The organism is Vibrio sp. 2CM40D (genome assembly GCF_023161825.1).
Lineage (GTDB): Bacteria > Pseudomonadota > Gammaproteobacteria > Enterobacterales > Vibrionaceae > Vibrio > Vibrio alginolyticus.
In genome coordinates, this window is record NZ_JALNTL010000011.1 from 1 (window position 1) to 114896 (window position 114896).

General features: G+C 44.1%; 122 protein-coding genes and 2 pseudogenes (1 of these 124 running past the window's edge). 84 read left to right on the forward strand and 40 right to left on the reverse strand.

The window, feature by feature from the left end:
- Positions 1-338 precede the first annotated feature (338 nt).
- From MTF70_RS20280 to MTF70_RS20345, 12 genes are all read right to left on the reverse strand, one after another.
- The gene (locus tag MTF70_RS20280) at positions 339-608 is read right to left on the reverse strand and encodes a Txe/YoeB family addiction module toxin (RefSeq protein WP_193837864.1); all 270 of its coding nucleotides are present in this window, start codon (positions 606-608) and stop codon (positions 339-341) included.
- Positions 601-855: a type II toxin-antitoxin system prevent-host-death family antitoxin gene (locus MTF70_RS20285; protein WP_053397282.1), complete on the reverse strand. Its 255-nt coding sequence runs from the start codon at positions 853-855 to the stop codon at positions 601-603. The genes MTF70_RS20280 and MTF70_RS20285 overlap by 8 nt, the downstream gene beginning before the upstream one ends.
- A gap of 189 nt (positions 856-1044) precedes the next feature.
- Complete coding sequence (locus MTF70_RS20290) at positions 1045-1347, reverse strand: type II toxin-antitoxin system RelE/ParE family toxin (RefSeq protein ID WP_213867204.1); 303 nt, start codon at positions 1345-1347, stop codon at positions 1045-1047.
- Complete coding sequence (locus MTF70_RS20295; RefSeq protein ID WP_193837862.1) at positions 1335-1592, reverse strand: type II toxin-antitoxin system Phd/YefM family antitoxin; 258 nt, start codon at positions 1590-1592, stop codon at positions 1335-1337. Before MTF70_RS20295 ends, MTF70_RS20290 begins: the two co-directional genes overlap by 13 nt.
- 151 nt (positions 1593-1743) lie before the next feature.
- Complete coding sequence (locus tag MTF70_RS20300) at positions 1744-2223, reverse strand: hypothetical protein (protein WP_232476403.1); 480 nt, start codon at positions 2221-2223, stop codon at positions 1744-1746.
- Between the two features lie 141 nt (positions 2224-2364).
- Positions 2365-2841 carry a sensor protein gene (locus MTF70_RS20310; RefSeq protein WP_248394237.1) on the reverse strand — a complete coding sequence of 159 codons (477 nt, stop codon included), beginning with the start codon at positions 2839-2841 and terminating at the stop codon, positions 2365-2367.
- Positions 2842-3017: 176 nt separating this feature from the next.
- Positions 3018-3554 (reverse strand): nucleotidyltransferase family protein, encoded by a 537-nt coding sequence (locus MTF70_RS20315; RefSeq protein ID WP_248394239.1) that lies wholly within the window; start codon positions 3552-3554, stop codon positions 3018-3020.
- 110 nt (positions 3555-3664) lie between these two features.
- Complete coding sequence (locus MTF70_RS20320; protein WP_248394241.1) at positions 3665-4069, reverse strand: hypothetical protein; 405 nt, start codon at positions 4067-4069, stop codon at positions 3665-3667.
- 138 nt (positions 4070-4207) lie between these two features.
- Positions 4208-4513 carry a DUF3892 domain-containing protein gene (locus MTF70_RS20330; RefSeq protein WP_248394243.1) on the reverse strand — a complete coding sequence of 102 codons (306 nt, stop codon included), beginning with the start codon at positions 4511-4513 and terminating at the stop codon, positions 4208-4210.
- An 811-nt stretch (positions 4514-5324) separates the two neighbouring features.
- The gene (locus MTF70_RS20335; RefSeq protein ID WP_054579164.1) at positions 5325-5741 is read right to left on the reverse strand and encodes a hypothetical protein; all 417 of its coding nucleotides are present in this window, start codon (positions 5739-5741) and stop codon (positions 5325-5327) included.
- Positions 5742-5767: 26 nt separating this feature from the next.
- Positions 5768-6181 carry a transcriptional regulator gene (locus MTF70_RS20340; protein WP_248394245.1) on the reverse strand — a complete coding sequence of 138 codons (414 nt, stop codon included), beginning with the start codon at positions 6179-6181 and terminating at the stop codon, positions 5768-5770.
- Positions 6182-6183: 2 nt separating this feature from the next.
- A complete protein-coding gene (locus MTF70_RS20345) occupies positions 6184-6501 on the reverse strand; it encodes a type II toxin-antitoxin system HigB family toxin (protein ID WP_248394247.1) in 318 nt (105 codons plus the stop codon).
- A gap of 180 nt (positions 6502-6681) precedes the next feature.
- Here MTF70_RS20345 and MTF70_RS20350 point away from each other — a divergent pair, with 180 nt between their 5' ends.
- Together MTF70_RS20350 and MTF70_RS20355 are read left to right on the forward strand one after the other, a co-directional pair.
- The gene (locus MTF70_RS20350) at positions 6682-6927 is read left to right on the forward strand and encodes a type II toxin-antitoxin system CcdA family antitoxin (RefSeq protein ID WP_054579197.1); all 246 of its coding nucleotides are present in this window, start codon (positions 6682-6684) and stop codon (positions 6925-6927) included.
- Positions 6927-7244 (forward strand): CcdB family protein, encoded by a 318-nt coding sequence (locus MTF70_RS20355; RefSeq protein ID WP_248394249.1) that lies wholly within the window; start codon positions 6927-6929, stop codon positions 7242-7244. The genes MTF70_RS20350 and MTF70_RS20355 overlap by 1 nt, the downstream gene beginning before the upstream one ends.
- 382 nt (positions 7245-7626) lie before the next feature.
- On the opposite strand, the gene MTF70_RS20360 is transcribed toward MTF70_RS20355, so the two are convergent.
- Positions 7627-8223, reverse strand: a complete 597-nt coding sequence (locus tag MTF70_RS20360; protein ID WP_248394251.1) for a hypothetical protein — start codon at positions 8221-8223, stop codon at positions 7627-7629.
- 220 nt (positions 8224-8443) lie between these two features.
- Between MTF70_RS20360 and MTF70_RS20365 the strand changes: the two genes are divergently transcribed.
- From MTF70_RS20365 to MTF70_RS20435, 15 genes are all read left to right on the forward strand, one after another.
- A complete protein-coding gene (locus tag MTF70_RS20365) occupies positions 8444-8977 on the forward strand; it encodes a hypothetical protein (RefSeq protein WP_248394253.1) in 534 nt (177 codons plus the stop codon).
- A 2-nt stretch (positions 8978-8979) separates the two neighbouring features.
- Positions 8980-9741 (forward strand): hypothetical protein, encoded by a 762-nt coding sequence (locus MTF70_RS20370; RefSeq protein WP_248394255.1) that lies wholly within the window; start codon positions 8980-8982, stop codon positions 9739-9741.
- Positions 9734-10711: a hypothetical protein gene (locus tag MTF70_RS20375; protein WP_248394257.1), complete on the forward strand. Its 978-nt coding sequence runs from the start codon at positions 9734-9736 to the stop codon at positions 10709-10711. Before MTF70_RS20370 ends, MTF70_RS20375 begins: the two co-directional genes overlap by 8 nt.
- A complete protein-coding gene (locus tag MTF70_RS20380; protein WP_248394259.1) occupies positions 10708-11478 on the forward strand; it encodes a hypothetical protein in 771 nt (256 codons plus the stop codon). The genes MTF70_RS20375 and MTF70_RS20380 overlap by 4 nt, the downstream gene beginning before the upstream one ends.
- A gap of 6 nt (positions 11479-11484) precedes the next feature.
- Positions 11485-11769 (forward strand): PAAR domain-containing protein, encoded by a 285-nt coding sequence (locus tag MTF70_RS20385; RefSeq protein ID WP_248394261.1) that lies wholly within the window; start codon positions 11485-11487, stop codon positions 11767-11769.
- A gap of 9 nt (positions 11770-11778) precedes the next feature.
- Positions 11779-12534 (forward strand): hypothetical protein, encoded by a 756-nt coding sequence (locus tag MTF70_RS20390; protein WP_248394263.1) that lies wholly within the window; start codon positions 11779-11781, stop codon positions 12532-12534.
- Positions 12535-12747: 213 nt separating this feature from the next.
- Entirely contained in the window at positions 12748-12927 is a 180-nt protein-coding gene (locus MTF70_RS20395) for a hypothetical protein (RefSeq protein WP_248394265.1), read from the forward strand.
- A gap of 233 nt (positions 12928-13160) precedes the next feature.
- Entirely contained in the window at positions 13161-13712 is a 552-nt protein-coding gene (locus tag MTF70_RS20400; RefSeq protein WP_248394267.1) for an N-acetylmuramoyl-L-alanine amidase, read from the forward strand.
- Entirely contained in the window at positions 13712-14062 is a 351-nt protein-coding gene (locus MTF70_RS20405) for a hypothetical protein (protein ID WP_017635640.1), read from the forward strand. Before MTF70_RS20400 ends, MTF70_RS20405 begins: the two co-directional genes overlap by 1 nt.
- Before the next feature lie 281 nt (positions 14063-14343).
- Positions 14344-15993: a hypothetical protein gene (locus MTF70_RS20410; protein WP_054579145.1), complete on the forward strand. Its 1650-nt coding sequence runs from the start codon at positions 14344-14346 to the stop codon at positions 15991-15993.
- A 46-nt stretch (positions 15994-16039) separates the two neighbouring features.
- Positions 16040-16471, forward strand: coding sequence for a DNA-directed RNA polymerase subunit alpha C-terminal domain-containing protein (locus tag MTF70_RS20415; protein WP_248394269.1), 432 nt, complete (start codon positions 16040-16042; stop codon positions 16469-16471).
- The gene (locus MTF70_RS20420) at positions 16464-18038 is read left to right on the forward strand and encodes a hypothetical protein (protein WP_248394271.1); all 1575 of its coding nucleotides are present in this window, start codon (positions 16464-16466) and stop codon (positions 18036-18038) included. The genes MTF70_RS20415 and MTF70_RS20420 overlap by 8 nt, the downstream gene beginning before the upstream one ends.
- Positions 18039-18060: 22 nt before the next feature.
- Positions 18061-18729 carry a hypothetical protein gene (locus MTF70_RS20425; protein WP_248394273.1) on the forward strand — a complete coding sequence of 223 codons (669 nt, stop codon included), beginning with the start codon at positions 18061-18063 and terminating at the stop codon, positions 18727-18729.
- A 9-nt stretch (positions 18730-18738) separates the two neighbouring features.
- Complete coding sequence (locus MTF70_RS20430) at positions 18739-19347, forward strand: hypothetical protein (protein WP_248394282.1); 609 nt, start codon at positions 18739-18741, stop codon at positions 19345-19347.
- A 13-nt stretch (positions 19348-19360) separates the two neighbouring features.
- Positions 19361-19858, forward strand: coding sequence for a hypothetical protein (locus tag MTF70_RS20435; protein ID WP_054577214.1), 498 nt, complete (start codon positions 19361-19363; stop codon positions 19856-19858).
- A gap of 65 nt (positions 19859-19923) precedes the next feature.
- Here MTF70_RS20435 and MTF70_RS20440 read toward each other — a convergent pair whose 3' ends face one another.
- The gene (locus tag MTF70_RS20440; protein WP_248394284.1) at positions 19924-21255 is read right to left on the reverse strand and encodes a Fic family protein; all 1332 of its coding nucleotides are present in this window, start codon (positions 21253-21255) and stop codon (positions 19924-19926) included.
- Between the two features lie 1153 nt (positions 21256-22408).
- Complete coding sequence (locus MTF70_RS20445) at positions 22409-22705, reverse strand: HigA family addiction module antitoxin (protein ID WP_248394286.1); 297 nt, start codon at positions 22703-22705, stop codon at positions 22409-22411.
- A gap of 378 nt (positions 22706-23083) precedes the next feature.
- Here MTF70_RS20445 and MTF70_RS20450 point away from each other — a divergent pair, with 378 nt between their 5' ends.
- Entirely contained in the window at positions 23084-23488 is a 405-nt protein-coding gene (locus MTF70_RS20450; RefSeq protein ID WP_248394288.1) for a hypothetical protein, read from the forward strand.
- Here MTF70_RS20450 and MTF70_RS20455 read toward each other — a convergent pair.
- Positions 23478-23858, reverse strand: coding sequence for a hypothetical protein (locus MTF70_RS20455; RefSeq protein WP_248394290.1), 381 nt, complete (start codon positions 23856-23858; stop codon positions 23478-23480). The genes MTF70_RS20450 and MTF70_RS20455 overlap by 11 nt on opposite strands.
- Positions 23859-24908: 1050 nt before the next feature.
- Here MTF70_RS20455 and MTF70_RS20460 point away from each other — a divergent pair.
- From MTF70_RS20460 to MTF70_RS20550, 20 genes are all read left to right on the forward strand, one after another.
- Entirely contained in the window at positions 24909-25823 is a 915-nt protein-coding gene (locus tag MTF70_RS20460; RefSeq protein WP_248394292.1) for a hypothetical protein, read from the forward strand.
- 887 nt (positions 25824-26710) lie between these two features.
- On the forward strand, positions 26711-27271 hold the full coding sequence (locus tag MTF70_RS20465; protein WP_248394294.1) for a hypothetical protein: 561 nt from the start codon (positions 26711-26713) through the stop codon (positions 27269-27271).
- Between the two features lie 11 nt (positions 27272-27282).
- Positions 27283-27798, forward strand: a complete 516-nt coding sequence (locus tag MTF70_RS20470) for a hypothetical protein (protein ID WP_248394296.1) — start codon at positions 27283-27285, stop codon at positions 27796-27798.
- Complete coding sequence (locus tag MTF70_RS20475) at positions 27798-28610, forward strand: hypothetical protein (RefSeq protein WP_248394304.1); 813 nt, start codon at positions 27798-27800, stop codon at positions 28608-28610. Before MTF70_RS20470 ends, MTF70_RS20475 begins: the two co-directional genes overlap by 1 nt.
- Before the next feature lie 128 nt (positions 28611-28738).
- Positions 28739-31453: a hypothetical protein gene (locus MTF70_RS20480; protein ID WP_248394306.1), complete on the forward strand. Its 2715-nt coding sequence runs from the start codon at positions 28739-28741 to the stop codon at positions 31451-31453.
- A gap of 3 nt (positions 31454-31456) precedes the next feature.
- Positions 31457-31804, forward strand: a complete 348-nt coding sequence (locus tag MTF70_RS20485) for a hypothetical protein (RefSeq protein ID WP_033905435.1) — start codon at positions 31457-31459, stop codon at positions 31802-31804.
- A complete protein-coding gene (locus tag MTF70_RS20490; RefSeq protein ID WP_248394308.1) occupies positions 31801-33198 on the forward strand; it encodes a hypothetical protein in 1398 nt (465 codons plus the stop codon). Before MTF70_RS20485 ends, MTF70_RS20490 begins: the two co-directional genes overlap by 4 nt.
- A 156-nt stretch (positions 33199-33354) precedes the next feature.
- Positions 33355-34194, forward strand: a complete 840-nt coding sequence (locus MTF70_RS20495) for a phage tail protein (RefSeq protein WP_248394310.1) — start codon at positions 33355-33357, stop codon at positions 34192-34194.
- A gap of 56 nt (positions 34195-34250) precedes the next feature.
- Positions 34251-34712: a hypothetical protein gene (locus tag MTF70_RS20500; protein ID WP_074190815.1), complete on the forward strand. Its 462-nt coding sequence runs from the start codon at positions 34251-34253 to the stop codon at positions 34710-34712.
- Positions 34712-35971, forward strand: a complete 1260-nt coding sequence (locus tag MTF70_RS20505; protein ID WP_248394312.1) for a hypothetical protein — start codon at positions 34712-34714, stop codon at positions 35969-35971. Before MTF70_RS20500 ends, MTF70_RS20505 begins: the two co-directional genes overlap by 1 nt.
- Before the next feature lie 72 nt (positions 35972-36043).
- Entirely contained in the window at positions 36044-37162 is a 1119-nt protein-coding gene (locus MTF70_RS20510; protein WP_248394314.1) for a hypothetical protein, read from the forward strand.
- Positions 37163-37256: 94 nt separating this feature from the next.
- Positions 37257-39884: a hypothetical protein gene (locus tag MTF70_RS20515; protein WP_248394316.1), complete on the forward strand. Its 2628-nt coding sequence runs from the start codon at positions 37257-37259 to the stop codon at positions 39882-39884.
- A 366-nt stretch (positions 39885-40250) separates the two neighbouring features.
- Positions 40251-40574 carry a hypothetical protein gene (locus tag MTF70_RS20520; protein WP_017634052.1) on the forward strand — a complete coding sequence of 108 codons (324 nt, stop codon included), beginning with the start codon at positions 40251-40253 and terminating at the stop codon, positions 40572-40574.
- A complete protein-coding gene (locus MTF70_RS20525; protein WP_248394318.1) occupies positions 40571-40984 on the forward strand; it encodes a hypothetical protein in 414 nt (137 codons plus the stop codon). Before MTF70_RS20520 ends, MTF70_RS20525 begins: the two co-directional genes overlap by 4 nt.
- On the forward strand, positions 40977-41603 hold the full coding sequence (locus MTF70_RS20530) for a hypothetical protein (protein WP_248394320.1): 627 nt from the start codon (positions 40977-40979) through the stop codon (positions 41601-41603). The genes MTF70_RS20525 and MTF70_RS20530 overlap by 8 nt, the downstream gene beginning before the upstream one ends.
- Positions 41600-46393 carry a hypothetical protein gene (locus MTF70_RS20535; RefSeq protein WP_248394322.1) on the forward strand — a complete coding sequence of 1598 codons (4794 nt, stop codon included), beginning with the start codon at positions 41600-41602 and terminating at the stop codon, positions 46391-46393. The genes MTF70_RS20530 and MTF70_RS20535 overlap by 4 nt, the downstream gene beginning before the upstream one ends.
- A 68-nt stretch (positions 46394-46461) precedes the next feature.
- A complete protein-coding gene (locus tag MTF70_RS20540; RefSeq protein ID WP_248394324.1) occupies positions 46462-47145 on the forward strand; it encodes a hypothetical protein in 684 nt (227 codons plus the stop codon).
- Positions 47146-47270: 125 nt separating this feature from the next.
- Positions 47271-47393, forward strand: coding sequence for a hypothetical protein (locus MTF70_RS24380; RefSeq protein WP_017634057.1), 123 nt, complete (start codon positions 47271-47273; stop codon positions 47391-47393).
- 64 nt (positions 47394-47457) lie between these two features.
- Entirely contained in the window at positions 47458-48867 is a 1410-nt protein-coding gene (locus MTF70_RS20545; protein WP_248394326.1) for a hypothetical protein, read from the forward strand.
- 94 nt (positions 48868-48961) lie between these two features.
- On the forward strand, positions 48962-49195 hold the full coding sequence (locus MTF70_RS20550) for a hypothetical protein (RefSeq protein WP_248394328.1): 234 nt from the start codon (positions 48962-48964) through the stop codon (positions 49193-49195).
- Between the two features lie 120 nt (positions 49196-49315).
- Here the strand turns inward: MTF70_RS20550 and MTF70_RS20555 are convergent, their stop codons facing one another.
- The 5 genes from MTF70_RS20555 to MTF70_RS20575 all read right to left on the reverse strand — a co-directional run bounded on the left by MTF70_RS20555 (position 49316) and on the right by MTF70_RS20575 (position 58978).
- Positions 49316-50233, reverse strand: a complete 918-nt coding sequence (locus MTF70_RS20555; protein ID WP_248394330.1) for a ParB/RepB/Spo0J family partition protein — start codon at positions 50231-50233, stop codon at positions 49316-49318.
- A complete protein-coding gene (locus tag MTF70_RS20560) occupies positions 50230-51003 on the reverse strand; it encodes a ParA family protein (protein ID WP_017634061.1) in 774 nt (257 codons plus the stop codon). Before MTF70_RS20560 ends, MTF70_RS20555 begins: the two co-directional genes overlap by 4 nt.
- Positions 51004-51006: 3 nt before the next feature.
- Positions 51007-51246 (reverse strand): hypothetical protein, encoded by a 240-nt coding sequence (locus tag MTF70_RS20565; protein WP_017634062.1) that lies wholly within the window; start codon positions 51244-51246, stop codon positions 51007-51009.
- 531 nt (positions 51247-51777) lie between these two features.
- A complete protein-coding gene (locus tag MTF70_RS20570) occupies positions 51778-52203 on the reverse strand; it encodes a hypothetical protein (RefSeq protein WP_054579116.1) in 426 nt (141 codons plus the stop codon).
- A gap of 55 nt (positions 52204-52258) precedes the next feature.
- Positions 52259-58978, reverse strand: a complete 6720-nt coding sequence (locus MTF70_RS20575; protein WP_248394332.1) for an SNF2-related protein — start codon at positions 58976-58978, stop codon at positions 52259-52261.
- Positions 58979-59359: 381 nt separating this feature from the next.
- On the opposite strand from MTF70_RS20575, the gene MTF70_RS20580 reads away from it, so the two are divergent.
- The gene (locus MTF70_RS20580; RefSeq protein WP_248394334.1) at positions 59360-61033 is read left to right on the forward strand and encodes a portal protein; all 1674 of its coding nucleotides are present in this window, start codon (positions 59360-59362) and stop codon (positions 61031-61033) included.
- A 13-nt stretch (positions 61034-61046) separates the two neighbouring features.
- Positions 61047-62000 (forward strand): head processing protein, encoded by a 954-nt coding sequence (locus MTF70_RS20585; protein ID WP_248394336.1) that lies wholly within the window; start codon positions 61047-61049, stop codon positions 61998-62000.
- Between the two features lie 91 nt (positions 62001-62091).
- Here the strand turns inward: MTF70_RS20585 and MTF70_RS20590 are convergent, their stop codons facing one another.
- Positions 62092-62445 carry a hypothetical protein gene (locus tag MTF70_RS20590; RefSeq protein ID WP_136976906.1) on the reverse strand — a complete coding sequence of 118 codons (354 nt, stop codon included), beginning with the start codon at positions 62443-62445 and terminating at the stop codon, positions 62092-62094.
- A 997-nt stretch (positions 62446-63442) separates the two neighbouring features.
- On the opposite strand from MTF70_RS20590, the gene MTF70_RS20595 reads away from it, so the two are divergent.
- The 4 genes from MTF70_RS20595 to MTF70_RS20610 all read left to right on the forward strand — a co-directional run bounded on the left by MTF70_RS20595 (position 63443) and on the right by MTF70_RS20610 (position 69704).
- On the forward strand, positions 63443-63916 hold the full coding sequence (locus MTF70_RS20595; protein ID WP_248394345.1) for a hypothetical protein: 474 nt from the start codon (positions 63443-63445) through the stop codon (positions 63914-63916).
- An 89-nt stretch (positions 63917-64005) separates the two neighbouring features.
- On the forward strand, positions 64006-65082 hold the full coding sequence (locus tag MTF70_RS20600) for a replication initiation protein (protein WP_213962033.1): 1077 nt from the start codon (positions 64006-64008) through the stop codon (positions 65080-65082).
- Between the two features lie 858 nt (positions 65083-65940).
- Positions 65941-66711: an efflux RND transporter periplasmic adaptor subunit gene (locus MTF70_RS20605; protein WP_248394347.1), complete on the forward strand. Its 771-nt coding sequence runs from the start codon at positions 65941-65943 to the stop codon at positions 66709-66711.
- A complete protein-coding gene (locus tag MTF70_RS20610) occupies positions 66708-69704 on the forward strand; it encodes an efflux RND transporter permease subunit (RefSeq protein WP_248394349.1) in 2997 nt (998 codons plus the stop codon). The genes MTF70_RS20605 and MTF70_RS20610 overlap by 4 nt, the downstream gene beginning before the upstream one ends.
- 156 nt (positions 69705-69860) lie before the next feature.
- Here MTF70_RS20610 and MTF70_RS20615 read toward each other — a convergent pair whose 3' ends face one another.
- The gene (locus MTF70_RS20615) at positions 69861-70862 is read right to left on the reverse strand and encodes a DUF2955 domain-containing protein (RefSeq protein ID WP_248394351.1); all 1002 of its coding nucleotides are present in this window, start codon (positions 70860-70862) and stop codon (positions 69861-69863) included.
- An 11-nt stretch (positions 70863-70873) separates the two neighbouring features.
- Positions 70874-71923 (reverse strand): HlyD family secretion protein, encoded by a 1050-nt coding sequence (locus tag MTF70_RS20620; protein WP_213962037.1) that lies wholly within the window; start codon positions 71921-71923, stop codon positions 70874-70876.
- Positions 71924-72042: 119 nt separating this feature from the next.
- Between MTF70_RS20620 and MTF70_RS20625 the strand changes: the two genes are divergently transcribed.
- A complete protein-coding gene (locus MTF70_RS20625; protein WP_248394353.1) occupies positions 72043-72933 on the forward strand; it encodes a LysR family transcriptional regulator in 891 nt (296 codons plus the stop codon).
- Between the two features lie 42 nt (positions 72934-72975).
- Here the strand turns inward: MTF70_RS20625 and MTF70_RS20630 are convergent, their stop codons facing one another.
- Positions 72976-73647, reverse strand: a complete 672-nt coding sequence (locus MTF70_RS20630) for a response regulator transcription factor (protein WP_248394355.1) — start codon at positions 73645-73647, stop codon at positions 72976-72978.
- Between the two features lie 131 nt (positions 73648-73778).
- On the opposite strand from MTF70_RS20630, the gene MTF70_RS20635 reads away from it, so the two are divergent.
- Genes MTF70_RS20635 through MTF70_RS20645 form a run of 3 tightly spaced genes read left to right on the forward strand, consistent with a single transcriptional unit; the run spans position 73779 to position 76619 of the window.
- Positions 73779-74819, forward strand: a complete 1041-nt coding sequence (locus tag MTF70_RS20635) for a glycosyltransferase family 2 protein (protein ID WP_213962040.1) — start codon at positions 73779-73781, stop codon at positions 74817-74819.
- Positions 74820-74821: 2 nt separating this feature from the next.
- Positions 74822-76228: a glycosyltransferase family 39 protein gene (locus MTF70_RS20640; RefSeq protein ID WP_248394357.1), complete on the forward strand. Its 1407-nt coding sequence runs from the start codon at positions 74822-74824 to the stop codon at positions 76226-76228.
- A gap of 4 nt (positions 76229-76232) precedes the next feature.
- The gene (locus MTF70_RS20645; protein ID WP_213962042.1) at positions 76233-76619 is read left to right on the forward strand and encodes a GtrA family protein; all 387 of its coding nucleotides are present in this window, start codon (positions 76233-76235) and stop codon (positions 76617-76619) included.
- Positions 76620-76796: 177 nt separating this feature from the next.
- Here the strand turns inward: MTF70_RS20645 and MTF70_RS20650 are convergent, their stop codons facing one another.
- The 3 genes from MTF70_RS20650 to MTF70_RS20660 form a co-directional block, all read right to left on the reverse strand.
- Entirely contained in the window at positions 76797-77954 is a 1158-nt protein-coding gene (locus MTF70_RS20650) for a DUF3500 domain-containing protein (RefSeq protein ID WP_213962043.1), read from the reverse strand.
- A gap of 84 nt (positions 77955-78038) precedes the next feature.
- Positions 78039-78857: an ABC transporter substrate-binding protein gene (locus MTF70_RS20655; RefSeq protein ID WP_248394359.1), complete on the reverse strand. Its 819-nt coding sequence runs from the start codon at positions 78855-78857 to the stop codon at positions 78039-78041.
- Positions 78858-78903: 46 nt separating this feature from the next.
- Positions 78904-80994, reverse strand: coding sequence for a TonB-dependent receptor (locus MTF70_RS20660; protein WP_248394361.1), 2091 nt, complete (start codon positions 80992-80994; stop codon positions 78904-78906).
- Between the two features lie 165 nt (positions 80995-81159).
- On the opposite strand from MTF70_RS20660, the gene MTF70_RS20665 reads away from it, so the two are divergent.
- Positions 81160-81378 carry a DUF2798 domain-containing protein gene (locus MTF70_RS20665; RefSeq protein WP_213962046.1) on the forward strand — a complete coding sequence of 73 codons (219 nt, stop codon included), beginning with the start codon at positions 81160-81162 and terminating at the stop codon, positions 81376-81378.
- 572 nt (positions 81379-81950) lie between these two features.
- Here MTF70_RS20665 and MTF70_RS20670 read toward each other — a convergent pair.
- Complete coding sequence (locus MTF70_RS20670) at positions 81951-82118, reverse strand: hypothetical protein (protein ID WP_248394363.1); 168 nt, start codon at positions 82116-82118, stop codon at positions 81951-81953.
- A 105-nt stretch (positions 82119-82223) separates the two neighbouring features.
- Between MTF70_RS20670 and MTF70_RS20675 the strand changes: the two genes are divergently transcribed.
- From MTF70_RS20675 to MTF70_RS20760, 18 genes are all read left to right on the forward strand, one after another.
- Positions 82224-82655 carry a hypothetical protein gene (locus MTF70_RS20675; RefSeq protein ID WP_248394365.1) on the forward strand — a complete coding sequence of 144 codons (432 nt, stop codon included), beginning with the start codon at positions 82224-82226 and terminating at the stop codon, positions 82653-82655.
- The gene (locus tag MTF70_RS20680) at positions 82630-82932 is read left to right on the forward strand and encodes a helix-turn-helix transcriptional regulator (protein WP_169628931.1); all 303 of its coding nucleotides are present in this window, start codon (positions 82630-82632) and stop codon (positions 82930-82932) included. Before MTF70_RS20675 ends, MTF70_RS20680 begins: the two co-directional genes overlap by 26 nt.
- A 3-nt stretch (positions 82933-82935) precedes the next feature.
- Positions 82936-83457, forward strand: a complete 522-nt coding sequence (locus tag MTF70_RS20685) for a single-stranded DNA-binding protein (protein WP_248394367.1) — start codon at positions 82936-82938, stop codon at positions 83455-83457.
- Positions 83458-83460: 3 nt separating this feature from the next.
- Positions 83461-83760, forward strand: a complete 300-nt coding sequence (locus tag MTF70_RS20690) for a hypothetical protein (RefSeq protein ID WP_248394369.1) — start codon at positions 83461-83463, stop codon at positions 83758-83760.
- A gap of 220 nt (positions 83761-83980) precedes the next feature.
- Complete coding sequence (locus MTF70_RS20695) at positions 83981-84181, forward strand: hypothetical protein (protein WP_248394371.1); 201 nt, start codon at positions 83981-83983, stop codon at positions 84179-84181.
- A gap of 48 nt (positions 84182-84229) precedes the next feature.
- Entirely contained in the window at positions 84230-84958 is a 729-nt protein-coding gene (locus MTF70_RS20700; protein WP_248394373.1) for a VRR-NUC domain-containing protein, read from the forward strand.
- A gap of 26 nt (positions 84959-84984) precedes the next feature.
- Positions 84985-85683 (forward strand): hypothetical protein, encoded by a 699-nt coding sequence (locus tag MTF70_RS20705; RefSeq protein WP_017634077.1) that lies wholly within the window; start codon positions 84985-84987, stop codon positions 85681-85683.
- 118 nt (positions 85684-85801) lie between these two features.
- Positions 85802-86071 carry a hypothetical protein gene (locus tag MTF70_RS20710; RefSeq protein ID WP_248394375.1) on the forward strand — a complete coding sequence of 90 codons (270 nt, stop codon included), beginning with the start codon at positions 85802-85804 and terminating at the stop codon, positions 86069-86071.
- Positions 86050-86373: an HU family DNA-binding protein gene (locus tag MTF70_RS20715; protein WP_248394377.1), complete on the forward strand. Its 324-nt coding sequence runs from the start codon at positions 86050-86052 to the stop codon at positions 86371-86373. The genes MTF70_RS20710 and MTF70_RS20715 overlap by 22 nt, the downstream gene beginning before the upstream one ends.
- On the forward strand, positions 86373-86669 hold the full coding sequence (locus MTF70_RS20720; RefSeq protein ID WP_158159308.1) for an HU family DNA-binding protein: 297 nt from the start codon (positions 86373-86375) through the stop codon (positions 86667-86669). The genes MTF70_RS20715 and MTF70_RS20720 overlap by 1 nt, the downstream gene beginning before the upstream one ends.
- Positions 86662-86904, forward strand: coding sequence for a hypothetical protein (locus MTF70_RS20725; protein ID WP_158174344.1), 243 nt, complete (start codon positions 86662-86664; stop codon positions 86902-86904). Before MTF70_RS20720 ends, MTF70_RS20725 begins: the two co-directional genes overlap by 8 nt.
- The gene (locus MTF70_RS20730) at positions 86882-87238 is read left to right on the forward strand and encodes a phage N-6-adenine-methyltransferase (protein WP_248394379.1); all 357 of its coding nucleotides are present in this window, start codon (positions 86882-86884) and stop codon (positions 87236-87238) included. The genes MTF70_RS20725 and MTF70_RS20730 overlap by 23 nt, the downstream gene beginning before the upstream one ends.
- A gap of 21 nt (positions 87239-87259) precedes the next feature.
- Positions 87260-87520 (forward strand): hypothetical protein, encoded by a 261-nt coding sequence (locus MTF70_RS20735; protein WP_248394381.1) that lies wholly within the window; start codon positions 87260-87262, stop codon positions 87518-87520.
- Positions 87521-87534: 14 nt separating this feature from the next.
- Complete coding sequence (locus MTF70_RS20740; RefSeq protein ID WP_248394383.1) at positions 87535-87783, forward strand: hypothetical protein; 249 nt, start codon at positions 87535-87537, stop codon at positions 87781-87783.
- Between the two features lie 62 nt (positions 87784-87845).
- Positions 87846-88052 (forward strand): hypothetical protein, encoded by a 207-nt coding sequence (locus MTF70_RS20745; RefSeq protein WP_248394385.1) that lies wholly within the window; start codon positions 87846-87848, stop codon positions 88050-88052.
- Positions 88045-88305, forward strand: coding sequence for a hypothetical protein (locus tag MTF70_RS20750; protein ID WP_248394387.1), 261 nt, complete (start codon positions 88045-88047; stop codon positions 88303-88305). The genes MTF70_RS20745 and MTF70_RS20750 overlap by 8 nt, the downstream gene beginning before the upstream one ends.
- Before the next feature lie 241 nt (positions 88306-88546).
- Positions 88547-88693: a hypothetical protein gene (locus MTF70_RS20755; RefSeq protein ID WP_248394389.1), complete on the forward strand. Its 147-nt coding sequence runs from the start codon at positions 88547-88549 to the stop codon at positions 88691-88693.
- A 57-nt stretch (positions 88694-88750) separates the two neighbouring features.
- Positions 88751-88915, forward strand: coding sequence for a hypothetical protein (locus tag MTF70_RS20760; protein ID WP_248394390.1), 165 nt, complete (start codon positions 88751-88753; stop codon positions 88913-88915).
- A gap of 965 nt (positions 88916-89880) precedes the next feature.
- Here the strand turns inward: MTF70_RS20760 and MTF70_RS20765 are convergent.
- Entirely contained in the window at positions 89881-90276 is a 396-nt protein-coding gene (locus MTF70_RS20765) for a hypothetical protein (protein ID WP_248394392.1), read from the reverse strand.
- Positions 90277-90583: 307 nt separating this feature from the next.
- Between MTF70_RS20765 and MTF70_RS20770 the strand changes: the two genes are divergently transcribed.
- The gene (locus MTF70_RS20770; protein WP_248394394.1) at positions 90584-91978 is read left to right on the forward strand and encodes a hypothetical protein; all 1395 of its coding nucleotides are present in this window, start codon (positions 90584-90586) and stop codon (positions 91976-91978) included.
- On the forward strand, positions 91971-93467 hold the full coding sequence (locus MTF70_RS20775) for a hypothetical protein (protein WP_017634087.1): 1497 nt from the start codon (positions 91971-91973) through the stop codon (positions 93465-93467). Before MTF70_RS20770 ends, MTF70_RS20775 begins: the two co-directional genes overlap by 8 nt.
- 108 nt (positions 93468-93575) lie before the next feature.
- On the opposite strand, the gene MTF70_RS20780 is transcribed toward MTF70_RS20775, so the two are convergent.
- Entirely contained in the window at positions 93576-94463 is an 888-nt protein-coding gene (locus MTF70_RS20780) for a hypothetical protein (protein WP_248394396.1), read from the reverse strand.
- A gap of 1044 nt (positions 94464-95507) precedes the next feature.
- On the opposite strand from MTF70_RS20780, the gene MTF70_RS20785 reads away from it, so the two are divergent.
- The 3 genes from MTF70_RS20785 to MTF70_RS20795 all read left to right on the forward strand — a co-directional run bounded on the left by MTF70_RS20785 (position 95508) and on the right by MTF70_RS20795 (position 97427).
- Positions 95508-95966 carry a hypothetical protein gene (locus tag MTF70_RS20785; RefSeq protein ID WP_054577250.1) on the forward strand — a complete coding sequence of 153 codons (459 nt, stop codon included), beginning with the start codon at positions 95508-95510 and terminating at the stop codon, positions 95964-95966.
- Positions 95966-96595, forward strand: a complete 630-nt coding sequence (locus MTF70_RS20790; RefSeq protein WP_017634090.1) for a tyrosine-type recombinase/integrase — start codon at positions 95966-95968, stop codon at positions 96593-96595. The genes MTF70_RS20785 and MTF70_RS20790 overlap by 1 nt, the downstream gene beginning before the upstream one ends.
- A gap of 310 nt (positions 96596-96905) precedes the next feature.
- Entirely contained in the window at positions 96906-97427 is a 522-nt protein-coding gene (locus tag MTF70_RS20795) for a hypothetical protein (RefSeq protein WP_017634092.1), read from the forward strand.
- Positions 97428-97661: 234 nt separating this feature from the next.
- On the opposite strand, the gene MTF70_RS20800 is transcribed toward MTF70_RS20795, so the two are convergent.
- Positions 97662-99044: an HlyD family type I secretion periplasmic adaptor subunit gene (locus tag MTF70_RS20800; protein ID WP_171343334.1), complete on the reverse strand. Its 1383-nt coding sequence runs from the start codon at positions 99042-99044 to the stop codon at positions 97662-97664.
- A gap of 463 nt (positions 99045-99507) precedes the next feature.
- Between MTF70_RS20800 and MTF70_RS20805 the strand changes: the two genes are divergently transcribed.
- Both MTF70_RS20805 and MTF70_RS20810 read left to right on the forward strand, forming a co-directional pair.
- Positions 99508-99717 (forward strand): cold-shock protein, encoded by a 210-nt coding sequence (locus tag MTF70_RS20805; RefSeq protein WP_017634094.1) that lies wholly within the window; start codon positions 99508-99510, stop codon positions 99715-99717.
- A 206-nt stretch (positions 99718-99923) separates the two neighbouring features.
- Complete coding sequence (locus tag MTF70_RS20810) at positions 99924-100073, forward strand: hypothetical protein (RefSeq protein ID WP_165615990.1); 150 nt, start codon at positions 99924-99926, stop codon at positions 100071-100073.
- Positions 100074-100677: 604 nt separating this feature from the next.
- On the opposite strand, the gene MTF70_RS20815 is transcribed toward MTF70_RS20810, so the two are convergent.
- From MTF70_RS20815 to MTF70_RS20825, 3 genes are all read right to left on the reverse strand, one after another.
- A complete protein-coding gene (locus tag MTF70_RS20815; protein WP_171343335.1) occupies positions 100678-100995 on the reverse strand; it encodes a hypothetical protein in 318 nt (105 codons plus the stop codon).
- Positions 100996-101086: 91 nt separating this feature from the next.
- Positions 101087-101656 (reverse strand): hypothetical protein, encoded by a 570-nt coding sequence (locus MTF70_RS20820; protein ID WP_171343336.1) that lies wholly within the window; start codon positions 101654-101656, stop codon positions 101087-101089.
- A 407-nt stretch (positions 101657-102063) separates the two neighbouring features.
- Positions 102064-102279 (reverse strand): Txe/YoeB family addiction module toxin, encoded by a 216-nt coding sequence (locus MTF70_RS20825; protein ID WP_080996187.1) that lies wholly within the window; start codon positions 102277-102279, stop codon positions 102064-102066.
- Positions 102280-103027: 748 nt separating this feature from the next.
- Between MTF70_RS20825 and MTF70_RS20830 the strand changes: the two genes are divergently transcribed.
- The 6 genes and pseudogenes from MTF70_RS20830 to MTF70_RS20860 all read left to right on the forward strand — a co-directional run bounded on the left by MTF70_RS20830 (position 103028) and on the right by MTF70_RS20860 (position 106510).
- Entirely contained in the window at positions 103028-103363 is a 336-nt protein-coding gene (locus MTF70_RS20830; protein ID WP_047104544.1) for a hypothetical protein, read from the forward strand.
- A gap of 8 nt (positions 103364-103371) precedes the next feature.
- Positions 103372-103480: pseudogene (locus MTF70_RS24455) on the forward strand (DUF3265 domain-containing protein); the annotation flags it as partial.
- A gap of 449 nt (positions 103481-103929) precedes the next feature.
- The gene (locus MTF70_RS20840) at positions 103930-104694 is read left to right on the forward strand and encodes a hypothetical protein (protein WP_171343302.1); all 765 of its coding nucleotides are present in this window, start codon (positions 103930-103932) and stop codon (positions 104692-104694) included.
- Positions 104695-104722: 28 nt separating this feature from the next.
- Entirely contained in the window at positions 104723-105364 is a 642-nt protein-coding gene (locus MTF70_RS20845) for a hypothetical protein (protein ID WP_248394417.1), read from the forward strand.
- A gap of 143 nt (positions 105365-105507) precedes the next feature.
- The gene (locus MTF70_RS20850) at positions 105508-106017 is read left to right on the forward strand and encodes a GNAT family N-acetyltransferase (RefSeq protein WP_031779151.1); all 510 of its coding nucleotides are present in this window, start codon (positions 105508-105510) and stop codon (positions 106015-106017) included.
- Positions 106018-106162: 145 nt separating this feature from the next.
- A complete protein-coding gene (locus MTF70_RS20860; protein WP_145531947.1) occupies positions 106163-106510 on the forward strand; it encodes a hypothetical protein in 348 nt (115 codons plus the stop codon).
- A gap of 22 nt (positions 106511-106532) precedes the next feature.
- Here the strand turns inward: MTF70_RS20860 and MTF70_RS20865 are convergent, their stop codons facing one another.
- From MTF70_RS20865 to MTF70_RS20880, 4 genes are all read right to left on the reverse strand, one after another.
- Positions 106533-107390: an IS110 family transposase gene (locus MTF70_RS20865; RefSeq protein ID WP_348983408.1), complete on the reverse strand. Its 858-nt coding sequence runs from the start codon at positions 107388-107390 to the stop codon at positions 106533-106535.
- A gap of 292 nt (positions 107391-107682) precedes the next feature.
- A complete protein-coding gene (locus tag MTF70_RS20870; protein WP_248394398.1) occupies positions 107683-108435 on the reverse strand; it encodes a hypothetical protein in 753 nt (250 codons plus the stop codon).
- A 107-nt stretch (positions 108436-108542) separates the two neighbouring features.
- A complete protein-coding gene (locus MTF70_RS20875) occupies positions 108543-109217 on the reverse strand; it encodes a hypothetical protein (protein ID WP_171343402.1) in 675 nt (224 codons plus the stop codon).
- A gap of 323 nt (positions 109218-109540) precedes the next feature.
- On the reverse strand, positions 109541-109888 hold the full coding sequence (locus MTF70_RS20880; RefSeq protein ID WP_171343403.1) for a helix-turn-helix domain-containing protein: 348 nt from the start codon (positions 109886-109888) through the stop codon (positions 109541-109543).
- Between the two features lie 192 nt (positions 109889-110080).
- On the opposite strand from MTF70_RS20880, the gene MTF70_RS20885 reads away from it, so the two are divergent.
- Complete coding sequence (locus tag MTF70_RS20885; protein ID WP_248394400.1) at positions 110081-110488, forward strand: nuclear transport factor 2 family protein; 408 nt, start codon at positions 110081-110083, stop codon at positions 110486-110488.
- Positions 110489-110533: 45 nt separating this feature from the next.
- Entirely contained in the window at positions 110534-111514 is a 981-nt protein-coding gene (locus MTF70_RS20890; RefSeq protein ID WP_171343405.1) for a zinc-binding alcohol dehydrogenase family protein, read from the forward strand.
- Between the two features lie 962 nt (positions 111515-112476).
- On the opposite strand, the gene MTF70_RS20895 is transcribed toward MTF70_RS20890, so the two are convergent.
- On the reverse strand, positions 112477-112851 hold the full coding sequence (locus MTF70_RS20895; protein WP_171343406.1) for a nuclear transport factor 2 family protein: 375 nt from the start codon (positions 112849-112851) through the stop codon (positions 112477-112479).
- A gap of 110 nt (positions 112852-112961) precedes the next feature.
- Here MTF70_RS20895 and MTF70_RS20900 point away from each other — a divergent pair, with 110 nt between their 5' ends.
- On the forward strand, positions 112962-113825 hold the full coding sequence (locus MTF70_RS20900; protein ID WP_171343407.1) for a LysR family transcriptional regulator: 864 nt from the start codon (positions 112962-112964) through the stop codon (positions 113823-113825).
- A 264-nt stretch (positions 113826-114089) separates the two neighbouring features.
- Positions 114090-114896 (forward strand): annotated as a pseudogene (locus MTF70_RS20905) (IS110 family transposase) (it continues 212 nt past the right edge of the window).

Sequence of the window (114896 nt, forward strand, 5' to 3'; positions counted from 1 at the left end):
GTCTAACTCCCAATGAGTCAGAGCGATTATATTGGGAAAACTCTAAAACCGTGGCCAATTTTAGTTGACCACTACAGATCGATTTGCTTAGGATTTGTCCAATTAAACATTAAATCAGTCCTTGAGAGTTTATTGTTGCCGACACCAAGATTAACAGACATGCTCATCTAAAGTTTGAGACTTTCGCCAAAACACATAACGCCTTGTTAAGGTGTGAAGCACGCAATGCCAATGCTGCCGCATACCACTATAATCACTAAAACCGACGCACATTAAAAATGCAAAGCGTGCCGAATCACTCTTAAATGTTTGTTAGATGCCAGACAGCTAAACCTGATTTAGTAGTGGTAACGACACGAAATTATCGTTATCGCTTGATCATCGACTGCGTAAACAAGCCTATTAGTGTCATCAATACGGCGAGACCAAAAACCAGATAAGTTCTCTTTTAACGGCTCTGGTTTGCCGATGCCCTCTAATGGAGAGCGTTTAACATCATTGATGAGTTTATTGATGCGCTTGAGTGTTTTCTTGTCTTGAGTTTGCCAATACAGGTAGTCATCCCAAGCGTCATCAGTCCACGACAGTAAACGTTGACTACTACTCATCAATTAACTCTCGTGCTGTTGTTTTACCGGCACGGTACTGTGCAATCGAACGATTTAGGTGTTCAGCGTTTTGAGGAGAGCGTAGTAAGTGAACTGTCTCCATAAGGCTATTGTAGTAGTCTAAAGACATAACCACTGCATCTTCAGAATCACGGCGTGTAATAACTGTTGTATCAGCATCATTAACTACACCGTCTAAAACAGCTTTGAGACTATTTCTAGCTTCAGTAAAAGATACGATTCTCATAAGAACCTCCACATGTACGTTTAATGGAACAAGTATAGTCTTCACCACTCTACTTGTACAGTAAATTGAACATGAGATATTGATAAGGAAACTAACGCCGCATTAAGGTGTGAGCGACGCTTGGCTATACTTGAGCGAAGCGAAACTGCAATCACTCTTAAATGCTTGTTAGCCGCTCATTCCCAAAGGCTATTGCTTACCCAACAAGAACTTACGCAAATCTCTCTCTGCACGCATAACAAACAGAATAAACACTTTTTCACCGTCTTGTTTATAGAAAACACGACATGGATTAACGACAACTTCACGATAACTTAAATGTTCTAGCTCGGGTGGAATACGACCTGACTCTGGGAAAGTTTGTAGGCGTTCGACTTTGGGGAAGATCGTCTGTACTAACTGCTTTGCAGCTACGATATTTTCAAGCGCGATGTATTCAGCGATATCATTGAGGTCAGATAACGCTGGTTCAGTCCAGATTACTTCAGCCATTTTGACATTATGTCCTTGGCTTCATCATGACTTACAGCTTTACCATCAGCTAGTGCACGCTCACCTCGTGCAATACCCTCAAGAATAGCTAAACGATTTTGCATAAATTCGTAGTCATCAACATCAACTAGATACGCAGATGGCTTACCATGCTCAGTAATTAACACTGGTTCTTTGGTGTCGTGGAGATCGGCGAGGATCTTAGTTGCTTGACGTTTGAGCGATGTAACTAGTTCTACTTTCATGAGAGCTGCTCCAAAGGAATACTAAAGTGATACTATTCTATCACTTTGAGCATAGCAAGCTCCATGACGGCTAACGCCCTGTTAAGGGGTGATCAACGCATAGTGAAAATGCCACGCGTTGCGAATCCCTCTTGAGCAGTTTGTTAGGTTTTTACTCAAATAGTTCGTTAAACTTATCTGTATCCCACATAGAAACAATTGGTGAGTCTGATACTACCGCTTTACTAAAGCCATACTTTTCATTTTGACTAACGAAAGCTATGGGAGCATTTTTATAAAGTAAGGCTACTGAGTTACCATCTGCCGACCATAAGAAGCTAAAATCTTGCTCTGCTGTTTTTGCTATAACTGCAACTTCAGAAGCTAGACCTTCATGTAATTGCGGCGGTTCTCCTGCCCTCATTTTCTGTTTCCAAGCGTCCTCGGATACAGGAGCATACTGAATGTATGCGACAGCGTCTCGTTCTGGCTTTTGAGTCTCTGGCTTAGTTAAGTAAAGCACTCCAGATTGGTCAAACTCATCGAGAATTGCATAACGATCAGACACTTTATTATATGAGCTTAAAAACAAACCCTCAGACATTACTACTCCTGACATCAAAGTACACAAGATAAATATTACTTGCTTCATATTACTCCGAAAACCTAACGCCCTGTTAAGGTGTGAGCAACGCAATGCCGATGCCTCCGCATACCACCTTAAACAACAAACACAACGCATAGTAAAAATGCCACGCGTTGCGAATCACTCTTGAACAGTTTGTTAACTGTACTACTCAGCAGCAAATGGCTTAGTCGAAATTTTCATATAATTTATTGAATCGATAAACCGCTGTGCCTTTTCTAAACTTCTCGTATAAAAACGCTTAACAACCTGTTGTTCATCGTTCTTTAGCTGAATGATAAACCAATCTCTTTTGCTATACAGTTCAAGCGCCAATATCGAGTTGAAATAATACCTTGAATTGATTTCTGATAGCCTTACGTTTGAAGATGACAGGAGCAAATTTGAAGAGTCATTATAATTGCTAACTGCCACTACTTTTGAATTTTGACCTTCTGATAACCCGATATAAGAACTGGTCACAACAAGACCTTCAGGTCTAAATTTGGGGGGCTGTTCCATTATGACCTGTTCAATCACATTCGCCGCAACTTCTGTGCTTACCATATCAGAAGGAGAGTAAGGTACTTGCTTAGCAACACACCCTGTTAGCAAAAGAACCAAAAATATAAACCACTTTTTCATTTTAGAAACGACCTGTTTTTGTGCAACTTGCTCGTAATTTTTATATCGAAGTACAGTTAACGCCGCGTTAAGTAGTGAGCAACGCCACCACGAAACCTAACCATACCACCGTAAACACAAAACCCAACGATGGAATGAAAAATGCCATGCGTTGGGAATCTGTCTTAAACGCCTTGTTAGGGCACAATTCTCAAAGATGACCACCTTACTAGCCACCCTTTTGAATTTACACGATTTTTAAACGTTTCTCGTGACCTTTTCGGATTATGTGTGATGCAGTAACCAAATAGTGAGTCGTAGCCATAAGCGGCTATGCATTCGTATTTTTCAGGAGCAATTTGGCGGATAGCAATAGCCGTTTCTTTCTCAGGCCAGTAGCTCATTGCATCCAATGAACTAGTGTATGGCAAGTCACCATTTCGTGTATGCATCACTGCTTGATTTCGAACTTGCCAATTAATCTGTGGCATTTGTTGCTTTAGCTGAGATTCGTAGGATAAGTAAGCATTAGGGTTTTGCTCATCAGGGTCGAAATAGATTACATCAGCATCATTCAAGGGTGTTGCTACCTCAAAGCCATGTAACGAGTCCCAAACGAGGTTTCGAACAAAGCCTGCCGCGATATAGCATTGAGGTAAGCTAAGTTGAAAAACACAGTTTAAGGCTTCAACTCTAGTCGGATCTTGTTTGATTAATTCTACGATTCTGTTCATTTTCGCCTTGTGCCCTAACGCCGCATTAAGGTGTGAGCGGCGCTTGGCTATACTTGAGCGAAGCGAAACTGGCAAGCGTTGCGAATCACTCTTGAATGCTTTGTTAGGCATTACATTTTCAACCAACTGACAACGGCATTTAAAAACAAACCACCTGCTGCGAAGATTAATCCGATACGAGTGTACATATTGGAACGTTTTAATTCGTTGCGCTCCTGCTCCCTCTTTTGCAATTCATCGGCTGCCGTAAACATCATGTCTTGTTGATAGGGAAAGAAAAAGCAATATGGTCTTCTAAGTTTCACAACTCGGCTGTAGAAGTCTTCTTTTCCCACGCTGTCACGCCAAACACCCTTATGGCACTCAACGGTGTAATGTTGCTTAAGTGTATTTTCTTTTTGCTTTTTAATGTCATTTCGATCTTGTTCACCAATAGCAAAACAGAGACGACGACCTGTATTATCTTCAATGTACTCTTTAGAGAAGAAGTGACAATTGATACAACTCTTTTTCATATATCCTCGTAATGCCTAACGCCCTGTTAAGGTGTGAGCAACGCAATACCGAAGCATCTGCAAACCACCTTACACAATAAACGCAACGCATAGTAAAAATGCCATGCGTTGCGAATCACTCTTAAACAGTTTGTTAGGCTAAAACTCCGGCAAGTTTTCTAAGTTGTCTTCCTCTTTGCTATTATCAGTAGTTTTGAGGTAACTAATTCCATTAACCTTGATCACAAAAACCTTTTGACCCTTGCTGTACTTGCCTTGGTTATTTTTGTAGATAGTTACAAATGTAGTTCCTTTTTCGATAGCATCAACTATATCCTGCCTAGTATACGAAGCCCCTTCACCAACATTTTCGCCTTTGTCCTCATGCGCATATAGATGTGTTATGTGAGTGTGCTCAGGGTTATATCTTACTGCTGAAATTAAGTAGTCGGCCCATTTAGCCATATTTAGTCCTCGTTTGTGTATGGATCTAAACTGTAACTAACTTATCTGACAAAAAGTATGAACAAGCACACATAAAGATGAACGCATTCTTTAGCCTAACGCGCAGTTAAGGTGTGAGAGACGCACATGCACCCTAACCTAAAATAAACTCTGATAAATCCGTGCCTATTTGGGCACTAAAACCCCAATGCGTTTCGAATCGCCTTGAACGTCTTGTTATTCCGCAACTAAAGTCGGCTATGTTTACGCCTAATCTTTTGATATAACGAGAAATTTTCGGCATGCAGGCAAAAATCGAAGCCGAAGTATTTGGCAGCTCACTACCTTAAATCGCTTTAGCGTCACTCTTTAATTGCTGCGCCATATTAAGGTGCGCTTAAAGCGCTTTAAGGCTAGCATGGAAATGACCAATATTCGCCCTTTTCGCCGCTTTTCCACCCTATTACCCCGCCACTTTCACTCTTAGGCTACAATCACGTACATTTAGCCTGAGAGATCCGTTGCGGAAATAACGCTTTCTATACGGGTTTTAGCTGTCTTTCATACTCCTATCATGCAATCTTTCCAATTACAGTTCAATTGTTAATCAATAGGTTAATGAGAGGCGCTGGGTATTAGATTGCAAAATAACGGATAGCTATATAGGTAAGGAAAACTCTTATCTAAATGAAGTTAATTAGCTCTAGTGCTAACCAACAATAGAGCATAAATGTTTTGGAAAAGGCAGCGTATCGACATGAACGCTGCCTTTTTGGTGTGATATTCTAATCGTTATGAGTCCTTATTACTTAGTAACGAAACTTTATTCTACTCACACCATTGGTAACTCAAGAAACTCTGCAAGCTCTTGGGCCATCTTGCTATCAATCAAGTCGTTCCAGTAAGTCAGCTCGTTATATTCCATAGAAAAGCGATGCAGTTCGCCAAAATGACTCCTTACCTCAAAGTTAACCATAGCTTCCTCTGGAATGGTGATCGTGCCATTGCCGTACAGGTTAAATAGCCAAGCTTGCGTCATAGAGTTTGGCTTAGCCAGTAGGGCAGTTTGACCACCAACAAAGAACAACGTGATGCGCTCGATACCAGATTCTTTTGCCTGTTCGTCGGCTTCCTTGGCGGCTGCTCTCGCCTTAACCAGTTCAAAATCTTCAAAGGTTTTCTCTAGCTTTTCCGGGCTCATTCTCTTCATGGTAGTTAGGATGCGGTCTAAGTCGATGCCTTTATTCATGATGTGTCCTTGCTGGTGGTGTTCTGCTAAATAAACATATGCTTTGGTACGCCGAAACGTTCCGATAGCGCTTTAATGTGTCCAACGGTTAGTTGGCGTTTACCGCTTAGGATTAGCGATACTAGCGACTTGCCACCAATCTCAGGTAAATCACTTAGAGTTAGGCGGTATTGGTCGATGAGAACGCGAAGAGTAGCGATACCAGTATCTAAGCTATCAATGTGCGCGTTAAACTCTTGGAAGTGTTCTGATTCTTCCTCGTAGCGTTCAAGTACAGGGAACAGCAAGTCAATCAATACTTGGTTTTCCTCGTAGTCTTCCACTAGCGTATCCATGAGTTCCATAAGCTCTAGATATTGCTCATGGTCACGGATGCCTTGTAACCAAGGCATCGCTGTGTGAATCTCATTTGATAGGGTTTTTAGAGCTTGAATGTTCATGCTTACCCCCTTTTCCCCTTTGTTCTGTGTTGGTCTGTGATCTTGTCGTATTCTGCGTGGGTAACGATGTGTTTAACGAAGCATTTCCCACCTGTAAATTCGATAAAGGCGATTAACCTTAATGAACCTCCGCCAATGTCGATGACATACCACTTGTCTACGTATTTAAAGTTATCCAATGACGGAAAAAGTTGTGTGAGTTGTTCTGGTGTTTTTGCTTTTGTTGCTTTTAGCGTTTTGAAAGTTGAGTCTAATGCCTCGGCACATTGCGGATATAGTCGCTTTGCCGTTTCAAAAGGCTCTCGTTTAATTACGTGCATTTCCTAACTCTTGTTTACATCATATAAACACTATAGGGCACTCACACCAAGTTTACAATATGTAAACGAAAAGGTCTGATTAATTGGGCCTTTATGGAGTGAGCAGTCCGAAATGCTTGTTATATGCTTGTGTGTGCGCCTATAATTTATGCGCACACACAATACGCACAGGTTACTATTATGAGAAATGCATATAGTACGCAAGCACCAAAGAAAGCTACAAACTTAAGCTTAAACAGTGAGTTACTTGCGGAGGCTAAACGGTTAAACATAAACCTTTCGGCAACAATGGAAAAGGCACTTGAAAAAGAAGTACGTCAACGCCTTAAGACTGAATGGTTAAAGCAAAATGCTGAGGGCATTAATGCTTGTAACGAACTAACTGAAAATCATGGACTATTTTCTGATTCTTACCGAGTATTCTAATGTCACAATTCTCGCTATACAAAAACAACGATAAAAACACAACAACCGCATACCCATACTTTGTTGACGTTCAAAGTGAATTGCTTGATACATTGAACACCCGATTAGTTATTCCGCTAACGCCTACTGAGTTGTTAGAGAAAAAAGCGCCCAGTCATCTATGTCCGGTAATCCATATTGATGAAGGTGATTTCGTAATTCTGACTCATCAAATGGCAAGTGTACCAACCAAAATTCTAAGCGAGCCTGTAAATGATCTAAGCACTTTTAGAGACGAGATCATTTCTGCTATCGACTTTCTGATTACTGGCATATAACGCCCTGTTAAGGTATGAGCAACGCAATTGGCTTGTTTATAGCGTTTCTAAAAGAAAGAGTCGCCTCTCCGGCGACTCTTTTCAATCATATAATGATTACTTATTCGTCATTATTGTGTTGTAACACTCAACACTAGAGGGTAGAGCCAATATATGACTGTGGTTGTGATAAGAAAATACTTAGGTTCTGCTTTAACCCACTTAGAAAGAACATAGATAATAAACGCAGACAAAACATCAAAAAAATGAGGCTCTCGGAAGTCAAATATGATGTTCACTACAATCAAACCGATTATTATGCAGCCATATAATAATCGTTCTTTCTTCCCATTTAACAGAGTAAAGCAAAGCACCAAGTATGATGCGACTGCCAACGTCCAGATTAAATATGACAACTGCTACACGCTCCACCAGCAGAGACACCTAAAGCACCACCTGCAACTACTCCAAACTGACCAGCTCCCATCAATGGACCCAATGCTCCACCAAGCGCTCCTGAGAATGCTCCAATAACAATTGGTCTAAGGCCAGCGCTAGGGTTCGAAGCTACAACTCCCATTCCGCCCAAGATAGCTCCACCAATAGCACTAGGAATCCAAACGGCTAAAGGTGCAATCCTTTGATTCACGTTTGCTTTTTTACCACCATAATCACGAGCTACAACGATGCCTCGTTCTTCTTTACTAACTACAGCGCCTTTAGAGTTTGCGACTACAAGCCTGCCTGTAGTAATTACATACTCATTTGGATAAACAATATGAGTAGAGTCTTTTAAGCTAACCACCTCAACGGGGTTTGACGATAGATTAACAAACGTGACCTGAGCATCTTCTGTTTCAATGCAGTATGGACGTTCATCAGGTATTTGATGGTGCTCTTTTACCTTTACAACATTACAAAGAGGCGGATATGAAGCCATTGCGAGAGTTGGTGTAATAGTGGAAAACAGGAATAAAAATATCAAAGTATAAATACGCATAATACAGCCCTTACAACTTAACTGACTTTAATGTAAATGATAATTATTTTTAATCGCGCGCAATTTACTTAAGAGCTCATGAGATGTATGTGACAAGCATCACAGTTATATGCATCTATTTGTTTATTTAGGGTTAATAGCGTCGAGGTGTATAATTTGCGCTCAAATCAGCCCTAGTCCACCCCCATCCTTAAAACGCCACTCCAATTTTGGAGTGTGCATGACATTACAGACTAGCCGAAAGCAAGTGCCAGCCAGTGCAAAACGCCTTAGCAGACTTGCGCCTAACTGGTCATACGCGAACAACATTCTTAACTTTGGTTGCGGTAAATTTCCCGACCTAACAGAAGAATACCTTACTAACTACCACAAGCAGATCATGACGGTCACTCACTATGACCCGAACTCGAAAGGCGTAGTAAACAATATTGCCGAAATTGACAGCTCAAAACGCCGTTTTTGCGTCATGTTATGCGCGGACGTACTTAACGTGTGCAAAGATCTCGATGCAGCAATCGCAGACATGGCCAAGATTGATTTTGATTGCGCGGTCATTCAAATCTATGAGGGCAACCGATCCGGTAAAGGCCGTAAAACGCGAGACGGCTACCAACGCAATGAGCCTGTATCGGCTTACCTACCTATCCTAACGAACAACTTCCACAAATTCGATGTGACCTTACACCGAAGCGATAAGTGCATCACTATCGTTAAAGGCCATAAGTATTACGAGCTGGACGATTTGGAGGACTAATCATGCAACTGGATGAGACGTTCTTTGAAATTCCATGCGATGTAGTGACATTCGATGGCAAGGTAGAACACACAGAGCTAACCGACATTGACCGTGCGGTAGCTGCCTTTTTCCAGAACGTGCTTGATTCCTTAGTTGTGACTGACACTAAACGGCGAGAGAACAGTGAGTTTTCTCGCTTTGTTGGCCGTGATAAGTCGAGAAAGATTTACTACGGCAACTTTAACGATCCAGTGTCATTCCTATCTAAGTTAACGGCAAAGTTGGGCGACAAGGTGAAAGCAAACCGTAATGAGCTTTTACCTGTTTGCTACATCACGCGCGATCCGGTGATTGGGTTTGTTGATGGCGCGGAGTACGTCGATATTGCTGACTATGGCGAACTGGCCAATGAACAAGGCGAGCCTTATGCCGTGATTAATAAGTCCTTTGTCGCGCTTACCTACCGCATTAATGCCCTAGCTTGGAACCAGTCTACCCTTAGCCGCCTAGCGCTAGGTTTAATGGTTTGGCTACGTCATACCAAGGGCAAGCGTAAGCATGTATTCAGAGCGAAAACCATGCTCGCGGGCACTGAAATGGAAATCAGCATCGAGATACGTGGCCGTAAAGATGCGATGACCGAACCCGCCGAAGTCGACCATGAAAATACTCGCCTGTTTGCTTCCTCAATCTCTTTTGAAGTGATTGCAGAAGTTTATGAGGCCGAGTCGATCACTGTCCGTCAGGGCGCGATTGGTATGGGAGGCCGAGTCATTGAGTAATAAAGAATACTTTCTCGCCCAAAAAGTTGTCACCAACGAAAATGACATCCCTATCGAGCAGATTCATTCGTTTACCTACATTGAGTGTGCTTCGATGGACGGCAACAAGCTGGTTATGGAAATCATGGATCAGGCTGCCGTTTATCGGGATGACTACGGGATTAAGCGCGGTTCAGAGATCGAGGTCACGATGGCCGATGTGAACGAGCGAGGCGATCAGGTTTGGATTGAAAAATTCATTGTGGCCAAGTCCACCAGCGCTGACGGTATGCTTACCGTTCAAGCATTCCAAAAGGATGCGCACCTACTTAAAGAGCCAGTCACAACGCCTCGATTCTTTGTTGAAATGCAGCCTAAAGACATTCTGGCCGAGCTATTACCCGATCTAAAAATCGAATGTGACAGCTTTGAGCGTGGCGCTACGTACCATTTAAACGCTGGTGGCACTAAGTCTCGCCTAATTCGAACAATGGCCAGAGATTACGGTTCAGCAGCGTTTATCTGCCGTGGTGTTATGCACTTTAAGTCGCTCAAGAACATGGATATGAGCGAGCAATTCAAGCTGGAACAGTCGAATCCAGAGGAAGCAGAGCACAGCATTGCGAACTACTCCATTATCGGAGAGGAAGCCCTGTTTGAGCGCGTTCTTAACCGTAACTATGCCTCGTGGGATACCGTCGAGGGATTCCAAGGTGGCCAACGTTCGGGCGCTATGGTCATGGTCAGCGTTCCACAAGCCAAGGCGCTGAATAATCAACACATGGCCATCATCCCTATTTTGGATGTGGAACTTACCGGAAATACTGCCTTTACGCCTCTTTCGGTGTGCTCAGTGCTATTCCATAAACGGCTACCCGCTACCGAGCTGGATGAGTCCATGCCAGAGAAACAAATCATGAACCGTGTCGCCCATTGCCAACGTGGGAACCGGTATCAGTGTCGTATCGAGTTGGGAGTCAGAAACCTATGAGCGATTCGTCAGAGAACAGAACACGCACCAACGTCACTAACCGCTTGTTTGGTAGCTATCAGGCCGAAGTGGTAAATACCGTCCATCCGAAAGGCTTGTACATGGTATCCGTTCGCTTGCTTGGTTATTGGGATGCAATCCCCGATAAGGATTTACCTTTTGCCGAGTTTCTACTGCCATTGGGCGCAAAACCGAGTGGTGGCCATGCAGTGCCAGTGGAAAAAGGGGATCTGGTTTGGGTGGATTTTCCTCGTAATGGAGATACCCGTTATCCCCGTATTACCGGATCGCTTTACTACGCGCCTAACTATGAGTCGTACCTACCAAGCGAGGTGAACGGCGAAGCCTATCAGCCTAAACGAGCCGATGGAGAACCCGAGCCACCAGCCTATGACCGCAAAGATGCGCTCTTTGTGCGATTTGGTTTGCGCGAGCTCATCACGCATCAAGGCGGCTACTCAATAACGCATACCCAAAGCGGCACGGCCATTGAAATCACACCAGATGGCCAATGTGTTATCCACGTCGAGGGCAATGCGTTTCGCAGCTCAACAGGGAACACATTGGAGCAAATCGGAGGCGCACTAACTATCAAAGTGAAAGGCGATGCGAACATCGAAGCGGGTGGTAATGCAACCGTAAAAGCCTCCGGTAAAGCCACCCTAGAGGGCGATGAAGTGACCATTAAAGCGAGTGGTAACGTCAATATCGATGCTGGTGGTCAGTTCGCTGTTAAGGCTGCCGCAGCTCCATTTACATTAGGGTAATGCACTATGCCAGCCGTAGGAATTGTAGGGAGTGTGGATAGTGGTCATGGTGGCTTTAGTCCAGGTGTTTTTGTTTCTGGCCAGCCACTACTGACCATGAATGGAATCAATGTATTAGGTACGGGTGATATATCCGTCATGCACGTAAAACCAGATAACTCGCCGCACGTAGGCGTTATTACTGGTAGTTCAAAACTTACTGTTAATGGCGTTCCGGTCGCCGTGGTAGGCGATGCCCTTGGGTGTGGCGCTACGCTGGTAAACGGTAACGACTTGATGACGATTGATTGAGGCAATTTGATGTTAGACACACAAGAGCAAGTCGAACAGTTTCGCCAGTTTTTAGACGTAGGCGGCCTTAAGGAAGCGGAGAACCTTACCCGAGGAAAATCCCTTAAGGTGAAGTGTGAAAGCTTGTCAGGGAAGCTATCAGGCTGCGTGAGCGAGGATATTGAAGACTACCAAGGCGCATCGCAGTTAGTGGTAACGCTTAAGGGTTTGAATGACTCAGTGAGCGCAACGGTGGCCACGTTAACGCAATGGAATGAGCACCTAGTGTTGATCACCGATCCAACCGACCTCGAACAAGTGTCTATTGGTGTGAACATCAAACACAAGGTTGATGGTACAGAGGACAACGTACCCGCTCCGAGTATCTTGCCAATTACCAGCAAGGAAGAACTGAAAGCGCTTGAGGCAGTGATCAACGGTCTTTCCGGCCATGTGGATGCAGCCGTATCTCTTATGGCGCAAATCAATACTGCATTAACGCCACCAACAAGCGGCAGTGAGTCAGATAACGGTGCAACCTTACCGCCACCAGACTTGCCGCCGGAACTAGAAAGCCAAGCGAATGCGCTAAACGAGAACATGGCTCCCCTTGCTGGTGGCGTGACCAGCTCAAGCACGGTGATTGACGCAATGATCATTGCGTCGAAAGAGGAACGCACCTTAGCGTTAGGCTACTTCACTAAGGCGATTTCATTTACCATTTGTAGCAACCAGACGAAAAAAACGAGCATCAAAGACGCGACAGCAGAGGTATTTAGACTGTAGAATGTTTCTGTTGCTAATCCCTTTCCTATTCGCACTAGAAAAAAGACAAAATGAGTTATTCAGTTTATTTAAACGCCATATGAAATATGCGGATTAATGTCGCTTACCATCGTACTAGCAATTAACCTATTTAGAGCTCGAAACGAGCTTAAATCCACCAAGGCGCGACTATCCTTTGTGATACGCAAAAGCCTCAGTGTTGAGGGAGAATACATGTACGATGGGTGCAGAATGAACGTGATATTTGATGCGGTGCTATACAGCGAAAATCAGTTTTACTCGATGCGTAAAGATCAGGTGATGGCCAGCTTCCACGTAGAACCCTATCGAGTTAATCCTGTTCTTGATTACTTCAAATCAAACAAGATAGAGCCCGTTCAAAACCGACCATAATCCAAGCAAAGCCAGCGTTCGCGCTGGTTTTTTTCTAAATTGCAGGCAAAAAAAAGCCGCGAGGTAAGTGTTCGCGGCGCAAGAAGCTATTACAAAGGTTAAAAATGAAGTTTCAACGTTAGTTGACACCAGTCGATTGGGATGCCGATCTGGTAAAGCAAATATATTTCCCATTCCGAACGCAGTCAATACCTAAGTACACATTAGTTAAGCTAAGTTTGGGAATTTATAAAATGAAAAAAGTCTGTATTGTTGTTGGCCATAGTTTTAAAGATGGCGGCGCTTACAACAAAACATTCGGAATGAATGAGTATGGCTATAATCATCCCCTAGCCAGCTTATTGGCCGCCGAGCTACATAAGCGAGACATTCTTCCAGTGATCATGTATCGAGACACCTACTCACGGATGATCGGTGATGTTAACGAATCGGGCGCTGACTATGCCATTGAGTTACATTGTAACAGCGTGGCCAATAAGTCAGTTCAAGGTTCAGAGACATTGCATTGGCATAAGTCGGACAAGAGTCAAGCACTTGCTCAGCGCCTACAAAAAGCGGTGGCTGGACTTATCGGACAGCGTGATCGTGGCCTTAAGCCTATCTCGAACACTGGTACTGATACTCGCGGTTGGCGTTTCTTGATGAAAACCAAAATGCCAGCCGTGATTTTGGAGCCGTTCTTTTTGTCTAACGACGAGTCGTTACAAAAGGGATTGGAACTGCGCGAAAAGCTAGCCGTAGCACTGGCAGAAGCGTTCGCAGAACACATTAAAGAGAGCAACTAATGATGGGACTAGCAAAAGTGTTTACAAGTAGTCTATTTAAGAGCGCCACCAGCGAGAAAGTAGGTGGCATTATCCACGAACTGACCGAGTTTGGTGATCGTGTGTTTACCAGTGACGAAGAACGCAAAGAGTTTGCCTACAAACTGGCAGAGCTTGAAGCGGCCAGCTCTAACACATTGGTGCGTACAGGACGCGCCGCTATGATGTGGAGCATCGCGCTGGTGGTCGTTTATCAACTCATTGTTCGTGACTTTTTGGCCGTTTTCTATGGGGTTGAGCTTCCAAGCTTAGAGACTGACACACAAGAGCTACTAAGCAACGTGTTCGGCTTTTTGGCAGGAACCCTATAACAACTGAAAATTTTTTAAATTTTTTTTAGATGCCCTTTCCTATCCCCTTTTCTCTCAACAAAAACACACGATCAACGACATAGAAACCCCCTGTCGTTACCATTCCCACAAAAGCACACAAAAATAAATAAATTCATTACATAACAATAAGTTAAACGAACTTTCACCCCTGTTTTTTTCGCAATAAATCTTAATTACTATCCGAAATTGAGCGAATTTTTACCGCTTTTCTGCGGCACAACTATTCCGAACACACAAATCAATAACTAAGGTTTATTTACATGGCAGATAAACGTTCTAACTTCAACAAACGCATTGAGGCGATTCATTTAGGCGCTCAAGCAATGCACAATCTGTGTGTCGAATCCCAATTCGATTCACAAACAGGCATATTTCTAACTGACGACAATTCTCGTGGCGCGGCCATTTTGTCAGCCATTGCGAATGAGCCTATGTTCGAGTCAGTGTCTCAAGAAACAGCGGTTAGCATCGTATCAGGCATGCAGTCTGCGGTGCGTGAATACGAAAATACTTACGGCCACCTACCTAGCGATGAGCTAATGGCATCAGCTCACGCAACTATGCGTAACATGATGATGCTAGAGGGTGCTAAGCGTGATGGCTCAACAGGCGCAATGATGCTTGAGTCGATCGGTCAATCTCTATCAACATCTGAGGGTGTTGAAATCCGTGCAAAGATGGTTGGCCTAGTGCTTCCAGTTCTTCTTGAGACAGCAACACTTGACGCTGTAACGATGATCCCTGCGGGTGCTAACGAAGTTGAGATCTTCAAAGTGTACCGCCGCACTGGTTCAAACTTCGGTGACTTCGCAGCGGGTACTGAAATCGACCAAGCAACGGTTGGCCAATACTCGTCTATGCGTCAGCGCTACAAGTTTGTCTCTGAACAGCAACCAGACGGCACTAAGACAACTCACGTCTTTGACTCTAAGACTGACCTACAACACACCAAGTTTGAAATCCCATTCACGAAGACATCTGTTTCCCTATTTATTAACCATAAACGTGTGGCTCGCGACCTAGACAGCAACGGTAGTCAAATAATGACAGGTACTCACAATGGTATGGTTATTAACTGTCAGATAGACCATGCAAAAGGCAAAGTTACCGTCACTCCAACATCAGCCCTACCAGCAGGAACGGTTCTGCACATCGAGTTCGAAGTAGACATTGAAAGACGCCCTGACCTTATCCCAACGATCGACCATGATATGGACTCTCGTATACTGCGCCCACGTCAAAACGCAATCGCAGCAGACGCGACTATTCAAGCGATGTTCACAATGCAACGCGAGTTTGGCCAAGATCTGAAATCTCTACAGATGAGCCACATGCGCAACACATTGGCATCGGAAAAAGCGACTCGCCACCTAGTAGATATGGACTTTGCTTGTACGCGCGAAGAAACATTCAATATCTACGTAGCGGCTGGTGAAGATTGGCGTCTACATCGTGAACGTCTAAACGAAGTTCTTCTAAACGTTTCTACGAAGATCCTACAAGCGACTCGCACAACTGGCATGACAGGTATCTTTGCTGGTACTGGCGCGTCAACAATCCTTAAGTCTCTTGGTGCTCCATATTTCGTAGCTCCGGCTAATTACCAACAGAAAAACGCTATCCACTACGCAGGTAAGTTGTTCGGCATGTGGAAAGTATTCGAGTGTCCGGTAGTGATCGGTACGAACGACATGCTTTGTTACGGTCGTGGTTCTTCTCACTCAGAAGCGGGCTACGTAGCAGGTGATGCAATCGCAGCAACCATGTACACGCATCCAATCGGTAAAGGTCTAGTAGCGTCTAACACCCTATACGAACTGGCCTACGGCGAAATCCATCCATTCGACGGAGAAGACTACTTCTACCGCGTGAAACTTATCGACGAAGCTCCTGTAGCAGAAGCGGCATAAGGCAAGTAAGCGGCAGTCTTACGGGCTGCCGCTCTTGGGGGATTCGATGAAAGAAACGATCGTTTTAATCACCAACTACACACCAAAGGAAATCACGGTACAGGGTCGCCTCATGCCACCACTGGCTAAAGATTTCCCTCTCTCAGTTTTCAACGTGAGCCGCTTCAAACACGAAGTGGAAGCGGCCTACCCAAACGGCCTTGTTTCGGTTCGCCTTAAGCCAACGGTTTTACCAGAAGCTCAAAGACAACCAGACACAGCCACCAGCAACAAAGGCACAGCGCTATCAGCACTTGAGCTAAGCGCGAGCGTTGAAAAAGCATTGACTAACCACGGTGTAGCAACGGTTGAGCAACTAACCGAAATGACGAAAGACAACGTGATTGCGGTGAAAGGTATTGCTCAAGCGGGTTTGCAAGAAATTGTAGACCAGCTTGCAGCACAGGATCTAACGCTGAAAGAGACAGAGAATGAGTAAGATTGAATTTTCAATGGATAACGTCTCACAAGTTGCGGTTTCGCCAATTAACGCTGACTCGACAACTAAGCAAGGCACTGGCTCTAATCAGCTCGTGTTTGGCGGTGTGATTGTGTCTCAAAAAGGTAAGCCGTTCGAAGTTATTCCGGTAACGACGGCTAACTTCCTAGACAAACTAGGTAAGCCTTACCACTCAAGCCTTGGCAAATTAGCTGACGGCATGCGCGTTCTTGATGAAGCATTGCGCGGCGGTAATGGCCTTGTGGTTCGTGTCGTACCAAAAACGGCAACTTACCCAGCTATCAAGCTAACTAAACCAGCAGACGATGTAGTTATCACTAACGAAGCGATCAACTACTCGGCTGACCTATCGCTAGAAGATGGCGAATTTTTAGCGATCGCTATCAAAGACGGTGCTCAATCCGATAACCGCTCTATCACGCTTGCGAAAGCAGACGAAGCGACTTATGGCACTGGCATGTTCACTCTTACACTAAAGGAAGAACAGGCGGCTGGTGGCTCTGTAGTGCTAGAAGAATGGGTTGTATCCCTAGAGCCTACAGCAGTAGATCAAATGGGTGGCGCTGCGTTTATCGAGACTGTTCTTGAAGAACGTTCGCAGTACCTAACTTGTCGCATCGATGCAGAAGTAGCGAAACGCGAAGTTACTGCAATTGCGAAAACCAAATTCACTGGCGCGACCAACGGCAATATTAGCGACATTACGGCTGACGATTACCAGAAAGCAGTGAAAGCACTACGCACTACCGTTTACAGCTTTAACTACGTTTGTGGTTTGGGCTGCTACGACACTGCGGTAATCACTGACCTTGCGAAAATCTGTAAAGACAAACGCATTTCTGGCTACTTCGATGTTGATCCTCGCCTAACGCACGAAGCGGCATTGGAGTTCAAAAAAGGTCTGAACTTCAACAACCATCGCGCTTCATTCGTGTATATCCCTTACCAAGCTAAGTGTCGTTTCTACGGCAACATGGCGGTATGGGGCGGCTCGGGTATCGGCTTTGCAGCTAAAGCGCTTGGCGTTGCTAAGACCTCTCCGGTCGGCGGTTGGCACTACACACCAGCAGGTGTTGAACGTGCTGTTATTCAACGTACTGGCCTAAAACCAATCCAAGGTGCTGGCGAGCCTAACTACCAAGAAATGTACAAGGCACGTCTAAACAAACTAGGCACAGACGAAAACGGCAACCTGTTCATTGATGACTCTCTAACGTCATCTGCGACTGAAAACTACCTACGTTTTGAGCAAGTCGTGTCTATTGCTGACGCTATCTCACGCGACTTCTACGCACTAGGTAATCGCCTAAAACACCAACCTGACGGTGCAACGCTTGAGGGTCTAACTGACGGTATGGCCAGCATCCTAGAGGGCTATGAAGCCGTTGGTGCGCTAGTGACACCTCGTAATCCAGATCAAGACGGCGAAAGCGCTTGGACACTGGAAATCAAGCAAGTCGAAATCGACTACTGGAAAGTCACTTGGTCGTTCTGTCCAACTGGCTCTGCGCGTCGAATCCTTGGTGAACCTGTACTAATCCGTTAATCAAAAAAAGAGCAAGAATAGAATGAAATCAATGTTTTCTGAGGGTTCTGTTCTTGCTCGCCCATTTGTGATGCCACAAGTGGCCGAGCAGGAACAAACTGAAACTGCATTTTTTGAGTCTGTAACAGAAGATCAACTTCTTGAGTCAATCAACCGCGCATCAACCATCATGGCTCGCCAAGACGCAGCAGCGGCTTGTGTTCAGTGGGTTAACGGTGGTGACAGCTCAATCGACAACCTAGACGCAATGCTATTTGGCATGGCTGGTGGCGATGACGATACCGAGCTAACAGATGGCCAAGCAGCGCTATACGAATCGCTACAGGAAGCGGCTAGTGAGTTTATTGCTCAAGTTGGCCAGCCAAAAGAGGGCGACATGCAAGAAGCACTGGAAGATCCAGAAGCAGCAGATCGCATCTTTGAATCCCTAGAGCATGGCCTAGGCAACGTGGACTCAGACGAAGCGATTGCAGAGTTCGCCGTTCGTGAATCCATGATGCTTGAAGCCCTTAAGAAAGTGATCCGTGATGGCAAGGTAACTTACATCAAAACGAATCGCCGTAAGCGCCGTATGAGTGCAGCACAAAAAGCAGCACTTAAGAAAGCGCGCGCGAAAGCTCACAGCTCATCGGCTAAAGCAGCTCGCAAAAAGTCTAACCGCATGAGCGATTCTCTCGGTATGGGCAAGTAAGGGTAAGCAATGGCTGTAATTGTCGGCGTACCTAATGATGATGGCGTGTCTATCCACAATAAATGCGCCATTACACAAGTCATAGGCGGTCAAGAGGTTACGGTCATTGGTTACATGACTGATGAGTGTCAGCTTGCCTTTAGAGCGATATGGGAAGCGCCGTTTGAGGGCGATTCCGTGGGTAACATCAATGCCCTAGATAAAACGTCCTCAGTCGCGCAAACCGTGTCGGATAAGACGAGTAAAACACTATGGAACAGTCAGCAAGTTTGGCAAGGAAACGAACCGCCAGAAATCACAGCAACGCTGAAATTTGTCGCGTTCACCAATGCCAAATCAGAGGTTAATGATCCCATTAAATACCTGGCTCAGATGATAAGTCCCGAGCTGCAAAATACTATTCCAGTCAGTTCCGATGGCCTTGGTGGCCGTGTTCCAAGTGATGCGCGATTCAAGATTGGCAAAGCGCTCAATCTACCCATGCGTATTAGCGAGGTGAGTTATGACATTAACGCACCTAAGACGCGAGACGGCAATTTCGCTTACAACACGGTAACTATTACCGCCGCTCCTAAGCAAATGATTAATCAGTCACAGATTCCAAACCACTTCCAATAGAATAGGGGTAATTATGGCCGGAGCATTTAACGCAAAAGGCGATATGAATTTCTTAAAACAGAAATTCACTAAGAACGTCCAAGCTGGCGAAAAGATGATGGGTACAGAGTTCGAGATGAAAATCGAAGAATACCCTAATCTTAGCGTTTTGGTGCGTTCTACTCAGTTTCCAGCAATGGGTCGTGCAGACGTAGAAGATTTTGGCCAAATGGGCTTGGGCTACATCCAAAATGGTTCGCTTGAGAACAAAGGCGAAATCGCGGTGACGTGCGTAGAAACGATCACAGGTACAGTGCTAGAAATGCTACGTGAGATCGTTCGTGAAAAGAAAATGGTCACTGTCGTTATCGAGTCTACGCCTGAATCAACTAAGGGTAAGGGTGCAACCTCGCATCGATTCCGTTTGGAGCACGTAAAAGTACGTTCAGACGTGATCGACCTATCGACAGAAGATTCAGCAGCACTTGTTAAGCCAGCTATCACACTGCAATACAACTGGGTAGATTTCTAATCGCCAACCAGTCCTATTCTATTCCCTACAAAAAGGCCGCCAGTTTGGCGGCTTTTTTGATGCTCTTAAGCTTTGGTTAGCCTATCTTTCAAGTCGGCTGGTGCAATGTAGGTATTCTCGTTGCCATCCTTTGATTTGAACAGCAATTTCAGCTCCACCAGCTTCTCAAGATACTTGCGCGCAGAGGTATGAGACACGTCAAAATCAGACTGGATTTCCTTAACAGAAAAGACACGTCCGGCTGTTTCTAATCCCTTGGCCAGAATCACAATGTGCGGCAGTTTCAACACGCTCTTAAGCTTGGACTCGTCTAGCAGCTCGCGCACCTCTCTCGTATCTTCAATCTTAGATTTGATGTACTCGTTAAAGCGCTCAATCGCATTGATGATGACCGTTAGCTGGTAGTCCACAAAGTGCGTTAAGTCATTGTCGTCCGTTTCGGTGTAAACGTAGCTTCTAACGTACTTGGTTGGCGCGCTCTTAAGTGGTGCAGAGATCGAGACGTACTTAAAGTTCTCATAACCATGCTTAAGGATGAACCAATAGAAAAGCGCCCTAGCCGTTCTCCCGTTGCCGTCCATGAATGGGTGAATGTAGCCAATCATAAAGTGCAGAATACAAGCCTTAACGATTGGGTTAATAAAATTGGTGCTGGTGGTATGGTCGGTGTTGGCGAAGTCACATAGTTGCTCGATTAGCTTCAAAACATGCTCATGTTCTGGCGCTTCGTGAATAATATCGCCAGTGGCCACGTCTCTAACCATGACCGCATCCGTTCTGTATTGGCCAGCAACGTGCTCATTCTCTAACACGCCATTGGTGGCTATTTCATTAAATCCGCTAATCAATTCCAGTGTGAGCTCTACATCCTTGAAATCGTCAGCCATCATGATCAAATGCCAGTTATTGATAATCATCCGTTCGGAGTCATCTTGCGGCTCACGTTCTGTCTCAAGCATTTCCTTGGCCACCTTGCGCGTTGTGGCCGCTCCCTCCAATTGAGCGCTGCTAATGGCTTCTTCCATAATCACGCTTTTCACTAGGTGTGCCTTTTTGTCTTGAGCAGATAGCGGCAAATCTTCTAGTTTAAGCTGTTTATCGATGCGGAATAGCTTAGCGTCGAGACTGGCGGCACTAAGTTGGAACGGATTGCCGTTTTCATCAACAAGCGAAATGTCGTTAAGGCCACGTCTAATTTTTAGGGCATGCCAAGCGTAACCCTTTTGGTCGCCTTTAAACTCTTTTGAACGGTACTGAAAGTCGTTCCAATGCAAGTAATTACCGCTGCTATCAAATCCGTATTTAATTGGATCTAGTTTGCGAATTAGAGAGGCAACTTTACTGAAATCGGTTGGTAATTCTGGTGGGATGCTAACTCCCGCTATCTTTCTGCTCATGCTGTTAAACTTTTTCAAAATGTTTAATACAGCTAGTATTGCATACAAGATGCGGGAGTCAATTTCTTATTTTAATTGACGCGAACCGGATGGGTGAGCGTTCCGGTCACGGCCAACTGACAGGGCGAATTTTTAACTTTTCTTCTCTAAAAATCGGTGATCTGGAACACAAATTAGTTATGATACTTCCAAAAAATTAGTAATTTCAAAATAAATAGAAATTCAAACAAAATGACCAACCATAACGACTAATTTTTTCTATAAAAGACAGTCTCGAAAAATGATCTAAGACAATGTTTGCATATAGGGCAACGCTGATAATTGCCACGCCTTAAAGTTTTGACTTAACGATAAAAGGAGTAAAACATGTTTGGCTTCTTTAAACGAAAAGCTTTAAAAAAAGAGCCTTTAACCTATACAAGCAATTAGTCTTTGACTGCCTAAATGAAGGCAACCGTTTCGGACTAAGCGCAGAAGATTTATGCAAAACAACTGGGCTAAATCTTTTCTCAACTCTTAATTTGATTCATCGACTAATAGCGACAGGATTAGTTCAAGAGTATGAGCTTCTTGATGTGGTTTGTTACCGAGCGGTCAATGTGCCAATTTACCTAGATGACACCTCTCCGCCAAGCATAGTTGACAAATATGTAAAACGTGCAATTGGACGAGTAGACTTTAAAGGTCTTGCGTAATTGTTACTTTAAAAAAACCACCCAAAGGGGCGGTTTTTCGTTTTGCACTGTTATTGCGTTTTCAACTATCTTAAGTGATAAAGAGACAGGTATGCTTGCGGTACTAAACACAAAAACTTTGAAAAACATGACGATTGCTCTCTATCACGAACTTGTTCGTGGTCGTATATATGAGGGTAAGCATTTTGGGTTTAACTTGGGTGATGTATCGAAAAAACAGGGCTTAATATGCACGTTGCCAACGCTCTAATTCATCGGCTTATCGATAACGGACTGATTGAAAAATATGGTTTCATGGACGATGTTAGCTATCGAGCGGCCAACATTCCTATCCATCTGGATAAAAACTCTACTCCAATGACTATTTTTCAGTATGTTAATAGTGCAATTGGGCGAATGAGTTTCAGAGGTATCGCTTAATCCAAACATTAAAAAACCGCCGTACCTGGCGGTTTTTTTCAATGCACCAACACTTCAACACTCAATCTGGCCGTATCAAGGCTGCGATTACTTTCCCAGCTATCAAAAGCGTGTTGGATGTTGAGCCAAAAATCGGGCGTAGTCCCGAGCGCAATGGCTAGCTTGGCCGCAATGAGCGGGGTGATAGTAATGTCTCCAATTATTAAGCCGTCTACAGCGCTTTTATCGATACCAAGTGCGCCAGCAAGCTTACTTTCACTGATAGATAACGGGTCGAGAAACTCTGTTTTTAAGATGGTGCCAACGCCTACAGGTTCGTGCTTTGTTCTTCTCATTTTGGTTCCTCCCTTAACTGCCATCCCAACCTATCAATATTGTATGAGAGTGACCAACAACAGTCGGTAGACATTAAAGTTCAAAGCCTTTCGAATGGTTAGCTTTTAGCTTTTAGCTTTTAGCTTTTAGCTTTTCAGTAAGATACTCTCTAATTTCACGTCGTAACACTCATCAGTGCCCAAAAACGTGCTGGTGCTGATCTTGGCAACACGCCTTGTCCCCGAAACAAGTTATGCACCAAAGTATGAGCATTGATTTTCTGTTAATTTTTATATGCAAGAAGTAATGCTGGTTAAAAGTTAAGAAGAGGCGCCGATTAACCTAATCAAGCATTTATATTTACACGAAGAAGAATTAACTACTAAGTAAGGTGGATAATGTCACGAAAAAAATTTATGGAATCCTACGGCGCAACTAATCGCAACGCTCGGTATGGTTGGCCCTTTGTGAATCACGAAAAAAAGGAAGTATACTTTGGTGCGTGGGATGTCAATACAAACGGAAACAGAGCGTTGATTCTTTCAATGGCCTGGGAGTTCAATAACGAAGGGCGTAGGGTTAATGCATTTGGCGAAGCTCTTGAGTATATAAAACTAGTAGAAAATGAAGGTTATTCATTAAGAACATTCCCAATAATATGGGATGAAGGTAACGACGGTTACGCAGATACAGGCAGCGTCCACATCAGCACAAATGACATAGTACTCCCTGCTGAAGCCGAGAAATGGCCTCATAAAATGACCGGATTTAGTTATCACTACATATCCAAGCTTATTCCGTAAGGGAAATTTTTATCGAATACTCCCAAAAATACTCCTCATCCTCATCATCTTCAAATATAACAGAAGCTTCTCCTCCTTCTGGCCTCATAGTAAACTCGGGCATCGCCTCATGATAAATACTCATATTTCCATAAAGACATTCCATTTTCCCTTCCAGCAATAGAGCCCCTTTTTCTTTTTGGGTGATTCGAGCACTATATACACAGGTATCTGTCTTAGCTGTACCCCAAGAGCCTTCGGATACTTGAAAAGCTGGAAAGCTTTCAACTCGTTGGTTATCTTCTACTTTCGCTTGTATCGTATATTGAGTATTAGCTAATACAAAAGAGCTAAATAATGCTGATATTGCGATGATTCCATACTTAGTCATAAAAGAACTTATGTCCGCTATTGTTATATTTAAATATAATAATTACAAGGTAATATAAAGTAAATGATGTATTTCTCCAATTTTTAACCTCAGTTAAGAGTAGACGTCAAGCAGCAATCAAGTTTAGTTTAACTCCGTTGGCTTTGTGTGGTCGCCCATAATTATAGAACCACAACCATTTTGTTGCATAGCTCTGAACTACTTCCAGTGGGCCAAACAGATGCTTACGCCCCACTAAACTATATTTCATCACAATGGGCGAATATATAATCTATTCGTATCCCTTTCTATTTTTCGACGCTGTAAGCTCACCGGAAATTAACTCGGGGCCATTATCGCAACGAACGGCAACAAGTGCATCACACCACTTTAAAAGTTGTTCCAATACTCTACTCAAACATCATGCAGGAAGCGAAAAACCTGTTTCAATCACGATACCTTCAAGAGGTAATAAACGATGATATTGAGTAGTCTTAGCTCTGTCCGTCCGACAGTTGACCATGCGTAAAGTCAAACGTTCAGACCTACTTCGCGCGAAGATTGCTTTGGTTTGGAGGAAAAGCTCAACCGGGAGATGAATAAAGTTGCAGGTTAGGTGAATGTCACATTCGACAGCCCTCCCATCAGGGAAATTACTGATGAGAACGTTGGACTTATAGTACTATGATCCCCGATGTCCCTATCACTCTACGAGTCGAAAAGGCGGTTACTGATTTCAAGATACTTTTCTCAAAGTTGGGTAAGAAGTTAGATCAAATGCCCTAATACAAAAATCTCCAGAGGTGTAACAATACCGATCACTGTTAACACACCTTTGCCCCATTGTCATTCAGAGTAAATGCTCTTTCATATTTTGCTGATGTAAATTTACCCTACAAAAAGTTATCCGATAGAATACAAACCAACATAACTTGCCCCTTCACTATGCTTGTTTGACTTGGCAATTTGCCTATTTAACCAGTTAATTCCTCGAGGTATCTTGTTGGGGGATGATAAAGCACTGAAAATATTGTTATTATCCTTTTTCATTTACTAGTAAAACTAAACCCCATGAGATATGAATCCGCTCCTGTAGCTCCAGTAGAAAGACAAAAAACCACAAGAGAACGTACAGTACGTCAACGCCTAGAACGTCAGGAAGAGCTGAGATATACCGCGAGCGATGAGAAACGATGGGCTGAAAATAGAGAGCGCGTTCTTGCTGAACGCAAAGCTGCCCAACAAGCTTATGGCTTAACAGAAAAAGAATGGGACGATGATTTACAAAAGCAAGCTAAAGAATATCAATGGGATACCTCTCAACAAGAGAACGTCAGTATTGCCGTACTAACCGTTGAAGAAGCCAACGAGTATTTGGATTTGCTCATTAAAGACACGCACGGACAGCTCACTATAGGTAAGGACTACACTGGCGTTAGCAAGGGACTTAAAGACGCTTATGACGTGGCCAAAGATCTCGGTGGATTTGGGGCAACCGCCAAAGCCGTCAATATCAATGGTGTAATGAACATTGTGGTTGAGAACTACAAGCCTCGATATTTAGATTTAGGTGTCCGTTGGCAGGAAGCAACGCCTAAAATGCTTAAAATTGGCCACGCCCTAAACACCGTTCGAGGCAATGTCAGTTTCTTGAGCAGCAATATCTATGTAGAACTTGTGTTCAGTGGTGCGGTTAATGCAGTTGATTACATATTGCACGATGAAAAAACGCTAGGTGAGGTAGTAGGACAGTTTACATCGGATGTATCAAAAGGTGTGGTTGCTGGTGTGATTGCTCAAGGCATAACGATAGGGCTTAGAGTTGGAGTTACCGCAGCGTTTGCAGCGCCACCAACAGCGTTATTGTTGGGTTTCTTTGTGCTTACTGCTTTCGGTATTGGTAAAGTTGTTTCGACTATTGATGACCAATACAAGTTCACCGAACCAATGAAAAAAGAAATTGAGAGGTTGATTGATGAAAATTAATCGTTTTCGCTCTGGACTATTTTTGGCGGCATGCATAGCATCATCACTGCTCATAGTCCCTTTCTCTACCAATGGCCTTTACGACTCAGAAAGTCTCCCAAATGTGGTCAAGATATACAGCCCACTAAATGACGCGTCATTACTGGCTCTTAGCTACGCAATGATCACTGCATCGTTATTGTCATTGATAGTATTCATTACTGGCCGATGCTTAAGATGGTTACCTAAAGCGGTTGTGCTAGTTCTAAGCTGCTTATTCTTGGCTTCCTTTGCATATGGTTGGCATACGAATGTATCAACAAAGCAAGAGCTTAATGAGAAAGGCTATATTGAATGTGTATCTGAACGGGAGCTTGCATTGAAGTTCTCAAGCAAAACTTATGTTCTTCCACCCGAGACTTGCGATTAAAGGTTTAGTGAAGATGGCCACTAGCGAACTGGTTACCAATGAAAGTCAATAGCCGTTTACTTTTTGAGGAAGCTTGGTAATCACTGCCAATACTTCGTCACATAGCGCAGGGGCATCTTCATAGGGGCAATATCATTAACGTCCACTGGGTGGTGCACGTCACGAATGTCCGAGCCAATTTTCAGCATTCTTACCATTCTTGGAGCTAACACACCTTGGTTGGTTAATGGAATACTAATCCTACCGTTTGTAGTGGCCAAAGGAGTTTGGCCACGCATTTGAAGCCCATCCATACATAAACTAATCAGTATTTCGCTAATTTAGCAAAATCACTAACTCAAAAATGTCCAAAAATGAGTTTCGGTCTTTGTTGTCCATCGACAATAACAAAGTTTAAATCGCGTGCCCTATTTGTTTGAGTTAATATTCACCAAGCCTATCCCCTATCTCAAAATGCGCCGCCGCTACCGGAGTGGCCATGACACCAACTGAACTACTCGAAGACGTGAAAACGAGATTCCCTGTCTTGCTGCACGACGACGAAAAGGCGCTGTTAAGCCTACTGCGTAAAGCGCTGGCCAAGTACCAGGAGACTGCCGGATTTACCACGAAAATCCGCATCCACCAAAGCGACTTAGCCAATAATAATCAGTTTGAATTGCCGTCCGACTTTGCTGCAAGGCTGGTGGTCAAAGATGACCGTGGCCGTTATGTGCGTAGCGAGGTTTGGGGCAGCGTTCTTGAACTGAAATTAACGGGCGCAGAAACATTCCCACTGACATTGATGTACATGCAAAACGTACTCAATGAGCCGTTTGATTCATTCCAGCTTCCAACGCCGTGTATTAGCTTGCTTGGCGACTATCTGGAATTGCTGATCACTATCCCGAACACAGAGCGTCAACGCCGTATTGCCATCGCTGGCAAGCTGGATGTGACCGATATTGCTGCCGAACCAGACCTAGCCGCACGTAAAGCCGAGATTGAAAGCTCAATGCGCGCGAACCGTGCCATTGTTCCACCAATATCGTTGCTCTAAGCGAGGCGGTCATGAATCCATACATGCAGCTCGCCAAACGCGCGACCAATAACTTTATGAATAAACCGTGGCTGCAAGGCTGGCAATGGGCGGTAGAAATCGACTCGCCGGACGCGCCAACGGACTTTGATATTTACGTAAAGGATATTGATTTTGGTGCTGGCTCTATCGATGCGGATTCATTCCAAGTCGGTTCGGGCTCTATTGCGCTGCCTACATACAGCAGCGTAGGTGAAATTACCCTAACGGTTCGTGATGACCAAAACCTGACTATTTCTAAATGGTTTGGTGGCCGAATAAAGAAAGTCAGAAACCAAGACGGCACACTCAACATCCCCAAAGAGTACGTGTTCAAAATCAACATATTCACGCTCAATGAGGACGGCAAAAAGTCACTCTATAAGAGCTATCAAGTCTTTCCTACCAAGATTGGCAACGTGATGTTTTCACGCGAAAACGGCAACCAGATCCAGTCATTCCCGCTCATTCTCCAAAAATTTATGTCTGTAGGTAACAAGGTACTGTAATGCACATTCCATCATTTCCACTACCAAGTAACATTTCAGAAGTGATTGAGTTTCGAGTCCCAACCGTGGAAGACGCTCTATTGTTCTGCGACCTCAACGAGTACCAAGAGGAAGCCAACACAACTCGCTATCTGAACCACATGCAAGACACCAGCAAGCGCCCTATGAGTGATAGCGGCTTATGGACTGGTGAAGATCGCCGAGCGGCATTGTGGTGGATTTTTATGTCCACTAGCGAGCTAGGCACCATTCCATTTAGCTATGAGTGCGAGCACTGCAAAGAAACTCACTATCTCGATCTCAATATGGGCGAGCTAATGGAATCGGCCAAAGCGCTCAATGGATTGCCAAAACAAGAGATCACCTTAAGCGTGAAAGGCAAGTCATACCTAGCGAACGTGAAACCACTAACCGGTTACGAAGCGGAGCAACTTGAGAACATTCGCAATGAGCGCGACCAGTACGAACCGGACAGCGCTGAATGGAAGCAGCAAGCGAATCACATGGCGCTCACTGAGCTGGCCTATTGCCTAACGTTCGAAGTTCAACCCAAAGACCAAGACGATGCCCTAGTGTGGAAAATCGACCTATTGAAATCGATGTACCTCAACACGGAATTTCGCGTGGCCTTTGCCAAGGTTGAAAAGTGCCTACGCAATGCGCGTCACGGATTGCTTACTAAGTACGACGAGGGGCGTTACTACCTAGTCGCCACCATTCCGCAGTGCCAGAAAGTTATCGAGCAAGGAGGTGAAGCAACTCGAACGTTGCTCTTACCCTTTCGGAATAACGACTTCATTACAACGTTTTGATTACGTTGGTTGGAACGTACTGATTGAGAACTTAACGATCTACGGTGGCCAGCCTATCGATGCGGTATTCAAAACACCTCAAACAATGGCCATAAGCCTAGATAAAGCGCTCCAAGACAAGGTGAAAAATGGACAGAAACCAACAAGAGGTTGATCTTTCACTGGTTGTTGATGCAGTGAAGCGAGCCAGTGACAAAGAGCTGACCGTGCTATCTGAGATTAGTCGCAAACTCGATGGCAAGACTCTACCAACGAGCCAACAAAAGGCCGTCCTTGCAGTGGATACTAAGGGCATCGAACAGGCGGTGACTAAGGGCGTTTCCAATGCCTCTCTTAACGTATCCACTATACCGAGCACTAATCCACAAAAAGAATTAAAACAACAATCAAGTGACGCACCTAAACCAAGTGGAACCAAGACCAAGCGAACAGGTGAAATTGAGCTGTCCTTTGCGCCTAGCCAGCCAACAGAGACACAAGCCAAGCCGGATGCTAAAGCGGTCGAGCAAAGCAGCTCTGTAAGTGGCGTAACGTCGATTGCTGACACGCTGAAAAGCGAGGACGTGCACGAGCCAGTAAAACAAGCGCCCGTTGTCGTGAATGTAGAAGCGCCAGAATCGAATTCTGAGCGTTTTGACACCTCAATCCTTGATGATGTAACAGAGAAGCTAGAAAAGGTCGTCTCTGACGCACTGGCAGAGTTTGAGGGCTATTGGGAAGACGCTAACGGCAAGCTTCGACGCTCCGATGGTCGCTATGCGAGTAAGCAAGAGCAATCGGCTTACAAGAACGCACAGCAAACCGCATTAGAGCGCCAAATTGAAAAGCAAACCGACACGGAAAAGGAAAGCCAGAACGTTTTTGCCAAGTTGGCCACCAGCCTTAAGCAACTGGCCATCAATAACGTGAAAGAGTTCCTACAGGAAGAAAACGACGCGACCGATGCGGCTGGCGCTGCGGCTGGCGGTTCGTTCTTCTACTCCGCTAAAGAGCTTTATCACTTAGGGCAAGACGCTAAAGAAGCATTGGATGATGTGACCGAAAAAGCCACCTCAACCAAGAACAAGCTAAAAGAATCGAAACTAGGCCGACTCTTTACCCGAGGCAAGCAAGCGCCAGAGGTAGACAGTCATGCCGTCACAGCCATAGAGACAGTTAGCCATGAACAATTATCAGCGACAAAAGATTCATTCGAGACAAGCCATTCAACGCAAATTACGCCTAGTGATCGACCTAACCGTGATGGTGCTAGGGGTAACGTGCCTGTCAATCTTGTCGGGAGTGATTCTAGCCGGATAAGCACTGCTAGTGAGATCAAAAGCACCAAAGAACAGAGCTACCGAGCAAACATGCTTGAAGTGCTCCATGAATCGAGTGCTGAACGTGAACGCCAATTCGATGATGTACTAGATAAGCTCGATGATCTGATTTCGGCAACCAAAGCAGCGGCGAACGATGGTCAAGGCGATCTATTAGACCTAGCTGGCGATATGTTTGAACGCCGCCGTGCTGGTGGACGTGCTGGCCGTAAAGCGGGTGGCAAACGTGGCCGAATCAAATCGGTAATGTCAGGCATTGGCAGCAAGGCCTCAAACGTGGCCAACAAGGGCGTATCGATGGCGGGTGCCGCCTTTAAAGGTATGTCTAAAATCGGCTCTGTTGCTGGCAAGGCGATCCCTTTCCTTGCTCCGGCATTAATGGCCTACGATGCGTTTAGCGGATTCACTGACAAAGACAAACAGAAAGAGACGTTCAACCTCAAAGATGGCCAAGAGGCGACAACTGGCCAGAAAAGCTCAATGGCATTGGCAAACGCGCTCGATTTGGGTGGCCTAGTCAGTGGCGGTGCTGGTTTGCTTGGTTCGGCGCTTGGGGCGTTCGGTTTTGATGGTGTTAAGGAAGCATTGACCTTTGATTCTGGTGATATGGCCAAGGGCATTTACAAGCTGTTTGGCGGCGAGATCGGGGGAGAAACAACGGCTAAGAGTTCTAAAGTCGAAAGCGAGACTAATCACTCTAAGAGTGAAAGAGCTCAATCAGAGAAAGAAGAACACCTTAAAAGCGCCGAAGCCTACCACACTGCTAAAGCGTCCAATGACAGCCAAACCATGCGCGAACTTGATGCGAAAAACTCAATTCAAGTGACCTCTCAAGAGATATCGCAAAAGGCCAGCGAGCAAGGGATTAGCTACAAAGAAGCTTACTTAGCTGTAGAAAGAGAAAAACGTATTAGCCAGGACAAACGTGTGCAAGTGGCTAATGAAACGGGCATGGATATGTCCGGTATGGTCGAGCATCCCGAGCTTGGCCAAGTTTACTCGCCAGATAAGAAAGCTGAACAAGTGGCCGCCGTCGATGCGGAGATCAAACGCCGTAAAGAGGCCGAGGCCATAGCCGCACTAACCAAGGCTGCAAACAACACGCAAACCAACAGCGTGACCACAGCCAGCCATGAATCATCCATCAATACCGAGCTAAGTAACCAGAAAACGGATGCTCAATCCGTGGTGAAAGTGGACACCGAGAACACCTCGAATAAGACGGTTGCGACTCAATCATCCATTCAACACAATGAGCGAGTTAGCGAGCTGCAAGCACAGGCAGCAATGAAAGACCTCAAAGAGAGCGGCAAGCCTCAAACCGTGGAACTTAGCAAACATTCACTGGATGCCATTGGGCGCGCGGTTAGCGGCAGTGATAACAACAAACCGACCACTATCTTTGCAGCGCCTAGCGGCAGATCAAGCAAAGACAAGCCAGCGTCAGCCACTAAGGCTAGCGGCTCTATTCCTCTCAACTTTGATGACCGTTCGTTACAGCGTCAAAGCGCTGATATGGAGTAATAGATGAGCCAAGAAATTGATTACTTACTACGGGTCGATATTGACGGTGTAAAGGTGGCCGATGAGAAACACGCGATCGTTGCGCGCGTCTCTGAATGGCTCGATACACCTCAAGGCCAAGTTTGGGGCGCTCCAAAATGGGGCAACAGATTAGGGGCATACAAGCATGAACCAATAAACGAAACCACAGCAGCAGCTATCGAAAACTCAATCCTATTAACCCTCCCAATTGACGTGAAAGACGCGGTGGTTCAAGGCATTGCCGTAGAGCCAAGCGTGAACGGTATCGATGCCTACAAATTGACGATCGTTGTGAACGGTCAAACGTTGGAGAGAGGTATTACGTTTTGAGCAAGTTAGAAGAAGTCAAAAAGACCTTTAACGAGGCGATTGCTGGTTCAAGCTGGTGGTCGCGTCATATTGGTTCGCAGTTCGTTGACTACCTTTGCTTATTTGTGGCCAAGATTGTTGAACGCATGGCAGCAATCAGTAGCCGTGCATTGCAAGAATCCTACCTAACGCTAGCCACTAAACGCACCTCCATTTTGGCGGGTTCTGAAACTGAGGGCTATGTAGGGCGAAAAGCAGCGCCATCGAAAGGCCGTGCGCTAGTGACCAATACCGGAACAAAGCGCGTTACCTTGCCGAAATACAGCCAATGCGTGGCTGACAATCAATTGCGCTATACGCTAATGGAAGCCATTGATCTTATGCCGCAAGAAAGCGCCGCAGTAGAGGTGCAACAGTTCGAAGTGTCCAAGATGACCTACACGGTCGATGAAGAAAAAAACTGGTTGGCCGTGGCGTTCCCTCAAGAGCTGACTAAGCGTATTCATAACATCATCGTGCGTGTGAACGGAGAAGAATGGACGCACGTCTTTAAGTTTCGTAATACTGACGGCAAATCCAAAGCCTACATGGAGTATTACAAGCCAACCGACCAGCTAGGCGTTCGTTTTGGTAACAACAATAACGGTCGTGCGCCAGCGACAGGTGATGTAATTGAGTTTGAGCTATGGCTGACTAATGGTGTGACTACCCTGCTCGATGCGCAGCCTTTAGAGCTTATCGATATGGGGATTCAAAGCGCCTATAAAGACCAACTCTCAATCAAAACGTCCACCAGCATCATCGGCGGTGCAGAACCAGAAGACATTGAATCAATCCGAAACAACGCCCTTTACTCGCCAATCTATGACGAGCAGATAGCGTGGGACTCGGATTACATGACCTTTGTTAAGCGCAATATTTCTGGTGTTACTTGGTTGTCGATTTGGGGTGAAGCGGAGCAGGAAAAACTCACAGGAACGCCGGACGTTCGCAACATCAATACGATATTTATTTGTGCTTACTCTGCCGATAAAACCGACGAGATTTTGAATCAGGAAATCCAAGTTCTATTCGCTGGCCGAGAGGGCTATAACGAGCGCTATAAGCTGGTGGAGCGTAAGGACGTGCCATTTACCGTGACGGTCAAAGGTAAGCTTTACCCAAGTTCAAATCCAGAATGGGCGACAAAGGTACTGGCCGATGCGTTAGATGAGAAATTTGGCAAACAGACAAGTCGCAATGAGCGCATTACCAAAAACCAAATTTGGGATGCCATCCAAGAGCTCAACGTGACTTTGGGTATTAAAGAGTTTGAGGTTGAAGTCGTTGGGATTCTTGACCGCATCCCGATTGATACTTACCACTATTTAGATGTGAATGCGTCAACCATTCAACTGAACTTCGATTACTCATAGAAGTTTTCGCACGGAGCAAGAAAGACACGGATGTTTTCGCATGCGAGAACTTTAAAACACAACATACTATATAGTTTTCGCATGCGAGAACTTTAAGAAACATCATCCCGTATAGTTTTCGCATGCGAAAACTTTTACACCAATAAGGCGAAAAACATGGCATTTGGAGACTTCAGAAAATGGCTATCTGGCCAGCTAACCAAGGCGCGTCAAAAGGAAACCGCTTGGGTAGATTTAGCAAGCGCGATCGCAGAGTCAATTGAAACTCACGTAGAGTCATACATTGAAAAGCTTAAAGCGCGTTCTTCACTGTACGAAATGGACAAAGAATCGCTGCAAGAAGACATTAAAGAGCTGCGAAAAATCTTCCCACTAGGCGAAGTGGCCGATGAGGACTTGCCACACGTTGTGATGCAGCGTAAGGACGAAATTCACTTCAAAAAGACCATTTACCCACTTATCTCAACGCTCGCGCGTGAATTTAAAGGGTTACGTGTTAAGTGGGAACGAATCTACGCGCCAGTAGACCAAGAGCGATTTCCATACGGCACGTTCTTAGTTCCCGAGTCAGAGTTAGAGCTGCAAAACGGACTAAACCCGAGCGACTTTTTCCTTACCAGTCGCGGTGCTATTCGCATCCCTTTGAACGACATTGCAGGTGAGGACGGCATTACCGAGGAAGCCATTCGAGCATTCGAAGCGAAGATTAAGCGAGTGGTGCATCCTCTTATCCCATTACGAATTGTTTTAGATGGCCAATTGTATTCTATTGAATTTGAAGTCATGGATATGGTGGAAATACCTAACTATTCTGACCATGTTACGGTTGGAAAACAGACCACGACCGATATAGAATCAACACCGAGCTATAAACAGGATTTCGTTCAGACTGGAACGACGACACAGGAAGAACGCCCTGTTAGCCCTATGTATGGTACACCTAGAATGGATGCGATCCCCTTAGATGCGATCTCCATTGATAGACGGTACTATTAGCCCTATTCCTATTCCCCGTCCCATTAAAGCGGCACGACTTATACGAGGTCGTAAAGGTGCTTACACAAAAAGTAGTCCTATCGCAGTGTGAACTGCTTAACCGTTATTACGACGAACGCGCCTTGTCGTCGTTGCCTACCAATGGTACTGAGCCTTATTTCCAATTTGGCGATCTTGAATGGGGTTTTGACCTTATCCAAGAAATTGAGGGCAAGCCTAGCTGCATGCCTATCCCACTGGATAAGACAACCGTTGAAAACGTGTTTTACCGCTCTAAGGCGAACTACGCCTATGTGAACGGCAATATCGTAATCACGGCAAACTTGCCAGCGGGTACGCTAGCAGAAGATGAACAATACCAGTTCTCTTGCGTCGGCGTGAAAGATGCGAGCGGCGGTCTGATTCTAGTGGCTGTCACTCAACCAGTTTGGATCTACTCTGACCGTGGTCTATCGATAGAAATCGTGATTAACACGGCTCGCACGGATAGCGCTCAATTGGCGCAGGTAGGTTCCTAATGAGTCGCCCAAACTTCGAAGAAACGATCATCATCCCGCCACTGCTAACGGACTGGCAAGCGCTACCGCTTATCACCGATACGCAGTACCTAGAACCACTGGCTAGTAACAGCCTAAACCGTAAGTTTTACGGCATCGTTCGCGCTGGTATTTTCCGCGGTTTTGAATGTGCTCCGGCTGGTGGAATGAAACTGCGTGTGAGCAGTGGTGAACAATTTGGCGTGGCGTTAGTTGAGCGCGACGACTATGTGTTAACCGTTCGACAACAACACGATGTTGATGTGGAGATTCCGGCTGGTGCCACTTCTTATGTGGTGCTCGAAGCGTTCTATAAGTTTGGCGTAAAGACAAAACAAGTCGATTTAGCGTCAGACATTGAAGCGTCCGAAATTAAGGTGCTTCCGCAGGAAGCGGTTGAAGATCATCATTTGATATTGTGTCGCGCTACCGTGCCAGATGGCGTTACCCAACTCAAAAGTGAACACCTTAACTTTGATGATCGTGAACAAGGCGGTTATGACCTACAAGGCCACGTTTCACATCCCGATCCACATAAGCAATATGCGATGCGCGCCGAAGCCAATGCGCACTACGCAGATCGTGAAAACCCGCACCATGTAACCAAAGCGCAAGTTGGCCTTAGCTTGGTAAACAACTGGGACGCAACCAGTCAGATAAACGTAGACAACGATCAGCTTTATGCCACTGCGAGAGCCATCAAGTTGGTTCACGACAAAGCTGCTGCTGCATACAATAAGTCGGTTGAACATTGGCCGTACATTGCGTCTGGTGGCGAAACAAAAATAGCATTGCCTTACGAAGTGCCGGAAGTAGATTCATTGTCTATCCAAGGTATCGTGCAGACCAAAGACAGTGCTTGGCAATTCTTGAAAGACACTAATGAGGTTGAAGTAGCCGAACCACTTGAAACGGGTGATGAAGTGGTGATTACTCTTGGTGTTCCATCACTAAGCTCAAGCTCCATCATTGCCGAGCTTCAAGAACATATCGATAACCTTGAAGCCATCATAAACAGCGGTATCGCTGGCGCGCCTATGGAAGTATTCCATAGCCACTTCGCTAGCACGTCGAATACTTTCACTGTTCCACCAGTCTTTGAAGAACGCGCGATTAAGCTGGTGTTCCTACAAGGTGTGCAGCAATCAAAAGATATTGCTTACACCATCTCACCGGACGGTGATGTTATCCAGTTTGTTGATCCGATTGCGGCAGGAACGGAGATCACCTTGGTCGGCTAATCAGTTTCTACATTCCCCCAAAACCTATTCCCCATAAATGCCCTTTTTACTAACAACGAAATTGGATTTTTTATGGCTACACAAAACAAATTAACTCGCATTAACCGTCTTGTTTCTGATCTCTCAGCACAAGACGTTGGTGCATTACCAGCGGGGGCTCGCGCAACAGACTCATCAAAACTAGAGGGGAAAACCAAGGCACAAGTTGTCAGTGAAGCGCGCTCGAATCTTGTCCCAACTTCTCGCACTATCAATAACAAACCACTAACGGGCGATGTAACTCTGACTCACTCAGATGTGGGCGCAGCGCCAGCAAGCCACACGCACGACTACATCCCTAACAACAAGAAAGGCGTTGCAGAGGGTGTGGCTACGCTAGATAGCACTGGTAAGATCCCACAAGGCCAATTGCCAGCTATCGCTCTCAAAGAAACGTTCCCTGTTAAGTCAGAAGCGGAAATGCTTGCTCTTACAGCGCAAGAGGGTGATATGGCAATCCGTTCGGATCTGCGTAAATCATTCGTTCTTATGCGCCAACCAGCGAGCACACTAGCGAACTGGCAAGAACTATTAACACCGACTGACGCCGTTTCATCGGTTAATGGTCAGCGCGGTAACGTAGTGCTTGAAGCGACTGACGTTGGTGCGGAACCAGCGTTTGAGAAAAAAACAGCATTCAACAAAGACTTTGGTACTGCCGCTAACACAGTGATGCAGGGTAATGACTCTCGCGTTGTGAATGCAGTGCCAAAGACTCGCACCATCAACGGTCACGCGCTAAGCGCAAACGTCGAGCTAACCGCAGAAGACGTGGGCGCACTAGATGCTGGCGCAACTGCCGTTAACGCAGCGAAGCTTGAGAACACCACTAAATCGCAAATCATTTCACAAGCGCGTAGCGGTTTAGCTGCTAGCGGCGCGTCATACACCAAAGCAGAATCTGACGGTAAGTATGCCACCAAGGATAGTCTAGGCGCTTCCATCAAAGACGCGATCCGAACGGTGGATATTACTGTCGAATCTGCATCAACTACGGTGGCTCTGCCAGCGGGTACAGTCTCAGCAATCCTTGTTCTAAGCGTGTGCGGCGTAATGCAGAACGCAGGTGTATGGAGTCTATCTGGTAACACAATCACGTTCGGTGAACAGCTACAAGCTGGCGACATCGTGACGGTTATCGGCTTCAAGTAAACATGACCTTTCCTTCCCTACTTCCCCATTAACGATGTGCTCCGGCGCTTTGTCGGAGTTGCTGGTCATTGAATTGAGAAAGGCATATTTCTGAATGGCATTAAAAAAATTGACTCAAGTTGGTGGTAGTCCAGCTCGAAAATTGCGTGAAGAAATCACAACAAAAGTGGATGAACACGCTAGCAATAAAACGAACCCGCACGGAGTCACAAAGGCACAAGTAGGCTTAGGTAACGTACCAAACTATCCGGCCACCAGCTCGGTAACAGATGCGTCCAACAGCAAACTTGCGACCGCTGGTGCTGTTAAACAGGCATACGACAAAGGCATCGAGGGTTTAAATCGCGGTAACGCAGCTTATGACCGCGCAGAACAAGCAGAGACGAACGCAAATGCTCACACTGACAACCGCATTAGTGCTTTGATTGGTGGTGCGCCAGTAGAAGCGCTCGACACAATCAAAGAGCTTGGTGACGCGCTCATGGATCAAGAAGATGCGGTAGCGGCCATTACAACCAACATTGCTCAACACAAATCAGACAACTCGAACCCACACAAGGTTACGAAAGCTCAAGTTGGTCTATCAAACGTGCCTAACTACGCATTCACAGCAGCGGTTAATGATGCTAGCGATGTGAAATTTGCGGCGGCAGGTGCCGTTAAGAAGGCGTATGACCTTGCAGCCTCAAAGATGACTCAAGCGCAAGCCGATGGTCGCTACCTAAAACAGTCTGGTGGCACACTGACTGGTGGCCTACTCATTGATGAGGGCAGTTCCAATGTTTCTCAATTGTACATAGGTCATGCAGGTAAGCGCTTTCATGTTGAAACGAAAACCGATGGCACCTTTGAGATTGTAGAGAGTGACGTTTCCAGTCGATTAAAGATCCGCAAAGGTGGTGAATCAACACTATACGGCTCCCTAAACGCTACAGAGTCGGTATCTTCGAATCGTAGTGTTGAAGTGCAAGGCACTCGCGCTGGTAATAACGTTCCATCGAGCGAGCAAGTTAAGCTGGACGGGTACGGGTTGATTGGTAATCGTCGGGCGGTTTACTTAACGAACGGCTCTAATTCGTCGGATGCTTACGTTCAAATCGCGGTGGGTGGTGCTCATAATGGAGGGAACGCCAAGTTAGACCTGACTCGATCAAAGCTTAGTTCCAGTGTCCCTATCGAAGTGCAAGGGAATAAAGTCGTTACAGAGGCGTTTAACCGTACTGAGGTTGTGCGCACCTCTTTAGGTAGTGACAACTCTTGGTGTCAGGTTGCTAACGTAACGATGCCTCAATCAAGCTCTACTGCGGTTATTGAGTTCTTTGGTGGTGCTGGCTTTAACACTGACTTGCACTATCAGTCGTCACGACATCAAATGATTCTGAGAGCCAGTAACGGAAACCCTAAAGGTCTAAATGGTCAGGTTATTACAGACCATCCTAGCGGCTTGCCATTTAGTGAGTTTGGTTGGGTAAATACTAGCGGTGACAATTACGCCATCTATGTAAAAACACGTAGTGCCTACAGTACGAACATTCTTATTCGATACATGTGTAGTCACACCATTACGCCATACGTTAGCAATAAGGGGGCAAGCCAGCCAGTGAGTATTGTCAAAGGGCGAATGGTCACTAGCTATACGTCTTACAATAAAGACTTAGGGGCAATTAACTCTGTTGATGGAAAGGGTTTAGAGCTTGATTACTCTACAATGAAAACTTGGATTGGTTCTCGCAATTCATCTTGGTGCCACATGGAGACTGAGGCCGCAAGCGGCTTTTACTCTTACTCCTCGTTCACCTTTGCTAAAGGGATGGATGTAATGCTCAATCAGAGCATTTCATTAGGTGGGCGAGCTGCATTTCGTAATACAGACGGCAACTGGCTTCGCATCAATGATTTAGGAAAGTTTACTTCTGGTGTCTATTTCGGTAACTCATTGATTCGCACTGAGGGTGAAATAACAGTTGGCGCATGGAGTGGTTCGACTGATTCCGTTCGTATGGATAATAGTTTTATGGATTCATCATGGGCGACGAATGGCCGCGCGGGATTCAGTATCAACTGTAAAGATAGTTCAAGTGCGCATTGGGCGTTAGCCTCTTACTATGATGGCACCAATATACGTTCTGGTATTCAGATCCTATCTAACTCAGAGGGTCGGATGCGCTTCTACACTAACCGCCGCAGTAATTATGTAGACATTAAGGACGGCAATGTATATGCAGGTTCGCCTCAGAGCTCGGCTGGTAACTCTCTCGCACGTAAAGACTACGTTGATAGTAAACTAGCGGGTGTTTCATCACGCGCGGGAGAGGTTGCCTTGGGCTGTAATGCGGGGCTAAGAGAGGGCAACCTTACGATAGATGGCATTACATGGGAGTTCAAGAATTGGATAGGATGTTTCCTCGATCCGTTTGATTTGATTAACTACAACGCTCCGGTTGCTGGTTTTGATGTTCGTGTTGAGGGGTATTACGAAATTGAATGGACTGCGATACGACGCCGCAATGCTTCAAACTCATCGGCTGTATACTCTGCAATCGCCAAAAGCAATAAGATTATAGCGGAGGCTCAAAGTGATTCCAACGACTTCGATGCCGTGCCAACGACTTGTCGATGGGTAGGAAAATTATACTACGGTGAGCTTATTCAATTCTTAGACAGAGGTGCATCCACGCCTATTCGGGGTTCGCATTTCTCGATCCGCTACATCAAGCCATAACCATAAACCAAAGGGACACGATGCTGTCCCTTTTTTGCAAAGTTTTCGCATGCGAGAACTTTAAAACATGAGCGCATATTGATGCGAAAACCAATATTTATATAATCTTCCTCGTCAAATATCGATTCGACTCGACTATCCTCGTTGGAAGTTTTGTATGCGTTGCCGCGCAACAAAACGCTTGGATTAGCCTCTCACCAGCCTTTTGAGTGAGAGGCTTCTTTTTTATATAGGCTCTTGAAATCTAACTTTTTTCCGCAAAACAGCCCTATTTAATACCCATTCAAAAGTAAGTAACGCCCGTCTATTGAGCAAAAGCCACCATTCCGAATACACTCGCTAGGTGATATACAAAAGGGGGATTTAATGCCGGTGTCAGTTGTTGGTGAGAGCTTTGCGATTAGCGTACTGGCTCTATCTGTCCTCAGTGGTGTTGGGTCATATCTCCAAGGCATACGCGAGCAACGTCTAGCTGGTGGATTCCTTGATTTTTTAACCGAGCTAACGCTGGCGTTGGTGGTCGGTTTGATAGTCGCTTACTTGTGTGAAAGCGAGGGTGTGGAGGCTGGTTATACCAGCGCGCTTGTCCTCATTGCGTCGAACAACGGAGCAGACTCGATCAACTTTATCCGCAAGCTGGCTAGCCAAATGTTAGCGAGATTTTTTAATACCGGAGGGCAAGGCAAATGATGGAATTTGCAGTAATTGGCCTAGCCATTGCTGACCGATTTTTGCTTAAACGAAACGCAGTAAAAATACTGCATGCAAACCAGATGGACGATCCCGATGTGATTCGATTCGTTCTTGGTTATCAATCTCATCGAGCCATAACGAGTGGGACTTTAACCTATTCGTTGCGCAGTAAAAAACGACCAAAAGCCGTCATTACTCGCACACGTAAGCTCGACTTTTCACACGCCGGACATAACAGCGAATACCTGACGTTCGATCGCAAGTTACTCGAACTCGAAGCGGGGGAAAAGCTGCATGGCGAGTGGATTCTGGACGTTAAGATTGAGCGCTCCTGTTCCCTAATCAATCCGCTATACAAAATCTTTCCTACCTGTACGACATATTCAGAGGAATTTGAAATTGCGTAACAACAGTAAGTTTGCACTAGACCAGTCACATAACTATGTGGTGGTCGATTTTGACAACGTGACCGAACGCGGCCTTAAGAGTCTGATCACTGCGTTAAAACAAGCTGGTGCGACTGTTACAGACGTAGAAGCCTCGAACAAGAGAACGAGACGAGACGGCGAGACAGTTAAACGCGCCAAGTTATTCTTTGATAATGGCCAGTCAATGACGCTGTTTATTGGTGATGAGGGTGATATTTTCCAAATGACACTCAACAGCACTAAACAGCCTATCCCTAGCGTGAAAAACGAGCGTGAGCTTGCGCGTGAAATGGTTCGCCTAATGAAGCGCAACCAAAGCAAGTTTGACAAGCAAGTTGCACGTAAAGCGGCTAAAGCCGTTAAAGACACCTCAGACATTCAACCAGCTACACGTTCTGTTGCTAAGCGACTTGAAGAAGCCAAAGCGGCTGAACAAGTCGCTCAGTCCAATTACACCAATGCCCTAGCCGCTCGGGATAGCGTTCGCACTAAGTTGGAAGAAGAACAACGCCGCATAGCAGATCTCGAAACTGCATTAGAGCAAGAGAAGCAAGAAACCAAAGAACTTGAAGCACAATTAGAGGCGGCAACGTCATGATGTTTACCAGTCAAAATCAAATCAAGATTGTGGATCGCATCGACCATCTGGCCAAGAAACTCACGCCGGAGCAGATTGAAGCGGTGCTGCAAGGTAAAAACGCCGATCAAATCCTAGAAGCATTGTCACTTGAGGATTTGGAGAACACCTACTTGTATCAGTGCAAGCCTGCGCCACAAATGATGTTAGAGGCGTTCAAATCGAAAGCCTCAAGGCTTCAATTTCGTGCTCAGCAATTCGGTAAGCACTTGGAACGTAAAACCCCTACTCTATCGGTAGAGGCCGTTGAAGTAGGCAAACCGCGCAAGTCTGGTGCGGTTGCTGTCCAAATGGTGAAAATCCCGTTTTCAGATGGCCAGAGCATTTCTATTGCGTTCCATGCGCCGGATAACGATCCGCTAAAAATCAATCCAGATGACACGTTAATCGCGTTCCGCTTTCTAATGAACTCGCGCGATATTACTCACGTAGTCGCGCCAAAGGGCAACATGGATTTATCCCTTAAGGAAGTGACCAACAAGCTAGCGCAGTTGCTTGAAAACAACAGTGAGAAATTTGTCGCTGCTAAGGCCAAGAAAGACGCTGACAAGAAAGCATTGGAAGAAGCGCAACAAAAGGCACAAGAACTTGATGAACAAGCTGCGCAACTAGGCGAAGAAGCTACCGAATTGGAACAAAAGCTCGATGAGCTGGCCAAGAAAGAGAAGCGCTTGGAAACTCAGATCGCTACGCAGAACGAAATCCAAGAAGAACTACGCAAACAGCTTGCTGCTATCAAGCCAGCAGCAAATACAGCAACGAAAAATGTAAACGCTGGTGGTAGTTCGTCTCAAGTGATCGAGCAATGGGACGCTTCATGGACTAAGCAAGAGAAGCGCGACTTCATCATTAACCGTGCTTTCAATGGCGATCTTGATGCCTTTGTTAAGCAGCTAAGCCAAGAGTTTAAAGACTCATTAGAGTTTGCAGGTGCAGCAAATCAAAACGTTCCTAGCACTTATTCAGAGTCGTACATCAATGATGTGATTTATGACCTCGATAAAGGTGCTATGACGGTATCAGAGCTTGCCGAGGCTAAAGAATACATCCGTGATTCAATTGAAAACGATTTTCCTCAGTTGTCAGACGAAGAACGGGAACGAAAAGCAAATATCGAGCGCAAAGAATGGCTATTGACTCTTATTGGTCGCAAGACCATTGCTAAGGGCTGGAAGATGGATAAAGGCGAAGATAGCGAGCCGTTTGTCTACTTCGAATCCCCTGACGCGAACGACGATGATAGCTTTGGCCAGTACATGATCCACGCGCGCGATAACCAAACCTTGGCTGTCACTTACGGCGAGGGTTCACCGCTTGCTGGTGGCGACGATCTACAAGGTTGGGAAGCTGCTAAATCACTTATTCTGGCTGACTACGATCGCGAATCTAAGTTGCTTCAAGATACCGATGACAGCAACGAAGAACCACAACCAATTGCGAACGACGAGCCAAACGCGAACGACCAAGACAAAGACGAAACCACGGATAACCTATTCTGGTATGGCCTACGTCTACGCCCTTATGGCTTGGGTACGACGCCGCCACAACATCAAGTGGTTAAGTACCTCGATCCAGAATCGGCTAAAGAGCAATTCGCTGACGCTGGTAATGGCATTCGCCACGGTGCGATCGCTTATGACCAAAAACTGCCACCAGAATTAGTAAGTAACTTTGACCTAGAGCCGCTATTTGGCATGGTTGAGGGCGACCTAGAAGAAGCGGAGCGCATCGCAACCGAAGCGCTAGACCAATGGGTTGAGGACAAAGGCGTTGATGAAATTCCTCAGTCTACGCTCGATACCCTAAAACAAGTGGGCTTCAAAGCAGCGTTCGCTAAGCAGCTACGCCAGCAACCAGAAATGAAGAACCGCAAGGAAAATCCAAACGCGTACAAGCTATGGAGCGCATCGATTGACCTTGTGACGCCGGACATGATTCAAGAGATTGCCGAAGACCTAATGCTGGTTCAAAGCGATGCTGAATTACAGCGCCAAGCAGAACACACGCAAGGCCGCATGCGCTTCCAAGAAGCAGCTCTATCCCAACTTAAGGATATGCAGTCAGTAAACCCAAGCGATCGCAAACGTCTTGTTATGCTAGCTGACCTAACGCTAGGTACTGGTAAAACACTAAAACGTGGCGAGAAAGTGGATGACCAAGCTAAGCGTATTTCAGAACAAGCGCACCTAGTGGAATCACTACAAGGTGAAACCCTAGCGTCACTGGAAGCGCAATTTAAGAACCGCAAAGAGATCACTGATTTCCTAACGGCTCATCGCATTCCATTTAACCGCCGTGCGAAACGCGCTGACCTACTGCAAGCTATCTTGAACTACCGTGACGGATTCTTTAGTGCAACGGCGAAAATGTTCGACCTACGCGCGCTACGTGGCGACCTATACGAGAAGTTTGAGAACGGCGAAGCGTTAGCACTGGATGACGTAGAAAAAGCGTTTAGCGCGACTACGGTTTACCATGAGGGAGACGTAGCTTACACCAAGGCAAAAGGTGAAACCGTCATTCCAGCAATGGCAGACCAAGGCGAGGACTACCAAAAAGTTGAGCGCTTCATTAAGGCGATTGATGACGGTATCTACCCTGACCTATCCGAACTAAGTTCAGATGAGCTCTTTGCTCAGCACTATGCAATGGCAAGTGTTACCAACCAAGACATCCTGGCAATTCATGGTTTTAGATACTTGGATAACGATGAGCAGATCGACAATGAACAGATGGCGCGCGCTATCCAGAACTCGGTCATGCCATTGTGGTACACAAAAGCTATCGAAGCGGAATACGAAAGCCGTGGCTTCCCTAGCCTTGCTGCGTTGCCTGACTTGAACCATAAAGGTCAATTCAAGGCGACACGCGAGAAACGCTACGCACCAGTTGGCACTATTGGCCAATCTGATTTTAGCGTTATCGATACGTACACAGGCAAGGTGCTAGAAACTGGCCTAGAGGGTGCAGCAGCGCAGCAAAAAGCGACTCAACTAAACGACCAAGCAGTGAAAGAAAGCACTATTGCAATCTTTAACATGCTTAAGGACGGCAAAACGCTTGAGCAAATTGCAGAGACGGAATACAGCGCACCACTAGAGCCTGTCAGTCCGGCCATGTTCACCACAATCAACGGCTTTGAATCATTGTATTCAACGTTAGCCATTAACGGCTCGGGTTCGCTTCACTCGCGCCCAACACTACGCGAGAACGCCGACAAGCTACTGGCTAAGGTGGACGCTTACGGCAAGATTAACGATATTGCGCTAACCGAAGAACAAGAGAACCAAATGGAAAATACATTTGGCTACAGTTTCTTCTCTGCGAAGTCGAACAAGGGTAAAGAGCTACGCTTTATCGCTAACACCAATTCTCGCAGCTACCTAACGGTTGACGGTGCTAACAAACTGCTTGAGCTATTGGGTGCTAAGAGCGCCGTAGAATCTGACACAGCAGATGAAGTGAGCAAGGGTGCATCCGAGGAAGAAAAACAACTTCTCGCACTAGACCCAACTCAATATTCATTTGGCTCAATCTATGAGAGCGAGGGCATTCGAGATACGGGTGAAATCGCTAAGCGAATCCGCGCCTTTATCGCTCAGCTTAAGAAAGCTGGCAAGATCAGTAATGACGTTAAAATCTCAGTACGCAAGCCTCGCTACGGCACACTAGACCTAACGCTGACTGACTTGCCAAGAAACGTCATGCTCTACAATCCAGCTTACCTACAGTTCGAGATTGATAACCCTAACTCGCCAGCGCCACACGGTATGAGCCGTTATACCGAAGCAGTAGATCAGCTGATCGAGTTCGTTAACGCTTATGTAGGCCAATACGACTACAACAACAGCGACACGATGACCGATTACCACGATCGCAATTTCTTTGGTGGCCGCCTAACCGTGGACTCTGATTTTGGTAAAGAGCGCAAAGTGGTAGAGCTCGCGTCTCTAACTGAAATGCACCAGCAAGGCGAACAGGCAGAGGATGACGTATTAGACGTTACCTCATTCCGTGAAAGCCTAGATGAAGAAGAAGCGAAAGCACTTGAGCAGCTAGAAGCCTTTACCAACCTAGAGCTAAAACTTGGTAAGCAGGAAGTGACTTTCCCAACAGGCCGAGTGAAGTCGATTAATGCGAAAGATGAGGACGGACTAACTTACAGCCTAGACGTTCTATTCGACATTCTAGCGACCGACTTAAGCGAAAAAGCGAAAGCTCAACTTGAGACGATTAAGGACTGGCAATCTGCGGATGCCTACTACAACGAAAAAGGCGCATTGGTACAACCAAGTGTTGCGGCAGGTATCCACTCAGTAAATGGCTCAGTGCCAACGAACGTGTACGCTCCGCTAATCGCCCGTTCATGGTTAAATGAAAGCCACGCTGACATTTATCCGATCGCTAAAGATGGCGAGTACAAGTTCGCGCTATACCAAGGCAACGACTTGATCGGTGAATTTGACGATACAGCGGAAATGGAAGCGCTATTAGTGAAAGCGTTCAATCTAAGTAGTGAAGCACCTCAATCTGAAACAGAGGGCAATAACGAAGAAATGGAACATGTAGAGAAACTAAAGGAAATCCGAGATTTTACTGGTGAACCTACGCCGGAATTGGTTGATGAGTTCCAAACCGCACTAGAACAGGCTTACGCCCACTTCGAAGCTAACGACCAAATAGCAGAGAACGAAGCGTTGATGGATGCCGCTCTAAGCAACATCACCAGCATGATCCAAGCGCAAATCTAATCACAACCAAGGCCGCCACATCGGCGGCCTAAACCGGAGAGAATCAAGTGTTAAGCTTAAGAGAAAAAATGACGCTCAACCGCGATGCTGCGGGTTTGTTGAAAGAGCTTAAGAGTGGCCAGCTATCGATTGGTGAACGCATCAAAAAGAACCGTGAGCTGGTGGAAATTCTTAATAAACTGACAGGCGCTAACCAAAAGGTTGAGCAGGAGCCGGTATCAAGTTCGGATGAGCCAATATCGGTAGAAGAATTTTCCAAGTTAGGCCGCTCCGATAAGATTGAAAAGCTCAATGAAGTGCTACTTCTGCCTAACTGGTACGAATACGAAATGGCGTTTTTCCCTAACTACCAAATGGTTGAAAAGGGCGATAACTACGTTGTGTACAAGGATGGCGAAAACTTCCAGTTTGGCTACAAAGGGCATATTGCGCGAGGTTTGGACTACTGGAAAAACGATGCGGGCTCAGCCAAGAAAAATGGTGGTTTTGGTAGCTGGTCGCGCGCTGACCGTAGCAAGGCTATCAAGATCATCACTAAGCACATTGAGCAGAATGAGCGCGACAATGGCGAACGTCCAGTTGAACAAAGCGAACTGGTTGCGAGATTCCTTGCAGGGGAGTTTAATACAGCCAAGCCATCGTTGTTTGTTGATGTAATGCGAGACGTTCACTCAGAGGGCTTGGAGCTAGATAGCATCAAGCAAAAAGCGATTGAATGGTTCGAGCACAATCCTGACAAACTGGCCGCTTAAGTTTTCGCGTGCGAGAACTTTAAAACATGACATTCTATATACTTTTCGCATGCGAGAACTTTAAAGAATCTCGTTCGATATAGTTTTCGCATGCGAAAACTTTTCAGAGAACTTGAGAAAAAACAATGAATGTTTTCACTAAAATCCGAGCAGACTATTACTACAAGCAATCTCTAAACCTTGCGCTGGCAGCCAGTGAGCGTCACAACTACGCCAAGGCGCTTTTCGCATTGCTTAAGAGCCTTTAATCCTTTTTCCCTGCCCCAAAAGTTTTCGCATGCGAGAACTCGCCACTCCACCGGAGCGGTCAAATTGAATCAACTCAAATCAATTAACACCGAAATCGAAGAGGCGAAAAACATCAATGACCTAGCCGAGATTGTTCAACTGTACGCAACAGACAATCCAAAACCCAAGCTAGGTCGCACCAGCTACGTTGTGACAGCAAAAGGCGACGAAGTAGAAACAGGCTTTAAAGTCGTGGAAGCCAGCGACCTTATTCCATCGAACGACTTAGACGGTCGAATCAATCCGAACTTCCCGCAAGAACTGCAACCGCGCGACCGTACTCGCGTATCCTCAAAATTGCAGATCTCAAAGATGGCCAACGATTTGCGTCCACAACAATTAACCGATTCTGGACTATCTAGCCACGGCGCACCGATTGTCGGTGCAGACAATGTGGTGGAGTCGGGGAACGGTCGAACCATCGCTATCATCAAGGCGTATCGAGAGGGTAAGGCTGATAAGTACCGCCAGTTCCTAATCGACAATGCGGAGCGCTTCGACCTATCACCGGAGAAAGTTGAGAGCATGCGCGAGCCAGTGTTGGTTCGAGAACGTGTTACCCAAGTTAACCGTGCTAAGTTTGCCCGAGATTCCAACCTCTCTGACTTGCAACAAATGAGCGCAGCCGAGACAGCTTGGGTTGACGCAGAGCGCATCGATGACCGCATGATTGCTCTATTCCAACCGAACGAAACAGGCAACCTTTTGGCCAAGTCTAACCAAGGATTTATAAACAGTTTCTTAACTGAAATTGGGGATAACTCAACCGCCGGACTACTTACTGAAGATGGCCGACCAACCAAGCAACTGATTGAGCGCATGCAAAATTCCGTGTTTGCCAAGGCGTACAAAAACGAGAAGTTGGTGAAGCTGGTAGCCGAGGAAGCCGATCCCGAAATTCGCAACATTTTGAGCGCGCTAAACGGCGCAGCAAGCGCGTTTGTTGAGATGCAATACCTTAGCGGAGAGGTGCATAAAAACACGTCTGGAACGCTGGCAGAAGCCGTGGAAATTAACGCCTCACAACCTGACCTCGCTAAGTCAGCACTTGACTCACTGGTGCAAGCAACCGAGCTAGTAAGACAGGCCAAAGATTCCGGTCAACACATCGATGAGCTATTGGCTCAGTCCGGTTTGTTTGGCGACAACGATCCCGAGGCCGAAGCGCTGGCGAGATTCATTGCTGCTAACAACCGAAGCGCAAAACGCATGACACTGGCATTTAAGGCAATGGCCGAGGCAATCAATAGTGAATTGCTTCACCAAGGCCAAGCGCTCGGGGATATGTTTGGCGGCGGTGGTGCATCGCTTATTGATATTCTTGGGCGTGTAAATCAAGAGCTGGAAAACGAGGGGGTACAAACAGGCTTTATGTTCGAGTCTAGTGTGCAACTGGACGAACTTGCAAACGCTTCGAGGCATGCTATAAAATAGTTCTTGGCATATATTGCCTATACAACCTTTATAGACACACAAAAACGCCAGATTTAATTGTCAAATCTGGCGTTTTTGCATTTGGGAGTAGGGGATGTTTACTATCAGGCATCGTTATCACTACGGGCTAATCGACATAAACGAAGACGGCGTTGCCGATGGCCATTCAGTCGCAGGGAATGAGATCCCCGCTTTAAGGAAAGATGGCGAGTATATCTACAGACCATTTAAAGGGGCGCTAGATAATATCTATCTACTGCATGTCCAAAAGGTAAAGTTGGTGAATATCGTCGCTTATTGCGATGACCAACTAGGGCTATTTGGCTAGCAAGACGTGCCGCTCGATCACTATGTGGTTGGTGTCTACCGTGACGGCGGGTATTACGTCCTAACGAAAAACGGGCAGCTAATTAGCCACCCGCTTTAAAAGTTTTCGCATGCGAGAACTTTACACACGATACCCAACTAATTGAGCTTCACCAACTGGCACTTGCTCAAGTTCGCCATCATCAAACAGTACCGTTAGCTTGTCGCTATGCTTACCAGATGCGAACACCAAACCATGACGGTCATTAACCATCACACAAATGCTGGTAGGCTTTTGGTTTGCCGTAGGCTTTTTGCTTACTGGTGTCTTATCGGTCTTTTCTGCTTTCTCTGGTTTGCTAGGTTGAGGTGCAACTTCCATCTTGCTATCTAGCTCGCCAGTGCGCAGTTTTACACAATCTTGGCGTGTTAGCTTCTCGCCGCTTTCCAGTGCTTCACGAACTCGCTCAGAGTTATCGATGGCTGCTTTGCGTAGTTCGTTGATGGACTCAACATCACCAATAATCCCTTTTTTGAATGCTTCCAAAACAAAGTCAGGGGCTTTAAGCACATTTAGGTATTTTGAAATGTAGCCGTCTGATTTGCCAAGGCGCTTAGCTAAGCCACGGTTATCCAGATTGTGCTTTTTCTTAGCTTGGTCAAACGCCTTACCTAATTCGATTGCCGTTAAATCTTCTCGCTGGATGTTTTCAATGAGCTGGCCAAAAATATCGCCCTTTTCACGGATAATACATTCAACGTGAGTCAGCTTGTCGCTCAACATAGTGGCGCGCCAACGGCGTTCACCCTCTTGGATTTTGTATCCCTTGCCATCGAACGGATAAACAACGACAGGTTGAATTTGGCCGTTTTCTTCTAGGCTTTCGCATAACTCAAGTAGTGATTCATCGTTAAATTCTTCACGAACTTGCTCAACTGAATACAAAGAGTCTTTAGGGATAGCCAACACTTTCGCTGCATCGCGGATTTCTACCTCTGATTCATCCAAGAGATTATCTAGGTCGCTAAGCTTGATTCGATCTCTTAAGCTTTTGGTCATGCTGTCACCTCTACCATGCGCTTGCAAAGTTCCTCACAAACCGCTGTAAAGCCGAATTTCTCAGCCGCTTTAGGGTTGGTTTCAATCAGTGCTTTGCCTTGGTTTAGAGCTTCACTTACGCGCGTTGTTTTAATCAGTTTGTTTTCAAAAACTAGGTTGCCGTACTCTTTACGAAGTTCCGCTTCCTGTTCGCGCTGGTCGTTTGTAATGTTGGCTTCGATAAGGTTTAGGACAATACCTAATACTTCCAAGTCAGGGTTCATTCGACGGATTTGGCGCGAGGTCTTAACCAGCTCATTAACGCCTTTGATCGACATTTTCTGTGCTTGGCTAATGATAAGTAGCTTACTGGCCACAAGTAGCGCTGCATGCTGTAGCGCGTTCGCCGCTGGTGGACAGTCGATAAAGATATAGTCGTAGTCGTCTTTGATAAGGTCGATAGACTCAGCCACGTTTAAGATTTGTGATTGAGTAATGTTACCCATGCGCTTATCGCCGCCAATAACGTGTACGTTTTCGCTGACTTCGAAAGGTTTAGCCTTTACTGGATTTTCAAAAAGGTTGTAAGCGTTGTGTAGGCAGCTCGCAGATGTGTACTCTGGATTCTCGACCATTTCCGGTGCGATTGAGCCGCCTAAGTTGTTTTGTGGGTCAAAGTCCAGGAATAGACATTTGTTGCCTTGGCTAGCGATGCTAATGCCAAAGTTGTAAGTACAAGTTGTTTTACCAACGCCGCCTTTTTGGTTGGCAATCGCCATGATAATGCTCATTAATTAATTTCCTTTGCTGGTGGAATTTGTTTGCTGTTTTGGTTTGCTCAGTGCTACCTCAAGATCCTCGATATAGCACTGAACTACGTAATCAGTTGTACCGCCGCCGTGCATTGCTTTGTAAATAGCAGTGTGGCAAGGGCTTACACCCTTAACGCCATCAATGAGCTGCTTGGCTTTTCTGGTACTTCCTGCCTTTTGGACTAATTGATTTAATCTTTCGCATCGTTCCTTGGATGCCATATCAATGCCTCTCGATTGTTGTCACTGGCAACAGGCACACACTATACGTTGCCAGTAGCAACAGTACAAGAAAAAAAAGTAACAAACAGAACCGATTGCACAAGTTTTCGCATGCGAGAACATCAGATAAATTGTGAGATTGATTCCATGTGTTTTCGCATGCGAAAACATTTTGACAATTCTATTACTTAACTAGGTTACAAAGAGCAGCGTCAACAGGCATAAGAAGGGAAAAGCACCTAGTTGCATAATCTGTTGTTTTTAATAAAAATATTGAAAAACCTGTTGAATATGAAATTTATTTCATATAAAATAAATTACAGATAGGCGGCAACAAAACTATTAGGGGTAGGATTGATTGCATCAAAGCTTATCTGTTCAACGTGCAATCCCCGCCATTTGTTCAGTGGCGGGGTTTATTTTTTCTATCTCAAAAGTTTTCGCATGCGAGAACTTCTTACCAAATTCCATGCAAAAAAATACCCGCCAAAAATGACGGGCATATGAGAAAAAGTTTTCGCATGCGAAAACTTAACGCATCGATTTGCTGTTAACACTCCACGCTTCGAGATTTACGTCCTCGATAGAGTATTCAAATTCTTCATCATCGACGTAGTAGGTATGTAGGTTTGCTTGCCAGTAGCCTTTATCAACTTGCTCTTGCTGGTACGCCCACGCAGCACACAACAAAATCGCAGGGTCTTCGAAATTGAAGTGTTGCTCTGTGATCACTTCTGAATCGCTGCCAAGGTCATAACCATGCTTGGCCATGAGCGATTTAACCGCCCACCAATAAGCGCCATAGTGACGGTACATGAGCGGATTGGCTTTAAGTGTTTTGTAAATGCCATCTACTTGAGCTTGGATAAATGCTTCTTTGCTTTGCGCTGTTTCTAGCGCCTCATCGAGTAAGGGCTGTAGATCTTCAACGGTAGGCAATTTCACTTGGGTAATCATTGTTGTCTCCAAAAAGTTTTCGCATGCGAGAACTTTTCGCATGCGAAAATTTGAGTTAGGCAGCTTCGGCCATTGTGTTGTGAATGGTTAATAGCGATTTCGCTAGCAATTCCAAATCCGCTTTCGCAGAGATAAACCACCAGCCGCCATTAAATTCACTGCTTGCGTTTGATGCGAAGTCAGCGCCGTACTCGGCCTTAGCTTCCTTGTCACCAGCGAACATCACTTTAAGCGAACCTTTAAGGCCATTGTTGTCCATCAAACCAATGCGCTCGTATGGCTCTACAACAATCTCTTTTCGGTTGCGACCGCGCTTAGGCTTCCAGCTAATTGGTGAAGTCACCATTTTAACGTCGATGCCAATGCCTGACATTAGTTCGCTAAACTTCTCGATGCTCTCTACGTTAATGGCAGAGATATTATCGATTTTCACTTTCTGCGTTTCGGTCACTTTAACCTCGGCCTTTTCCGGCTTATCCGCATTTAGGTACTTCTCGATAAATTCCTCACGCTGTGCGCTGCGGTAAGTGAATAGCGAACCATACGCACCTTTCATGCGATTCAATGACCAGTCATCCGAGAAAATTAGGCCATCACCGGATAGGAACTCACGTTCGCCAATAGCGTGTAGGTCGGCACATACCTTAAGCATGGTTTCTTGTGAGTTTTCGCCGTAAATCGCATCGACCTTTTTCAGTAGGTGAGTATCGGTCGTTGGTTTGTATTGCGTCATCCAGTACGCGATCTGTGATAGACGTTTTGCACGGTCAAGGTCGTTAGCCACCAGCTTAGTGAAGTCAGCGAATAGCTTATCTTCCAGCTCTGTGCGGTATTCGCTAGAGCGTTCGGTCAGAATATCGGTGTAACGAGTGAACTCACGAGCCGATAGGCGGCGCGCTTCGTGTGCGTTGGTGTAACCTGTCCATTTCAAATTGCTTAGATGGTTATCTAGCTCTTTAAGGAAAGTGATAGACGTTTTGTAAGTCGTCTCTGCTTTCAGTAGCGCTTCTTGATAAAGCTCAGGGTATTTTTCCTCGAATGCTTTGATCTCAAGTGTCACCAGTTCAACAACTTCCTGTTCGCTCACTTGGTTGCCGTTTTCCATCGCCTGTTTGTCCCAATCGCTACCGATAAAGAAACTTAGAATGTCGTGTTCCAACATCACGTGACCTTTATCTTCCAATTGCTTGGTTACTTGGTCGAGTAGGGCTTTCACGATCGCTTTATCGCTCGCATCTGGATAAATCAGCGTTTGGTCTGGTTCAACATCCAATCCCCACGGTGTAGAGAATGAGCCGTCAGCATTGCGCACCAAACAACGGCGGCTGTTACCGTAGGCTTTCATTTTCTTTTCTGCGACCAGTTCAAAGAACGTCTCACGGTCAAACGTATGAGCGACTTCACTTAGTGGTACACCTTGGAGCGCTTTTGCTTCTAGCGCAGCTCTATCCTGATTCACTGGCGCAATTTCAATGATGCGCTCAACAGGTAGATCGACGTAGTTGCGTGACGCAGGTTCGCCGTCCATTTCAGTAATAAAGCCGTCCACCGTGCCAGATTTACGGTCGAAGTTGGTGATCATGATTGTTGCTTTCGAATCGTACTCAGCGCTCCAAGAACGGCTCTTAACTTCGGCTTTGTAGGTGTAGCCATTACGCACAATCACGCCATTGCGAACAATGTACAACTCTGGATGAGTTAGGAAGTCAGGGTAATCCTTTAACACACCGTCATTGATGGCCAGCTCCATTGCTGGTTTCAATTTCTTGATGGTATCGCTCGCTTTGTCGCGGTTTTTGATCGCTGCCTCATAGGTTTTGATTTGGCTTTCTAGCGCAAACAGTCTGCCCTTGGTGCGTTGGTAGTTTTTGTGCTGCCAACTGCCGCGCTTCTCGCCCTCTGCACGTAGGCGATCTTCTTCCACCTCTTTGCGTAGCGGCTCTAACTTCTCGCGTAGTTCGGCCAGCTCGCCCTCAACCGCACTCACATCCAAAGCAAGCATTTGGGTGGCTTTGATGTACTTGCTAACGTTGATACTTGCTAGTCGGCGTTCCTCTAATTTTCGCTTGCGCTCAGCTTGACGCTTAGCCGCTTCGATACGGGCTTTCGCTTCTTCTGGATTCGCTGCCAGCATGATTGCAGTTTCGTCGGCTGCGTCTGCATCGGCGTTCGCAATGTACTTTTCATCACCTTTGAACATTGTCTCAATCCAAGTGGCTTTGCGTTGGATTGTGGCCAAGCGGAAATCATCGAATGAGCCTTTCGACGTGTAGTAGTGAACGTTCACGCTGTTTTGTTTAGAGCCAACACGCGCGCCACGGCCATTACGCTGTGTGATACTCATTGGAGTCCAAGGTAGCGTTAAGTGGTGAATATCGGTTGTGCCATGATGCAAGTTGATGCCGACTTCGCCTTTTTTATTGAGGATCATGAATTTGTATTTCGAGGTGTTGTAAGCATTGGCCATTGCTTCCAAACCCGCTTCCTCATCGTCCTCAGTCGCTTTAGAGCCTTTCTTACCCGCAACGGTATCGCTGTTCAAAATACCGATTTCAGACAGCTTACAACCAACAAAATCCGCAATGATTCGCGCGACTTTCTTGTGCTGTGTTTTTTCTTCGGTAAAGACAAGCTGCTTACCGCCAGCCAGATAAATCTCGCGCGCGTTCTCAAGGAACTTGGCGTACTTAGGGGAGACAGGGTGCGTAAATTTCAACTTGGCCTTGTCACAAATGTTTGTGAATCGGTCATCAAGTTGCTGGTGGAGCTGAACCACGCAGTGATCGCCCTCGACCTTAACGCTCTTATCAACCTTAACTTGGATTTTGCTTAGCTTAACCGTGCCGTCTGGTGCCACATCCTCAAAAGCGACCGTGACGGTATTTGGTAGCTTAGCTACTGCCGCCTCTACCTCTTTCTTGCTGTCCTTGGCGAATCGGTAGGTAACACGCTCATAGTACAAATCAAGGTCTGTGCTTACCTTGTCCATTTTACGGATTAGGCCGAAAACCGTGTCGTTAGGGTATTGCTCGACAATCTCTTGGTTTTCGTCTTTGTCTGGATTACTGATTGCGTCAGCGCGCTGGCGTAGTTCCTCATATAGCGCTTCCTGTTCGCTATTCATTTGGACAACGCTTTGCTGGCTAATCAGGTCAGGAATGTGAACGTTGGCACCAACGGATTTAGCATCCTCGATCGTCATGTAGCGGTTAACGATGTTTCGAAGTGCGTCTAGGTTTTGGAATCCGAGTAGGGCTTCACGCTGTTCAACTTCGCCCGAAATCTTAGTAACCAGCGCTTCGCCAGTCTTACCAAACATGCGGATAAAGTCGTCGCTGTCAAAGATCCCCATCTTGGCAAACGTGTCTGCCGGAATGATGTGGGACAGCATATTGAACATATCAACAGGGCTGTTTACGGTTGGCGTAGCTGTTAGGAAGTAAACGCCTCGACCGTCATTGCGAGCCTTAATGACGTTGTTCTTAAGCTGCATATCGATAGCGCGATCGGCTTGCGCTTGGCTAGGCAAGAATGCCAGATTGTTTCGGTATGAGCCGCCCTTGTACGAGTTGCGGAAATCATGCGCCTCATCGACCATAACCGAATCGAATAGCAAGTCCTCAAAGTACGGTAGTTCTTCGTTTTTGGCCGTACCATCGTCAGCATATTTCGCTTCAAAGCGCGCGTTCTTCGCTTGCTCTGTGTGGCTTTCCGCTTCCTTAACTAGCTTGCTTGAACCAGCAATCAAACCAGCATCGCGCATTTCAAGCACGTTGGCCGAAATCGTGTCCGGCTTCAATGGAATGCGGTTGTACACGTCTTTTGTCATTACCACGATGCGAGCTGTTGACTGTGTAAGCTGGTGGAGCTGTTCTGCTACGCGCTTGCCGTTGGTGTCTACGGTCAGTTTGGCGCGCAAGATAGGATCACCTTTCTTGTCTAACTTCGGTTCGCCCGTTTCATCTAATTCCGGTTCCCGAATGATTTTTCCGTCATCGTCTTTGTGAACTTCAAGGCCGATAAATACCTTGTCAGATAGATTGCTTTCACCAAAGAACAGGTCGGACTCATAGAACCAGTTCTCTAACACGGATTTAGGAACAACGATGGCCACACGGTTAGCGCGTTTGGTTTCTAGGTTGTGCTGCACGAGGCCAAGGCCAGTGAGCGTTTTACCCAAGCCAGTACCAAAGGCAATAATGCCGTTCCCGTCTGCACTGTGACGGCGAATCGTTGAGTTTTGGTAAGGTAGGAACTCAATCGCACCAGATACGCCATCTAGCGATAATGGAGTGTCATCGAACTCCGGTTTAATCCAACCGTTAAACGTATTGTTGTAAACCTGTTCCAAGTATTCTGAATGGTCAGATGATACAATCCATGTAGAAAACTCATCATCGAGGCGGCGCATTTGTTCACGGATAAGTGATTTATCTTCGTTCTTACTACCGCCACGAACAGCACCATAGTTGATGTACGATTCAATTTGACGCTCAAATCGCTCATCGCTGTTCGCTGCTTTACCTTTCACGCCATTACGAGTTAAGCCATCAATCCATTCGCCATCACGCCAACGGTAGCCAGTGAGGTATTGGCCGGATTCGCTTTGTACGAAATCCTCAAAGCCGTCCTTATCCTCGGTAAAGTCGCCCAAGATAAATTCCGTGTAGCCACGGTCATGCAGGAACTCAAGCATGATGTTTTTAGGAATCCACTTATCGGTAAGCTTCATCCTCACATCGGCAATCGAGATCTTGTTTCGCTTAGATTCGATGGCTTGGATTTGGCGCATGATGTTAGCTTTCACGGTATCGCTGGTGGCCGATACTAATTGTGCGGTCAGCTGATCCATGCGCTTGCCGACTAGGCCAGTCGTCGCTTTATGGAATGCCGTCACCGTGCCGTCAGGGTTTACAGCTACCTCATCCATGTTCGCTAGGTAATCAAGCAACTGCTCATCGCTCATCGCATCGATACCGCTTGCGGTGTAATACGTGCGAACGTCATGCAGTGTCAGTGTGGTTATGCCTAGTTCACGGTCGCATAGATGGAACACGTCACCAATGCGAGACGAACTGTATTGAACGGTCAGCTCACGCTTAAGGTCGCCTTTGAGTAGGTCAGACAGTTTGCCCTTAGAATCGATCGATGAGTGGTAGTAATTCCATGCAGAAACGTACTTCTCGCTTAAGTTGCTTAGCGCTTTCTTCGATTCCTTAGAGCCGCCCATTAGTGCGTTCAGCTCTAACACTTCGCCGCTTAACTTCACGCGATATTGTTCGGTCTGGAAGTCCTCCGCGCCCATTGCCATGTTGGCCAAGTCGCTATTGGCTGTGGTTCGGCCACCAGCAACCAGCGTTGCAAGTGTTTGAACTTTCATGCCAAGTAGAATGCCTTTATAAGCGTGTTCTTGGCTCGCTTTTGGCAGCTTGGCTATCTCGCGCATTAGGGCTTTAAAGTCGTCATGACACAAGTAACCGTAATCTTCGAAAAGCTTGAGCGCTTGGCTGGCCGATAGCTTAAGCATCGATTCAGTAGAGTAGGTGATAGAACCGATCTCATCGGTGTTATCTACGCCATAGGTCGGCTTGCTGATAGCGCCTGTTTGCGCGTTGCTTTTAGATAACTCCCATTCGCCATCAATCATTTCGTACTGCTGGCCATTGCGGAAAATCGTGTCGCCCTCGGAGTATTTCGCGCTCACTGGCTCGCTGACCGCTTCATCGAGCAACATCCAGTCAATGCGACTGTCAAAGCGGCGCATTAGCGACTCTTTAATATCCTCGTTAGAACGGTTGCCACGCTTCACGACTTTGCGCGCAAACTTACCTACGCCCTCAACAGTCTGTTCGCCGTTGATGAATTTATTACCCTCGCGCTCGAACCACTTACCTTTGAGCCAAGTGTCCCAAAGTACGTTAGATTCAATCAGCGTGTCGCGGTCGGCGCTATCAATCAGTGCTTTCGCTTGGTCGCTGTGTCTTCGCCAGATAACAAGGTCAGTCACTACGCCCGTATCAGAGAACGTGCCCGTTGGTAGTCGGTGCGCGCCCAAAAACTCCGCTTTAAGCGCGAGTTGTGTACGCCACTTCTCAAGGTTTTTCGCATCACAAATACGAGTTGGCAGCACTAGGGCAATCAAGCCACCAGCTTTCGCTTTATCGATAGAACGAGAAACGAAATACTGATCAGCGTACTTAATGTCTTTGTACGCTTTGTCTTTCATCGCGCTAGCGTCTCGAACACCATAAGGCGGGTTGCCGATCACTAGGTCAAAGTCACCAATGCCAGGATTAGTTGCTACCGCTTCGAATGCTGATTGGATTACATGGTCTTCGGGGTGAAGAATTTGGTTGATGGCCGCTGAGGTCTGATCCATTTCTACGGATGTAGTCAGGGTGCCTTTAGGTTTGGTTTCGCTAAATACGCCCACGCCCGAACTTGGTTCAAGTACGCTGCCGCCAGTAAAGCCATAGGAACGAACTGCATCCCAAGTCGCGCTCGCCAGCCATTTAGGCGTGTAGTATTCGTTGGTGGAGCCACCGATACCGCCAAAACCTGTGTAGTCGCGCAGAGCTGCTTTATCTTCGGGTGAAACGTTGGAGTAGTCGCCGTTGTACTTGGCGAGAATATCTTTGGCTAGTTGGTTAGCCTTAAGGCGCTGGTGGCCTTTTGGAGTGTCGCTAATATCGACAGCGAGCAAGGCTTCAAACTGGCGTACCAGTTCATCGATTGTTGTCGCCTGTTCAATACTGCGGGTTAAATCAGTGTTCATTGAACTTGCCTTTTATTCATTGGATAAAAGCCAAAAAAAAAGTCGAGCTTTCGCCCGACTTTTTCCTTTCCTATTCCCCATCCCAAAAAAACGCCACTATCAATATCAATTTAAGTTAATGAATAATCTAAAATATCTAAGGAAGTAGATTTTTAGGGATGGGATAATTATTCCGAACACGGAGGTTATCATCAAGAATAAAAATTAGTGTTTTTGGTGAGTAACCAAGATTCAAAGGCAAGCAATTGAACTTTGACTAAAAAAATTTAACGCATAGAAAATCAATCATTTATTAGCGTATTGGTCACATTGACGCGATGCGCTATCATCCAAGATCATCCCCATCCCTGTAGAAAGCGCCTCAACTAACCGAGGTCGCACATGTCGCAAAACAAGGCATCAATTGGGCTAGCGACAGCTTTAAAACAAGCGTTCCCTTTCTTTAACGAGAATGACGATAAAGAGAGCGGGATCAGTTTTGAATCTGGCGCTGGATACACGGGATCGCCATTCCACGATCGCGAAAACCAATTAGATGAAAGCACCGGCGCTCTGACCAATGACGGTCGAAAAAGCTCAGACCGCTTTTTTCTGCACAAGCTGCCGAAAGATCGCTTCATGCTATATCCGATACTCAAGGAAATGGCCGAGGACAGCACGATTGATGCCGCGCTCAATCTGCACCTTGGTCACGCTCTTTCGGTATCAAACGACAATGGCATGGCTGTGTATCTTCATCCAACCGATGAGAAGTACGCCGAGTACGTAGGGCGTCTTAACCGAGAGCTGCTAACTCCAATCAACGAAAACCTAATGAACTGGACGTATTCAACGCTGGTTTATGGGGTTAACTATGTTCGCCCATACACGAAAGAGGGCGTGGGTATTACTCACTTTGAGGCCAACTACTACACGTTGCCAAACCAAATTCGTGAGTACGAACGTTCGGGCGAGCTAGCGGGATTTACTGCGGAATATCTACAAACCCGAGCGAACGGCGAACAGGTACGCCTTGCCGAGCCTTGGGCGCTTATCCCACTAAAAATGCCAATCTGGCGGCCAGATATGGATATACCGCCAGTTAACTACACTGGCCAGCGCTACTCACTTTATGACGATGCGTATTCACGCATGCCAATCGAGACGCAGAACTACGGCACATCCATTCTTCTTACCTGTTTTGAGGCTTGGTCGATGCTTCGCCAGTCCATTGCAGCGCTCGGCGCAAGTCGTGTGAATGCTTCACTTATCGATCGCATGGTAGCGGTAAACACTGACGGCTTAGATGCGGCCGGAGCTGCGGAATACATCAACATGGTCGCTGACCAGATGAAGCAAGACCGTCAAGAGGTGGTAGACCGTTCCCGCAAGCTAGGTTTCATTCCAACCGTCATCAACACGCTATTGCCCTTTATGGGCGGCGCTAAAGGTGGCTTGCAGATCGATACCTTTACCACTGACCCGAATATCTCCCACATCGAAGACATTATGTTTCACCTTAAACGCTTAGCCGGAACGCTTGGCGTAGACCCATCCATGCTTGGGTTTGGTGATCTTCTTTCTGGTGGACTAGGCGAGGGCGGCTTCTTCCGCACATCGATTCAATCTGCACTACGCGCCAACCAAATCCGCGCAGCCGTGGTGGCGTTCGTTAAGCGCGCTATCGATATTCACACCATCTACCGAGACGGCAAGGTGTGGAACGATAACGATATGCCATTCGAGATCCGCTTTAACTCTCTCAATACCGCTATTGAGCAAGAGAAAGCCGATGCAATGGAATCTCAAGCGAACTACGCAACCATGCTGGCCACCGTGCTTGACCTTATCGAGCAATCCCCAATCGGCAAATCCGAAAAACTCAAAAATCACCTTTACACGTCTGTTATTGGCCTCGATTCCGAGCTGGCCAAGGAAGTCATTTCCGAGCTGGCCGCTCAAGTCTCTAAAAACGAAAAAATGATGGAATCCATTGGCATGACTGACCAAAGCGAAGCGGAACGATTCGTTAGAGACGTAGTTCTCGACCTACTAACCGAAATCCAAAGCCATTAATGGAGAAAAGAAAGTGACAGCAAAAGCACTTAAACAAGTATCCGACCGTTTCAGCCTATTCAATGACGGTCGCAAGCTTAGCGCCAACAAGCGCAATTACATCATCAAAGCCGTTCAAGCGATGCTCAACAGCCCACGAACTCAAGAGCTATTACGACTCGGTGAAGCGTATGGTTACTATGGCCATCAATCCCGCCAGCGAGCGAATAAGCTCTCAATCGGTGAGACTGAGGTGATCATGATTAATGGTCGTCCGGTTGTGGTAGAAAACGTGCCATCTAACCGCACAATCTCTATCACCTGTTCAGATGACGGTATTGTTGAACACACTCAAGAGTTTTTAGATACCGACACAGGCCGTATTGCTTTAGGTTTGCACAATAGCCGTGCTGGTGGTTGGAGCTGGGCGACTGGTGGCCAAGATACACGCGAGGCATCGATCACGACTTCATATCACGGTATGGACTACGTATTGCAGCCGAACTATATCAGCCTAGATCATCCTGCCATGATGATGGAAAGTGCGAACAGCGAGCAAATGATCCTCGAATCGCTACAGGAACAAGGTTTTGATGAGGAATCCGCGCGTAATATCTACGCGAACATGACTCAACAGACTAATGTTGAGCTTGTCGGTGATCTTACTAACCAGCTTATGTACCTAGAAAGCGTGAACGCAGAGTTGCGTGAAAAGGTAGAGCAAAACGCTAAGGCAACCTCGATGCTGCTTGATGTTGTGGACTCTTTACCTATCTATGTGACCGATGCGCAGCGCAAAGCGATCGCCAACATGGCCAGCAAGGAAGATCATCAAGTGGTGCGAGCTATGTTTGAGTCGCTAGGTTCCCGAAAAATGGCAACTTTACCGACAAATAGCTACGTTCCAGTAGAGCAAAAAGTGAGTGTTGCGCCTCAAATTAAACAGCAATTCGTCAACTTCGGATCTTCATCACGAAAATTCCAATAAGTTGATCAATTAAAAAGCGCCACCAGCGATTAGTAATTAAGTACAAAAAACACTCAATTAAATCGAAAATTCTGGTGGCCAATTCGGAATTTTATAAATCACTAGGCGCGACAGGACGCAAATAGAGTTTATCTTTCTTGAAGTGCGTTGGTCGCCAGTCCCAACCAGCGATAGATACGCTATCTCGCGCGCCAGCAATATACGATACTGAGCGCAACACATTGACACCCTTATCAAAGTTAATCGCCTTATCGGCCTTTAGAACGAGTCTACCGTCTTTTTGGCTATGCAAACCAAAGGTGCAACCTGAGATTGTTACTAACAAATCCAACGGTAGCGCTGGTGCGTTCTTTTTCGGGAACTGACGGCGCTTAAATTGTTGTTTTAATTGGTTAACTTGAGTTTCCAATTGCTGTTCAGCACTTAGTGGGGGAGTAAATTTCATCACAGAGTTATCCACAAAATTCGGCGTGTTCGGAATATTAACACGTCCAAAAGGAGTTTAAATAGATAAAATTTTTGGTAAACTTTAGCGCCAGATGGTAACGCCCCTTGTTCGGAATAGTTTTGATATGGAGACTTATTTGATCAACCATTGACGATCAATAATAGGGGAGTTTTTCTGTAATTAGGTCATGGCGATGCCGTGATAGAGAGAAAGTGATTCGATTTCGGACAACAGAAAATAAAAAAGCCCGCTTTGGCGAGCGGGCTTTCTTACTGAAATCGAGCTTTAAGCGGCAAACTTAAAGCGTCACGACAAACGAACTTAAGGAAAGTCAGTATGCCGTAATAAATTAGACCAAAGCCTAATCAGGTGAGACATTTTAGTTTGGCGACTAATGTCTCAAATGGTTCGTAATTAATTTAACAACTTAGATTGTTTTGAGCACCAATCTTAGCGAGCGTTAAAATTACACAACACAAGACAGGTGTAATTATAACGTTCAAAGAGATCGGTGGCAAACTTTTGCGCTTTTTATTTGAGCAAATTTTATGCAAATTACACCACTTTTGCTGAATCCTCGGTACTGGAAGTCAGGATTCAGAACACAAGCTTCCAATATCAAAGCCAATAAACCATTGGCACAACGTAAGCTTGCTTGCCTACTAGAAACTATCTCAAGCTTTATCCTTAAGCATGGTCACACTTGCTTTGCTTCAAGCGATACCTTAATGCGTACCTACAATGAGAACTGTCACCGTTACGGTTGTAAGCCAATCATAAAGCGCACTATTGATAATTACATCAGAAGTGCAAAAAAACTTGGCCTGATCGCTTATGGACAGCCAAAGAGGAACGCTCACACAGGTCAGAATCAACGTCACATCACTCTATGCGTTGATGGCATCCAAAACATGTTCACTGGTGCATACAAATACGCGCTACAAGCGGCAGAGAAGTTTTGTAATAGACAAAAATTGCATTTAGGGGGGCTTCTGTGGAAAAACCTCTTGAGGCCAGTTCTGACAAGGTTTGCGAGCAATCAGACAAAAACAAAAATTGCAGCATAAATACAAAAGATCTCTCTACAGAGAGTAAAAATAAAATTAATAACGGTATCCCATCTGATTCTTGGTTTTTGAAAATCTTCAAACGTGACGCAGATGAAGTAAAACAACTTCAATTAGCTGCTAAGCAAGGCCGCCTATCAGCTAGTGGAGCTCGTCGTGTTATCAAGCTGTACAACAAGCACCAACAGCCTTTAGCGCCTAAGTTCTTGTCATACCTTAAGTTTGTGATTGCTAGCTGGCACAACAAGGCTGCAAGCGCCGTGAAAGCTAGCGTGAACAAGGTTCGTGATACAGCTACCATACTAGCAGAGTACATGAACACCATTTCAGAGAAAGAGTCTCAAGGCTTGGTTGAATACTATCGTGACGCAGTAGGGCGAGTACAAATCAGGTATCTATAATCACTGCTTGATGTGAGTATTTCTGTACATGCTCGACCTAAAATGTGTCATAATTACCTAAATTTTGTTATTTATGGATATGCATTTGCATGAGTGATGAAGAATATTTCTACCCTGCGGTAAGCGATAACCTCCCGAAACATATCAAAAAAGGCCATCAACTGGTCTTTAGTCGTCAAGATCTATCCGCTAGGGAAGCTGATATGTTTGCGTTGATGATTGCACATATGAAACCAAACGACTGGGATCAGAAAACACCACACTATGAATTTACTTCACATCAATTATCAGAGTGGTTAGGTGTTGAGTCTAAACATATCGGTAGCAACTTAAGTCCAGTAGCGAACCGCCTGGCTAGTCGAAAAATCGGGATAAAGGTGGAAACCCCGAAAGGTGATATTGAATTCGACTATAGACCTCTTTTTAAACATATAGCTTATAAACACGGCATACTTACGATGGTTCCTAACGATATGCTCAAATCAGAGTATATTGAATATAATCAAGGATTTGCACTGATTAACACTCGCAATTTCTTTGAGGTAAAAAAGGAGTATTCTAAACGCTTGTACGAGCTGCTTAGTCGTTTCAAAGACAAGGGCTTTGAAATGCATGCGCAAAAGCTTAGTGAACTGAAAGGAATATTTGGGCTTTTGGACGAATCTGGGAAGCTGAAAAAAGATAAAAGTTCCTTCAAAAACAACAGCGTATTTATGAAACGTTGTATCAGGGAAAGTATTAAAGAACTTTCTGAACACCCTCAGATTAGCAAAGAGCTTTTATTTTTAGAAAGTAGCCAAGGTGATAAGGGGTTTGAGGTTGTAAAGAAAGGTAGAACCATTACTGGAATCAAGTTTCTATTCCGGTGGGTTAAACTAGGTTCAATTGATGAACTGAATCAACACGATGCTCTTAAGACAATTCGACAACTTGAATTGAAAAGGCTTCAAAACCAAGTCAGACTAACCGAGTCTGAACTAGAAGCACTTGCCATCGCGTACCGCTATGTGGGTAAAGAAGACCACGCTCTTAAAGTTGAAGATAGCTTGTCAAAACGATACTCAGAAAAAGAGCAACAAAAGCATGATGATGGAATACATGAACTAGAATCGTTAATGGAAAAGATAGATACCCTTTCAGAACTAACCGATACTCACGATTACTGATAGCTAACAAGTTTTAGGTCATGGGGTCTAAAGATGACATTTTTTAGGTTGAAATGAGCTATGTGACACATTTTAGGTATACAGGCGAGAATCCGACGTGATCATTGACTCGAAAGTAAAAAAAACCGGACAAGACTTCTATACAAGCACCTCACACACCTAAAATATGTCACTTAAGAACAGAAACACCTAAAATATGTTATCCGACCACCTAATATATGATCACTTTTACCTAGATTATGTTGCATTAAAGCCTGTAAGAAGATCACAAACACCTAATAAATGATCAATTAAACCTAGATCTTGTTACTTAAAGACCTAAAAAAAGATCTTTAAACGAGTTAAACTCTATTATTATCAATGCCTTACATCTTCTATAGATCTTATAGATCTATAGCTATCATAGATTTATATAGTTAAATATAGATCTTTATAGCGTATGTGGATAACTGGAAAATCAAAGATTTACACAGTTTCCCACATACACAACAAGTTTATCTCTGTCCTTAATGCTCATATGATGATTTTAACTCCATGAGTAACATCACATATCAATCTTGGATTCATCTTTTCTGGATAAGCTAGACATTCAGATATGCATATAGATTTACAATGACTAAGTCAAGATATACTACTTAAGTAAAATTTTAAAACTTAATATATTTTACTTAAGTAGTATTTAATACCTTTGATATAGAAATATAAATTGCCCTTGCAATTAATGATATTTAGATAAGCGATTGATCTTTTTATATAGATTTTTACGGCCTTCTAATTTTATGACAAATTTTTCACATTCTTTCGAGTAATCTTATGTTGATATTATAAATAAAACTATTTTTAGTCAGGTCAATAATAATGAAGATCAACTTAATATTAATATCAACAATAGTCGCTTCTAACTTGCTTTACGCAAGCGAAGATTATGTTGTTGGTCAATTTATTCCAGAAAAAAGCGTTGTAATAAAAAGTGAAGTTGTCGGCACTGTTGATTCTTATAACTATGATAATGGAGACCCGGTTAAGAAAGGACAAGAGCTCCTATTGTTATCACCTAAAGATTATGCATTAAGTTTAGATTTGGCGCGCAACGAATTAGATGTCCAGCGCTCAGAACTCGATGTTCAATTGAAGCAGCTAAAACGATATCAATCATTGTTAAAAAAGAAAGGAGTATCTGTAAGCGATGTTGACAACCAAGTTCGTGTAACCAACGTCAGTAGAGCTCAGTTTAATGTAAGCCATACACACTATAAAATCGCAGAACGAACACTGGATAAAGCCTCTCCTGATGCTCCTTTCAATGGGGTTATCATCAATCGCTCTGTTGAGCTAGGCCAATTTATTTCGGTGGGGGATGCACTCTTTACCATTGCAGATATGGAACGTTTGAAAGTGCGTTTTCGCCTGTTAGAAATTGACTTCAACAGATTTACCAAGGGCGAGAAGGTTAAGGTTGAAGTGCCTTCTGTTGGGCAAACAATCGATGGCACCATCACTTTGCTTTCTCCTGCTTTCCAAAACAGTGAACCTGGCTTCCTTGTTGAAGTGACGGTTGATAACGCCAACGGCAAGCTTAATCCGGGCATGGAATCATACGTCTATTTCAATGATCAGGAGGCAATGTGAGTTTCTTCTTAGATTTGCTCTCTCACCGAAAGTTTGCGTCTAAAATCCTAACCATTTTGATTATCAGCATTGGTACCCTTACTGCCTACAATCTTCCCCTTGCTGAGAAGCCTCGATTTGATTTAGGAAAAGGCGATATTGTCACAGTTTATCCTGGTGCCAGCGCGAAAGATATTGAAAGTAACATCACCAGTAAAATTGAGAAAGAACTCCTGTCTATCTCCGGCTTGAAAGAGTTCACCTCCACATCGGAAACTGGTGTCTCAAAGATCAGCGTGGTGTTGGATAGCAATGTTTCTGATCCGAATGCTGTTTACCAAGACATTCGAGATGCTCTGGCTAGGGTAACGGATTTACCTGCTGGCGTAACTGAAGCACCAACGCTGTCGATCAAAAAATCGTACAGCTTGGATTTCATGGTAGTCGGTATCTCTGGTGATGTTGGTTATAAAGCTCTGCGAAATAAAGCCAAAGACCTAGAGTTGGCATTGCGACGCATTGAGGGGATTGGTGAAGTTTACACTGTTGATTTGCGTGCACCTGAGTTCTTAATTCAACTCGAACCCATTTCTTTAAGACGTTACGGTTTGACGCTAGATCAAGTGGCTGCATTGATTGCAGAGCGTAATACGCTGATCAGCGGTGGTCGACTGGAAGCCTTAAAAAACAACCCTGAACTAATGACCTCTGCCGAGCTAGATAGCATTGAAGAGCTGCGTGAAATGTTGATCTCATTCAGCCCGAACATTCAACTTAAAGACGTTACAGGTCTCATTGAGGACGGGTTTGAAAAAGGCGAGGTGTATGGCTCAATCAATGGTAACAAGAGCATTCTTTTTGATTTGAGAACCAATGAGAGTGCGGATGTTATTAGCACCTCCAACGCGGTGAAAGCCTTGATTGCGAATCAGCAAAAACTGCTCGGTGACAAATACACTATCGCCATCGGTTCTGATTTGTCTGAAGATATCCAAGAGAAAGCGCGCATAGTGCAAGACAACGGCTTGGTTGGACTTGGTTTGGTGCTGATTACATTAGCGCTTTTCCTTGATAGACGCATAGCATTTTGGGTCGCGGTTTCTATTCCCGTATGTATCTTTGGCACGCTGGCTTTGCTGCCTCCTTTCGGGCAGATTCTTGATGTGTTCACTATGTCCGCCTTAATTCTGATTGTCGGAATTATTGTCGATGATGCCGTGGTGGTGGGTGATAAAATCGTAGCACTAGTTGAAGAAGGTTATCCGGTTGATAGGGCGGTCACACAAGGTGTGAAGAGTGTATTCCCAGCGGTCCTCGCAAGCATTTTATCCACCATGATTGCGTTCATACCTTTGCTCTTCTTGCCGGGAAACAGCGGTAAATTGGTCTATGTGATTCCACTTACAGTCATCATTGCGTTGTGCTTTTCATTTATCGACGCGCTGTTCTTTATTCCTGCCCACTTAAAAGGCATTTTGAGTAAGAAGAGCCAGGTAAAGAAAAAGCCACTTTTAGATTTAAGCACGCTGAATCGTTTGATTGAATTTGTTATTCGAAACAGCAAGGTAGCATTGCCAAGCATCACAGTGGTTATTCTAACTTTAGGGGCAATTTCATATAAGAGTTTGAGTTTCTTATTCTTCCCAACAGACGGCGCGTATTTGATAGAGATCAGCGCTGAGTCGAATCCAGAGTTAGATTTGGATGACGTCTGGAAAGAAACACAGCAGCTAGAAGCGCTGATCAAAAGCACTGAAGAGGTGAATTATTGGTATGGCGAAGTGAGCTCACCAAATAGCTATTGGGTGATTTCACTAACGCCACCAAACCGTCGGACAAGAACCGCAGAGCAAATCGTCGAAGAGTGGGAAGAGAAAGCAACGCAAATCACCGGATTGGCTCAAATTGAGTTTGATATTGATGGCGGCGGCCCTCCGGTAGGGCGTCCAGTGGACTTGCGTGTCGTTGGCGGTACGGATGAAGGGCGAGAAAAGCTTGCTAATGATCTGACGGCATACATTGAATCATTGGACGGGACGAGTCGAGTACGACGTGATTTAAATGCACCAGCACCACAGATTCAAGCTGAGTTACAACATCATTGGTTGAAGTACTACGGCATCAGTGCCAATAAGGTCGGTGATATCATTAAGTTTGCGATTGACGGTCAACGCGTGACGCGGATTTTTAATGGTGAAGAAGAAGTGTATTTCCGAGTCGCGCTAGAAGAAAACGACAAGTCCTTAAAAGAACTGGATAACATTTTAGTTCGTGCCAGCAACAACAAACTGGTGCCATTAAGTGAACTGGTTCGCTGGAAAAATGCTGATGCAGAAGCGCAAATCAAACACTTTAATGGAGAGCGAGTGGTTCGAGTGTCGTCAGGTGTCGATTCGACTATTACCGATCCAGTTGCCGTTTTTGCTGCGATCCAAGACGCTTTTGCCAATAAAGAATACGGCGGTGCTTCTATCATTGCGACAGGGCAGATCTTAGAAACACAAGAAGCACAACAAGGCTTTATGATTGCGATTAGCGTGGCGTTCATTGGTATCGCGTTGCTTTTGATTCTTCTGTTTGATCGAATGAGAGAAACCTTGATTGTGTTGACGGTGATTCCATTTGGTATCGCTGGCGCGCTGTTCATTCTGTTTTTACATAATCAGGTGCTTAGCTTTTTCTCCATCATAGGGATGATTGCCTTGATTGGTATTATGGTGAACAACAGCCTAGTGTTGATTTGGCACTTCAAAGAGCACGAATCGGAGTGTAGTAATACTAACTTGCTGGAGTTTGTCATTCGTGGAACGCAAAGCCGCGTGAGGCCGATAACCTTAACCACAATCACAACTGTTGCTGGGCTTATCCCACTTGCGTATGGCTTGGGAGGTTATGACAACTACATGTCACCTATGGCACTGGTGGTTGGCTGGGGCTGTATAATATCCATGTTAACAACCCTTACAATCATTCCTTCTATATATTTTCTTAGCTATAAGTACACTTTCAAATAGACATATTTGATTCTGGGTTATAGTAACGATAGCTGTTACTAAATATAGGTTAAACATCTCAAACATATATGTTTGAGATGTTTAACCATGTATATTATCGGATAGCTACTAGTTTACGTCTCTGGAGATATTAGTAATCTTCAAGATTCTTAGGCGTTAGCTTTGGGGGATGCTTGTACTTTTCGCTAGTACCCATAACAAGAGCAAAGTAGCCGTTAACTCCCAAGCTCGGAGGAAGGTGCTTTCCAAGCCTAACTCGTTACTGGTCATGTAGAGTTGAATCGGCAGCATGGTCGCTAATAACGCATCAGCATGAACGTCTTTGGCCGGGCCTTTCGCTTTTGCCATTGATGCGGTAATCATAAAAGCAAGCAGACCCAATACGATGGTGTAGTAACCGAACGTGGACTGATGCCCTGCCATTAGTAAGGTTAACACTACAGCTAATGCACAGCCACCCACTTGAGTTTGAAAACGACGGTCAACCACATCGATAAAGCTTTTGTGTGTGGTTTGCGTTGCTGCGGCAATCACTGGCACCAAACAAAACGTTGCTGAAATGATGTCGACAATCATCAAGAACGCCACACCAAGACCAATCAATGCGAGTGAAATCGCTCGGTTCTCAAACGTAACAGGTTCTTCTTCAAATGTTGGTGGTTTGCCGTCACGTTCAACAGGGAACAGAGATACCATGGTTTTTGCTACGACCATGGTAATCAGCATCGATAGCAGGATTTCATGAATGCGCATTGGCATGTCCATGGTAGTGTGCTGAGCAAACACCACAATCAGAATCCAGTTGAAGGTTGGCATTAGCATCTGACCTTTCTTCGGCGGTGTGGTCGCTCTGCGGCGCATGAAATCGAAGAAGAACAAGCTAATGGTCCACACCACAAATGGATGCTGTGAAAACACTTCGGTCACCACCAACGCTGCACTTGCTGCTAATAACGTAGGTAGCAAGGTGCGAAGCAGACCAAGCCAAGAGTAGTCTTTGTTCTTGGTCATGATGATGGTTGGGTACAGCGCAAGATAAACCGGAGAATCAAGGTTCAGCAGTTTTCCTAGCACCATACAAATTGTCACAGTAAGAGCGACACGCAGTGCTTCATTGCGCTCAGAACGACTTTGAAACAGGCTTTCGAAGGTCCACATGGTTCCCCCCCCTAGTAGATGTAGCGGAACATCGCCACCAAGTGAATCCAAGCCGAGCCAATGACGTCCATAACAGGATTGCCGCTTTCAACGATCACACTCGCTCGTGAACCAGAAATCATTGAAGGATCTAACTCGTTAACGGTAATGCGAGTACGCACTTTCTGTTGCTCACGGATCCAACGAGTATCATTGGTCACGCTAGAAAGTTGTCCATTAGCATTGTTGGTATCGTAAATCGCACGCTCTTGGCTGCTGACTTCACCGGTAAACACTTTGCCCGGTAGTGCATCGAAGGACACCAACACTTCGCGACCATTGGTTAGCTTATCAATGCCTTTTTCGTTGAAGTCAGCACTGATCCACGCATGGGCTTCGTCCACCAGCATCAATGACGCTGTGCCTTGTGTAATGTAGCTGCCTGATTGCAGTTGCAAGTTCGTTACCACGCCTTCAGTTTGCGCCACGATTTGGGTATGGCTTAAATCCAGCTCCGCACTGGCAAGTTTTGCTTCTGCCAATTCAATAGCCGCCGTACGGTCTTGAGTAGAAAGCTCTGCCTCAATGCGTTTCACTTCCGCGTTCGCCGCTTCCACCGCGCTGCTGGCGACTTGTGTATTGGTGAGCGCGTCATCCAGCTCTTGCTCAGTAGCCAGCCCTTTGTTGCGCAGTTTCTGGTTACGCGCCAGTTTTTGCTTCGCGTTGTGATATTCGAATTCGCGTTGGCTTTGGGTTTGCTTCGCTGCTGCCAATTGTTGCCATTTCGCGGAATCTGATTCACGTGCTTGGCGCAGTTCGGCTTTCGCTTGTGCCACTTTCAATTGGTAGCTGCTGGCATCGATAGCAAACAGTGGCTGACCTTTTTCAACCAATTCCCCGTTATTCACCATCACATCCGTAATCACGCCAGATACCTCCGGCGCAATGGTTGCGACATTACGATGCAGTGTCGCTTGGGTGGTGAAAGGGGAAACATTATCTGAGGTGACTAAAAAAGCGGAGAACAAAGCTGCCGCTGAAAAAACAGTGTATATCGCGTATTTATAAAAATTTTCTTTCACGTCTGTACCTAGTATTCATTCGTTATTAAGCGCCGCGTTCACGGCATATTCGGGTCTCTTTTCTACGTGGGCTAGGTTATACTTATCTAAAATTGGAAAAAATAACCAATGGGAGAAGTATGAATTCCATATTTGGAAACGTTGATGATTTGTACCTGTTTTGCTCAGTGGTTGAGCAAGGCTCTCTGCTCGCGGCGGCGAAAAAGCTCGAACTGCCGGTCTCTACTATGTCTCGTCGTTTATCGGCGCTGGAAGCGCGTCTAGGGCTGAGATTACTGGAGAAGAAAGGTCGTGAGTTGGTGGCAACCGAGACTGGCTTACAGGCGTTTGATCAGCTCAGCAGTGCGATGGCGCAGATTGAATCTGGCATTTTGCAGCTTAACCAACAAAGCCAACAAGTCGAAGGGCGAATTCGATTGGTGATGCCAAGCCGCTTCTACAATGATTTGGTCGACAAGGTGGTTGAGGACTACATCAAAACCTACCCAAAAGTGACCATCGATCTATTGCTTAGCCAAGTGAATTCAACTCCAGAAACTGATCGTGATCTAGTGGTAACATTCGAGTTGGACGGGCTAGATGACATGATCGCTCGCCCGTTGTTTAAAGCGGAGCACGCCTTTTTTGTTAGCCCAGAGTACTTAGCGCAAGCGGGCGGCAGAATTGAGAGCTTAGAGGATTTAGCCAAGCAAGATTGGGTCGCCAGCACGCACACTACGCAAGTGCCGATCTACCAACAAGACAAGCTAGTGGATATGCTCAACTGCAAGCCGCGCTTGGTGGTCAATGACATAACTGCAGTGATCAAAGCGGTGGAAAACGGTCTGGGGATCGCCTCGATTCCCATTCGTCATGTGAAACCTGAGCTGAATCTGGTACAAGTCGCGCAATCCTACAGCCGTGGGGATCGCCAAGCTTATTTGGTGTACCGTCAACGAAGTTATCAACCTAAGGCGCTGACTTTAATGATTGACTCTATTCTTAAGGCTATGGGGCGTGTTCTACTTTAGGTTCTTTTGTTTAGAAAATTCGTTAGGAGAAACTGATTAAATTTATTTGCTTAACCTATATCCAACTTTTGGAACTGTGATGAGAACATCATGTTCAAATGGTTTATCTAATTGAGCTCGCAATTGATATATATGACTGCGTAACGTATCATTATTTGGTTCTTTATCCCCCCATAAGATAAACGAAATCTTCTCATAGCTGATAACTGCGGGAGCAAATTTTATCAATGCTTCAAGGATATTATAAGAAGTTGGTTTTAATGCTAATAACTTATCATTTCTATATGCTTTATGTTCCTTTAAATTAATGGATACTTCCCCATATCCTAGGTAATAGGATGTAGATTTTCTATTATAACGCCTAATGATCGCATTAACTCTAGCACTAAGAATATCGAGATCAAACGGTTGAGTTAAATAATCATCAGCGCCGTTTTCAAAAGCCTTAAGCATATCAATACGGCTGATGGCTGACGTTAAAATTAATATTGGCGTTTCATTCCCAGACTTACGAATTTTATGACATAGAGTCAAACCACTTATACGTGGTAAATTTAAGTTTAGAATGATGATATCAAATTCATTTTCTGAAGCGAGCTTTAATCCAAGCTCTCCATTGTCAGCATAATCTATAATCATACCTAGTCTTTCAAAATGGTTATACAGCATTCCTGCTAATTCTCTACAGCCATCGACTAATAATAAACGTGACATCTTTTTATTCCATAAAATTAATACTAATTATTAATTTTCATTATTATTCATTCTCAACGTAGAAAAAAAGTGAATAACACATTTTTCACATTTGTAAGTGTAAAGTATTAGTAGTCTTTACTTACTAGAAGATGTCTATGTTGAATTTAAAAGAGTACTCAGAAAAAAAAGTAGATCAGCTCTCAACTGTAAAAGTTGTTCTGTCTGTTGTGGTGCCATTTTTTAACGAGCAAGAAGTCTTGCCTGAATTTCATCGTCGTTTAGCCGCCGTTTTGGATGAAATGCCAGAGCGTTGTGAAATCGTTTATGTCGACGATGGCAGCAAAGACGACAGCCTATTGATCGCGCACAATGTTTCTCAATCTTCTAGCGACGTTCGTTGTATTGCACTAAGCCGTAACTTCGGCAAAGAGTCCGCCATGAGCGCGGGTCTGGAACACTGCCAAGGTGAAGCGGTGATTGTTATTGATGCCGATTTGCAAGACCCGCCGGAGTTGATCCCACAAATGGTATCAAAATGGCGTGAAGGGTATGACGTAGTGAACATGCAGCGCAGCGAACGCCACGGCGAAACTTGGTTCAAACGCTTCTCGGCCGCTTGCTTTTACAAAGTGCTTAACAGCATGGCGAAATTGGATGTGCCTGAAAACGTGGGCGATTTCCGTTTACTGAGCGCAAAAGTGGTCAAACACATCAATGCGCTGCCAGAACGTAACCGATACATGAAAGGCATTTTCTCTTGGCCGGGTTTCAAGCAAGTGACGGTTCAGTTTGAACGTGACGCTCGTTTCTGTGGTGAAACCAAGTGGAACTACCTCAAGCTGATTGGCCTTGCAATGGATGGCATTACCTCGTTTTCCATTCGTCCTTTGCGCTTAGCGACACTTGCCGGTGCGTTAGTGGCGTTCAGTGCCTTTATCTATGGCGCATTCATTGTGATGAAAACCGTAGTGTTTGGTGAGCCTGTCACTGGCTACCCATCCATGATGGTCGTCCAACTTGCATTGGGTGGTGTGCAACTGCTGTCGATTGGCCTTTTGGGTGAATACATTGGCCGCATTTTTGTCGAGACCAAGCAACGTCCTCTTTATCTTGTTCAGTCTGTTTACGAGCAGCCTGCAAAACATCAATCCATCCAAACTATGAAGTTTGAACTGGGAGAAACCGCGTAGTCATGAGTATTAATAAAACCCATCTGTGGTTGTTGTTGGCGTTTGCTCTTTTACTCCGTCTTATTTCACTTGCCGCTTACCCTTTGATGGACACCACAGAAGCCCGCTACGGCGAAATGGCGCGCTTAATGGTGGAAACCGGCAATTGGCTTACCCCACAGTTTGATTATGGCGTGCCTTTTTGGGGGAAGCCACCCCTGTTCACGTGGATGAGTGCTTACGGCATTGAGCTGTTTGGATTGAATGAATTTGCAGTGCGCGCGCCTCATTGGTTAGCGGGTGTTGCGACGATTGTTTTTGTTGCTTTCATGGCGCATCGTGCAGGCTTTAATGCTGTCATCGCAGCGTTGGTACTGGCGACGTGTGGCATCTTTTCAATTGCGGCGGGTGCGGTGATGACAGACATGGCACTGACGTTGGCAATGACGATGGCGATGGTTGGTTTTTACTATTGCTGGCTCGGCAAAGACAAACACAGCCGGTTGTGGGGTTACCTCGCTTTCTTTGGCTTGGCTTGCGGGCTGTTAGCAAAAGGCCCAGTGGCGATCGTGATCATGGGTATCGCAGTGTTTCCTTGGCTTGTGATTCAGCATGGTTTCTTCGGTGCCTTCAAAGCCTTGTGGCAGCGTTTTCCAATTGTGTCGGGGTTGGCGCTCATGCTGGCGATTGCTCTACCGTGGTACATCATGGCAGAAATGGCGACGCCTGGATTTATTGATTACTTCATTGTTGGCGAGCACTTTAAGCGTTTCGTTGTCAGCGGTTGGGAAGGGGATCTGTATGGCTCTGCTCATGATCAACCACGTGGGATGATCTGGGTATTCTGGCTGCAGTCGGCTGCGCCTTGGTCAATCGTATTGCCTATCTTGGCGTGGAAACGTCGTAAGGTACTCAAAGCCATTGAAACGGATCATCAAGGTTTGTTTAGCTTCCTGATGTGTTGGCTGATTTCTCCAATGATCTTGTTCACCATGGCTGGGAATATTTTGCCTGCTTACGTACTACCGGGTGTGCCTGCGTTGGGTATCTTGATTGCGATGCTGGTGGATAAACACGATTTCAAATGGCTGACCGGAACGGCAGCGGTGTTGCCAACCTTGCTTATGATTGCGATGTTGGTTTTGAATATGGGCAAAGCAGACAGCCGCAGCGACCGAATCATCTTCGCGCAAATTAATGATAACGCTCCGGTCTTTTACATTGGTAAGCGCCCGTTCTCAGGCCAGTTCTATAGTCATGGTCAGGCGAAAAAGCTCAAAAATAAGAATGACTTAAACAATCTGAAGAAATTCCACCTGATTGGTAAACCGCAGCAAGTGGATAGCATGATTCATGAAAATGCGTTGAGTTGTACCAACGAGTTCACAGCAAAATCGAAACGCTCACTCTACACCTGTGTGATTGGGTAACAGCATGCGCAAATTGATTAAATTTGCTCTGGTAGGTGGTGTCGGCTTTATGGTCGACACCCTTATCTTTTCTGTGTTGTTCCATTGGTTTGGTCTGGAGCTGATGTTGGCTCGTGGGATAGCATTTTTATTTGCGGCAACCACAACGTGGCTTGGTAATCGTTGGCTGACTTTCTCTCAAGCAGAAAAAACCAACCCTTTCGCTCAATGGAAAAAGTCTATGATGAGTGCCTGTATCAGTGCTTTGCCAAATTTTATTGTGTTTAAAGGCGTAACGCTCGCGCTAGGAACGCAAGGACTGATGGTCTATTTGGCTTTGAGCTTAGGCATATTGGCAGGCATGATGAGTAACTACTTATTTAGTGCTAGATGGGTATTTAAGCTTCATTAATATGATCCACTTTGCTCTATTAAATATTATAGGCTTACATCATTTGTATACTTTAGTGTTTAGGCTTGTACAAGAATGCAAGTAAAATAAGCAATTTTTCTCATTTTTTCGTAGTTAAGTGTAGCCGTAAGCCAAAATTTCTATTGATCGTGGTTTACGACTACAGTAGCAACGAGATTATTGTTTTATGGGCCTTACCCCTTTAACATGGTGTTCACTAATATGATGTTGCAGCCAGTTCTCACCATAATCATTAGATGGATCTCGGACGATAGTATGAGGGTGAGTATTCCAGTCAAATCCCGTTCTTTGATCAACAAAGTCTATTAAGATGCTAGGACCATTTACCCTGTAGAAAATCTGTTCGCTCCCGTCAGTAGGACCCATCCACATAAAGTATAAATTATCCCACCCATCTTTACGGATTTTCTCAAGCTGTGTGTCAGCAACATCAAAATCTGCATTTCGGACATATTCTTCAATGAGTACCCACATTAGTTTTTTCTGGATATCATCCAGCTGATCTCCACGAATACCGCGCTTTTGGATCTCACTATCTTTGCTTCCCGGGCCGAAGAAGTCTTTTGCACCATATTTTGTAAACGGAACTTTATCTGCAATAACGGCAAGTTTTTTCTGCTCTGAGTCTAAGCTATCTAGTAACTCGTAACCTCGACGCCTCTCTTGAGGAAGAAATTGGTATCCAGCTTCAGCTCCGCCACTAATGTAAGCTGGATCTGAACCATAAAACATCGGAACGAAAGTTGTCTTTCCATCAATTACTGTGAAGTTAGCTGCAAGGTGATGACCTGTGATCATGTAACCCCATTTTGTGTCACTACGGGGATCACCATAAAATGATATCCAATAGTTGTTGGCGCCTAAACTTTGGTTTTTGTTAAAGAACTTTTCTGATGTGAGCTCTCTATCCTCCCCTTCTTTTTTAAGTTCATTATCACCTTGTACTGCCGCCCAAATTTTATAATAACCTTGCGAACTTGTTGAAGAAATAAGCAATTGATGAAGTTGATAGCGTTGGTCAATTGATAGCCTACCAATAGGCAAGCCGTTGCGCGCTTGAGAGTCAACTGGAGCATTTGTCCAGTAAGTTCGGTTTGCATCATCATTGAATTTATACAAGATCGAATCAAGTTGATTTTTACTCAACATCTGTAACAGTTTCTGTGCTTCATATGTCATTTGCTCGGCACTACTGACTTTGTTTAAGTAGTTTTCTTTGTGCGTGTGACCTTCATGCGCTAGAACTGAAAAAGGGGAGTTTCCTATAGCTAGTGAAGCAGCTACAAGTAATGGGGTGACTGGTATTTTTTTCATTGGAACTCTCATGTATTGTAAGTTATCTAAATTAATATTGATAACTCTATAAAATTAACCGTCAAAAAAATGTGGAAGAGGTTGTTAGTTATCATTACCATAAATTAAATGATGTAGGCTTAGGGCTGTATCCAATGTCTTTAGTGTAATATTTATTTGCTTAATCGGAATTGCATATATGAGTTTGTCTTGGCCGGCGTTAGTTCCTGCTATGCCTGGTAATGTGAAAAATTTCACTTTACTATTTTCATTCGTTAATGCTTTATCCACGGTTAACAAAACGTCTGGGTTTGCCATTAACAAAGACTCTGGATTAACTGGTTTAATACCTTCAAATGTAAAGCCGTTTTCAATAGAAGCTAATACTAATAGATGGTCCACCGTAGTATTTTTTCCCATCATTAACAGGTTGTTTTTTCCATATATGAATGCAGCTGTTATCTTTTTTTCGGGCTTCAGTTCAGAAAGTTTCTGTTTTTTTTCGTTGAGAGAAGTTATCAATAACCGCGCTTGGGCTTGACGATTAAACAAGTGTCCCAGTTTATCTATCTGATCTAAAAGCTCATTTATCGTCGTTGCTTGCCGTAAAATGATGGATTTTACTCCCAGTCTATTTAGCTTATTTGTAAGCTCAGAATTAGGATACTTGTTATCTGAAACGAAATGTGTGGGAAGGTGGGATATTACTCCCTCAATCGATATGTTATTAGGATGACCTAATACTGCCTTATGGACTGCTGTAGTTGGTTCAGTGCTCGTTTTATCTGATGCGACTACATGTTTGCCAAGTTCTAATGCATAAAGAATTTCTGTTATGTTGCTTCCAACTGACACAATCCTTAGCTCTTGTGCATTGATATTTAGGCACCAAAAGCACAACAAAAAAGTGATGAGTTGTTTCATTGTCATTCCCATATAAGAAGCACCCGATGAACGGGTGCTAGACTGGTTAGAATTTGTATTGCAGATCTAAATTGATGCTTCGCCCTTCTTCATAGTATTCAGCTTTACTGGAAGCGCGCGTATCGTTTTTTAGAGCATAAGCTTTGTTAAAAAGGTTCGTTACTGATGCTGTAAGTGAGAGGTTGTCTAGTTGAGTTGGCTTATATTGGGTGTAAAGATCCACAGTAGTCCAATGAGGAACCGCATCTTGGTTCTCTACAGCGATCGGCTCTAATGTACCACCTGAAGTTGTTTCTGATGTTGGTACTCGATGAAGTTTAAAAGCATGAGTAACAGTGGTTCCTGCTATCCACTCATTGTTTAACTGGCGGTTTAAATCCAATACAAGCTTGTCTGCGGGCATGTCAGCAAGGTAAAGGTTTGTTTTTTGGTCTTTACCAATGGTAATAGAGTAGCTTACTGAGGCTGCCCAGCTGTCACCTGTATATTGAGTGACAAATTCTGCCCCGGTTAAACGTACGTCGTCTCGGTTAACTTTCACTCCATCTTTGTATGTAGGATCACTGTAATCAGTACCGATATAGTCTTTTATGTCATTTTGGAAAATGTTAGCTTTAAGGATGATATGATCATCGCTATCTATTATGTCGTAGAAACTTTGTAAAATACCAATTTCTGTATTTTGTGACCTTTCAGATTTTAGATTTGGATTCGGTTTAAAACCACGGCCAGATGTAAACAATTGGCTCAATCTAGGTGGTGTTAAGGCTTGGTCATATGCGGCAAAAACTGTAGTGTTGGAAGGAAACTCATACTGAGCCCTTACCCCCGCAGACCACTGGTCTTCAGTGCGTCCTTCTCGCAAAATTTGTTTGTCGTCATATACAGCATTAGATGACTCTACATAAAATTGGTCATAGCGAACCTTAGGGGATATTTCTAAGTTGTTATTTAAGGAAAACTGAGAGTTTAGCCATAAGCTATGTAAGTGAGATTTTGCAGAAGGCTCGTTGGTAGAGGATTTGTCTATCCAAGTATTATTTTTGATTGTACGTACACTGCCTTTATGTTCAGTGAAATGAGTCGATGCTCCATAGTGAAGTAATACGTCAGCCCAAGATGTTAGGAATACAGAATCATTTGTTATCGATAAACCCATTGAGTCATCAGAGATATCTTGAACGTCAGTCAATATATTTTCAGACAGGTTTGCATATTCATTTGTTAAGGTTTTTACATTATTAATGTATACAGCACCCTTTAAGTCTAACCAATTCGTTGATGGGAATAGATTGGTATATGTCAAACTTGCGCTGGTATAATGACGCTTATTGTAGCCGTAATCCTTTCGGACCTGGTTCCATTTACTGTCATCGTGGTAAATATTAAGAGCGAGCCTTTCACCCTGCTCAAGATCATAACCCCCTTTGAATAAGAAGGATTTTTGTTCATATTTATTCTTGTAATAACTATTAGAACCGTCAGGTTGGTAATCACCTCCTATATAATAAGGATCTTGACTATTGTCTGATGTAGCAATCAACCAGTCTCCATCTCCATAATCAGAATAAAGAGCACCCATTATACTTTGCCCATTACCATTCGTCCTGTACGAACTACCAACCATGGCTCCAAAACTATTTCCATCTTCAAGAAACAATTTTGCGTCAATGAAGCTTGCTTTGATAGAACCAGCAGCTGCCCCAGAAGAAGTGCCATTAATGATTTGAAGATCTTTTAGAAAAGCAGGGTTTACGGCCAGTGTTCCCCTTTTACTATGAGAATAAGACTGTCTTGCACCATCGATCTGAACATAAGTGTGATCGGGTCCCAAACCACGTATAGACACATTTCGTGTCATAGCGCTAGGACCACCTTCTACCCAAACATTCGGTTGCTTAGACAAAGTTTCGACAAGTGTTTTAGGGGACTGTAGTTTAATGTCTTGAGCCGTCAACGTTTGAGCCGATTGGGTTGTATTTTCGATAGTACTCAATGATGTGCCAATGACAGTGACGGTGTCTAAATGATAGGTTGGAGAGTCTGGAGTATCGCTTTCACTCCCTACTACTAATGAGCAGTGAGATGTTGAGAGTAAGGTTAATGTAACTTGGGCAGCCAATGTACATACTTTCACTTATTTATCCTTTATTTAATAAAAATCATTATCATTATCATTTGTGTGCGTGAAAATTATGTGTAGAGTGTTTAGTTCCTCAAGATTTCCTTCGTTTGAGATGCTGATTTATATTTTTTTCATGAGGAGCCTGATAGAACATACCTTTCGGATGAGGAACAAATAATGAATAAGAAACAGTTTTGGTTAACCGCTTTTCTTTCTTCTTTTACAATGGCATTAATAATGTCTGGAGTTATTTCATTAAGTAAAATGGGACTTTCTTGGGATTGGTTTCATTCATGGATTTTAAGCTTTTTAATCGCATGGCCTTGCGCTTTACTTCTAAACTTAACTGTATTACCTAAAGTACGAGAGTTGTCTGAAATTATCTCTAAGCTATGAATTAACTTACCTTACTTCGTTATCTAAATTTTGTTTTGGATAATAGTATTATTTTACGAAAGCTGTTTTTGGACTTATGAAGTAAGAATAATGAATGGAGCCTTGATAAAGAGACTATTTTTTCGAGCCACAAGTATGTGTATTATGGTTGTCACTAACTTGATTAAAGCAATCAAGAGAACTACTAGTTTTACTATATCTTCCTCGGCATAAATTTATGGTGGATTTATGTTGAAATACAACGAGAAAAGGTAATTGATGGTTGCCTACATCGTTTACCCACATGCACGAAATAAAGCTTTCTAGCTGCTTCGTGCTTGGTTGGTGACTACATTGTTGCCTCCTGATTAAAGGTTGGTTTCTTCGAATTCAGCCTTTTTTGTTCTCTTACTTATTAACATCAGTAAGTTAGCCCAAGCGCAAGAAACAGTTGGATATATCAATAAAAACTATGAACCTTTTCCTAATTCCCCCTCAATAAAGATCAGTATTTTTTACGATGTGGATTTTATTATCATCCACTTTGAAAAGATAAATATTTAACTTGATAAGTTGCTTATATAGAGGATTGTCTAATTTTCACACAAGTCATTTAGGTTGTTCTGACAGCTCTTAATCGCATTGACCAAAGCGAAGTCTAAGACGCTGCTCGAGGTGTTGGTCATGTACTCCTTTACGTCATCTTGGATTTGGTCGTGAACGTTTTGGCTGTTGTTCTCTGACATTTTTCGATTCCACATATGGATACTCTTTCTTTTTCTCAAAAAATACATCGTTTTTTGTTTTTGCATTACTTTTAGAGTGGTTTTAAAATCTCATAAAAATACATGTGTTCGGAATAATATTTGGGAGTGGTAATTTCTGAAATTAAGCGTTTTCAACTGGAACAACGGCAAAGAAAGCGAGACGAAAGCTCACCATCAATCCTGGATACATTCGAGGGCATAGAGCTTACGGACGAACGCGAAGCTCTGGCGAACCGGTTACAAGATGCCGATGTGACATTGGACGACAAGCCGGATCGCTGCCCGACTTGCAATGGCACTGGTTACACCAAGTCGTTATTTAGCAAGTGGGAGTGCTGTAGCTGTTTTGGGACTGGTTACGACCTTTCCGATCCGGTTGCCGTTATCAAGTGGCAAAAGCTCTGCCTCGATTGGTCAAAGAATCGGTTACATGAATATCGCGTTGCATTGATTAAGGCGACTACAACCGAGGAAGAACGACTAGCAAGTGAAGTGGAGAGCTTCTATGAAAATGCGAGACGCAAAGACTAAACAGGCCGCTCGAATCCAATCGCTTGAATATCGACAGCAGCGTGCAGCGCGAATCAAGCGAGCGAGACGGCATGCAGATTTAACCATACTCGAAATGAGCAGGTTAATCGGGTTATCACCAGACACTTATCGAAAAATCGAGAATGGCGAAGTGAACCCAAGGGTGCAAAACCTAGAACTGATAGCGGTCTACACAAGTACAGACGTGGGTTATTTGTTCTTTGGTGATGCGATTTCTAACAGAGACAAAGCGGTAAAGAGAGATACCGGAGAATAACGAATGGCTTCAAGAGGCATTAACAAGGTCATTCTGGTTGGTAACTTGGGGTCAGATCCCGAAATCCGATACCTACCAAATGGCGGTGCAGTAGCGAATATCACGATCGCTACATCCGAAACTTGGCGCGATAAAGCGACAGGGGAGAACCGAGAACAAACCGAGTGGCATCGAGTGGTATTGTTCAGCAAGTTGGCCGAAATAGCGGGGGAGTTCCTACGCAAAGGCTCACAAGTTTACATCGAGGGTCAATTGCAGACTCGCAAATGGAAAGACCAGCAAGGCCAAGACCGTTACAGCACAGAGGTAGTGGTTCAAGGCTTTAATGGCATGATGCAAATGCTTGGCAATAACCGAGCTGGTGGCCAGCAACAACAAGGCGGTCAACCTCAACAACCACAGCAACAGGGTGGTTGGAATCAATCTCAACAGCAATACGGCGAGCCACCAATGGACTTTGACGATGACATACCGTTCCAAAACGAGTTCCGTCATTACAAGATGCTGAGTTACGTGGCGGCTTAAACGATGAGTAAACAAAATTTAGCGTTAGTAACTCAAGACGACTTACTGATTGTATTGCGTCGAATGACCATTAAGGCGCTTATGGAAATGCGCGAGGCGACAGGCGAAACGGATTTTACTGACACACCAAGTGCTTTTTATTTCAGTAACCGTGCAATCGCGGCAGAAGTCAACGGGTGTTCGGGTCATGTAGCCGAACTAATCCAAGACAGCGACCTCGACTACGTTCACAAAGGTAGCGAAATACTGGTTTGGCTGGATGACTTAGAAGAACGCCTAGAGCGCTTTGCTCACCAAAAATAAAACACTTTAACCCTATTCCCTTATCCCAATTTTTGAGTAGTAGAGAAATGTTCCGATGAGCGATGTTTTTTGCTGTAGAACTTCCTTGGGGACTTCTGAAATAAAAGAATTTGAGATACCGCCTGTTGGTTTGATGCAGCACATCATTGATGACTTGTAATTCAAACTATCCCAATGCACGGCCAAGGCCGACGAGGCGCTAAAGCAAAAATATCAGGCAATGCTTGATGAACGTACCGAAATCCTTGCAGCGCGTGACCGCGCAATGGCTGGTACTGAGGTGATGCGTAAAAAGCGTAACGAGGCCGAAGCGATTACAGCCGAGCTACGCGAAGAAAACGAGCGTCTAGGTAAGAACAACCAACGCCTTACCACTGGGTTGCGTCACGCTCAACAAGGACGAGGTATTTGCCTACTTTAACCGCCGTAAGGAACAAGAGATTTTAGTAACACAAGGGCTTATCTAGTTATGGCCAAGGCACCACGATTCGATCACTCTTTCCTCGCAAACCAAGTCGCCAAGCGCAAGAAGTGGAAAAGCAAAGGCGTGAAAGCTGGCCACGGTGGTGACTTCAATATCGATGCAGTACTTAACGAGATTAACCGTTCTGTTAATCACATCATCAATCCGGTATCGATAAACGTCCCTAATACCGCGCTGGTGGATAAGTCGGAACTACCAGCTTGGCTTATCCGTATTCTTGAGAAAGACAATGACGTTGCGCGCGCTGCAACACAGAAGAAAGTGGAACTGGATTCACCACACAAAACGCGCCTTGCACAAGGGATTAAGCGCCCGAAAGAGTTTAACGACACGAAGCTGGCCGAACACTGGTTACAGGTGCGCTTGTTCTACACGTTAGAGACGCAGTACAAGGACATTTACCCGCTGGTTTTCTCAATCCCTAATGGTGGCTACCGAACACCTAAAGCGGCTTCGATGATGAGCTATGAGGGACAAAAGAAAGGTGTGCCAGATATATTTTTTCCTATCCCGAGAGGGGTGTATCACGGCTTCTTCTTGGAGGTAAAAACGGAAAAAGGTCGCCCAAGTAAGGAACAACAGGAAAAGATAAAAATGTTCCAAAATCTAGGGTATTACGTGGTTGTGGCCAAGGGGTTTGATGAGTGCATTTGTCAAATTAATAGCTATCTCCAATTGCCAACATTTGATAACAAAACTAGACTAGCCGCATAAGTATATAAAAAGGGCTTAGTTATCTCATGTTAGCGAGTGAATATCACAGCATCGGCCAAAAGCCAGTTGATTTAGACGTGTTAGAAGCAACAAAGGTAGTCCGTAACTTCCTATGCGATTACCTTTACTATGACAAGTTGTTGCTAAGCTATGCTCCCGCAGGGGAATTTGGTAGCGCTCAAGCGTATCGCTGGCTTACTGGTGGTCATATTTGTGACTACGATGCTACTGGCGACACAATTGCACCAAGAGAGAAGATCAACTATCGAGTCATTAGAATGCTATTCGATGCTGGTCTAATCAAAGTAAAAACCAACATCCGAACGCCACATACTCGCTGCGTTATCTTTGAATGGGTTCGAGACATTAAGAAATATCGTCGTGAAATCCTCCGTACTAAAATCTTTGGCGAGAATGTTTACCTCACTAGCGCAATGATTGATGCTACAGCGGCACAATATGGTCTGACCGTGACGTTTGTCGGTGCGAGAGGTGTCTTTGAGATATTGGATGGTAATGGCAACTCAATCCCGAACGGCCAAGCCAAGAACACTTACATATTCATGAATAGTGTTGGTGAGCCAGTAGGCCGACTACGTGATATGTCCTATTGGGAATGGGAACAATACTTATACGACACAGCGACACGCGCCAAGCTGCGCAAAACGCCTCTCAAAGTTCGTGATGGCATGCGCAGCCACTTTTCGGAGTTCAAACGAGCTTAATCAAATCCTTGATCATCTTTCCACAAATGCCGCCTATATGGGCGGTGTTTTTTTGTATTAAAAACAGAAATCGTGTTCGGAATATTTATGGCGTGTTCGGAATGGTTATAATCGTCTTATGGCAAGACGTAAACCCAAGAAAAACGCCTTAACACCTCAACAGCGCTGGAATCGTCATCTGGCCAAGATGGCTAGGTTTGACATTAAACGTCAATACTACCGCGCCAGCGCGACACAACGAGAGCAAATTAGGCGACTCCAAATAGAACTTGGCTGTAGCAGTCGAGAAGAACTGGTTCTTTACGCCATCAATCTTCTAGGCCAACAGCACGGAATTTATCTGAAAGATATTCAAGAGGACTTAGCGTGTCTAAACAAAAAGTCGTAGGTAAGCACGAACTGATCTCAGCAATGAAGAAAGAAACGGGCGCATTACGTGAAGAATGCGAGCTGGTTTTTGATGCCTTTATCGAAGAAATCTCAACTCAAACCATGATTGAGGGCAATGCTGTATTGCTTAGTGGTTTCGGTACGTTCGCACCTCGCCTTAAGAAAGCGCGAGCTGGCCGTAATCCAAAAACGGGAGCACCAGCGATTGTAGCTGCGCGAGACAAGCTGACTTTTAGTGCATCGGATGTATTCCGCGATGAGCTGGCAAACAAGGTAAACGAGATCAAGGGGGCACATTAATGAGCACACGCTTAAACCGAACTGACATTGAAAGAAACATTTCTAAACGCCTTGGCTTAAAGCTTACTGGTGATGATGCAGAGCTGGTGGGCGATTGTCTGGACGCAATGATCAATCACATTCTGGTTGAGATTGCGAAAGGCCGTGAGGTGCAAATTCGAGGCTTTGGCCGTTTCCGTCACATAGAGCGTGAACGCACAACCATTAATCCGGCGACGAAAGAGCGCTTAGGTGTCAAAACCGAGCACAGCGTATTGTTCTCTGCTTACAAGGGCATGGTGCGCGTCCATGAATGATAGCAAGGCAATTGGGCTGCGTGTCTTTATCGGCTCCGTTCGGCTACTGGCCATAACCATTGTGTTGGCGCTAGTGGCTTTAATTGGTATTGGCACATACAGCTTTTATGGGTTGGTGGTCTATCCAAAGATAGAGCGAGTGAATATTGATTTGGACGCAGAGCGCATCGAGCGCATTACTGTCGCGGCCAAGAGTGGGGAGAAGTCAGAGAATGGCGCACCTAGTCAAAAGTAAGACCGTCGAGGGCGCAAAGAATAAATGGGCGACTCGTTGGGACTGCTTCTTTGATGCTCAATTCCTCTTTCGACGTGATACCGGAAAAGAGTTTGTTTTAGACGTGGCCGCCGAGCCACAAACCGCCAAGGTGAACCGCTTCTATGTGGCTCCTGACTGGATTAACGAACAGCCGAGCGGATTCCCAAGCCTTAAGCCAAAACACAAGGCCGCTCAGCTCCTAAATCCTGTTTGTGTTGGGTTCGATGGCCTACAAGGCGAATGGGAAGATGGCTGGTGGTGCAATCCTCCGTTTGACCTTAAGTTTGAGTTTCTAGAAAAGGCGCTAGAATAAGCCAGAAAAGGCCGTGACGGCATGATGCTGTTACCACATGAAGAACTCACAACGTGGTGGCTGGACTTGGTTGAGGGCTACGCCACGATGATTTACAAGCCGGATGGCCGCTACCCGTTCTATGAGACAGATGGACACACCAAAAAGCAAGGTGTGAACTTCGGCAGTGCCTTAGTGCTCTTTACCGAGAAAGGTCTACAAACACCATCCATGCGCTTTAACCGTAAGGTAGGCAGAACGCACCTTACTGGTATCTATGAGCAAATCGCTAAAGTGGCTTAAGGGAGTGAGCTACTATGAGTGTTCAATATCAGGGTCAATCGATGAGCGTGTACCGTCTCGCTCAGCTAACTGGTTATCCAATGATTTCCCTTTATCGCGCGTATCACAAAGGACTACGAACCGGAGAGGAACTACTGGCCGAGGCTACCAAGCACCTAGTGACCTACCAAGGCGAGGTAATGACCGCAAGACAGCTATGCGCCGCTACCGATACCAGTTACCGCAGAGTGCTAAGACGGCTTAAGGGCTGGTGTACCCGCTGAAAAGGCTGTAAAGGACAACGTAGACCGCCGAGGAAAGAACTGCGCATCCAAGCTATCCCCTAGTGAAGTTCTACGCATCCAAGCTATCCCCTAGTGAAGTTCTACGCATCTATGAGCTGTTATTCACTAAACAGGTATGCCAACACACGCTAGCCGAGGAATATGGCGTACACCAGTCCACCATTAGCGATATTTGGCGACATAAGCGTTGGGGATGGCTTACCGCTCCGCTTCGATACCAGTTAGAGGGAAAGACAAGCAGTGAGTAAATCAAGGGTCTATGTGTTCACGCTTAAGGTGAAGAAAGCGCGCCTAGTGACGGTACTTAGATTTAAACACCAATGGTTAGCCTATATGGCCATCAAGCATCTGAAAAAACGATTCTGGTTTGCTGACCTACAGTTTAGGCAAATTACGCCTCTTAACGCGCTGTGGTACTTCTTTCTGATAAAGATTGGCTATTACGAAACGCTCAAGAAAGCCACCAGCCAAAAGCGACAGAAACAATCTTTTAATGGGTAAAAAATCACAAAATGAAACGCAAACAAATATTGTGATGTGTTCGGAATGAGTTTAGTATTGCTCCCATAGGACAGTGACGGATACGACTTCCTATACGGTGCGCTTGTTTAATAAGGTTGTGCAAGCGTTGTAGGGTAAAACCTACAGGCTCCCAAAGAGGGCAAAGGGTTGATTTTCGAAAGAGGGTCAGCCCTTTGTTCTATCTATCCCCTACCAAAGAGCGCCTATATGAGTAGGCACTATGAGAATCTGGCATCGCAAGCACGACCGCATCCTTAAGCGAGAGCTGGTCAAGGATAAGCTGTACACCAAAGAGCTGGATAACTCCCTACGCAAGATGATTCACGAAATAAACAATCACCTTAAGCAAACTGAAAGCGTCAGCTAGATTGAGTGGAGTAAAGAGCATAGTATTAACAAAGCGATGCACTACAAAAGGTGAAGCATGCGTACTCAAGCACAAAAGAAAGGTAAAACAGTTCCCAAGGCGACTAAGAACAAAAAGAAACGCTCATTGCTTACAGAGGCAGAGCTATTAAATGGCTTAAATGCCCACACGGCACATAGTGATGAGCTAGCCAGTGTTTCTAGTAAAGAGCTAGGCGAGTAGCTAGGTAAAAAATGCTTGAAACTAGCATTCCGAACGGATAAATTTATTTATACGCGAGTTACATAGTTGCCATTGTGACGACCGTGTTTTCCTTTAAAAATCTTAGACAACTGTGCTCAAGCGCCTTTGGTTATTCTATTGGGGCTTTTTTCTTGATTTTTCTAGGGAAGTGTCAATATAATTGCCTTGTTTTCGTGTGAAGCGTACAGCTTCGGCGAGTGATTCAAAGAAGGTTTGCAAAAGAGAGTTAAAGAGCTGGTAGAAATACTGGCTCTTTTTTATGTGTCGTGTTTCAACCTATTTAAAAGGCGTTTTGAGTGTCCTATATTTACCTCGCTCGCAAGAAAATGGACGTGGATACTCCAAAATATAGATGGCCAATTGATTGGTTATTGAATTACCTGTTATTGACAACTCCTCAAAATCAAAAGGCCACGGTAAAACGTGGCCTTTTCTTATGTTAAAAATGTCATTTTTAACAAGTCTATTCGGAATGAATAAGGCCGTAAAAAGCCAACTAAAATACATGCTGCCGAGAAAATGAATACGCATGTGGTTCGCTGGTGGCTCCCCGAAGCGAATAGATTCAAACAGTACCTATCAAATGGGGTGAAAATCGGCACTGGCTGGCGGTTTAACACATCCCCAAGCCAATGCGACACACAACCGCATCCAAATCCACACAGAATCGCACCTAGAATCGTGCTGGTGGCCTTTAACGCCTCAATGGGTATGAATGTACCCCCTATCGCCAAATGATAGCCATAAGCCGTTACAGCGAGCCATATCGAAAGGATGTGGGTGTAAGTTCGGTGCGGGATTCTGTCAAATTCAAGCCAGTCCGGTGCGCTCGAACCGCTTAAGCAACCAAGAAATGCCAGGATTGAATGCAGTGGTGTTGTGTCTGCCATTAAGGCGAGAGGAACGGGCGCAAAGCACAGTGCGCCCCACGTGTCCAGTTCGGTTCATTCAGCTTCGCATCGAGCGCAATACGCATAGACGATAGCACTCATCGCTATGGTTCGATTGCGGTAGTTGGTGGCCAATTTCTCGAACGTCTCTGCCGCTGATGGATCAATCCAAGGGCTAATTTGGCGTGTCCCTACTAGGTCGCCCTCGATTACTTCGGGGTGCTTTTCTGGTAGTTCGTTTGGAGCAGTGTTGTTGATGGCCAACTGATACAGCTCGGTCAGGGTAATCCCGTTCTGTTCGCATTGTTCGCACGCTTTGGCGTGAGCAAGGCGTGAGATACGCGCTTGAAGTAATGCTAAACCCTTTTCTCGCTGGCGAGTTCTAAACGTGGCTTGTCGTGCTTTGGCTTTGGCTTTGTGTCTGAATTTGATGCGCTCGGGTGCTTTCAAGGGGTATTCCTTTCGTCACGTAGCGCGTTGTCTTGGGTATGGGGAAAAGGTGGCTAGTGAGATAACGCAGCCAATTACTATATCGTGCTGCAGAATCAATTGTACATGAGTAGCGTTACTCACTAGCTGGCCATGATTATATGCAGAAAATCGTTACTGTAAATACTATTTAATGTCGCGTTATTAAATTTTTAGTTAAAACCTTATTGACAATCAAATGATTGTTTTAACTAGTCTCGTTCGTATTGTTGTTACCTATTTGAACTCTGTATTATTCCGAACGTAACAAAATAAATGGGGTTTAACCGTGTCCGGCAAGATTGACTATCAGGCTCACCAACAGCAGTTTTGGGAGCAGTTAGAGAAGCAGCCGACTTTGACGCTGGCCGAGTATTGTGAAGCCAACGGATTGAAGTACGGCACCGCTAAGCGATATATAAAACGGCCAGCCAAAACGGGCGGCAAGTTTCAACCGTCCGTTATGCCAAAAATCAAAGCGAAAAAGACCAGTCAGGGCAATGACTGGCATTCCCTTTTGAAAGAATTTCTCGTGCGTGGCGCTCAAAACCCAACGCTCACGATGGCCGCTTTTGCGAAAGATAAAGGGGTGAATGGTGCGACATTGCGCCGCCAGTTTAATTCCATGCGATCGCTGCCCGAGTTTGATCGATTATTTGATCTTTACGATGAGCAATTAGCGAAATTCCAAGAAGCGAAAAACGACAAGAAGAAAAAAAGGGCTGATAAATCAAAGTCCAAAGAAGCGGGGGCAACTGCGCAAGCGCAAAGTGCGCAAGGCGATCGCGCGAAAACAGGGGGTATTGGATCACTGCGCAAGCCGCGATCAGTTGAGGGACTTTCGCAGTATTCCAGTGCTCAAGTGGGTCGCCCTGTTGTGCATGGTGGTTATGCCCGTAGTGCGGGTGTTACTGGCGAAATCATGGATATTCTCATGGATACCGATCCGCTTTCGGTTTGCAACGAACTGATTATTGCCCGTTCGCAGTATTACCGAATGAATGAGACGTTAGCTAAACGCCTTAAAGAGATCGATGAAATGGAAGAAAGCGGAGACATTCCGCTCGATGACGAAAACCAGCCAGTAGACATAAACGCCATGCGTGACCGTCTCATCTTTGGCTATGGCACCAGATTGCGTGAACTGGAATTGAGTATTTCCACGATGGCCAAACAAGAGGCCAAGCGCTACATCGATTTGCGTAAACAGGAATACGCTGAATTGATGATGCCACACTTACTGCCAGCGGAAGAAACCAGCCTAGTAATAGAAATGCTTTCTCTGCGCACTAAGAACAACTGGACAGCCTTAGATACGTGTCAGCAAATCGAGAAGTTAGGCGCACGTCCACCAGCAACGCTATTGCATGAAGCTAAGGTAGAACTAGCGAACCTAGAGCCAGAAGTAGACGACACTGGTATCAGTGAGCAAGAGCTGGATGAGCTGTTTGATGACTACACGTTAGAGCAGATTGAGCAGCAAGATAACTGGCTACCTGCGCGCAAAGAAGAAGTAAACCGACGAATCAAAGAAGCCGAAGACCTAGAGAACGGCGTAGAACCTACCCTATCCCCATCCCAAATACAAAACGAAGCCGCTAAAGAGCAAGCCTATGATGACCTCGATAACGAGGGAGTGTCGGGGTTTGACGATGTAGACAGCTTCGAGGTACTTGGTGGCTAGAAGAATAAAGAGCGTAACACAAGATCCCCGTTACCCTGCCCTAGTTAAGCGGTATCGCTATGACTGGAAACGCCTCGCTGTTGAGCTAGTCGGTAAGAAGCCGAGCTGGCAGCAGCGCAAAATCATTGATAGTGCTCAGCGTATTGGTGCGCGAACGACTGTCAGCTCTGGCCACGGTACAGGCAAGTCAGACATGACCAGTATCATGATCATTGCTTTCATGCTCTGCTTCCCCAATGCGCGTGTTGTGCTGGTGGCGAACAACGCGAGACAGGTACAAATCGGTGTATGGAAGTACCTAAAATCCAACTGGAACACGCTCTTACAAAAGCATGGTTGGTTGCAGCAATACTTCACCATTACCGAGACAGCCTTTTTTGAAAACTCAGCAAAAGGTATCTGGCAAACCAGTGCTAAATCGTGCCGTATTGGTAACGAGGAAGCGCTAGCGGGTGAACACGCTAAACACTTGTTTGTTATTGTCGATGAGGCGTCAGGCGTCTCTGACAAGGCTTTTGGTGTGTTAGCGGGGGCATTGACCGAGAAAGATAACCGAATGCTGTTATTGAGCCAGCCAACGCGCCCTAGCGGCTATTTCTACGATACGCATCACCGATTAGCCGAGCCTAGTGGTCGATGGCGAGCCATCCGGCTTAACTCCGAGGAATCTCCGTTCGTAACCGTGGAATTTATCCTCGATAAGCGATTGGAGTATGGCGGTCGAGAGGCACCGGAATACCTGATTAAAGTACGTGGGGAGTTCCCAAGTTCCATTGCTGGCATGCTGCTTAGTCGGGATGCGCTGGACAAAAGCGCAAGGCTCAACCTCGATATGCCCGATGGTTGGGGTTGGGCTGCGCTGGTGGACGTTGGTAATGGTCGTGACCGCTCGATACTCAATATCTGCAAGGTTTGGGGTCAACGCATGGAGCGCATCGTTAAGAGCGTGAAATTGCTTGAACAACCAAGCACGGTCGATCCGGTTCGGTTCGCTGACATTATCCATGCAGAGTGTAGTGAGGACTTGTACCCAAACATCACGATAGCAGTGGATAGTGACGGTGTAGGTTATGACACGGCGACTTGCTTAGAACGCTACGGACGGCGCGTACAGCGCATTCGTTGGGGTAAGAAGATGCACTCCACCAGCGATAAGCAGCGTTTCTTTAACCAGCGTGCGTATGCCAATGTTATGGCTCGGGATGCGATAAACCAAGGCCGCATGCAGATAGATAAGAACGTCAAGACGGCAGAACAAGGCAGTAAAATACCTTGTGCAATCAACGAGTCAGGCCAATGGGTAATGATGCCAAAACCGATGATGAAAGAGAAAATGAACATCCCATCACCTGACCGTTGGGATACATACTGCTTTTCTCAATTGGTAGATTATGTGCCGCACGAAATGGAAGTAACAGAGAGCATGCTAGAGTCTCGCAGTTCCGTAGAACAATGGGTACTGGAAGCGCTTGAATCGGACGATGCCTAATTCCGTTGGTGTCAACATATAAAAGTAATATGAAAAGGTGGCGATACCGTTAAATATCGCCACCAAATCACCAATTAAAGCGGAACAACAATAATTTAGCTTAAAACCTTAGTTCACTAATCCATCGAACTGCGAACGTGCTTTGCTTTCGTTCTTGCTTCTAAGCTCTTTTCTGGCTTCACGAATAGCGTCAACTTCGCTTTCTATATACATATTAGCGTTAGGGTACAATACCGACTTAAAAGCATTCGCTTCATCGAATATCGAACGTCCCTCAGTGGTGTTGTTCGTGATTAGCACATCGTGATCTTTACAAGAGCGATGCCTAATTAGAACAAGGCCACCAGCGTTAACGTGAACCTTTTTAGCTACGCGAGAAATGCTACCATTGTTGCCATCATAAGTATGGATAATAGCGACAATGTCATTGTGTTCTTGACCGCGCTTTCTAAACTCAACGTCTGCATTGTCTTTGAAGTATTTCAATTCATTCAATGCAGTGTTTTTATTGTTAGTGAGCTGTTCTTTCTCATCTTCTGGAAGATCGTAGGAGAGTTTACGGTCGAGGTCGCGTAGGTATGCTTCAAGTCTTTTGGCTAGACGTGCACCAGTGACTTTCTGGCTGCTAGCTGCTTTATTAATTGTGATGTTAACGCGACGGACGTTCTCAATTACGGTCGTCTCTTTAAATGAGTTAGATGAGCTGTTGAAATATTGAGGTGCGCGCTCTAAAAGCTCTCTATTGGCTGATTTCGCGGCCTCAATATACTCAAGTAAACGAGTGGTTGGATTACCACGTTTTACTACAGCTACGATGCGATCATTGAATAGTCCACTATCTTCCTTGCCATCTATTTGTTCGGAAAAAGTCGCGCGGTGCTTCAAGGCACGTTTTAGGCGCGCATCTGCCGTTTGTTTATTTGCAAGTAATTGATTAAGTGTTTCTATATCAATAGCTTTTAAATCTTTAATTTCAGTATTTTTTTTATTAATCATGGTGAACGGTTGCTCCAAATTACATTGGAGGATAAAGGTTACACTCCATCCATGAGCGTATGCGAGTAACGAAAAACCCTACCTTTATCCTTGATGCGTAGCATACCGTTTTTGTGTTCGGAATTAAATAAAAAACGAACAGAAGAAAGTTATAAGTGTTGCTTTTTAAGCGGAGAAGTGATCTCGAACGAAGTTTAATACGTCATCACGATTAATGGATGAATTGCATAGTGCGTTCGGATGCGATTGGATAAGATGCATCATGCAAATGTCGGTCGCGTCATCAAGGAACGAGCTGCTAAATACATCTAGGGACAGGTCACATTTATCTAGTATTTCGAGTGGAATTAATTGATTCAACGTGCAGTGCATATCTATATCTCTTAAGCCAATTGACTGGATAGCCAATACGTATATAGCTCTGATTTGGAAAGAGTTTAGGGGATTCTCGCCAACCGAGCTGATGTTCGCGGAGTATTATGAGACTGTGATCTTTGATTGTCTAGATATGCAAAATAATGCAAACATATCGTTACTAGCAGTTAGGTTTTGAGAACGTGACCTATACCGCATAATAATTGAGGATATGCATATTTGTTCGTGTCGCGTGACGGCGTAACACCGTCATTATATTACCACAGGCGGGTAATTGTCGTGGCGAGTTTCAAAAAAACCTATTTTAGTTTCAGTTCTAGACAGAACTGAAACTAACTTATCCAATGCTTTGTCGCTGGTCATCGACGCAAAAAGACACAAAATCCAATAAAAACAATGACTTATCAAATATCTAAGATTGCTTTCTAATCCTGGCATTTTGGTGAATGAACCTAAATATTCCATAGGAATATTGATAAAAAATGACTTCTTGCTGGTGGTGTTTTGAGCACTATTGCGTTATTTGTCAAAAGTTGATTAGTCGGTCACTTCTGAAACCCTTCGTGCTTTTAATGTAATTATTCCGAACATAGTTGAAAAAGATATTCCTTTGGAATATATTGTATTCCGAGCAAACACTGGCATTTTGCCAAAAAAGGATCAGCAAAAATGTTTAAAAAAAATGAATTGGTGTCGCTTTCGGATGAGTGGGCGAGTAAACGCAGTGCCATCCAAGAGCGCCACCACGACCTTATTCTTATCTCTTTGGATGAGCTAATTAATGAATGTGGAGGCCAAGAACAAGCCGCCGCCATCATTCGCAATTTCTACGGTTTCCCTTGTGTGCAAGGCACGATCAGCAAGGCTCGAAAAGGTAATAATGCGCTAAAGATTCGCTCTCAACTTCGCTTTGCCATAAACACAATTAAAGAAGCTCAAAGCATCCAAGCACAAACCAAGATGATCAACCACTTTGGCCGCTTACCTGTTCACCACGACTTCGTGCGTGTCGATGGCGAACTAGGCTTATTCTTGGGATTTAGCTTGTTATCTCGAACCCTACAAATTCAAGTGTTCGTTGGTGGCGAGTTTAAAACGGTTAATGCTAATCACGTGGAGTTGATCTAATGCCTGCTTTCCCTGCGCGTGACTTAGACGAGTTGGAAAAAATAATCCGTTTAATGGATGACATTAACCCACTTATCTCTATGATGATTGAAATGGAGGTTCGTACAGGTTTACGTTATTGCGACATTTCGAAGCTAAAATTCAGCGATGTGATGATAAATGGCGTGATCCGGTCTTCATTTAACATTGTTCAATCAAAAGGTTTTAAAGGCCGTATGGCCCGAGGTAAGAGCGAAAAAGCCGCTAAAGAGGCCGCTCGAATCACCATTCACGTTAATGCCGAACTGGAAGAACTGATTAAACGTATCTACTTACACAATGGCCATAATGAGTTGATGTTTCAATCTAATCACCACTTGGCCAAAAAGGGCAATGCGATCAGCATCCAGTATATCAACCGAGCGTATAAGCGCATAGCAATGGAGTTGAGATTGCCATATCAGCTATCAACACACTCGATGCGAAAAATGTACGCCATGCTCCTGCTTGAAAAGAAAGCCTCTTTGAAAGTGATTAAGGACGCGCTTGGTCACTCTAGTGTTGCCGTGACTGACCACTACTTAAGAACGTTCCACGACGAAGCGAAAGAGTACACAACAGGCATTTCATTAAAACCAAAGGCAGAATAGAGGGAGGGGAAATTATGTGTAAGGCTCTAATGAACGCGAACTTACGAGTAAACGAATTTAAGCTTCGACAACAGGAACTTTCCCGAACCTCAATTCCGAATGACCTTAAACCAAAGGTAAGAGAATTAATGAAAAAAGGGTTCAGCAAAAAGGCAATCAAGCTGGTGCTTGGTTGCAGTTATGACGACCTAAAGACTATCAATCTGTCGCATTAATTAGGAATATAAGAAAACATAGTTACACTGTAACGTTATCCATTTGGCCAAGAAAGGGCAACAATGGCCAGCCAAATCCAACCGAAAGGAATTACATGTTTTGTTTATTTGAGGGTTATAGAGTGTCAGAGTGTCGTAACGCTTATGCTTATTTCGTATCTAACACAGGCTATCGATTCATCACCAAGAAAAAGACCTGTTATGCCGTTAGTGTGCCTAAGCCGGAAGGGGGCTATATTCGTCGCTCTGTCGGGTTTGTTCGCATTGGTGAAAAGAAAGGTCTACGCAAGGCAACCAAAATACGCAACCAAATCGGCAAGGAACTATGGGGGCGTTGTTGGGATCGCGTTCGTAAGCAATTCAACTTGCTGGCGCGCTTGCCGAAAAGTCTTGAACCACGGTTAACTACCATCGATGGTAAGCAATACTACGTAGCGCGGTACACCAAGTACGATGAGAACAACCAGAAGCATGAGCATTCCATTAAGGTAAGTGTGAACGCTTATGGGAAATTGGCGGCATGGACGATTGCTAAGAGAAAGTTACTCAAGGCTCACAGCGATGTAATGGACGTATTATTACACATTGAAAAAGTTAGTAGTGTACGGTTAAAGTAATATTCTATTCATTTAGAATAATTCCGAACACTAGTTCCTAATATACTAATATTCATTAGTTAGTGACAATGCGATGAGGGGGCCCATAGAGACATATATGAAAGTACGTATTCTCGGTCAAATGTTTGCGGCTACTATAATTGTGCAACTTAGGCTTTATAGGTCCAATTTCATAAGAAGTTAAACATCTTCAATGGTAACGGGTATCACGATTTGTGAAAACAGTGTAAGTTATTAATCTGTTGTGTTTTTTGTATTTAGAATTGGCCCCATTAAGTATTCTAAAATGGTCCTCTTTCCGGTTATTATGTCAACTGATGTTGTCATTCCTGGAATGATTGGTAGATCTTTATCACCGAGATTAGTTTTATCAGTACGTATACGTACTACATAAAAGTCGTTACCTTCTTCATCCTGGATTGTGTCTGCACTAATGTGTTCTAACTCCCCTTTTAAACCACCGTACTTACTAAAATCATAAGCGGTAAGCTTGACAATAACAGGTAGCTCAGGACGTAAAAATGCAATATCTTTTGGTGCTATTTTTGCCTCTATCAGTAGAGCATCTTCGGTTGGCACAATTTCAACGATATCCATACCTGGTTGAATAACTCCACCAACTGTATTTATGCTCAACGTTTTAATTTTTCCCGTTACTGGTGAGTAAACCACGGTTCTATTGACTTTATCTTCTAAGTTAACTGTAGACTTTACCAAAGAAGATAGTTGATCTTGGGTGCTATTAAGTTTTTCTTGTTGTTCAGATCGGAATTGTAGCGCGACCTCTATTCGTTTAAGCATGAACTCTTGAATTAATGACTCTAATACGGGAATTTTAAGCTTGCTAGATGTCATTTCACGCCTGCTATCATTGGCTTGTCGTTGTAATTTAAGTAATTCAATGCGTGGAACTATACCTTCGTCAGCTAGAGGTTTGGTAATATCCAGTTCCTTTTTTGCATATTGATAACTCCTACGTAAGTTTTCTACTCGTGCTTTTATTTCAATCAAATCCTGTTGTTTCTGTATGACTTGCTGATCAATCACTGATAGCTGGTTGCGTATATTATTTAAGTTTTCTAGATACTCAGCTTTTTGACGTAGGATTAGTTCAGGTTGAGTTTCTTCTAAAAATGATGGGAACATTAGCTGGTCATAGTTTAGTGTGACATTTTGTCGCCAATCTTTAATGTCAAAGTCATTGTTAACTTGAACGCTATTTATCGAGGCTGTCAATTGTAATACAGATGCACTCAAGTTAGCGACTTGTTGTTCATGCTCACGAAAATCTGAACGAAAGAGCGTGTCATCGATGAGAATTAATGGTTGACCTTTTTCGACTAATTGACCTTCTTTTACTAAAATTTCTTTAATTAACCCGCCTTCCAAGTTTTGTATAACTTGAACCTGTGAGGAAGGAATGACTTTCCCTAAACCGACAATGACTTTATCTATCTCAGAAAAAGATGCCCAACCAACCATCACAATTGAAAGACTCACCATTATCCAGAGCAACAAACGAGCACTCCTAGGACTTGTTAGGAGTAAGGCTGCGACCTTGTCATTAACAAACTCTAACTCTTCATCGTTAAGTTTGTTGTAGTTCTTTTGTTTCATGCTTGCGCTCATTTATAATAATTTAGTTTTAGTATACCAACTTTAACACCTTGAAGACTGAAACGACCTAATATGAAAAAATCAGTACGATAGACCGAGTACAGAAAACGGACTTTTAACTCATATAGGTTGCTCTATGATTATAGTAGGATGATAAGGAACAATGCTCCTCTTGGGTGTCAAAATGTTGCTTAAAGCATTCTATAGCGGCTCATATGGCGCGCTTTCGGGGTCTGTAACGTGCATTATTAGTATAAAAATAGAAAATAAAGCTATCTTTAATTTTTGAAACGTGTATAGTTGATTTTGCTCTGACGAAGAGTTGTTTGAAGATAAAAATATAAAGTAAGTTTTCCAGTGTCATCCCTAGCAAGTTTTTCTCTGTATCTCCCTTAATTCTATATCCTTAAAATAATACTTATGTTCAGTGCACCTTAATTTTAATTTATATAAGGGGCATAATATGTCTAATCAAGTAATTGGTACAGTAAAGTGGTTTAATGAAGCTAAAGGCTTCGGTTTCATTTCTCAAAATAACGGCGACGACCTATTCGTTCACTTCCGCAACATCGTTGGGGATGGATTTAAAAAACTTATTGAAGGCGACAAGGTTTCTTTTACCGTAGGTAAAGGTCCTAAAGGGCTTCAAGCAGAAAATGTAACGACGTTGTAATAGTCTTACAAAACTTAGCTTCCTTATCGCTTGTAATCCAGTGGTAAGGAAGTAGTAGCTCTGATCAATAGTTGTTTCAGATAAAAAAGTATAAAGTCAGTTTTCCCAGCGTCATCCTTAATAAGTTTCTCTGTAAGCTCCCTTCATTCTATATCATAAAATAACGCATGTTCAGTACACCCTAATCATTAAGTAAGGGGCATTGTATGTCTAATAAAATCATTGATTTAATAAATGTATCTAATAATAAAAAAATCAGTAAAAAGAAAAAATCAAATAGTCAAAAATCAAAACTTGACCTACTTCAAAGAATAACAAGTGGCCAAAGTGGTGTGGTTTTGGAGGTTTTATTTTGAAGAATAATGGTAGAAAGAAAATTTGGTTTAAATTAAGAAATAAAAATAAAATTTTTGAAAGCCAAACTCATAATTAATTTTTCTTAACGTATTTTATCTTATCAATAGTAACTATTGACTCTGGAGTGGTACGTTAACGAACATCGCCAGTTTTTGAGCCATTTGCTCATCAACAAGACCATTCTAATAGCTCAATCCAAACACCATTGAAAGGCGAAATAGCTCGGTGAAGTAGTCTGCTACCTCACTACATTAACCAAATGTCAGGTAACGGATTAAGCTTTACCCGTAGTGCCTTGTGGACACCGGTAAAGAACACAGTAAAACGTTGATAACTGACTCATTATCCGACTAATCCTAATCTTCTTGAGAAGTTTATTCCATTTCTTGGACGAGACTGAACTTGTCCATTACTTTCTCTAAACGCTCTGTCGAAAACCTTGCTCAGATCATCAATCTTGTCGCGCCGTTTTTTCTTGTAGGCGATGTCGCAGCCGGTAATTGGCGGGTTAGTTTCTGTTCTGTAAGAAGTGAAACTAAATTGACTAGATTCCTGACGAGGCACTATTTCAGTAACTCGGCCCAACCGAACTACTGGAATAAGTTATTTAATGTTGATACCTAATCGAACTGATATGCCTAGAACGTTGGCCAGCCCGATAAGTGACGATAAAGAAGGGTTGTCGCGCGGGTGTAAGGTGTTGTCCATACCCTTAACTTGTGAAACAACTGCTAAGGCATCGGCGATTATCGCTGGTTCACCAGTGCTTGCTGCTTCATCAATATAGGCTTGGATAGCCTGTTGATCGGTTAAGTAATCGGATGGGTTAAACTCTTTGATCGCATTAGATGGCTTGCAAAGCGAGTCTGCATTCATGTTGTCTTGAAACTTAGCCACTATTGAAAAATCATAGTCTTTCAATTATTGATCCTCCTTTTAAGCAATTACGATACGCATAAAGAAGCTACCAGCTATACGCTGATGGCAGCTGAGACTTTATGACTTTATGACTTTATGACTTTATGGGAATTATTAGGTTAGTTTGGATATTGATGAATAGGTTTGCGTACTTATCGCTATTCTTCATCAACCTGGTCTCTAGATGATGGTTAATTACATCCATCAGACGAGCGCGTTCTACTAGCTCCATTGCTATCTTGTTTTTTTTGTATAACCAATCTGCTATGTCGCTAAGTCTCCAAAGAGGATCTTTCTTTGAAGCCTTTCGTACTGGCACAGGGAAGCCTCCGCCGCCAAATGTACCCTTTTTGTATTTTGCTAGTGTGCTTTTCTTAACCTCGGTGAACTCTGCAGCTTCGCCCAAACTCACAAGGTCGCCCTCAATCGAGATAACTTGTAAATCGTAGCCCTCGACCGATTCTACGTCCTTAATTGCTTGTGTAACCGCTTGAACGAACGTTCCGGCCTCTCGTTCAAATTCGATATACAGCATTTCATCAACAGACATTACCACAGCGTCAGAACAAGCGCCCTCGTATAGTTTGCGTGACACATCAAGTAGATCGTTGTCGTTCGTGATATTGATGTTGCCGATGTTTAAGGTGAACTCATAAATGCTCATTGAACTCTCTCTGCACTCCATTTATGTGTACAATTGTGCCTATACTATCAATTAGGCACAAAAAAGCCACTGTGCTGGTGGCTTAATGGTTAACTGTTCTCTCTCTTCTCAACGCAGCGATAAACGGCCATAGTAATTTCCCAACCGTTTGTAATCGCACTTTCATTGACGTAATCCTTGTCTTACTTGGCGCAATGCGTGGTAAATTCGCTTAGCATGGCCTTGTAATTGGTCATTGACGAATCATAGTTAACCTGTACATAGTCCTTATTTGCAATATCGATGTTATAAGATTGTCCCTAAACAGCGACACAACCAGACAGTAACAACGGTAGTAGACAAACAATTTTCCGCATTTCTTTTGGTACCTATTATTTTGATGTTTCTATTTTTGATGTTTGGATTGCCTAATAATGATAGCGGCATGAAATAATGGTTATCGCCTGATTATCCACGGCATAGACCAACCTGTTCGTATCATCAATACGGTGCGACCAAAATCCTGACAGGTTCTCCTTTAGTGACTCAGGCTTCCCTATCCCCTCAAAAGAGGAACGTTTAACGTCATTAATCAACTTATTGATGCGCTTTAGGGTCTTTTTGTCTTGCTTTTGCCAGTGCAAAGCACATCAGTCCAAGTAAAGCGCTTAGGTCACTTCGTAAGATCAACATTAGGTGGCGAACGTCACGAATGTCTCGAGCCAATTTTCAGTATTTTTCCTATTCTTGGGCCTGGCCAGAAGCAACACCATCATCGCTTCCAAATGTGATTTTAAACGTCACGTAATACTGTGAGAGAGTAATAAAGATTCATACTAGACAGTGGCAGCGATCACATAGGTATGCTGCTATTTCTAAAATGTTTATGCCCAAGGTGTGCTGACGGGATGTGTAACACAGAAATGCCCCAAGATGTGTTTAGAGCGCAAGAAGCCGTCATGAGATTTATTTGTGAAACAAGCTGTTTCCCAATTGTCCAACAGGTTGTTGGACAAACTCTAGTAACCAATTATGCAAGAGGGTCTTGCACGATTGCGAAACAGGTTGTTTCGTAAATCACCTCTGCTCCAACCCGCTTCTGATCTCGTCGCTTCGGCAATAGAACTAACTAATGCCCCAAAACAATTCAGAGTAAAAGCTCTTACTTACTTCGAATCTATAATTTTCCCCTATTAAAAGTTATCCGAAGAAGCTTGGGTAACAGCATTTTTCTGAAATTATAAGGCATCGTGCAATCTAATCTCTGTTAACTTTCGTTAACCTATTGATTACACATTGATGTGTTATTAAAAAGGTTGCATCATAGCAATATGAAAGGCGGCTAAAAGCCGTCTAGAAAGCGTTAGCTTAAATCATTAACAAGGATGTGTAATGAGAAACAAAAAATGGGTATTTGCGGCGATTTTACTCATTGGCGGACCTTCACTATTGCCCTTTAGTTTGGAAGTGATTTCTGCAATCGAGTTATTTGGCTTTTTGGGCTTATGGACAATTTATTCATCCTATGCAGAATATTTGGTGAATCATCCTAGATTCAAAAGAGGTCTTTGCTTAGCGACGAGTTGGGATTTTCAGCCTCAAATGCTGTTCTCTCTAAGTGAGCTTAAGGCATGTCCCCAGTTAGTTTTCCATATGCTTCCAGTTCAAAGCATTATGGTTTGGACTCTGAATATTCTGTTTTGGGGTGGTGTAGCGTGGTGCTACTAATTTAAGCTAACAAACAGTTCAAGAGGGATTCAGCACGCGTGGCATTTTTGATATGCGGAGGTTTTTGGTGTTGAAGTGCTATGCAGAGGCTTGGTTATTGCGTGCTTCACCCCTTAACTGGGCGTTATTTCCGCAACGGATCTCTCAGGCTAAATGTACGTGATTGTAGCCTAAGAGTGAAAGTGGCGGGGTAATAGGGTGGAAAAGCGGCGAAAAGGGCGAATATTGGTCATTTCCATGCTAGCCTTAAAGCGCTTTAAGCGCACCTTAATATGGCGCAGCAATTAAAGAGTGACGCTAAAGCGATTTAAGGTAGTGAGCTGCCAAATACTTCGGCTTCGATTTTTGCCTGCATGCCGAAAATTTCTCGTCATATCAAAAGATTAGGCGTAAACATAGCCGACTTTAGTTGCGGAATAACAAGACGTTCAAGGCGATTCGAAACGCATTGGGGTTTTAGTGCCCAAATAGGCACGGATTTATCAGAGTTTATTTTAGGTTAGGGTGCATGTGCGTCTCTCACACCTTAACTGCGCGTTAAGTGTATCAGAATAGGTTTTTTGTTTATGGCAAAAATGAGTTTTATAAGAAGATTCAAAATGCTTACAATTTGGAACAAAGTTGGAGCAGTTGGTTCAGTTGCTTCAATCATTGGTTTGTTAGCATTATTTGTACCGTCATATGAAAGTGAGAGCCATGATGACTTGTATATAAAAGGAGCTCGTTTTGAACCTGTACATAATTTCTTTGTTTCTGAATATCAAGGTTTTCCTAATAACCTTTATGAAACAGCTTTCCTTTATTTTACAGTTTTGAACGTTAGTGATTCAGATGTTTTTATCACATCACTAGATGTAGTTGATGTAGACAAAAGAGGGGTTTTGTCAAACGCGTCCTCTAGTTCTGGTCTTAGCGGTGACATAAGTAAAAACACTGTAGTCAGAATACCGGCAGGTCAAGAAGTTGAACTTGGGTATTCTGGCGGTTTCAAGTTTTCCGGATTAGTTAAGTCGTTAGATTTAGCTACTTTTTCAGAAGAGTACTATTTCTCTGATACATCGCCAAAGATCTCGTCAAGAACTAACTTAGTTCAAGAATTTAACGAGAAATTGGTAACTGTGTTAGGGGGAGAAACTAAGATTAGGGTTAAGTTGTATGTAGGTAATCAAACTCTTATTGCTGAGCATGAGTTTGACATTACTGAAGGTACTGACATCTTTGAAACGAATGGCAAAATACAGCACTCATACTTTTTGGGTGACTTAATACACCATCTCAATTCTCCATACTCGAAAGATACACTTAACAAAGCATTTAAGAGTGATTCCTAACGCTTGGCATTTTTCATTCCATCTTTGGGTGCAGTATTTACGGTGGTATGGTTGGGTTTCGTGGTCGCGTTACTCACACCTTAATGCGGCGTTAAGCTTCAATGAGAAAACTATGGATTACGAAGAACTAAAAAAGCAAGGAATCGAGAATTTTCTTGCCGACGAAGAACTTAATAAAGCCGATAAAATTGAACGTTTTGTTGAGTTAAATGAACTGTTTGGACCACAAGGTGACAAGCTGTTAACCGGTGGTATGCAATCACAACTTGCGTTACATGAAGTAGCTAATAGCTATGTCAATGGAAACTACATGGCTGTTGTTCTGCTTGCTCAAGCGTTTATCGAGCATTCTTTATCTGGCGAATTCATAATGCGAGGTCAAAACGCGATTGCAGAATCGTCATTTAAAAAGATTATCGATAACTCACTGAGCGAGAGTATTATAGGTGAAGAGCTTTACGTTTCACTGGAAGCTCTAAGGAAAATTAGAAATCCGTATGTGCATGCTAAAGCGGGTATCAAATCAGGCTCCCTTATAAAAAAGATGATCGATGGGCGCTTTGAGTCAGCTGAACTTTTAGCCAAGTCTGATGCACTAGAATCACTGTCTATCCTTAAAGCCTTTATGGAACAAAACGTAGTTATGTGGTTCCCTGAAGAAGAAGCTTAACAAACTGTTCAAGAGGGATTCGCAACGCGTGGCATTTTTACTATGCGTTGGTTTAAGTGATTAGGGCGGTATGCGGCGACTTCGGTATTGCGTTGCTCACCCCTTAACAGGGCGTTATAAAGCTCGAAGAAAAAGGACATTTCGTGGAAATTCGAACAGGCAAACTTGAAGATGTTGCTGGTATCACCGACATCTTTAATTTTTATATTGAGCATACTAATGCACGTTTTGAGGAAGTTCCATTTACTCTGGAAAATCGTCAGAAATGGTTTTCTCAGTTTTCTAGCACTACCAAATATCAACTATATGTAGCCACAGAAAACGGCGTGTTGCTAGGTTTTGCCTGTTCCCAACAGTACAGAGCAATTTCAGCTTTTGACGACACCGTAGAAGTGACCGTTTATTTGGCACAAGAAGCAAAGGGGAAAGGTTTAGGTTCTAAACTATATACTCAGTTGTTCTCATCAATTCGTGCTTATGGTGTCCATCGTGTATTGTCGGGTGTTGCATTACCAAACGACGCATCAGTTGCATTACATAAGCGGTTTGGTTTCAGAGAAGTTGGAGTTTTCAATGAGTATGCAAAGAAACATGGACAGTACATTAGCTCGGTGTGGTTAGAAAAGGCGTTTAACGTAGAGTCAGCTTTATAACAAACAATTTAAGAGTGATTCGGCACGCGTGGCATTTTTACTATGCGTTAGTTTTAGTGGTTAAGGTGGTATGCGGAAGTATCGTATTGCGTGCCTCACACCTTAATTGGGCGTTATGCGCTTGCAGAAATGGAGATAATCAATCATGGAAGATTTAGCTAATTCATTAAGAAGCTCTGGCATAAAAGTTAAAATTAAAAAAGGAAAAATTGCAGTTAGGCTTGACGGACTTTCAAATCCGGTTTCGATAATAAAAGATATATCTGCTGATGAGTATAAAGTGAAAACGAATGATTCGATTTTATCGATAATTGCCAGTCTTTTACTATTTAGTGGTCTATCAGGTATTTATGAGTTTAGTGGTAATACCTTGATAAATATTGCACTTATCTCCGTTTCTATATTGTCTTTTGTTACAGTGTTACTTACAGAGTTTAAGTTGACTAGATTACGCGCTACCGTAGCTGCGTTCAATCGTGGAGAACGCGCATAACAAGAGACTATGGCGTCAATAGTTAATTTTTGAGGCTATCTGTATCCCACATAACACCATCTCTTAGCATTGAATTTAAGATAACAACCATCTTTCTCATGCAGGCAACAATGGCAACTTTTTTCGGTTTTCCTGCCGTAAGTAGTCGTTCATAAGTTGCTCTGAAAACAGGGTTGCATTGGATAGCCGACATCATCGCCATGTACATAACGGTCCTAACTTGAGTCCGCCCTCCTTGTATCAGCCGCTTACCTTTAAAGCGGCCACTTTCTCTTGTTATCGGTGCGACACCAATGAGAGAAGAAGCTTGTTTGTTAGTGATAAAGCCCAACTCGGGTACATTACTAATTAGGGATGCCGCAAGGACTTTACCAACACCAGGCATGCTTTGGAGAATAGTATTTTTGGCTTGATACTCAGGACAACTCTCAATCAGTTTCGCTATCTTTGCTTCTACTTTTTCAATCTGATTTTTCAGGGCGGTAAGGATAGGGGTAATCGTAGACGAGATATTCTTAGGTAATATTTGTAGTCGGTTTCTTTCCATGGTTTGCATGGTGAGTAGCTGGTTACGCCTTGTGACTAAGTCACTCATAAGACGTATGTTTTCGCTTTTTAGTTTGGTCAGTTCTGGCTGAACACGTTCGGCATAATGTGCGATGAGAGCGGCATCTAAACGGTCGTTCTTAGCTCGTTGACCAATGGCACCAGCAAACCTTTTAATACGTAGTGGGTTGGCAATAACATAAGGTAATTTGGCTTTGTCACAGGCGAGTATAAAAGGCATTTCTAATCGACCTGTAGCTTCGATGACGACACGTTGAGGTTTGTGTTTCTTAATGGTTTTTATGGCATCGCTGATGTCATTTACGGAATTAATTGCGACTTAAAATAAATAAGTGCGACATCGTTTATTTTAGATAGGCTTTAGTCTTCTCTGGTTTATGTTTTTTACTAATGTGGGAGAGGAATAAAGTTCTATACTAAAATAGCGGTGATCACATCAGAGTGCTGCAATTTCTAAACCTAAAATGGGCTTTGTTGTACTGTTTCCAGTTAGTTGTTTTGTAACGAGGTTTCGGCATGAGGCTACGACGATTGATGGGTGTAGCCGATCAGATCGTTGCTTCTAGATTTAGTTCCATCTATTTAAGCAACAAAGCCTCAGTAACTTATTCAAAGGGAATATACTTGTGTTCTTCTAGATATTCATATAGTGATGTTAGTATGGCTAACTGTATGATCCATAATAATAAAGTAATTACATATGACACAAACTCAAGCACAATGTTATTGTCTCCTGAGAGTATATATTTTAGTACGATTGAACATGCAATAGGGAGTAGTCCAACAAGAATAAACACTTCTTTCCTTATTCCCTCACAGGATAAAATAGCCGTTCTAAATGTAATTCCTCCACTCAGATTTATAGTTGAAGGGAGTACAATAACTATTTGAGAAATAATCCCCATGGTTGGTAGCATTGCTATTAATATACCAATATTCAATGCATTTAAACTTTTTTGGCCAAATCCGGACCAAAATATAGACATAACAATAAAAAGCGATACTGAAAAGAGTAGAAATGTAATTAATATCAGTGATAATAGCCTTAAAATATAGCTAAGAACTCCATCAAAACCAGAAGAACTACTTGATGAGCGATTAAAAGAAGAACCATTAATGATAATTCTATGTGTCATTATAGATAGGTATATGAAAGAAATAGATGCTAATATAGAGCAAATTGACAATATAATGTGGTACTCAAATTTTCCCATATTATGTTCAAAAGACTTAATAAAGAATTCAAATATATAGATCGCCAATAGCGGAAAAGAAGAAAGTATAATAGAATTTATATTTTCATGTATTGATGATAAAGAATCATTTATTATCTTAAGTATAGATATTTTTTTCTTCATATTTAAAAATCCAAATTAGAAAGGTGGTAATGTTACCACCTTTCCGTAACCAGATAAATACAAGTTAAATCAGCAGATCAACAATCTAGTCGGGATGATTTCACTACTTATCGTCCACCCCAAGGAGTGTTGCACCCTTGACAACCATCACTATTTTCGTTTACTCCACCAGAGTGATTGCTCTCGTGATCATTGCCGTGTTTATCATCCCCAGGTCCACCGTAGTTACCACCGTCATTACCTGACTGATGCGAATCAACGATCAAGTGAACATCATCAATAACTACATACTCAGGAATCCCGTTGAGGGCTCCTGAAGCGAATTTTGCGTATGAAGCATTTACAATCGTAGCTGTATTCTTTGAAGTTGAAGCCGTTGCAGTAGTTCCGATTACTTGGCCATAATTATCTACTACAAATCCCGCTTGGCATATTGCACATCCCGGAACTGGAGCAGTATATACGCTATATTCGTCGCTCATGATACTCTCTAGATCATCCACGCCTTCAAATACTGTTAACCCAACTGTAGCACTCCAAGATGACAAATCATCTTCTGAATAATTCCAATCAAAATTCCCCTCGTCCGTTGTAGTCATTCCAACTGATATACTCACTTTACCTGCAGGAGTGTTCCCAGAAATACTCAGGACTGTGCTATGAGGGAAGTGTTGTCCACAGCCACCATTACTCTCACATTGAGGCATTACCTTCGTAGTTATTCCATTAGGGTTGTTGTCAAAAGTAACTGCAACTCGACTTACCTGATTATAGTTGTCCATAGTGTGTGAGAGTAATAAAGTCTCATACTAAGTAATAAAGATTCATACTGAGTATTAAAGTATCATACTAAAATGGCAGCGATCACATAGGTACGCTGTCATTTCTAAAACATTTATGCCCCAAAACTATTTAGTTCTTTTGTTCACTTACATTCTATTAGTGTGTACTAGTCTTACTAAAAGTTATCCGAATAGCAAAAAGGAGCAAGTCTGAACTCCTTTATTTAAAATCCAACTCTTAGTTGAGGGTAATGCTGAATGAGAAAAGAATCGTTCAAGTAGTAATAGCGCCAAAAGATAGAGAATGGGTATTCTACACCTAATTACCTCGAATCCCAGTCGTCCGCTTTTTGCACAATAAAATTAACTATTTGTGCAAACTCTTTTCCTTTATGTGTTAAGCCATAGTTTACGGTCACTGGTATAGTATCTTCTTGCCTACGCCATACAAAGCCATACTGTTGAAGCAGCTTCAAACGTTCTGTGAGCACTTTACTTGAAACCAACGCTAACTGTTTGCGAATTTGTCCAAAACGCATTTCATCACTTTGACCCAAAAGCCAAACGATATGAGCTGTCCACTTCGTGGATATCAAAGTTAAATACTTATCCACGCTACAGTAGTCATCGTGCTGTACTTGATGATTCACTACCTTTTTTGTCACTTTCATAATAATCCATATTGCTCTTATGCATTAGTGATCAGTCTAATGTTCAAGCTTACCACAAACCATTAGTTACCTTTGTGTAACTAGTTACTTTTTAGTAGCTAATTTTAATTAGTAACCAAGTTCATTATTGTTATCAAACCAGCAACGCACCAATTGGGTTTACATTGGCACAGTAATAATCAAGGACTAATTATGCGATTTATTTTACTTTTTCTCCCTATTTTCTCATTTGGCCTACATGCTACAGAATATGTCAAGCCTCAAACACCTGGAGAGCTTCACGCTCTTTTTGGACAGTATTTTGCCCAGCACGATTTAGAAGGTTTGAGCACTCTCTTTGATAAAGATGCAGTACTCGTCCTCGATAAAGAGGGTAATCAAGCTAGAGGTCATGACGAAATAAAAGAGGTATTAAAAACATTCATGCAAGGTGATGTGGAAATGGTGACAAAAAGTGTATCTATCCACATTAATAATGACGTTGCCATGATTCGCTCGGAGTGGGAGATATCAAATACTATGACAGGAACAGCTCTTGAAGTTATGCGCTATGTGGATGGTGGCTGGGTTTACATTATAGATAACCCCAACGGATTTTAGTTTAGAAATTAAGCGAATTTAAACAAATAAAATAGGTAACAACTTATGAAAGCAGTGCAATTAAAAGCATTTGGTGGCATCGAAAACCTAGTTACTAGTGAAGTAGAAAAACCAACTATTACTTCAACACAAATTCTAATTAAGGTGGCATTTAGTGGCATAAACTACGCTGACACGTACATCCGAAAAGGTGCTTTCCCAGGGCTCCCTACGCCACCCTTTACTCTAGGAATAGAAGGCTCTGGCATTGTAGAGTTGGTAGGCAACGACGTTAAAGGCTTTCAAGTTGGTGAACTGGTTGCCTTTGCTGGAAACCAAACATACGCTGAATATGTGGTCATCGATACACAAAGCACACAATCTTGGGAAGTCGCTGTCCCAGTAACACTTCAAAAAGATATTGCTAGTAGCATTGCTATGTCCGCTCGAACAGCAATGTTGTTAACATACAGAGTGAATCATGCTCAAAATAAAATTGCGTTGGTACATGGTGCAGCAGGCAGTGTCGGTAGTGTATTAGTACAACTTCTAAAAAAACAAGGTTATACGGTTATTGGCTTAATAGGTTCTGATGATAAATATAGTTTCGTGAAGGAATTGGGCTCAGATGTCGTACTCAATTATAAAAATCATGGACTTAATAAAACCATTTTTCAACAATTTCCTGAAGGGTTAGATCTGATCTTTAATGCCACTGGCGGAGATACGATTGCAAGAGATATCGAGTTACTGGCTGAAAACGGCCACATCATTTGGTACGGTTTTGCCCAAAGTAATCAAGCGCCTCAGCTCGAATCAGCTATCAGTAATGCATTCATGAAATCGATAAAATTTGAAGTATTTAATGGTGGCTCGGTTTGTAGGCAAGACAACATTCGAGCAATTAAAGAGCTTGAAGAGCTGATACAAAACAATGAATTAAAGATCCACATTCATAGTCATTACCCACTTGATTGTGCATTTTTAGCTCATGAAGAGCTTGAACAAGGTCAAACGCAAGGCAAACTATTACTTCAAGTGGAATGAAAATCGTAAGGCATGGCTCAGTAATGACTGAGCCTATTTTCAAGTCACTTCCTATTTCGAATCGAATTAGCAAATGCACTTGTGATCTTTTACTGATGAGAGAGTTTTACTGCTATATCTCACTTTTCCAGAGCCGTCACAGTAGGCACTTTCTAAGGAGATAGTGTGATTACTCAGTGGCAGAACATTTCATTGACACCATAAATGTCATTGTAGGTGCGGGAGCCGCTGCCTAAATGTGTGAACGCCTTTGGTTCACAATACAACTCTAACTCCAAAAATCCTGTCTCAGAGCCAATTCAGTAATGGAAGTTGAGGTTTACTCCATTCTACTTCAACACTGAAGTTCTAATATCGTATATGGAAATTACCATCAACTTTCTTCCTAAATGATATTTGAAGGTTTACGGATGCTTTCGCTATCTTTTTCAAAGACTAGAAAGAACAGAGTCATTTTACTTTCCTCAGAACGATATGTGTTGGACAACTAAATCCTAATAGACGTATAGAACTTGATGCCTTTTTCAATATTCTTAATTTTATGAGTTGAAAGGTTAAAAGATTCAGAACCCATCCGCCTGGGAGCTTTGAGGGCATTTTTTGAGATTTTTATGAATAATTTCAATGTAATAGTCAGTTAGGTGACATAAGTAGGCAAGCCCTTTAACGCCAAAACACTCTCCGATAAGAAGACCATGTTCGATAATCTTGCTACGGGTAGAATCTAAACCATCTACAACGATGTTACATTTCCAATATCTTTCGATTGCGCCCGTCTATCTAGACACGGTCATATTGGTTTCAGCTTGATAACTCAATTCCAACATGGTTTGTTCTGAGTCAAAGGACAGGTAGTAGTGCGACTGTCCTTTAGTTTAGCTACATATCTAATCGGTTCTGATAAAAACCCAGAGTGATCTCTGGATTTTTTATCATTAGGCGGTGTGCCGCAATTCTCACTATTAACGCTCACCTTGGACTTCAAAATCATCATGAACCAATCGGGCATGTCCGTCACTCTCAACAACCCAGTGCTCTCGATGCACAACACCAAAGGCATTATTCATTGTCCATTTCGAAGAAAGAATATAACCATCGTCACCACACGGCTCCCATTTGACATCGGTATAGATTATGTCTCTGAACCCCTTATCCATAATACCTTGCCAGAATGCTTGAATGGCATCCTTACCTTCAAAAGTACCAAATGGTCGTGCATACATTGTGCTGGCTTGAGTATATTGCTCTGCACATCCTTTAGCATCCTGTGCATTGAATGCCTTTTTCCAATCCTCAATGCCCTTCTTGCAAGCAGCTAATACATCACGTTCTAACATCACAATCTCCTCAATTAATATCGTAGCGTTTCGAGTATTAGATTACATATATCAATTACCAAGAAAAACAGAGATAATGAAAATTACTGTTTAATTAAAGAGAACAATAAATGAATAGACTAAAGCAGATGTCTATCTTTGCCTACATAGTTGAAGAAGGCTCTGTTTCAGCTGCTGCGCTCAAGCTCGACCTTTCTAAATCAGTGGTAAGTCAACACTTGAAAATTCTTGAACAAGAGCTAGGTTTGACGCTAATAAAAAGGACTACAAGAAGGCAGGCGCTAACTGCAACAGGAGAAGTCTTCTATCAAAACTGTAAAGAGATCAATTCCATTGCCAATTCAGCGTGGGAACAGGCTCAGGAATCTCAGGTTGAACCAAAGGGGCGCATACGTATAACGGCTCCAAATGCACTCATGGAGATACTAGTTACACCTGTGGTAGCAGAATTAATGAGGCGGTATCCGAAGCTTAAACCTGAGCTTATCAGTGATGATCAAGCCCTAAATCTTATGAAGCACGATGTGGATCTGGCAATTAGAGTCGGTAGCTCGCAGGATAGCAATCTCAAGCAAAAACGGATTGGTGAGTTCAGGGATGTTTTCTGTGGCATTCCAGACATAAAACTTGATGATATCGATAAGGAACCCTACATCGCTAACCACTGGCAAGGCAAGTTCGTTCGGCACAAGTTTAAGTCAAAGACGGGCAAAACTATGATTTATGAGAAAGAGGCCGACTGTATCGCTAACTCGTTTCACAGTTGTTTGGCTTTAATTAGATCAGGAGCTGGTATCGGTATCATTCCCGACTTTTATTTCTCTCAGATTGAGCCAGAGGTTGTATCTCTATTACCAGATATGATGTTACCTAAGAATCCCGTTTATGCGTTAAATCCATTCAATAAAAACACACCATTAGCCGTACAGCTATGTATCACAGCTCTTGAAGAACGATTAAGAAGTGGTGTTTAAGTATATGCTCTAGGCGAATATTATTTATTGCGCATTTATATGCAAGCTAGGTATTTCGAGTGAATTCAACACTCTGAAAGAAAATGTCCAGTTCCACGTCCGCGCAAATCTACCACCGGTGGCAACAACGATCTTTGACATTTTTGGATACGAAAAGTTATTCAATGATAGCTAAATTAGAAAGTCCACTAACTCACTAATAAGATGGTACGCCCCACACCTGCACTACACTCAGCTATGTCGCTGAATATGGGAGGTGCCATCATGTCGGCAATCAAAGTTATTGGAATCGATTTAGGTAAATCTACTTTTCATCTAGTTGGCCACGACTATAGTGGTCGTGAACAATATCGGCACAAATTATCTAGAAGTAAATTACTACAGTTTATCTCTGTGCATGAACCAACATTGATAGCAATGGAGGCTTGCTGTGGTGCTCACTGGCTTGCAAGAAAATGCCAAGAATATGGGCATCAAGTTAAGCTGATTCCCCCTCAATATGTTAAGCCATACGTGAAGAGTCATAAGAATGATTTTATTGATGCAGATGCTATAGCCGAAGCTGCGACCAGACCAAGAATGCGCTTTGTTTCACCGAAAACTGAACAAGCACAATTAGGAGTAGTTATTCGCAGGATTAGAACAGGCTATATTCGAGAGCGAACGGCAACGATGAACCGTATTGGTTCTATCCTTACTGAGTTTGGCTTCAGCTTTCCACGCGGGCATGCGAATATGAAGCGTCTTTTTCAATGGTTGGCAGATACAGGGCAGCCAGTTCCTTCTTTACTAGTCTTTGAGTTACGAGATCAGCTTAGTCATTACAATGATCTTAATGACAAAATTAAAGAGCAAGATAAGAAGCTGGAAACTCTTAATCGTGACAATGAGTTATTTACTATATTACAAACCGTACCAGGCATTGGACCTATGACAGCTTCTTGCTGCCAGTCTTCCGTCTCCGACCCTAAAGACTTTTCCAATGGCCGTAACTTTGCAGCTTGGCTAGGGGGTTAGTACCATTTCAATATTCAACAGGTGGAAAGCCAAGAATGCTAGGGATATCCAAGC

Coding starts and splice junctions, on each gene's coding strand:
- MTF70_RS20665 (WP_213962046.1), top strand. CDS start 81,160: ATGAATAAGAAACAGTTTTGGTTAACCGCTTTTCTTTCTTCTTTTACA.
- MTF70_RS20450 (WP_248394288.1), top strand. CDS start 23,084: ATGTCACGAAAAAAATTTATGGAATCCTACGGCGCAACTAATCGCAAC.
- MTF70_RS20435 (WP_054577214.1), top strand. CDS start 19,361: ATGGCCGGAGCATTTAACGCAAAAGGCGATATGAATTTCTTAAAACAG.
- MTF70_RS20525 (WP_248394318.1), top strand. CDS start 40,571: ATGATGGAATTTGCAGTAATTGGCCTAGCCATTGCTGACCGATTTTTG.
- MTF70_RS20580 (WP_248394334.1), top strand. CDS start 59,360: ATGTCGCAAAACAAGGCATCAATTGGGCTAGCGACAGCTTTAAAACAA.
- MTF70_RS20400 (WP_248394267.1), top strand. CDS start 13,161: ATGAAAAAAGTCTGTATTGTTGTTGGCCATAGTTTTAAAGATGGCGGC.
- MTF70_RS20735 (WP_248394381.1), top strand. CDS start 87,260: ATGATGCTGTTACCACATGAAGAACTCACAACGTGGTGGCTGGACTTG.
- MTF70_RS20330 (WP_248394243.1), bottom strand. CDS start 4,513: ATGGCTAAATGGGCCGACTACTTAATTTCAGCAGTAAGATATAACCCT.
- MTF70_RS20345 (WP_248394247.1), bottom strand. CDS start 6,501: ATGCACGTAATTAAACGAGAGCCTTTTGAAACGGCAAAGCGACTATAT.
- MTF70_RS20430 (WP_248394282.1), top strand. CDS start 18,739: ATGGCTGTAATTGTCGGCGTACCTAATGATGATGGCGTGTCTATCCAC.
- MTF70_RS20840 (WP_171343302.1), top strand. CDS start 103,930: ATGGCAAAAATGAGTTTTATAAGAAGATTCAAAATGCTTACAATTTGG.
- MTF70_RS20355 (WP_248394249.1), top strand. CDS start 6,927: ATGTCACAATTCTCGCTATACAAAAACAACGATAAAAACACAACAACC.
- MTF70_RS20320 (WP_248394241.1), bottom strand. CDS start 4,069: ATGAAAAAGAGTTGTATCAATTGTCACTTCTTCTCTAAAGAGTACATT.
- MTF70_RS20635 (WP_213962040.1), top strand. CDS start 73,779: ATGTCTATGTTGAATTTAAAAGAGTACTCAGAAAAAAAAGTAGATCAG.
- MTF70_RS20900 (WP_171343407.1), top strand. CDS start 112,962: ATGAATAGACTAAAGCAGATGTCTATCTTTGCCTACATAGTTGAAGAA.
- MTF70_RS20310 (WP_248394237.1), bottom strand. CDS start 2,841: ATGAAAAAGTGGTTTATATTTTTGGTTCTTTTGCTAACAGGGTGTGTT.
- MTF70_RS20360 (WP_248394251.1), bottom strand. CDS start 8,223: ATGCGTATTTATACTTTGATATTTTTATTCCTGTTTTCCACTATTACA.
- MTF70_RS20700 (WP_248394373.1), top strand. CDS start 84,230: ATGGCCAAGGCACCACGATTCGATCACTCTTTCCTCGCAAACCAAGTC.
- MTF70_RS20720 (WP_158159308.1), top strand. CDS start 86,373: ATGAGCACACGCTTAAACCGAACTGACATTGAAAGAAACATTTCTAAA.
- MTF70_RS20780 (WP_248394396.1), bottom strand. CDS start 94,463: ATGATTAATAAAAAAAATACTGAAATTAAAGATTTAAAAGCTATTGAT.
- MTF70_RS20370 (WP_248394255.1), top strand. CDS start 8,980: ATGCAACTGGATGAGACGTTCTTTGAAATTCCATGCGATGTAGTGACA.
- MTF70_RS20685 (WP_248394367.1), top strand. CDS start 82,936: ATGGCTTCAAGAGGCATTAACAAGGTCATTCTGGTTGGTAACTTGGGG.
- MTF70_RS20740 (WP_248394383.1), top strand. CDS start 87,535: ATGAGTGTTCAATATCAGGGTCAATCGATGAGCGTGTACCGTCTCGCT.
- MTF70_RS20785 (WP_054577250.1), top strand. CDS start 95,508: ATGTTTAAAAAAAATGAATTGGTGTCGCTTTCGGATGAGTGGGCGAGT.
- MTF70_RS20670 (WP_248394363.1), bottom strand. CDS start 82,118: ATGTGGAATCGAAAAATGTCAGAGAACAACAGCCAAAACGTTCACGAC.
- MTF70_RS20875 (WP_171343402.1), bottom strand. CDS start 109,217: ATGGACAACTATAATCAGGTAAGTCGAGTTGCAGTTACTTTTGACAAC.
- MTF70_RS20540 (WP_248394324.1), top strand. CDS start 46,462: ATGACGCTCAACCGCGATGCTGCGGGTTTGTTGAAAGAGCTTAAGAGT.
- MTF70_RS20485 (WP_033905435.1), top strand. CDS start 31,457: ATGAGCCAAGAAATTGATTACTTACTACGGGTCGATATTGACGGTGTA.
- MTF70_RS20730 (WP_248394379.1), top strand. CDS start 86,882: ATGGCGCACCTAGTCAAAAGTAAGACCGTCGAGGGCGCAAAGAATAAA.
- MTF70_RS20470 (WP_248394296.1), top strand. CDS start 27,283: ATGAATCCATACATGCAGCTCGCCAAACGCGCGACCAATAACTTTATG.
- MTF70_RS20405 (WP_017635640.1), top strand. CDS start 13,712: ATGATGGGACTAGCAAAAGTGTTTACAAGTAGTCTATTTAAGAGCGCC.
- MTF70_RS20395 (WP_248394265.1), top strand. CDS start 12,748: ATGTACGATGGGTGCAGAATGAACGTGATATTTGATGCGGTGCTATAC.
- MTF70_RS20710 (WP_248394375.1), top strand. CDS start 85,802: ATGGCAAGACGTAAACCCAAGAAAAACGCCTTAACACCTCAACAGCGC.
- MTF70_RS20300 (WP_232476403.1), bottom strand. CDS start 2,223: ATGAAGCAAGTAATATTTATCTTGTGTACTTTGATGTCAGGAGTAGTA.
- MTF70_RS20895 (WP_171343406.1), bottom strand. CDS start 112,851: ATGTTAGAACGTGATGTATTAGCTGCTTGCAAGAAGGGCATTGAGGAT.
- MTF70_RS20445 (WP_248394286.1), bottom strand. CDS start 22,705: ATGAGAAGAACAAAGCACGAACCTGTAGGCGTTGGCACCATCTTAAAA.
- MTF70_RS20475 (WP_248394304.1), top strand. CDS start 27,798: ATGCACATTCCATCATTTCCACTACCAAGTAACATTTCAGAAGTGATT.
- MTF70_RS20695 (WP_248394371.1), top strand. CDS start 83,981: ATGCTTGATGAACGTACCGAAATCCTTGCAGCGCGTGACCGCGCAATG.
- MTF70_RS20285 (WP_053397282.1), bottom strand. CDS start 855: ATGAGAATCGTATCTTTTACTGAAGCTAGAAATAGTCTCAAAGCTGTT.
- MTF70_RS20385 (WP_248394261.1), top strand. CDS start 11,485: ATGCCAGCCGTAGGAATTGTAGGGAGTGTGGATAGTGGTCATGGTGGC.
- MTF70_RS20640 (WP_248394357.1), top strand. CDS start 74,822: ATGAGTATTAATAAAACCCATCTGTGGTTGTTGTTGGCGTTTGCTCTT.
- MTF70_RS20820 (WP_171343336.1), bottom strand. CDS start 101,656: ATGAGCATTTATGAGTTCACCTTAAACATCGGCAACATCAATATCACG.
- MTF70_RS20550 (WP_248394328.1), top strand. CDS start 48,962: ATGTTTACTATCAGGCATCGTTATCACTACGGGCTAATCGACATAAAC.
- MTF70_RS20650 (WP_213962043.1), bottom strand. CDS start 77,954: ATGAAAAAAATACCAGTCACCCCATTACTTGTAGCTGCTTCACTAGCT.
- MTF70_RS20705 (WP_017634077.1), top strand. CDS start 84,985: ATGTTAGCGAGTGAATATCACAGCATCGGCCAAAAGCCAGTTGATTTA.
- MTF70_RS20810 (WP_165615990.1), top strand. CDS start 99,924: ATGTCTAATAAAATCATTGATTTAATAAATGTATCTAATAATAAAAAA.
- MTF70_RS20630 (WP_248394355.1), bottom strand. CDS start 73,647: ATGTCACGTTTATTATTAGTCGATGGCTGTAGAGAATTAGCAGGAATG.
- MTF70_RS20560 (WP_017634061.1), bottom strand. CDS start 51,003: ATGAGCATTATCATGGCGATTGCCAACCAAAAAGGCGGCGTTGGTAAA.
- MTF70_RS20515 (WP_248394316.1), top strand. CDS start 37,257: ATGGCATTAAAAAAATTGACTCAAGTTGGTGGTAGTCCAGCTCGAAAA.
- MTF70_RS20425 (WP_248394273.1), top strand. CDS start 18,061: ATGAAATCAATGTTTTCTGAGGGTTCTGTTCTTGCTCGCCCATTTGTG.
- MTF70_RS20495 (WP_248394310.1), top strand. CDS start 33,355: ATGGCATTTGGAGACTTCAGAAAATGGCTATCTGGCCAGCTAACCAAG.
- MTF70_RS20680 (WP_169628931.1), top strand. CDS start 82,630: ATGAAAATGCGAGACGCAAAGACTAAACAGGCCGCTCGAATCCAATCG.
- MTF70_RS20890 (WP_171343405.1), top strand. CDS start 110,534: ATGAAAGCAGTGCAATTAAAAGCATTTGGTGGCATCGAAAACCTAGTT.
- MTF70_RS20655 (WP_248394359.1), bottom strand. CDS start 78,857: ATGAAACAACTCATCACTTTTTTGTTGTGCTTTTGGTGCCTAAATATC.
- MTF70_RS20805 (WP_017634094.1), top strand. CDS start 99,508: ATGTCTAATCAAGTAATTGGTACAGTAAAGTGGTTTAATGAAGCTAAA.
- MTF70_RS20725 (WP_158174344.1), top strand. CDS start 86,662: ATGAATGATAGCAAGGCAATTGGGCTGCGTGTCTTTATCGGCTCCGTT.
- MTF70_RS20465 (WP_248394294.1), top strand. CDS start 26,711: ATGACACCAACTGAACTACTCGAAGACGTGAAAACGAGATTCCCTGTC.
- MTF70_RS20415 (WP_248394269.1), top strand. CDS start 16,040: ATGAAAGAAACGATCGTTTTAATCACCAACTACACACCAAAGGAAATC.
- MTF70_RS20625 (WP_248394353.1), top strand. CDS start 72,043: ATGAATTCCATATTTGGAAACGTTGATGATTTGTACCTGTTTTGCTCA.
- MTF70_RS20870 (WP_248394398.1), bottom strand. CDS start 108,435: ATGAAGAAAAAAATATCTATACTTAAGATAATAAATGATTCTTTATCA.
- MTF70_RS20455 (WP_248394290.1), bottom strand. CDS start 23,858: ATGACTAAGTATGGAATCATCGCAATATCAGCATTATTTAGCTCTTTT.
- MTF70_RS20590 (WP_136976906.1), bottom strand. CDS start 62,445: ATGAAATTTACTCCCCCACTAAGTGCTGAACAGCAATTGGAAACTCAA.
- MTF70_RS20365 (WP_248394253.1), top strand. CDS start 8,444: ATGACATTACAGACTAGCCGAAAGCAAGTGCCAGCCAGTGCAAAACGC.
- MTF70_RS20505 (WP_248394312.1), top strand. CDS start 34,712: ATGAGTCGCCCAAACTTCGAAGAAACGATCATCATCCCGCCACTGCTA.
- MTF70_RS20410 (WP_054579145.1), top strand. CDS start 14,344: ATGGCAGATAAACGTTCTAACTTCAACAAACGCATTGAGGCGATTCAT.
- MTF70_RS20570 (WP_054579116.1), bottom strand. CDS start 52,203: ATGATTACCCAAGTGAAATTGCCTACCGTTGAAGATCTACAGCCCTTA.
- MTF70_RS20790 (WP_017634090.1), top strand. CDS start 95,966: ATGCCTGCTTTCCCTGCGCGTGACTTAGACGAGTTGGAAAAAATAATC.
- MTF70_RS20420 (WP_248394271.1), top strand. CDS start 16,464: ATGAGTAAGATTGAATTTTCAATGGATAACGTCTCACAAGTTGCGGTT.
- MTF70_RS20800 (WP_171343334.1), bottom strand. CDS start 99,044: ATGAAACAAAAGAACTACAACAAACTTAACGATGAAGAGTTAGAGTTT.
- MTF70_RS20760 (WP_248394390.1), top strand. CDS start 88,751: ATGCGTACTCAAGCACAAAAGAAAGGTAAAACAGTTCCCAAGGCGACT.
- MTF70_RS20885 (WP_248394400.1), top strand. CDS start 110,081: ATGCGATTTATTTTACTTTTTCTCCCTATTTTCTCATTTGGCCTACAT.
- MTF70_RS20290 (WP_213867204.1), bottom strand. CDS start 1,347: ATGGCTGAAGTAATCTGGACTGAACCAGCGTTATCTGACCTCAATGAT.
- MTF70_RS20565 (WP_017634062.1), bottom strand. CDS start 51,246: ATGGCATCCAAGGAACGATGCGAAAGATTAAATCAATTAGTCCAAAAG.
- MTF70_RS20690 (WP_248394369.1), top strand. CDS start 83,461: ATGAGTAAACAAAATTTAGCGTTAGTAACTCAAGACGACTTACTGATT.
- MTF70_RS20335 (WP_054579164.1), bottom strand. CDS start 5,741: ATGAATAAAGGCATCGACTTAGACCGCATCCTAACTACCATGAAGAGA.
- MTF70_RS20605 (WP_248394347.1), top strand. CDS start 65,941: ATGAAGATCAACTTAATATTAATATCAACAATAGTCGCTTCTAACTTG.
- MTF70_RS20340 (WP_248394245.1), bottom strand. CDS start 6,181: ATGAACATTCAAGCTCTAAAAACCCTATCAAATGAGATTCACACAGCG.
- MTF70_RS20380 (WP_248394259.1), top strand. CDS start 10,708: ATGAGCGATTCGTCAGAGAACAGAACACGCACCAACGTCACTAACCGC.
- MTF70_RS20390 (WP_248394263.1), top strand. CDS start 11,779: ATGTTAGACACACAAGAGCAAGTCGAACAGTTTCGCCAGTTTTTAGAC.
- MTF70_RS20615 (WP_248394351.1), bottom strand. CDS start 70,862: ATGTGGACCTTCGAAAGCCTGTTTCAAAGTCGTTCTGAGCGCAATGAA.
- MTF70_RS20600 (WP_213962033.1), top strand. CDS start 64,006: ATGAGTGATGAAGAATATTTCTACCCTGCGGTAAGCGATAACCTCCCG.
- MTF70_RS20755 (WP_248394389.1), top strand. CDS start 88,547: ATGAGAATCTGGCATCGCAAGCACGACCGCATCCTTAAGCGAGAGCTG.
- MTF70_RS20535 (WP_248394322.1), top strand. CDS start 41,600: ATGATGTTTACCAGTCAAAATCAAATCAAGATTGTGGATCGCATCGAC.
- MTF70_RS20480 (WP_248394306.1), top strand. CDS start 28,739: ATGGACAGAAACCAACAAGAGGTTGATCTTTCACTGGTTGTTGATGCA.
- MTF70_RS20280 (WP_193837864.1), bottom strand. CDS start 608: ATGAGTAGTAGTCAACGTTTACTGTCGTGGACTGATGACGCTTGGGAT.
- MTF70_RS20460 (WP_248394292.1), top strand. CDS start 24,909: ATGAGATATGAATCCGCTCCTGTAGCTCCAGTAGAAAGACAAAAAACC.
- MTF70_RS24380 (WP_017634057.1), top strand. CDS start 47,271: ATGAATGTTTTCACTAAAATCCGAGCAGACTATTACTACAAGCAATCT.
- MTF70_RS20555 (WP_248394330.1), bottom strand. CDS start 50,233: ATGACCAAAAGCTTAAGAGATCGAATCAAGCTTAGCGACCTAGATAAT.
- MTF70_RS20295 (WP_193837862.1), bottom strand. CDS start 1,592: ATGAAAGTAGAACTAGTTACATCGCTCAAACGTCAAGCAACTAAGATC.
- MTF70_RS20440 (WP_248394284.1), bottom strand. CDS start 21,255: ATGAGCAGAAAGATAGCGGGAGTTAGCATCCCACCAGAATTACCAACC.
- MTF70_RS20520 (WP_017634052.1), top strand. CDS start 40,251: ATGCCGGTGTCAGTTGTTGGTGAGAGCTTTGCGATTAGCGTACTGGCT.
- MTF70_RS20350 (WP_054579197.1), top strand. CDS start 6,682: ATGAGAAATGCATATAGTACGCAAGCACCAAAGAAAGCTACAAACTTA.
- MTF70_RS20575 (WP_248394332.1), bottom strand. CDS start 58,978: ATGAACACTGATTTAACCCGCAGTATTGAACAGGCGACAACAATCGAT.
- MTF70_RS20830 (WP_047104544.1), top strand. CDS start 103,028: ATGAGAAACAAAAAATGGGTATTTGCGGCGATTTTACTCATTGGCGGA.
- MTF70_RS20510 (WP_248394314.1), top strand. CDS start 36,044: ATGGCTACACAAAACAAATTAACTCGCATTAACCGTCTTGTTTCTGAT.
- MTF70_RS20795 (WP_017634092.1), top strand. CDS start 96,906: ATGTTTTGTTTATTTGAGGGTTATAGAGTGTCAGAGTGTCGTAACGCT.
- MTF70_RS20880 (WP_171343403.1), bottom strand. CDS start 109,888: ATGAAAGTGACAAAAAAGGTAGTGAATCATCAAGTACAGCACGATGAC.
- MTF70_RS20860 (WP_145531947.1), top strand. CDS start 106,163: ATGGAAGATTTAGCTAATTCATTAAGAAGCTCTGGCATAAAAGTTAAA.
- MTF70_RS20315 (WP_248394239.1), bottom strand. CDS start 3,554: ATGAACAGAATCGTAGAATTAATCAAACAAGATCCGACTAGAGTTGAA.
- MTF70_RS20645 (WP_213962042.1), top strand. CDS start 76,233: ATGCGCAAATTGATTAAATTTGCTCTGGTAGGTGGTGTCGGCTTTATG.